The organism is Fodinibius roseus (assembly GCF_900129315.1).
Lineage (GTDB): Bacteria > Bacteroidota > Rhodothermia > Balneolales > Balneolaceae > Fodinibius > Fodinibius roseus.
On the sequence record NZ_FQUS01000010.1, the window covers coordinates 1 to 115343 of the forward strand.

Sequence of the window (115343 nt, forward strand, 5' to 3'; positions counted from 1 at the left end):
TTATCTTGGGTAGTCATGGTGAATCTGGGTTTAGTGATTAGTTGGTTGCATCTCCTAATCTAACTAAACTGTCAGATTTCATCGTGACTACTTCAGTTGATAGCCTTTAAGGGCTGTATACCTGGATAGGTCATTCTCCCCGCACCTCCACTATTTAATCTTCGGATTATTTCAAATCCCTTCATACGTAATGTGTGAGGGGATTTTTTATTTTTCTCCCTTCATATTTGTTCATCTTTCTTCACATAGCTGGTGACCATTTAGGTTACCTATTGGAATACAGACCTTTAGGTATCAAATTATAAAAATAAATCTAAATGGTTAATTTATGTTTGAGCCCCTCCCCGTAATTCACCCAGTCAGAAGTAGAGAATCGGACGTTATGTGATGTTTCTGAATGTACTCATTCGGAGGCATATCTCCGAGCGAACTGTGAGGCCGGAAGGAGTTATATTCGGTCCTCCAGGCCTCAATTTTCTGGCGGGCATCTTCCAGGGATAAAAACCAATGCAGGTTTAAACATTCATCGCGGAAGCTCCCATTGAAAGACTCAATATAGGGGTTGTCGGTGGGTTTTCCCGGCCTGGAGAAGTCCAGCGTCACCCCGTTGTCATAGGCCCATTGGTTGAGAGCTTTGGAGATAAACTCACTGCCATTGTCGACTTGAATACGCCCCGGCGCTTGCCTTCCCGGCGAAGCAGCACATAAATGCGCCAGAACCCGTAGCGTACCCGCGTCATGGCGATCTCGCGAATCCGGGCGCGAAGGGGGGCGTTATACTTCATTCCGAGCTAACTTCAGAAGAATTTGATTTGAAGTAATTAAAGAAGTCCGGGATAACTGTTAAGGGATAGCTGGAACTGGTATTGATGAGAATACAGATTCCTAATCCATCTTCAGGAGCAAAAGCAATTTCACTGCGGTATCCGTTTACATATCCTCCGTGGTATACAATCTTTTGTCCATGATTGTCAAGCACTCTCCACCCCATTCCATAATGCGATTCGTTCACTCCGCTCCAGTATCGGCTATATCGTCGGTTATGGATGGTAACGAACGGATCATAGATTTCTTGAAGTGTGTTCTCAGAAATAACTTCGGGATGATGACCTGTTAACAGAAGCAGCCATTTCCCCATATCTGAGGCCGAAGCATTAATTCCACCAGAAGAGACCGCATTATAATATTTTTCAGAAATTGAAACAGGTACGCGACCCCGTGAGCGGGAATGATATACATGAGGCAAAGCCGTATTTCCGGAATATCGTATGCTGTCGTAATTTGCCGAAGAGTGATCCATTGCTAACGGCTCAAAAAGCTTTTCATTAAGAAGAGCGTTAAAGTCGGTGTCGGTTTGGACTTCCAGTACTTTTTCTATCGTTGAATATGCTGCATTCTGATAAGCAAGTTGTTTGCCTTCTTTTGATATCAGGGGAACATGTTCCAACCGGGAGATGATGCGGTCTAACGAGAGTCCCTCTTCCACCAAATTTGTATACGCATGACGTGGCAAACCAGACGTATGAGATAACAGGTGCCTGATCCGAACCCGATCGGTTTGTTCCGGATCATGCAGCTTAAATTCTGCCAAATAATTAGATACGGGCTTATCCCAGCTTACGGCTCCTTCTTGCACCATTACTCCCGTTAAAACCGAAGCAAAGCCTTTTGATATACTTCCCAATCTGAATACCGTATTTCCATCTACTTCTTCGGACGTTCCCTTCTCTTTTACCCCAAATCCTTTTTGTAATACAATTCGACCATTCTTTACAATAGCAACCGCTGCCCCGGGGATTTGTTCTTCGTTTAGCCCTTCTTCAAAATCCTGTTCAAATTCTTCGAGGTACTTGGCCAGGGATTCATCCATCTCCCATGCCTCGGGTTCAGGTTCGACAATCTTCGGCTCCGATTTGATATCTGTAAAAGACAGATATGACCCGAAAATAATTATCAGCAAAAAAAGGGTTGAAAAGACTCGGCTCATATAAATGTGTGGGCTAAAAAAGCCATTCCTGTTTCTTGCAAAAACTTTAACCAAGGATACTAAAAAATTGACTTTAATATAAAACAGCATTGAACTAAATTTTATTTCCTGAATTTTGTTTTAACCCTGTAACCGGCTTGTTTTTCAGTAATCGGCCGTCGTTCGGGTATCGCTGCCCTCGACGGTGTTGACGAAAAATCAAATAAAAGAAAGAAGAAGACGTCAACTCGGATCCGTTTCGGGAAGAGGTTAGGCCGGAACGACCGTATTCTTGCTTCAAAAGGCAGTGGTTTTCCGGATAACCATATCCGGAAGTGGAGATTTGGAAAAAAGCTGAATTCCAATTAAATAGCTTGTGAAGCGGTAGCGTTTCACAAGCTTTAAAATGGAGAAGATGATAAAATCATTAGTATGGACAGCGGGAATAATCGCAGCGGGCTATTTATTGATCCTGCTATTGATGTACCTGTTTCAGGCACAGATGGTTTATCATCCGGCGAAGCAAATAGGGGCAGATCCTTCCGCAGCGGGGTTGCCTTTTGAGGAGGTTACTTTCGGGACGGCAGATGGCCTGCAGCTTCACGGGTGGTTTGTGTCAGCCGGGGACAGCGCTTCGACCATCCTCTACTTTCATGGCAATGCCGGCAACATATCGGGACGTTTGGAGACGATCCGGTTGCTTCATGACCTGGGATTGAATGTGTTTATCTTTGACTACCGGGGATACGGACGCAGTGAGGGAACGCCTTCCGAAACCGGCACTTACCGGGATGCTTCGGCCGCGTGGGATTACCTGACCCAAACCCGGGGAATAGGAGAGGGAAGGATCATTACGATGGGACGCTCGCTGGGCGGGTCGATTGCGGCGTGGCTGGCAGCGCGCAAAGACCCTGCGGCGGCTGTCATTGAATCCACTTTCATCTCGGCAGCCCACTTGGCCGCTGATCTCTATCCGTGGCTGCCGGTTCGCTGGCTGTTAAGATTCGACTACCATACAGTAGCGTACCTGCAGAATATCGAAGCGCCTGTATTTATGGCCCACAGCCGGGATGACGAGGTGGTGCCCTTCCGTCACGGAAAAGCCCTGTTTGAGGCGGCCCGGAAGCCTAAAATGTTTATAGCGCTTCGTGGATCGCATGCTTCCGGATTTTTGGATACGGAAATCAAATATCGACGACATCTGCGTGCCTTTTTGGATCAGCACACGCTCCGTAAAGTGCATTAGATTACCAGGAAGTGTATTTGCCGATCAGAAATGTAAAAGTTACTTTCCGAGAGTGTATGCACTATTCATGAATCCCTCTTACTGCCGGCAGGTGCTCGCGCGCCCAAAGTTTGCACTTGGTTATTGTCGGCAAGGGCAGTAGGATTAACCCTGTGTGGATGGGATGTGTTCGCATATGTATGCTTGTCAGGGTTTATTTTTAACCCCTGAATTTGTTATTAGCAAATTAACAGGTACCCCTTATGGATATTCACAGCAAAGAAATTACCGTTGAGGCCGAAGGCTTTTCGGATATTCAAAATATCACGGATGAAGTCCGTTCGTTTGTCCGTAAAAGCGGATATTCGGAGGGATTGATCCACATTTTTCCTATCGGTTCCACCGCTTCTGTCTCGACGATCGAATTTGAACCCGCTTTGGTCCAGGATATGAAAGACAAGCTCGAGGAGTTTGCTCCCGAAGGTCAAACAACCCGGCACGGCGAAACCTGGGGCGATGACAACGGCTTTTCCCATATGAGAGCTACGATGATGGGACCGGGCATCACGGTTCCGCTCCACGATGGCGAGCCGGTATTGGGCACCTGGCAGCAGATTGTAATCATCAACCACGACAATCGTCCCCGCCGGCGACGGATTTTTCTGCAGGTGATGGGATAGGGGGAGCAGAAAGATTCAAGTCGATCATTGGAGGCTGTGGAGTGATTCCTCTGCCTCCCGGTTAAGCGCTGTATCCTAAAATGGTAATAAACCTGGTCAAAAATAATAATGACAATTCTACTTTTTGTTGCTGGTTTAGTCCTTCTCATTTTCGGGGCAGAAATGTTGGTCCGCGGCGCATCAAAGGCAGCCTCGGCCCTGGGTATTTCTCCTCTTGTAGTTGGTTTAACCGTGGTGGCATTCGGGACGAGTTCACCGGAATTGGCCGTCAGTATCGGGGGTGCTCTGTCGGGACAGGCGGATATAGCACTGGGTAATGTTATTGGAAGTAATATTATCAACGTGCTCTTTATTTTGGGTCTGTCAGCGATAATTATCCCCCTGCACGTCTCTCAACAGGTGATTCGTTTTGATGTCCCCCTGATGATCATTGCTTCTGTTGCAGTTTTACTTCTCAGCCTGGACCAGACCATTGACCGTTTTGATGGTGTGTTACTGGCAGCCGGTTTGATCCTTTATCTCGGTGTGTTAGTAGCATTAAGTCTGAGAAATCATTCTTGCAAAAAATCTTCTGATCAAGGACTGCATGCAAATGAAAATTCCAAGAATCAAATAAATTGGTTTGCAACTATATTTCTCATAGTTGCGGGTTTAGCGCTCCTGGTTTTGGGATCCCGGTGGTTTGTTGACAGCGCCGTGAGCTTTGCCGCTTACCTGGGGGTCAGCGAATTGATCATCGGGCTGACGATAGTGGCTGCCGGGACTTCCATGCCTGAAGTTGTCACATCGGTTGTTGCTGCTATTCGGGGCGAGCGTGATATTACGGTCGGCAATGTTGTGGGGAGCAATATTTTCAACATATTGGGTGTTCTTGGCCTGTCTAGCGTGTTTTCTCCTTCGGGTATTCCTGTTTCGGAACCTGTCATCGGGTTTGATCTTCCACTGATGATTGCAGTGGCGATTGCCTGTCTGCCTATCTTCTTTACCAGGGGAGTAATCAGCCGATGGGAGGGTGCTCTGTTTCTGGGGTATTATTTTGCATATACCTTGTATCTCGTGTTTAATGCCACACAACATGACCTGTTGTCGGTATTCAACAATGTAATGCTGTATTTTGTAATCCCCATAACTGCCGTTACCATTATCGTTATCGTGTTTCAGGAATTTCGTAAAAACAGCAATGATACCAGCTGATTTTATAAAAGAAAATGTGAGGCAGACAGATCTCGTCCCTCATTTGAGTTCACCGGAAAGTTTAAATGGCTGTAACGCTTCGGGGATCGCATGCTTGCGGATTTTGGATACGGAAATCAAATACCGGAAACCGCAACGCTAACTTCTCGATAAGCATTTACAATATAAATAAAATCTTTTCACTTACGGGAAATGGGTGGCCCAAAAGGATCAAAATAGCCATCGCATGGAACGGTTTGATGAATGATATGAATATTTGTGTTTTTACCATGATGAAGGTATATTTTAACGTGAAATTTCAGGCAAGTTTATAATAAAAATGACGGACAACTATAATTCCAACATGTGTATGTGCGAGTGTTGTTGTATGGGTATAATGCACCATACCTGTTGGATGAGTAGCGATTGCTTGATTTTTTGTAAAGGAACATGACGACTAAAGAAACTAGCTAAAAGCCCACTCATCATTCAGGTGAGTGGGCTTTTTTATTTTCGAAGGATTCCGTAAAAATTAAATATTAATAACAATAAAGGAGATAAATACAATGGAGAACATTGGATTGAAGGACACCACCGACATTGCCGGGAATAAACATAAAGGAGGCATTCATGCCATCCCCGAACTTGCTCCCCAATGGAAAAAGCTGAACTTGGCGAAAATTCTTAAACGAAAAGCTGCTTTTGCTTCTGTCAGCCAGAATAAATGTCTCTATGAAGAAGAGGGAGCCCTGGGACATGAAAACCACCGGGCGCGGGGAAGTCTTCCCGCCACGATGAAAGTGGTGAAAGCAGCCAGAAAAGCGGATAATTTTGTTTCATTTAACTGGATCGGCTACAATATATACCGGGAGGATTATCCAAAAACTATCTTTGATGAGGTCCAGTACAACACATGGACGGAAGGCCTGGATGTGACAGAGGAAAAAATACGATGGGATAATGAACTTCCCGATGAACTGCAGGAGTTAGTTGCTGCCGAAGACTCTCATTTCCGGGAATGTGTGTTGCAGACAGCCTTTGTCGGTACCCCACTACCTGTGGAATTAGCCAGGAAGGACGTAGAAGTTATTGTGTTTACGGGTCTTCACCTGGATTGGTGCATAGAAGGAAATACCCGTTTGGCCCGTGACCACGGATATTTACCCATTGTTATTGGTGATGCCACTGGTTGTGAGAAACCCGAAGATGAGGCTGCGGCAATGGAACGTATCAATAATATTTTTGCCCCTGTTATTAGTGCCGATAAATTTGTTGAACTCCTTGAACAGCCCGTTTGAAAACGTAAAAGGATCCTTTGCAAAACCGTTGCTTTGCCCAATCTATCTGTTTTCTCGATTTCAGAATCCTCATTTATAGTCTATATACAGCGGTTTCGAAATCGCTCTGATTTTGGTATTGAGCAAACTCCTGGTTTTCAAAGATTTCAAAATATTTCTATAAGGGACGTGATGTTCATTTGTAACTATTTTAATATCGGCACACTACTTTACCATCTTTAACTACAGTTGAAGGTTATAGTTTATTCATGCTGCTTTTAAAAAATCGCTATTGGAAGCCCGGGAGAATCCGACCACAATATTGTTGTCTTCATCTTCTGATAATTAGTCAAAAAGTGTCACCCGATATACCGTTAAACAGAAGGCCGTTAGGTACTTTGATTTTCTATTGCTAAATTTTGCCTGATGAAAAAGCTCACAATAGGGTTCCTCATTATAATTGCTGCTCTTTATGGACTCTGGCAGTTAAGTAATGCCCGGACGTTCCAGGTGGCCGGGAAACTCATATCTCACGTCCAGCTGGCCGCCACCGATTCTCTGGTTGCATTGACGTTTGATGACGGACCTACCCCTGGATACACAGACGAGGTATTACATATTTTAGATCAGTATGAGGTGCCGGCAACGTTTTTTGTGACGGGAAAAGAAACGGAGACCAATATCCGGGAAGCCCGAAAAATTGTTCGGGCCGGACATCAACTGGGGAATCACTCGTATTCCCATCAGCCGATGATACTGAAAAGCTACGATTTTCTTGTGAATGAAGTCGAACGTACGGATCAGGCCATCAGGAGCGCAGGATTTAAAGGGGAGATCTATTTTCGTCCCCCTTACTGCAAAAAACTGTTTCTCCTGCCCTGGGTGCTCTCCCGAAGAAATCAGGTGAGTGTTACCTGGGATATTGAACCGGAATCGGTTGCCGGGGTCAATGACAGTGCGCAAAAAATGGCATCGCATACCGTGCAGAAAGTCAAACCCGGGTCGATCATTCTGCTGCATGTCATGTACGAGGCACGCGAAAAAAGTCGAAAATCACTGCCGCTGATTATTGAGAAGCTAAAGCAGAAAGGGTACCAGTTTGTCACGGTCAAAAAGTTGATTGGAGAAGGAACAGGCGGGGTATAGCCATGTATAAGCTCTCCGAAGCCAACAGCCGGCAGCCGGCTCATCATTGAATTCATAAAATCGAGAAGTTTGGGCTTTACTCTCACACCGTTTGTTTGTACCCTTTACAGGGTGTTACGAGTGGATGTCACTTTCAAAGTTTTTGAAGAAAGGAACTATGACCAATATCAAAGCCTGAGCGAACTCAAAACCACAGCATTCAGGGGCTATGTGAAGATGTTGAATATGCAAAAGGACAGAGATTGTCCAGGAAAACGGTTTTCCAAAGCTTACTTTACTTTAAAGTATTGTTATTTATGGATTTGAGAATGATAGAGATGATGGCCCCGCCTGAAACCACCCGGGAGGCCCGTCAGCTACTGGAGGAGAAAAAGATTATGGGGATGTGGACCGACCATCTCGATGACGGGGGCGCCATCCTGCGGATCTTATCGAATGCGGACCAGACGGAAGTCATCTCCGATCTGCTGAGTGATCAATTCAGTAGTATCGAGGGCTTTCGCATCCTGCTTTTTTCGGTAGAGGCAACGCTACCCCAACCCGATATTGAGGAAGAGGAGGAAGAAGCGGCAGCAAAAGAGGAAATCGAGGGGCCCGGGCGCGTAAGCCGCGAGGAGCTGTATGCCGATGTTACGGCGGATGCTGAACTGACGCCCATTTACCTGGCTATGGTGGTACTTTCTACGCTGGTGGCCGGGGTGGGACTGATCCTGGATGATGTGGCAACGATTATCGGGGCGATGGTGATCGCTCCGCTTCTGGCCCCGAATGTATCGCTTTCACTGGCTTTAACACTGGGAGACCTGGAATTAGGCTGGCGTTCTTTAAAAGCCAACGGGGCGGGACTGGCGGTATCGCTGGTGATCTCTGTAATCATGGGGATCATTTTTACCGTGGATCCGGGGGCGGAAGAAATGATAACCCGAACAATGGTGAATCTGAAGCATATTATTATTGCTCTGGCGGCCGGGAGCGCGGGCGTTCTGGCTTTTACGAGAGGCGTCGCGGCGGCTATTGTCGGGGTTATGGTTGCGGTGGCCCTGTTGCCCCCGCTGGTGGCCGTGGGTCTGCTCCTTGGGGCGGGTTACCTGCAGCTGGCGGTCGGCGCGGGGATATTGACGATTACGAATCTCATCTGTATTAACCTGGCGGGCATCCTTACATTCTTAGTCCAGGGGGTTCGTCCCCGGAGCTGGTGGGAGGAGAAAAAGGCGAAAAAAGCTTCCCGTACGGCGCTCGCTATATGGACGCTGCTGCTGCTTATCTTTGCGGGCATCATCTGGTACTGGGGACAATTTGACGTGGAGGCGCTGATCCCCTAGTTTTTTATCTCCGATATTATTGCTTTTAATATTATGCCAAAGGCAGTAGTGGTGAGTCAGCGCTGTTTCAGAGGAAACTACACTTTGTCGTAATTACGAAGTTTACCCGCTCAAATTAAATTACAAAACTGCAAAAAGGAGAAGGAAAATATAGCGAGGGAAGGAACCTTGAGCTAAAAGACAGGAAGGAGAAGGATCAGGTAACCATGAGTACCGGGCAGTTAAGGTATCCCAGGGTGGTTTCCAACGAGCGCTGTTTAAAAAAAGATTGGTTTTTGGGAGTTACCAGCAATCCCGATTGCTGGCGGTTGACGGCATTTAGAAAATCCGGCAGGTCGGGATGCTCAAGCACGGTCACCGAAACGGGAATGGAGGCGCTCTCCACCATCTTTTCAAGCTTCTGATTGCGTTGCCCTTCGGTATCCTGTCCCTCTTCCAGGATCAGGATACTCAACGTGCTTTCATTTTTTTGGGCCAACGAAAGAGCAAGCCTGAGTGCCGTTTGACTTTCATCGGAGGCATCGAAGACGGTCGTAATCGTTCTTCCCAGGTCTACACCTTTCTTCAATACAAGGATCGGCTTGTCGGCCTTCCGGATGATGGCCCTGGCCGTGGACCCCAGTCTTTCGCCCGGATAAAATGACCGTCCCCGGGTTCCGATGGTTATCAGGTCGGCTTTCCGGGCCGCCTGCAGGATCTCCTCGTCCACTCGTCCCCGGGCCGTTTCCCAGGAATGGGGGATCCGGTTCTCTTTACTGATTTGCTGCAGCTGCCGCTGCAGGCGTTGTTTCAGCAAGTCGATCTCCTGTTCCAGGGCTTTTCCCTTCAGGACATGAGCCTTGCCGGTGAGTTCATTTATGGATGTTACGGAGGGTAAATTGCTGATTTGACTCCAGTGTTCTTCATGCACAAAAAGTCCCCGGATATTGGCCTCCATTAGTTTGGCAAGGGTGGCCGCCGCCCTGAGCGCGGCCCGGCTGTGGGACGAGGAATCAACGGCAACCAGGATTTCGCGAACCAGTATGGGTTGGTTTGCATCTTCGGCCATGATTACTCTTGACTGTTTTCAGATTTGGCAAATGCTTTTCGTTTTTCAGCGAGTTGGTCCAGTTTTTCAGTAATCATATAATTGATGGTGTCCCCGGGATAGGTGCCGTCCTCTTTCGGGGTACCCATTTCCATGCCGGTCAGCACTTCCATGCCTTCGTCAACGGTTTCGATGGAGTGGATATGAAAGTCTCCTTCTTTGACCGCCTCCACGACATCCCCGCGAAGCATCAGGTTTTTTTCATTGGCCCTGGGGATGAGCACGCCCTGCCGGCCGGTGAGTCCGCGCTGGTCGCAGATATCAAAGAAGCCCTCGATCTTTTCATTTACTCCGCCGATAGGCTGTATTTTGCCATGCTGATTGACCGAGCCGGTAACGCTGAAAGACTGCTTCAGCGGGATATCACCGATTGCCGAAAGCAGCGCATACAGTTCCGCCGAGGAAGCGCTGTCGCCGTCAATATGGGAATACGACTGTTCAAATACGAGACTGGCGGAGAGCGAAAGCGGACGTTCCCCGGCGTATCGTTCTCCTAAAAATCCTTTCAGAATCAGTACGCCTTTGGAGTGGATGGACCCGCTCATATCCACTTCACGTTCAATATCGATAATTTCCCCCTTGCCCAGCTGCACGCGGGCGGTAATACGGTTGGGTCGCCCGAACATGAGGTTGCCCACTCGGGCCACTGATAATCCGTTAATTTGTCCGATGGCTTCCCCGGAAGTATCGATAAAAATGGATTCCCGGGTGATGCTTTCCTGAACTTTATCGCGGAGGCGGGAGGAACGATAAATTTTTTGCTCAATCGCTTTTTCTACATCTTCCTTCGTGACCACGTCCCGCTCCTTCCGGCCGGCCCAGTGGTTGGACTCTTTTAGCAAATCAGTGATATCGTTGGTTTGGGCGGACAATTTTTCATTGTCGCCGACCATGCGCGATCCCTGCTCGATAACCCGGGCAACGGCTTTGTTGTCAAAAGCACGAAGTTCATGCTTGGCAATGAGTCCCGCTATGAGCTGCGCGTACCGGTTGTTGTTTTCATCCGTGCGGTCAATTTCATCCTCAAAGTCGGCTTCGACCTTAAACAGCTTGCTGAATTCAGGATCATGCTCACAGAGCAGGTAGTACAACAGGCGCTCACCGGTCAGTATCACCTTCACGTCTAACTGGATGGGCTCGGGCTCCAGGGAGACCGTACTGACCATGCTGTAGGATTCTCCCAGCGATTCAATCTTAAGTTCTCCTGATTTCAGGGCACGCTTTAGTCCTTCCCAGGCAAAAGGTTCGAGCAGGATCTGCCGGGCATCGAGGATCAGGTAGCCGCCGTTTGCCCGATGGAGGGCGCCGGGCTTTATCAGGTTAAAGTTGGTCGACAGGGTCCCCATTTTAGACTGGTATTCGACCCGGCCAATCAGGTTTTTATAATTGGGATTATCTTCATAGATAACCGGAGCCCCTTCCATTTCACTGTTGTCCACCATCACGTTCACCCGGTAGCGGTCCAGAACGGGATTTCTACCCCCTTTCTGCTGCTGAGGCTGCTGTCCACCCATCATCTGAATCAGCTGGTTGCCCCCCTGGCCGGACTGGTTCTGGTTGCCCATGATGGACTGAACGTTTTCAACAATATCAATCTCTACGTCATCCAGGAAGTCCTGAACATCCTCCAGCTCCGAGAAATTATCGCGGATTTCATTAAATAAATCCTTTATGGCATAGGTGGCGATTTCTTCATCGAGCTCTTTCAGTCGTTCCCGGGCCTTGCGCCTGTTGGAGGGCATTTTCTGTATAACTTTTTGCAACTCCTCCTGCAGCTCCCGGGTCTTTTCTTCGAGCTCCTCCCGCTTCTCCTCGGACAGATTCTGGATTTCCTCCTTGCCCATGATCTCTCCCTCCTCGTTTAAAGGGGCAAAGGAAAACCCCGCGGGCGTGCGAACCAGGGCGAGTCCCTTTTCTTTCGCCTTGTTTTTAAGATCTTCGAACGTTTGTCCCTGCTCCTGCTGCACCTGGTCCTGCAGCGATTGCCGCCGGTTTTGATATTCTTCCGTTTCAAAGGCGGAGGTAAGGGTGGGCACCAGGTCATCGACAAGCTGCTCCATCTGTTTGTGTAACTCGCTGCCGCGTCCGGCCGGCAGTTCCAGGACGTCCGGTTTGTAGTGGTCGTCGAAATTATTCACATAGCAGATATCCGGGGGGGCGGGCTGCTCCGCTGCCTTCTCCTCAAAGAATTCTTTCAGATGGTCTTCCTTGTTTATTTTATTCGGTCCGAGCGCAAAGATGTTGAAGCCATCTTTCCCCATACCGTACCCGAACTCCAGGGATGCGGAGAGTCTTTCCTGACCTATTACGGTGGTGGACTCGTCTATTTCTCCGGTGGTCCCGAAAGACAGGGAGTCCGGATCACATTGCCTGTAAAGAGAACCTGCTTCAAGTTTTGTCACCTTATGATGGATTTGGTTGCAACTTAGTAAACCTTAAATGAATATGGCGGAGCAGAAGTTCCCGGATGCAAGAAAAGGAAGTACTTTATTTCAGAAGTTGTTTGTTATGGGTTCTCGGTTATCTGGCTGAAAATTATCCGGCTGCAGACGCCCCGCCGTCTATAGCAATGACGGAGCCCGTAATCCAGGAGGAGTCCTCGCTGGCCAGAAAAAGGACCGTCCGGGCGATATCGTCCGGAGATCCGGTTCGTTTCATAGGCAGGGTTTCGGGCACCTCATCCAGAATGGTATCCGGGTCGGGGAAGGCGGCGGCAGAGTCTTTATACAGTTTGGTTTCCACCGGACCGGGTTGTATCAGGTTAATGCGGATGCCGGGAGCGTAGTCAACGGCTGCCTGGCGGACCAGCGATTCCACGGCTCCTTTCGAGGCACAATAGGCGGCGTGGTTGGGAAAGCCTTTGTGGGCTGCGATGGAGCCGGTGACCACAACCGTACCGGTCATATCCGTTTTTTGCATCTCGGGGATGGCCGCACGGAGCAGGTAAAAGACCGCGTTGAGGTTCGTATCCAGCGTGTGCTGCCAGGTCTCTTCGTCGACGCCGGTGACGGACCCGAGTCCGAGCACCCCGGCATTGGGAATCAGGATATCGAGCGAGCCATAGGCGGTGGCGGCTTTTTCCACCAGCTGCCGGTTGACTTCCGGAGAGCGTACGTCGCCCTGCACAAAAAGCGCTTCCCCGCCGCGTCGGGAGATACTTTCAACGACTTCTTCTCCCCGCTGCTGATTCCGCCCATTGACGACAACGCTGGCCCCTTCTTCGGCAAACAGTTCGGCTACGGCCCGGCCCATACCCCGGGTGCCCCCGGTAATGAGAGCGACTTTATTTTTCAGTTTTTTCATGCTGGTTGTTCTATAGGTTAAGATTGAGACGATAAATTTTTACTTTCCCCTTTACCAATCCCATGCGGTCCTGTTGGGGGAGGGAAACGGGTCCATCGGCTGCAAAGTTAACCAATAATCTGTAAAATTATTTTGGGACAAGGACCAAGATCCCGGGACTTCCTGCTTTCTGCCTGCTACTTTCGGCTAATCACTACTGAATTCCTCCTCGATTTCGCTCATTTTCACGGCCAGCTTTTCCCATTCGGCGTAAACTTCCACCAGCTCGGCTTTCAGCTTTTCATATTCCAGAGAGACCTCTTTAACCCGCTCTTCATCCTCATAAAAGTCAGGTGCCGCCATCAGCTGTTCGATTTCGTTTTTGCGCGCTTCCTTTTGCTCGATGGTTGCTTCGAGGGGATCAATTTTCTTCTTGAAGGGCTTGAGACGCGCATATTTTTTCTGTCGCTTCTGTGCTTCCAGACGCCGCTCTTCTTTTCGGGAGAGCCCGTGTTGGCCGTTTGAACCTGAGGATGTGGATGGAGGCCCGGACCCCGTCACGTCCCTGCCGCTGTTCTCTCGCTCTTCCACCTTTTGCAGGTAGTACGAAACATTGCCCAGGAAGGTATTGGTGGTATTGGGACGCACTTCGAGCACTTTGTTTACAATAGGATCGAGGAAGTCCCGATCGTGGGAGACGATCATAAACGTGCCCTCATACTGCTCCAGCGCCTGCTGAAGAATCTGCTTGGACTGCATGTCCAGGTGGTTCGTCGGCTCATCAAAGATCAGGAGGTTGGCGGGCATCAGCAGCATCCGCGCCAGGGCCAGGCGGCTTTTTTCGCCGCCAGAGAGGACAGAGACCTTCTTAAAGACGTCATCGCCCTGGAAAAGAAAGCATCCCAGAATCGTCCGCAGCCGGGTTTCTTTGGCCTTGGGAGCGGCCTCGCGCATAATCTCAAAGACGGTTTTGTCGAGCTCGAGCTCGTCGGCCTGGTGCTGGGCAAAATAGGATGTCGTCACATTATGGCCCGGCTCGCGGTTGCCGCTGTCGAAGTCTTCGAGACCGGCAATGATGCGAATCATCGTGGATTTGCCGGCGCCGTTGGGTCCAACGACCGCAATTTTATCTCCCCGGTCGACGGCATAGCTGAGATCGTCAAAAACGACATTCGAGTCGTATTGCTTGCGGATCTCCTCGAGCTTCATCACAACGGCCCCGCTTCGCTCCGGCGGGGGAAATCGGAAGGAGATCTCCTCCTCATGCTCATCGAGCTCAATTTTATCCATCTTTTCCAGCTTCTTGATGCGGCTTTGCACCTGCTTGGCCTTGCTCGCCTTGTACCGGAAACGATCGATGAACTCCTGTGTTTCCTTAATCTCTTTCTGCTGGTTTTGATAGGCCTTCCGAAGATGTTCCTGCCGTTCTTTGTCCTTCTCCCGGTAGTAGGAATAGTTGCCGGCATAATCGTGCAGGTCCCCGCGATCCAGGGCCAGCGTCCGGTTGGTTATTTCGTTGAGAAACGCCTTGTCGTGGGATACGATAATGACTGTTCCCTCGTAGTTTTTGAGGAACTGCTCCATCCACCGAAGCGATTCGATGTCCAGGTGGTTGGTCGGCTCGTCCAGTAACAGGTACGTGGGACGCTGGAGCAGGAGCTTGGCCAGGGCAATACGCATCAGCCATCCGCCGCTGAATTCAGTCGTCGACCGGTTGAAATCTCCTGGCGTAAAACCGAGTCCCATCAACACCTTTTCGATATCCGACTGCAGCGTATAGGCGCCCGACTGTTCGAGCTTGCTCTGCATGGTTCCCAGCTGGTCCATTGCCTGCTGATAGTGCGGGGACTCCTTGTCCAGCTGACTCACTTGCTGCTGCTTTTGCCGGACCTGCTGTTCGAGGTTTCGGATTTCCCCGAAGGCGCGTTCGACTTCCTCATAGACCGTGCACGTCGGATCGGGATCGACGCCGTCCTGGGGCAGGTAGCCTATGGTGGCTTCTTTGGAGGTGTTAATCGCCCCCTCATCCGGGGTGATTTCCCCGGCAATGATTTTCAGCAGCGTCGATTTTCCTGCTCCGTTGGGCCCCACCAGGCCGATACGCTCGCCCGGGTTGATGAGCGTACTGATCCCGTTTAATAAATTTTGATCGCCGAACGTAAGTGATATATTATTGAGTGAAAGCAAGATGGTGGTTTTTTGAGTTGGTTCGTAATATAACCATCAATGGGGTAGAGCTAAACCGGATTTTTTGTTTTGGGGTAATCGGACTCATTCAGCGCAGTATTGAGATTAAGTTTGCAGCTCTCTGCCCGGGAGTCTGACGGATTTAGCGAGTCCTACGCATTCGGGAAAAGCAGGGAGAAATGGTTTTTTGGGATTTAATCAACCACTTCTTTTTAAAAAGATACATTTATTCTATTTTTGGCCTATGGGTTTACTTATTTTCTATCTATTACTCGCTATCGGGGTGTCTTTCCTTTGCTCATTGCTGGAGGCGGTACTGCTTTCGGTGAGCCGCTCCTATATCGCTATCATGGAGCGCAAGGGGAGCAGGAGCGGTAAACTGTTGCGCGATTACAAGGAGGATATTGATCGCCCGCTTTCGGCTATCCTCAGCCTTAATACCATTGCACACACCGTGGGTGCGGCCGGCGTGGGAGCTCAGGCACAGGTCTTGTTCGGACAGGGTTATGTTGCAATCACCTCTGCAGTGCTTACCCTGCTTATTTTGGTGTTGTCCGAGATTATCCCGAAAACCATCGGGGCAACGTACTGGCGGAATTTAGCACCTTTTGCGGCTCGGACGCTGCGGTTTTTGCTGATTCTTCTGTACCCGTTTGTGGTGATCTCCCAGGTTATCACACGCTGGCTGTCGGATGATGAGACTCCCAGCTTCAGCAGGGAGGAGTTCGGGGCGCTGGCAGATCTGGGTGTTGAAGAGGGGATCTTTGAGGAGGAGGAATCACGAATTTTTAAAAACCTAATCCGTTTCAGTTCGCTGCGGGTGAAAGATATCATGACGCCGCGGACCGTCGTAGTGGGATTTAAAGAAAATCAGACGGTGGGGGAAGTCAGCGACAATGTGGAGCAGCTGCACTTTTCGAGGCTTCCGGTCTACGGGGAGGCTCGGGATGAGGTAACCGGCTATGTGTTAAAAAACGATCTTCTGCTTATGATGGCCCGCAATGAGATGGCTACGCTACTTAAGGAGTTTAAACGCGATATTTTGATTGTGCCCGAGATGACCCCGCTCCAGGATTTCTTTGAGCGGCTGATGAGAAAGCAGGAACATATTGCCATGGCTGTGGATGAGTATGGCGGCTTCGCGGGGGTTGTCACTATGGAAGACCTGGTGGAAACCCTGCTGGGGATGGAGATTATCGACGAGGTGGATACCATTGAGGATATGCAGAAGATGGCCCGCAAAAAATGGGTGGAGCGGGCCCGGCGGCTGGGGATTGTGGATCCCGCCGAAGAGTCCCCGGGTGGGACGGAATAGCGTCTAACATAAAGGCATTTTGCGGTTGATCTTTTTTATGAGGAACTTTGAATTCCTGTAATAAAGGGGCCATCCTTCTTCTCTTTTTCAGGAGGGAACTAATGATTTGACACCTTTGCTGCGTACAATATGCCACGTAAAAAATCATGGGCTGTCCGATTGAATTGGTATGAGGTGGGATTCATGGAAATTGAATTGAAGATTCTTGTAGGATATAACACGTAATATAAATTGCTAAACAGATAATCTATGGGCCATTCGGATGAGTTTGCGCGGCGATCGTTTTTAAAAAAGCTTGGGCTTGCCACGGCTGGAATATTGGGCACACCATTTCTATCCCACGGATCCGGTACAGGTGGAAACGAGCAAACCCTTGACCCCGGGCCCGGCGATACCAGGCAGTATGCAAAGAACGACCACATTCAGCTGGCCCTGATCGGTGCCGGAAAAATGGGCCAGGGGAACGGGCGGACGGCCCTCGAGCATAACGGGGTTGAGCTTGTAGCAGCATGTGACCTGTATGAGAGCCGGTTGAATCGATGCAGAGAGCTTTTTGGGAGTGATCTTGCCGTCACCACCGACTACCGGGAAATTCTGGACCGAGAGGATGTGGATGCGGTTGTCGTGGCAACGCCCGATCACTGGCACGATACCATTGCTGTCGACGCCTTACGCAGCAATAAAGCGGTCTACCTTGAGAAACCGATGGTTCAGCATATCGAAGAAGGGTACGGAGTCATCGACGCGGCGAAAAAGGGGGGTAGCCCCATCATGGTGGGAAGCACATCCACCAGTGATATCGTATATCGAAAAGCTCGCGAACTGTATCGAAACGGGGAAATCGGAAGGCTGAATTTAGTGGAATCCTACTACGATCGTTATTCTGCCATGGGGGCCTGGCAATATTCTATACCCCCCAGCGCTTCGACCGGGAATGTCGACTGGGATACCTTTTTAAAGGATCTGCCCAAAATCCCGTTCGATCCCAAACGGTTTTTCAGGTGGAGAAACTACCGGGACTACGGTACAGGAGTGGCGGGCGATCTCTTTGTGCACCTGTTTTCCGGGATTCATTTGGTTACCGGCTCGAAGGGGCCGCATCGCATTATGGCGAGGGGAGGGCTAAGGTTTTGGGATGACGGAAGGGATGTTCCGGATCTTATGACGGGCATGTATGAATATCCTCAGACGGAGGCTCACCCGGCCTTTACATTGACGCTCCGGGTGAATTTGGCGGACGGCTCGGGGGGCGGGCGGTTGATGCGTTTTGTAGGTTCCGAGGGAGAAATCGTCATAAGTGGAGACCGGGTAACGCTGAGCAAAGCCAAACTACCGGAAGAACCCGGCATGACGATCTACGAGTTTGGGGAAGAGGTCCGCAACGAATACCGGGAATATTACCATGAGAAATATGGGGATGAGCAGCGACCTTCCTCCGTTGAGCCCGAGGTATTTACATATAAAGCTCCGGAGGGGTATAGTTCGCGCTATGACCACTTTGGCAATTTCTTCGGGGCTGTGCGGAACGGTTCGGCACTGCTGCAGGATGCCAGCTTTGGCTTGCGGGCCGCCGCCCCGGCGCTGGCCAGTAATTTGAGCTATTTTCAGAATGAAATTATTGAATGGGATCCCGAGAACATGGAGCTTCTATAATGGGATTTTTAATGGATTATACGACTTCCCTGGGCAGTTTTGGGGTGCAGCCGGGCTGGGGACAGCATATGAGTTGAAACAGGACCGGACATCATGTCTGAAATTATTTTACATCGAGCGCTGCATACCCGGTGTAAAAAACCCGGGCTAATTAACAACGCTTGTTTACATATGATTAATCAACAGCAATATAAATTAACGAATACTACGATGGAAAATGTGAATAAAATAGTTACGCTGACTTTATTAATGGTGGTATTTGCAGCTTCTGCTGCTTTGGCTCAGCCGGAAACACCGGTAAGTGAATGGAGCGGGAAAACGATTCTGTTGGTTGGGGCGCATCCGGATGATGATTCTCGATCCTACGGCACCCTGTCCATGCTCCGGGAAAATGGCAACGAGGTGTATGTCCTGCTGATGACCACGGGTAATGTAGGGACGAAGGATCCGGACATGACCCGCGACCGGCTGGCCAAGATCAGGAGGGGAGAGGAGCTTCGGGCGCTCAATGAGATCGGAATTCCGGAGGAAAATTATATTAACCTCGGTTATACGGATGGGATGCTTGAGTTTGCGGACAAGGAAGAGGTGGCTCGCCGGCTGGTCAAGTGGTATCGGAAGATAAAGCCGGATGTGCTGTTTGCTTTTGATCCCGGATATGGATATCAAAAATGGCTCAAAACCGATCATCGGCGCGCCTCGTACCTGGCGGTCGACGCAGCCCGGGCGTCGGAATGGCGCCTGATATTTCCGGCTCAGATTACCCAGGATGGACTTGAAGCCCACCTGATTGAGGAGTACATGTTTTTCAGCGGAGTAGAAGAGGATCAGAATACATGGGTGGATATCTCCGGAAAACACGCTGACCGGAAGTTTGAAGCCGTATCTATGCATGTCAGCCAGTTTAGTTCGGCCTGGAATGACTACAACGGGACCGATTTGGAAGCGGAAGATCTGGAGCCGGAGGACCGAAAGGCGTTTCTGAAAAAAATGCGCAGCCGGGTCTATGACAACCAAAAAGATGGGACCGCGGTTGAAGGGTTTCGCTACTACAAGGGAATCCCCGACGGAATCGGCCACCGCGACTAACGGGTGTTCTGCTGTGAGCAGCTCTGTATGTTTGTATACTTATGCTTGAATTCAAAAAAAACTTATAACTAAAAGACAACAGCTATGGATAGGAAAGAATTTGTTCAATTGGGAATGACTGCTGCGGTGTTTACCAGCGTACCGGGTTTGATATCAGCCTGTAACAGTCGGGCGGCCTCCCCGGATCTTTTTTTTGATATTTCACTGGCCGAGTGGAGCCTGCACAACCATCTTTTTGATGGAAAGATCGATCATCTTGATTTTCCCAAAATTACAAAGGAGGAGTTCGGCATCCATGCGGTGGAGTACGTGAACCAGTTCTTTATGGATAAGGCCGAGGATACCTCGTACCTGGACGAAATGAACAGCCGGTGTGCCGACCTGGGTGTCGAGCAGCTTATCATTATGGTCGACGGAGAGGGAGATTTGGCCACCGCGGACCAGTCGGAGCGGACCGAGGCTGTTGAAAATCATTATAAATGGGTGCATGCTGCAGAACACCTGGGCTGTCATTCCATCCGGGTGAATACCCGCGGCGAAGGCACAAGATCTGAACAAAAAAAGGCGGCAGTGGACGGTCTCAGTCGCCTGTCGACCTATGCGGAAGATTTCGGAATTAATGTGATTGTGGAGAATCACGGGGGCTATTCTTCAGACGGACAGTGGCTTTCCGGGGTCATTGAAGAGGTGGGAATGGATAACTGCGGAACCCTGCCCGATTTCGGGAATTTTAGGGTATCGGATGACAATGAATACGATCGTTACAAGGGCGTACAAGAGTTGATGCCCTATGCCATGGGCGTCAGTGCCAAGGGCATGGCGTTTGACGAGCAGGGGAATGAGAAGAATATCGACTATGAACGAATGCTCACGATTGTAAAAGAGGCGGGATATACCGGCTACATAGGTATCGAATATTCGGGTGAACTGGGGGAGTATGAGGGAATACGGGCAACCAAAAAGCTGCTGGAAAAAGCGGGAGCCGCGGTTTCGGAGGGCACGGATAACTGATAACGGATAATGGAGCATACAACTGTTCAATCTTACTGTAGAACATTTCGCCCGGAATGTTCCCGAAAAACGGGATCGCGGGCAAAAGCAAACCATAGACAAGTGCGAGAGAAATGCGGCTTCGCCTTGGCCGGAATAGTATTGTCAAAATAAATCATACAACATATGAAACGGAACTATTACCTCGTAGGACTCATCCTGTTAATATTTTTTGTCATCTCTTTTCTAACCAATATTATCGGTCCTCTCGTTCCGGAGATCATTGAGGATTTCGACCTGAGTCTCACCCTGGTGGCGGTGCTCCCCTTTGCTTTCTTTATTGCCTATGGGGCGATGTCCATTCCTTCGGGATTACTGATTGAGTTTTACAGTGAAAAGAAAATTATGGTGAGTGCATTCCTCGTGGCCTTTAGCGGGGCGCTGCTGTTCGGCCTCTTCCCGAACTACCTGATAGCTATTGTCTCGCTGTTTCTGATTGGGACGGGCATGGCGATGCTGCAGGTGGCTATTAACCCCTTGTTGCGGGAAGCCGGTGGAGAGGAACATTTTGCGTTTAACTCTCAGCTGGGACAGCTGTTTTTCGGGCTCGCCTCTTTTTTGAGTCCCCTGGTCTATTCCTACCTGGTTGTTAATCTGGACAGCGGCGCCACCGAGGGGTTTCTTCTTGCCACGCTTGCTGCGGTCGTCCCCGAGGAGCTGCCCTGGATATCACTCTACTGGATTTTTGCCCTCGTCTCGCTGGTCATGGTGGTTGTCATACTGCTATCCCATTTTCCGGAGGTAGAACGAAAGGAGGATGAGAAAGTGGGGATGCTCGAAACGCTCGAGCTGCTAAAGCAGCCGATGGTGTGGATGTTTTTTCTGGGCATCTTCTGCTATGTGGGATCTGAACAGGGCGTCGCGAACTGGATCTCCGAATTTCTTTCGACCTATCACGGCTATGATCCCCAAACCACGGGTGCCAGTACGGTCTCCTGGTTCTGGGGAATGATGACGGCCGGCACGGTATTGGGGCTCCTGTTGCTGAAGGTGATGGACAGCCGGAAGGTACTGATTTCTTTTACAACCGGGGCCCTGCTTTGCCTGACGCTTGCCCTTTTCGGGAGCGGGGAGATCGCTTTATATGCTTTTCCCGCCATCGGTTTCTTAATAGCGGTGATGTGGCCGGTCATATTTTCACTTGCATTAAACTCTGTTCGGGAGAACCATGGTTCGTTCTCGGGGATTCTGGTGACCGGCATCGTCGGGGGCGCGGTGGTACCGCTGGTTGTCGGTTCGCTCGGGGATGTGCTGGGATTGAGATCCGGCATGTTCTTCCTGTATCTAACGTTCGGATATATCCTGAGCATCGGATTCTGGGCGGATCCCCTGGTTACCAATAAGACGATCGAATTTTCCGGGAAAGAGAAGGGGAAAGGGCGAGGGGAGCAACAGGAAGAAGCATACGTCAGCTAACACTATCTTAAATTACCAGCGGAAACAGTGAATATGAATACAGAGGAAATGAAGCAGCAATCTTTTGTCGGTGTCGACCTCGGAGCTACGAATGTACGGGTGGGGCGTGTCCGTGGAAATAGTATCGAACAGCTGGAGGGAGAGGAGATTGTTGACAGCAACGATCCCTCGGACCTGCTCACACAGATAGAAGTCCTGATCCGAAAAGTTATAACTTCCGATGTTATAGGTGTTGGGATCGGAGTGCCCAGTGTGGTGGATGTGGAGGAAGGCATTGTGTATGATGTCCAGAATATCCCGTCGTGGGAAAAAGTCCCGGTGAAGCGGATCCTTGAAGAAAAATTAAATAAACCGGTATATGTAAACAATGATTCCAACTGTTTTGTGCTGGGAGAGAAGTTTTTCGGCAAAGGCCTCGGGTGCGAATCGGTGGTGGGATTGACGCTCGGGTCCGGTTTCGGTTCGGGACTGATCCTGAATGATCAATTGTATTTCGGTGATCATTGTGGGGCCGGGGAAGTCGGGATGCTTCCCTATAAAGATTCGATATTCGAGCACTATTGCTCCGGGATGTTCTTTGAACGGGCGTATGACGTGTCGGGGAAGCAGGTATATGAGAATGCCCGAAAGGGAAGGGAGAGCGCAAAAAAGATGTATAAAGCCTTTGGCACCCACCTGGGAAATGGGATAAAAGCGGTGATGTATGCGTATGATCCCCAGCTGATTATCCTGGGAGGTACGATTCGCAAGGCCTACCCCTATTTTAAGGAAAGCATGTTCAGGGCGATGCAGGACTTTGCCTATTCGAATTCTCTCGCGTCAATCAGGATAGAGGTATCCGAGCTGGACGAGGTTTCGGTACTGGGAGCCGCAGCCTTGTCGTTTGAGGGGAAGTGATGTTCCATTTTTTTCATCGACGAAAAAAACGGAACCCAAAAAAAGTCGCCGGCTGCGAAAATTAAGCGCCCGGCGGTTGCGGCGGCTCCGGAGAAAAATATAAACTCGCCCGAGAGAATCGGGCTCAAACAAATATTTTTCTTATTCCTCCGCCTTGCATCCGCCACTCCGGGCATTGAATTTTCAAGGCCGGACAATGAGCTCGAAGAGTCTAAACGATTCGCCCTATTCCTTGGCAATGACCTTTTCGCTTCCAGCTCTGCCGCTACTGACCGCTGCTGTTGGTTTTTGTCGCTGAAAAAAAATGGAATGCTCCACATCGATTAAAAAAGAGAAGGAAGAAAGAGGTCTGCCAACAAGAAATTTTGATGATCTTGATAGGAATAGAATTTTACTTTGAAATAGTCAGCTAATAAACCCATGTTATAAAAAAGCTTTAAATGATTTAAATATAACCGCTAAACGCCTTAAATTATTAGCGATAGCAGACTATTGAATACAAACCCGTTTTATTGATTCGGAAATCCGGGCGAACAGGAATATTTTGCCGTGGTTAAAAACAGTTGATGGAAGGAGGGAACGATATTACATATGATTCTGACCAGCATCTTGTGGAGCGTATCCGAGAGGGTGATGAGCAGGCTTTCAAGCGTCTCTTTTTCAACTATTACTACGACCTTTGCGGCTTTGCCTCTCAGATGACCGCCTCCAGGGAACAGGCTAAGGATATCGTTCAAGAGGTCTTTTACAAGGTATGGAAAGGACGGGAGCAGTGGACGATATACAGCTCTTTAAAAGCGTATCTTTTCCAGTCCGTTCGTAACGAGACCCTGAATCAGATGGACCGCGAGCAGCATCGACAGCAGCTGAGAGAGCAGATAGCGACCCGGGAGAAAGGTTACGGTCGGGAGCTGAGAAGCAGGCGTGAGGATGACACTGAAAATGAGGAGTTGCTCAACCGGATATGGAGCCTTGTCGGAGAAATGCCCCGCCGCCGGCGCGCGGTCTTTGTACTGCATCGCAAACATGGTTTGAGTTACAACGAGATTGCGGAGGTGATGGGTATTAGCCGAAAGACCGTAGAAAATCACATGGGACTTGCGCTCAGCCATATTCGGGAACAGATAGAAATCAATCATGACTGAAAGAGCATCCCATCTCTAACAGAGGGGGTGAAAAACCAGGAGTTTTGGTCAGTACCAACACCTGAGCGATTTAAAACCGCTGTATACAGGCTGTTTATAAAGATGTTAAAAACGCCAAAATGCAGAAATTTGGCAAAACAACGGTTTTGCATAGTATCATTTTTTAAAAGAGGATGCCCCGGGAATGCAGAATTCTGAATTTTCTTTTTCATGACTCATGTCCCAGGATTATTGAGATAATCCCAAATCACTTTCACGCGGTGAAAGTCAATTCAAAAAAAATATAATTTTCTTCATATTTCGTTAGGGGGAGCCCGGTTTGCACTTGTCTTATCCATAAAGATCAGTTACTTAATACGGAAGAAGGCTAACATGGAATCTGACCAGCTGAATTATTCATTGCTTGCCCGTTATATGTCCGGTGAATGCAGCAGTCGGGAGGGTGAAATTATAGAACAATGGATGGGGGAAGACCCTCGAAATAAAAAAACAATGGAGGAGTTCCGGCAAATTTGGGAAACATCTGCCCGGAAGCGGGAGACTTCCGAAACGGAATTGGGTATCGGTGGAGAATGGGACAAGCTGAAAAATCGCCTCAGGAAGGAGGGGGAGCTTCGCGGCGATATCGAGAAACGTTCCGGCCCTATCAGAAAGCTTCAGAAGACCTCTTCCGTACATTCCCCGACCCGCCAATTGATGCGTGTAGCCGCGGTACTGCTGATAGCCGGCTTACTGGGCCTGGGTTCATACTGGTACGGCTCACAATCCCAACCGGAAACCGGGGAACAGGCGCTCCGGGAGATCAGTACCGAGAAGGCTCAACGGGCAAACACGACGCTGGGTGACGGCACGCGGGTGCTGTTAAACGCGGATAGTAAAATGACCCTGCCCTCCGAGTTCGCCTCCGATGTACGCGAAGTGTTTCTGGAAGGGGAAGCCTATTTCGATGTGGCCGGCAATCCGGATAAGCCTTTTGTCATTCATGCCGGGGAATCCGTCACCCGCGTCTTGGGGACCTCCTTTTCAGTGCGATCCTATCCGGAGGATGAAGGGGTGCGGGTAGTTGTGCAGGAAGGCCGGGTTTCTTTTGGGGCTGCGGACGCTCAAGATGAGCAGAAGTCAGTTCTCTCCGCTAATGAACTGGGTCGTTATTCCTTGAGAAGCAATCGGATTGAGACCCGGCAGGTCGACGACATGGAGCTTTACTTGAGCTGGAGAGATGGATATTTAAAATTCAGGGAAACACCGATGTACAAAGTGGCAACTGCGCTGGAGCGAAGGTATGGTATTGAGGTTGCTTTTGATCGCCAGGAGCTCCGGGAGAAATCACTTACCGCCCTTCTGAAGAGTCGTTCCATCCGGAATGTACTGGATGTAATAGCGATGTCTCTGAATATCGAGTATGAGCTGAAGGATAATAAGGTCACCTTTTATCAGCAGTGATCGGGTTTTACATCATCAAAGTCATATAATTATAAACCAGAGAATGATGGAAATAATGACACAGGACAAAGAGAAGAGATCAGTTTTATGGAGAATAATGATACTGGCATTTGGCTTCCTCATCAGTCATGGGTTTTATGCCGAAGCCAATGGACAATACCTTACCTCGGCTTCCGTTGAATCCGTTGACCAGTCATTTTACTCCGTCAGTGATTATTCCGACCGCTTGCCGGAACTGCAGCGCCTCGTGTCGGTGGATGCGGAAGAGATCCCGATTCGACAAATACTGGAGGATATTGTAGCCAAAGCGGATCTGGGCCTCGCTTACAATGCCGGACTTCTTTCGCTGAAGCGTCCTGTCACAATACAGCTTCGGTATGTCCCCGTGGGGGAGGCGCTGCAGCAGGTGCTTGCGTTTACAGGGTATGAGGCAACGATATCGAAGATGCGTGAGATCGTATTGCGTAAACGTCTTTACCGGCTTCCCTCACTTATTCGTCTGCAGCAGGAACTATCGGGCAGAGTGACGGACGCTGAAACAGGGGATCCGCTGCCCGGGGTGAATGTGGTCGTTACCGGTGACCCCTCGGTGGGAACTTCGACCGATGAGGATGGGGAATACCGTTTGACTGCCCCCGATGATGCCCAATCGTTAACCTTCTCATTTATTGGTTACCAGGAATTGGAGACCCCGATTGACGGGCGAAGTACGATAAATGCTGAGCTACAACCTCAGGTGCAGACTTTTGAGGATGTGGTTGTGACTGCACTGGGCATTTCGCGGGAGGAACGTTCGATCGGTTACTCTACCCAGCAGGTCGATGGTGAAAACCTGACGTTCTCGAAAGAACAGAATGTGATCGGTTCGCTGGCCGGTAAAATTGCGGGCGTACAGATTACCGGTTCTTCGGGGGCAAGCCTGGGAGGCACCCAGACCATTAAAATCCGGGGGATAAACTCCCTGAGCGGTGAAGGTCAGCCGCTGATTGTGGTTGATGGAACGCCCATCTCGAATGCCAATTTTGCCGGCAGCGCCGGGGCCGATTTCGGAAATCTGGCTCAGGATATCAACCCGAATGATATTGAATCCGTAAACGTGCTGAAGGGACCGGCTGCTTCTGCACTGTACGGGATCCGCGGGCAGTATGGCGTGGTTATGATTACAACCGAGAAAGGGGCCGGCCGTGAAGATTTCCAGGTAGAGTTGAATTCCGGTTTTTCTGTGCAGAAGGCCGCGAATTTTATGGAATTTCAAAACAAGTACGGGGGCGGTTCTTCCCAGGAATGGAATACCCTTGAGAACGGACAGAAGTACGTGCAGACCTGGGTGGACGAGAGCTGGGGCCCGCCGATGGATGGTTCCCCGGTGCGCGAGTATTTCAGTTTTTACCCCCAGGATCCGCAGTACGGGGAAGTGACTCCCTTTGATGCGCATCCGGACAATATCCGGAATTTTTATGAAACCGGATATAAGTTGAACCAGTCGATTACGATTTCAGGAGGAGGTGAGAGCAGCAATTACCGGTTGAGTTTCGATGATTCACGGATTTCAGGGGTCTACCCCAATTCGAATCTGAACCGGAACAACCTGGGGGTCAGCGCCGGTATTGATGTAAGTGACCAATGGAATTTTTCCACCAATCTCAACTATGCCATCAATGATGCCCGGCGTCCCCCGCAGGGGTCTGAGCACGGCTCCCGTTATTTCCGGCAGTGGTTTCAGCGCAACCTGGATATGAGCCGCCTGAAAGATTACCGCTATAGCGACGGGACCGTCAAGCACTGGAATATTTCGGGCTGGGGAGACGGCGAGTCCGGAGCCATGCCGTATCCGGTGTACTGGTCCAATCCTTATTTTGAAGCTCATGAGGATCTTAGTGAAGACAGCCGGAATCGTATTTTCGGAGATGTGGGTGCCACTTTTAATGCCCTGCCGGAACTGTCCGTAAGCGCCTTTATCCGGGGGGATATGTATGTGCAGAATATCGAGTATAAAACCGCTTCCGGCGGCACCGACACTCCTGATTACACGGTCGGCAAATATGAGAACCGGGAGATGAATTACGAGCTCAAGGCGCAGTATTCTCAGAACTGGGACGATTTTTCCCTGGATGCCACGCTCGGAACCAATGTCTACGACCGGAATTACTCCTATTTGTATCAGAGTACGGAAGGGGGACTCACGGCCGATGGCTATTATAATATCGAAGCCTCGGTGGATCGCCCGGAAAATGAATCGTATCTCCTTGAGAAACGGATTTTGAGTGCCTACGCACTGACTTCTCTGGGCTATAACGATACGTATTTTGTCGATGTGAGTATCCGCAATGACAAATCTTCTGCGCTGCCCGAAGACAGCAACTCGTACTGGTATCCTTCCGTATCGGGAAGTTTGGTGTTCAGTGAGCTGGTGGACTGGGATCCTCTTTCTTTCGGTAAATTGAGGCTCAGTTACTCCCGGGCCGGCTCCGATCTGTCTCCCTACCAGACGCAGCCGGTATATGGTGTGGGCACGGTTTATGACGGCCGGAATACTCTGCTTGTACCCGATGAGATTAATAACCCCGATATTGAACCATCATTTTCGACCTCGTATGAGGCGGGTATTGACCTGAACTTCTTTAGCCGGATAGAATTCAATTTTACCTACTATCAGCAAAAGAATGAGAACCAGATTATCCCCCTGAGCATATCGGGCGCCAGTGGATATGAAGAGGCCATCATTAATGCCGGGCTGATAGAAAACGAGGGGATTGAACTCAGCGTATCGGGAACGCCTGTCCGGCAGGAATATTTGTCGTGGGACGCTACCTTTAACCTGGGCAGAAATCAGAATGAGGTGGTCCGGCTCCATCCCGATATCGACCGGTACCAGCATGGTTCAACGGAATATTCAAGTACATGGAGTTACATGAATTCCTACGAGGGAAGAACGTACGGCAGCCTGGTCGGACGAGCGTACCAGCGTGATGAGGCGACGGGGCAAATTCTTCTGGATGATAACAACCTGCCGTTGTGGACCGATGCGACGCATAATTTCGGCTCGGTGCTGCCCGATTTCACGGGGGGAGTTCAAAACGTGCTGCGCTACAGGAACTTCAGCCTGGGCGCCATGATTGATTTCCAGGTGGGGGGACAGTTTTTCAGCCGGTCAAAAATGCTTGCGGTCAGAACCGGCCTGGCCAAAGAAACCGCTGCCCTCAACGACAAGGGAAACAACGTGCGGGATCCGGTTGACGAAGGCGGGGGTGTTAAAGTGGAAGGGATATCGGCATCCACCGGCGAGCCGGTTACGGCTTATGTAGATGCCAGTACCTATTTTGATACCATCGGCGACGAGGTGTATGAAGACTGGGTAATTGATGCTTCCTACGTTAAGCTGAATGAAGTGAGATTCGGTTACACCGTCGACCAGCGAATACTCGAGCGATGGCCGGTGAGGTCGGTGGAGCTGGCCATTTTTGCCAACAATCCGTGGATGATATGGCAGGAAGCGCCACAGGGACTCGATCCGTCTGAGCTCTCTACCGGGGGACAGGATATCACCTGGTACGAATCGGGGCAGTTGAATACGGTGCGTACTTTCGGATTGAACATAAGCTTAACTTTTTAGGGAGAAAATTTATTTATTATGAAGAATGTACTCATACCTTTTACGATCGTAGCTTTTTTGACTTTTAGCTGTGATATCGCAAGCTTTGACGACGATATCAATAAAAATCCCAACGCTCCCAGTGAAGCTTCGGCGCCACAACTTATCGCTAACGCGATGCTTTCTCTGCCGTCGCTGAGTTCCTCCCCGCAGGGACAATATAATGCGCAGTTTTTAGCTAAAACCGATTATGTAAATGATTCGCAGTACCCGGAAGGGGGCACCAGTTTTTACTGGCTGTACCAGGGACCGCTTATTAACCTGCAGGCGGCTATCGATCATTCCAATGTCGATAACCGGATTGCTGTTGCGAGAATATTGAAAGCGTACTATTACTGGCATCTCACCGACCGGTGGGGAGATATACCCTATTCCGAAGCGCTGCGTGGAACCAAAAATTTTACGCCCGCCTATGACACCCAGGAAGCCATCTATACGAGTCTGTTTGACTCGCTGAAAGCAGCCTCCGCCCAAATTAATCCGTCGGGTGGTCTCAGCAACGACATTATGTACGACGGCGATATGAATAAATGGATCAGGTTCAGCAATACGGTTCGCCTGCTGATGGCACTGCGTCTTTCCGAGGTGGATCCGCAACGGGCGGAATCGGAGTTCAATGATGCGCTGAATGACGGAATAATGGAGTCCAATGACGACAATTTCGTCTTCCGGCATCTGCCAGAGGCCAACAATCAAAACTACTGGTACGGGCAGATTGTGGAACCTCCCGTCAGGGAGTGGTGGGCATTGAGTGAAAATCTGGTCGGCATGATGAAGCCGGTGGATGATCCGCGGCTTCCGGTGTATGGCGATGCCACCGCCTCCGGTGATTATGTAGGCTTGCCGTTCGGTACGGATGAGGACGAGGTTCCTTCCCTGGATGAACTCTCCCTGCTGGGAGACGCCATTCATGCTCAGGACGCACCGGTCTATCTGGTAACGTACGCCCAGGTGTTGTTTGCCCGGGCCGAGGCGGCCGAGCGGGACTGGATTGCAGAAAATGCCGGGGAAAATTACAGGCGGGCTATCGAACAATCGCTGTTGCAGTGGACCGGCAGCACGGATGGGTTCGACGAATTTTATGCTCATCCGGAAATATCCTATGATGCCGGCAACGCCATGGAACAGATCGCCTCACAGCGATACATCCATCTGTTTATGCACGGTTATGAAGGCTGGGCGGAATACCGGCGAACGGGTTATCCCGATCATATGGTCAGTCCCAACGGCAGGGAAGTACCCCTGCGCCAAAGTTACGCTTCCGAAGAGGCGCTCAACAACACCGAAAATTATAATGAAGCCGTCCAGCGCCAGTTTGGTGAGGGGAATAATACTCTGTATGGCCGCCTCTGGTGGGATGTGGAATAAACTCTTTTCCTCCTGTAACGGCTAACGAATTCGATGTCGGAAAAAAAGTAAAGATCGAGATCGCTGCGTTTTGTATGTTTAGTATTTTGCGATTTCAAAATCTTTATATACTGCCTGTACACAGCAGTTTCAATCGCTCAGGGGGAAGTGTTGCCTCCCCTGGTTTCCAAAAATCACTAGTAACCAATAACCAAAACCCGACAATGAGATCGCTACCGAAATTATTATCTGCAGCCCTATTGCTCTTAGCGACAGGATCAGGATGTGATCCAGAGCCGAAACCGGAAGTTGAGCAGGTTATCGAAAATACAAAAGTGCATTTCGCCCCTGACAGTCGGGTTGCTTTGTTTGAGGTACAGGCAGAGGAGATAAATGGAGAGTGGTTATTAAAAGGAGAGACCACTATATCCGGAGCGAAGGCGGCCCTGCTGGACTCCCTCTCGGCTCTGGAGCTAACGCTTCGGGATAGCATCCGGGTACTTCCCGCGGCCGACCTGGAGGGACAAACGTATGCTATTGTCAATAATTCGGTTGCCAATATCCGGTCGCGTCCCGCACACCCGGCCCAGCTGGCTACCCAGGCCCTGCTGGGCATGCCGCTGCTGGTGCTCAAAAAAGAGGGCGGCTGGTACCTGGTAAAAACGCCGGACGACTACCTTTCCTGGGTGGATGGCGGGGGTATTGAGCAGATGAACCGGTCGCACTACAAGGCATGGAAAGACGCTCCTAAACTTATTTACCTCAAAACCTATGGCTTTTCTTATCGGGAGCCCGATGAATCGTCGGGAAAAGTGAGTGATCTGGTAGCCGGCAGCCTCCTCAGACTGGAGGGACAAACGGCGTCGTTCTACGAGGTATCCTACCCGGACGGCCGCCGTGGATATGTCCCCGCCAGAGAAGCAAAACCTTTTGAGGAGTGGAATGAGGAGCTGGACACCAGCCAGGCCTCGTTGATTGAAACGTCAAAGACCATGATGGGAGCCCCCTACCTGTGGGGAGGGACCTCTACCAAGGGGATGGATTGCAGCGGGTTTACCAAAACGATCTATTTTATGAACGGGATGATCCTTCCCCGGGATGCTTCTCAACAGATAAAGGCAGGGGCACTGGTTGATAATCAGAAAAACTTCGATCAGTTGCAGGCGGGAGATTTGTTGTTTTTTGGTCGACCGGCAACCAAAACCGAACCGCGCAGGGTCGTTCACGTGGGTATGTGGATAGGCGAGATGCAGTTTATTCATTCCTCGGGACGCGTGCATGTGAGTAGCGTAGACTCATCCGCAGAAAATTTTGATCCCTACAACCTCGACCGCTACCTGGAGTCCCGACGCTACTTGGATCATCGGCAGGGGAATATCATTCTAACGGCGGATATGTACAATTGGTAAAGAGGGAGAAAAACAGGAGTTGAAAAATCTTGGATTAAAAAAGAATGCTCGATACAGGATAATCACGTTTTGTAGTATTTATTTCTGTGAATCATGGTTTATGAGCCTCATGCATACGGGATATTATAATCCTCAGCAAGAACCACAAGGACAGAGTAATGTTTTATCCGTTATGTGAAAAATCAGTGAAACAGCCTGGGAGGAGTGCAGATAGTGCCTGAATAAAGCTATATTATATCGCATGCCGGAAGCTATCGGTATTGGCAACCCAATAATAAATTTCATACTATTATGACATTATCTGTTCGTCTGTTTTATTTGGTATTCGCTATATGGGGAAGCTTCACTTTTTCCGGCCTTGCCCAGGAAACGCAAAGCCCGCTGCAGGGGAAGATCATATGCCTGGATCCGGGTCACGGGGGTACAGCTGATACTGATCAATATCGGGTAGGCCCGAAGGGTGAGCGCGAGGAGTGGATCAACCTGCGGGTGGGACTGGCACTAAGGGAACTCCTTGAAAGAGATGGGGCAACAGTGGTGATGACCCGCACGGAAGACACCGAAGTGACCTTGTCAGAACGATCACAGAAAGCTGTCGAGCAGCAGGCCGACGTTTTTGTTTCTATCCATCATAACGCCACTGCAGATACTTCTGTTAATTTTCCCATCATTTATTTTCACGGCAATGCTTCGGAGAACCAGGCGGGCGTTATGCTGGGTGAATTGCTGATCGAAAGTCTGTCTGAGTACTTATACGATCATCAGAATCCGGCAAGCCTTGTATCCGACCACGTCATCTTTCCGGGGAGCGGGGCCTCGGTTTTGCGTGGGACCTACGGTATACCGGCCGTTTTGGCAGAGGCGTCATTCTTTACGAATCCGGAAGAGGAACAGAGATTGAAAAACCGGGATTATAATCTCCGGGAAGCCCAGGCCTACCGGGAGGCCCTTGAATTGTTTTTTTCAAGGGAAATCCCTCCGGTTTATGATACCGGTTCCCGGGCCAACGTTAAGCCGTTTGAGGTGTTACAGGAGGCTGACCGGATGAAACCGGTCGCCCGTAAATGGAGGTCAAATGTTCGCAAAGGATTACAACAGTACCGGGAGGGCGATACCTCTTCGCTAAAAAAAGCCCTGGAGCTGTTTACCGTTTCGGCGCGCAGTTTTCCTGATTCCTGGATGGCGCGACAGGCGCATCGCTACCGGGCCAAAATATTTGAGGCGCTGGGAGCGTTTGACAAGCAGCGGGAAACGGAAACCCGGGTGGACGAGTACTATATCCGGCTGCAGCAAAACGAGGTATTTTTGAACGCCCTTGAGAAAGAAACAATCGGGAAACGGTGAATCCATATTTTCTACCAACCCGGGTGGAATAATAGACGGATTATCAGACCTGTGCTTTGTGTTTACTTGTGTTTGAAAATAATATATAGCGGGTGCGCCTACCACAGCGACCCCATTTGTTAGCTGTGATCTTTAATTACGCGAGTTATTTCAAATTCTCGTATAGATACCAAATAAATAAATCGGGATAATCATGTGAAGTTCATTTTAGCCAGGCTTTTGATAGAGGATAGCCTTAATAATCGAAGCCGTGCCGGCTGATGACGCCGCTGTTTTCATCAAGGAAAGTACGAATTTCACTGATTGGGATGGCCTGTGTGATACCGTACGATATCCGGTTTTTTTGGCCGAGGAAAACGGTGTCGTTATAGGGACGGACGATGCGTTGCTGACCGCTGCCTCCTCCGTCATCATCGGGTCGGGGAATAAGGACTGTTTCCTGTGAGGACGTGGCAGATCGGGCCATGCCGATCCACTCAAAATTCCTGAAATTGTCTCTGCTGCTGATAACAAGTCCCCCGCTTATGCCCGGGTTAAAGAGCGCATCCATGATAAAGAAACGGTGGGGACGAAGGGCCCGCGTGCTGGCTATCCCGCGGGTAATCATGGGAAATCCTTTGGGAAATCCCAACACATACAGAAAGGAACCCAGCTGGAGATGATCCATGCTGCCCATTTCGAACGGAAGGGAGCGGTGTTCGGACTGAGATTTGGAATTGAGGGTGGCAGAGAGCAGCGCAACATCAGTGAGCCTGTCTTCTGCAATAATTTCAAAGCTGCTCAGCTCACTGGGAGTAAAAAGCAGATTGGTCTGTCGTCTCTTGATACTGATCGTCTCTACAAAAGTGTTGGGAGGATAGGATTCGCCCGAATAATAGCTGATCAGCGTATCGGGGGAATTGACGGCATGAGCACAGGTTACAAGCAAAGCCTTGCCATCACTGTTCAAACTTAAAATGATGGAGGTTCCCGCCGTACTTTCATCGTTGGTATACTGCTGAGATGCTATATTATCCAGCCTGTTTGTTCGTATATCCGTTATTCTGACTTCTGGGTTTTCGAAAACATAACTGTTGTAGTGGGCCGTTGAGATAATTCTGATAATTGCTTGCCGGGCATCCCGGAGATGGTCGGATACATCCCGGTCGGGAAAGGCTGTGGTGTAGGAATCCGATGCTTCGGTATCCCTGGTCTTACTAACAGTGTCTTGTGAACTGCTGCACGCTCCTATCCATGTCAGGAAAAATAAACTGAATATAAGCTGTTGAAATAACTTCATCGTTCAGAGTCCGTTAGTAAGAGAGCTTTGCCAAACCGTTTTTTTCGCGGATTCAGCATTCCCACATATGCTTTATATGCTGCGGCTTTGAATGTGCTCGGTCTTTGATATTGGTCAAAATTTCTGGTTTTTCAAAGCCTTCTACAACTATTACCGTATTTTTTTCAGTTTTCTAACACCTTAAAAGGTAATGTAACAGATTTTTGGATTCCTTTTAATACCGTTTAACGGAAAAAATACTGAAAATGGAATCTTAAAATTAAAAATGGTATTCTTTTATTCCTTAAAAGCTTCTCTAACTTAAACTTCGCTTCATTGTGGATATTTTTTCTGCCGCCCCGCATCATGATATACTGATGCTCGTTATACAGGTGGGTATTTTGTTATTGGCTGCCCGGACATTGGGAGAGGTTGCCCGACGGTTGGGACAACCTTCCGTAGTTGGGGAAATTTTAGCGGGTATTATATTAGGGCCTTCCCTGTTAAGCAGTCTCTTCCCTGAATTCGGGCATTATATGATTCCGCAAAATGAGGTGCAGGGTTACCTGTTGGAGACTGTCAGCCTGCTTGGAGCGATGTTTTTAATGCTCATAACGGGACTGGAGACCGATATTAAACTCATTAAGCGTCACGCCCGCACGGCAATCGGGGTCTCGTTTGGAGGAATTACCATTACCTTTGCCACGGGGTTCTTGCTGGGACAATATCTCCCCGATTTCCTGGTGGCGGATCCCGGTAACCGCCTTATTTTTGAACTGTTTGTAGCGGTATCGCTGTCCATATCCGCTATTCCGGTGATTGCCAAGGTACTGATGGATCTCGATTTGATGCGTCGTGATATTGGCCAGACAATTATTGCTGCAGGGATGAGCGATGATACGACGGGCTGGATTTTGTTATCTATCGTAGCGGGATTGGCAAGCGGGGAGGCAGTGACTGCAGGAACCGTGTTGCAGATTGTAGGCAGCGTAGTGGCATTTATGATTCTGAGTTTTACAGTGGGACGCTGGCTTGTGCGTAAGCTATTAATTTTTGTGCAGGATGAAGTGGAAAGCAGCGACCGCCTCTTGACGCTGGTCGTTGTTATGATGTTCGTGTGGGGTGCTATTACCCAGGCTCTTAATCTGGAAGCGGTATTGGGGGCGTTTGTTGTGGGGATTCTGTTCGGAATGATGCCGCGTCTGCCGGAAAGTGTGATTCATAACCTCGAAAGCGTAGCTCTTGCTGTTTTTGCTCCCATCTTTTTTGCGGTAGCGGGACTAAAAGTCAACATGCTGAACCTCCTGGAGCCTACGCTTATTATGATTACACTGGTGGTGATTGCCGTGGCAACGCTGGGTAAAATTACCGGCACCTATTTCGGGGCGCGTGTAATAGGGGGTAAAGATCACTGGTCGGCCCTCAGCTTTGGTGCGGGCCTCAATGCCCGTGGGGCCATGGAAATTATTATTGCCACTATTGGCTTGAATTTGGGAATTCTTGCTCAGGATATGTTTTCTATCATCGTCGTAATGGCTATGGCTACCTCTCTGATGGCGCCTTCTGCTCTCAGATGGGTGCTAAAACGGGTGGAAATAGGGGCAGAAGAAGAGGAGCGCTTAAAAAAAGAAGAGATGGAAGCGGAAAGCCTTATCGCGGGTGTCCATCGTATACTGTTGCCGGTGCGGTTACGTTCTGGGGATTTGGATAAACTTGCCATCCAGTCCGTTGAAGCGAAAGTGTTGGAATTGTTGGGTCGGGAATCGGAATTGTCGGTTACATTATTTACCGTGGCAAGGGATAACAACGAAGATGAGTGTAAGGATTATTTGGATGAGCTGTCGGAGTATTTTGCGCAGGATGAAATAGTAAAAAAAGTTGTCGCAGAACAGAATATCGGGGATGCGATATTGGATGAAGCCAGGAAAGACTATGAACTTCTGGTACTTGGTGCTACCGAACGACAGACGAATTCTTCTCATCTCTTTAGTCCCCTTATTGACTATTTGGCAAGAGTAGCTCCCTGTCCGACGCTTATTGTACAGGGGCGTAAAATTGATGAACAGTGGAGTCCTGAACGCATCCTGGTCCCGACCAATGGCTCTAAAGCGGCCCGAAATGCCGTTGATTTGGGACTTTTTATTGCTAAATCGGACTCCCTTCATGAAGTTTCCATGTTAAATGTCGTGATAGATAATTATGGAGATACACCTTACCATGTACGGCAGTTTAAAAAGGATAACGAAATTAAAATTGCCAATAACATCATGAGTGACTTGCAGGAAATGGGAGAAGCAATGGGGGTGAAAACACAAACTGTGGTTGAGCGTGGTGAAAGCCCTGAACAGGCGATTTATAATTTTACCGTTGATAACGAGATTGATCTTGTTATTCTGGGTACCAATGTTCGTCCGGGTTCTCACCGGCTCTATCTGGGCCACAGGGTTGAAACGATTCTCGACCAAAGTCCCTGTCCGGTACTTATTTTAAATACCTGAGAAAGCTTTTCGTATTACCAAAATCTGAGCACAATGATGTTCGTTGCAGGTATGGATATAAAAAATATAGTTTTTATGAGAGACAATATGGGGGTACGCCGTATTTTTTGTCCACAACACATGATATATCGATAGATCTGTGTAATAGCAGGCTGTTTTATTTATTATAGCATTTTGATAAATATTCCGCCTTGCCACAGCTGTGCAATGGTTCCATGGACTGCGTTGAATCACAGATGTTTATTCAACGCCGGAAGGTATGCACCATCGCGTATTGGTATTAATGCCCGTTTTTTCGGCCTGATTATAGTCATATATCTTGCCGGGAATAAAGGTCAGGAAGTATCCGAAGCCTGTATAGCCTGAGAGGTGGAAGAGCTGTTTTCTGTACTGTCTTGGATTTCTTCGTTAGTTATTGAAATATAAAAAACTTTGTCCCCTTTGGTTGGCGCCGGGGGATTATTTACCGTGTAGGGATGGATCTCGTTTGTGGAAGTTATTACAAAAAGTGGAATGTATTGTTCTCCTATGGCCTCTTTGAATGAAGCGAAGGTGGAATTATCGGTAATTTTTTGAACGGAGAGCGGTTCATCCCCCTTGATAATAGTTGACATTTTCTCAAAATTGAGTTGTTCATTGAAGAGTGTCCTTCCACTTAGGTGGCTGCTGACATCTTTGTTGCCTTTTTCTCCCCGGGTATTGGGTGGAAGCTGGAAAACATATGACCGGCCGAAGATCTCACTGAAACGGAGCGCTGCCAGCGAATTGACTTCATCGTTCGGGGTAAGGGCCAGTAACCTGCCCACACCGTCCAGATCAATTTTTTCCAGTGCAAATTCGGAAAGTATATTACCGTGATAAGTTCCTATATTTTTGTCTTCTGCTTTGGCTATATTCCTCCAGTTTGAATCTGCCACTAACACCTTGAATCCTTCGCGTTTAATGGCTTCGGCAATTTTCAGAGACCATTCATGAGCCCCTAAAATGAGAATGCCATTGGGAACCGGTTTCGCGACTCCCAATTTACGAGCCACCCAGGAAGCCGGCAGCCCGTAAATCGTTACGGTACTGATAATAACAAGGAATACAATGGGAACAAGCTGATCAGCATGCTCAAAGCCATTCTGAGCCAGGCTGATAGCAAAAATCGAAGAAATGGATGCCGCTACTACACCGCGGGGAGCCATCCAGCAAAGAAAAAGCTTTTCACGCCAATTGATATCTGAAAAAAATGTCGAGATATATACCGCCAGGGGACGTGCTACAAAGATGAGAATGACAAGAAATCCGAAGAGATTCCAGCTTAAATTGGCAAGAAGGCCTTCGAGCTCAACTCGTGCTGCCAATAAAATAAAGAGGGCCGATAACAACAATACCCGCAAATTTTCCTTAAACTCAGTGATATGATTAATGCGGGCTGATGTCTGATTGGCAAGCGCAATGCCCATAAGTGTGGTAGCCCACAGGCCGGACTCGTGCTGAAGCATATTGGATGCTGTAAATACCGTTACGACCACCATTAAACTAATAGGGTTCTGCAGGTAATCGGGCAGGAGATGTCTTTTTAACAGAAAGTAAATCAGTGCAGCTCCGGCCAATCCTACGAGGGTACCGAAGAATATCGTCTTAACAATACTCATTACTGCCAGACTGGTAGCCGCAGAGACACTGGTACTTAAAATGACTTCAAAGACGAGTACGGCCAGCATAGCTCCGATAGGATCGATGACAATCCCTTCCCATTTTAAAATAGATCCCACTTGTCCGGAGGGACGTACTTGCCGGAGCAATGGAATAATTACTGTAGGACCGGTAACAACCAGTATCGCTCCCAGAAGAATGGATAGTTCCCACCCGAAAGGGAATAAATAATGGGCCGACAAGGAAATAATGCCCCATGTAAGTAATACTCCTATACTTACCAGGTTTCCAATAATTCCGCCAATATTTTTTAACTCGGAAAAGCTCAGGCTCAGCCCGCCTTCAAAGAGAATGATCGCAACGGAAACGGAAATAAAAGGAGCTAAAAGATCTCCCATCAAAACATCCGGTTGGAGCAACCCAAAGACCGGACCCGCCATTATACCCGAAATAAGCAGCAACAGGATAGCCGGTAATTTAAACTTCCATGCAATCCATTGAGCACCAATCCCGAAAAGGAGAATGCTGGTAATGCCTATTAGTAAATGTTCTTCCATAAAATAAGATAAATCAAACCACCCGGTGCTACATAATAGAAAGGTGAAAAGTTAATTCATTGTATCGAAGATATAAAAATCAGCAAATGAAATATTATAACCAAAGTTTTTTATGTAATTTTCTGGCAATGGTATAATGCTTAAAAACCAGTAAAGAGGGACTCTTTCTTTATTGGTAAAAAACCAATAAAATAAAAATTGAGAGCACAAGCCAAGGAGGTTTGTGAACATAGAAACGCTGTATCATTAAAATTAGTTGTACAGTTTCATAATGGGCCGGCTATAAATCTATTTATATTTAAATATAAATCTTATGCTATATGAGCAGACCGTTTAAAAAATTTTTTCTATCTGAGTTTCTGTGGCTGATGGGGCTTATTTTGATTGCAGCGGTAGTGGAATACGTCATAATTGTACTGTTTGATCTTCATCCTGTACTAAGTGTGAAAATACAAGGCCTGATAGGCTTAACCGTTATTGCCTATGGGATAAGAATGGTTGCCCGGCTTATGGCCGGCATGCAGGAATCCCCTGAAGAAGAGAAATAAACAAATAGATGGTTTTGAGGCAGGAATGAGGATAACGCTTTAAAGCTCAATTCTTCTGAAAGCTGTTGATTAAATCATTTCCCGATACGGCTGATTAATCAGAAAATTATTTTATATGATCGAGGAGGCTAAAAAACTTAAAAAAAAATTAGGTGCTTTTGACGTCTTTGCCATTGCGACAGGCGCTATGTTTAGCTCTGGCCTTTTTTTACTGCCCGGACTTGCAGCAGGAGAAACGGGTCCTTCTGTTTTCCTGGCATATTTAGTGTCAGGACTATTCGTATTGCCCACCATGCTGAGCAAGGCAGAATTGGCAACCGCTTTTCCACGCGCAGGGGGGACATACTATATTATTGACCGAACACTTGGTCCCCTCATGGGAAGTATCGGGGGAATTGGTTCCTGGCTGTCTCTTGTATTTAAAAGTGCCTTTGCATTGATCGGGATGGGAGCATACATATCCATATTTTTTGAGGTGCCTATTACCCCTGTGGCCATCATTTTAACCGTAGCATTCGGAGCGCTGAATATTTTCGGGGCCAAAGAGACAAGCAAGCTCCAAAATATATTGGTTGTGACATTAATCTCTATCATGGCCTTCTATCTTGTCCAGGGGTTTTCATACCTGTTTTCTCTTGATTTCCTGGATATCCACCGAAAACAGTTCACCCCGTTTTTTACGAATGGCATTCAGGGATTTTTTGCTACGGTTGGTATGGTTTTTGTTTCTTACGCGGGACTTACGAAAGTGGTTAGTGTTGCCGAAGAGGTGGAGAATCCGGATCGCAATATCCCCCGGGGGATGTTTCTTTCTATATTTACAGCTATTACGGTTTATGTGGCAGGGGTATATATTATGACCGCCGTTCTTGAGCCCGCTGCCTTTAGAGAAGATCTAACCCCCGTTGCTACGGCCGGCGAGATTTTCCTGAGTTGGTTGCCTGGTGATATTGGGCTTATCTTGGTTGTTATTGCGGCCATCGCCGCTTTTGCTTCAACAGGAAACGCAGGTATCATGTCTGCGTCCAGATTTCCGTTGGCTATGGCACGGGATAACTTAGTCCATCCTAAACTTGCCCAAATAGGCAAATTTGATACTCCTGCCATATCGATAATAGCTACTACCGGCATGATGGTATTTTTATTACTGGTCTTTAATGTCAAGGAAGTAGCTAAACTGGCCAGTGCATTTAAACTACTTTTGTTTGGGCTGTTGAACCTGGCGGTCATCGTAATGCGTGAAAGTAAAATCAAAGAATATGATCCCGGGTATATAGCCCCATTCTATCCCTGGATTCAGATGATGGGAATATTGATATCGGGCCTGTTAATCCTTGAAATGGGGATATTGTCCATTATGTTTACCGTTGCAATCATGCTTTTATCGGTGGTGTGGTATTATTATTACGCCTATAACCAGATTGACAGGCAGGGTGCCATCTATCATGTCCATGAACGGTTGGGCCAGTTCAAAGACCGGGGTCTGGAACGTGAAATGCGCCGTATTATGCAGGAAAAGGGATTGCGAGAGGAAGATCCTTATGAGTTGGTTGTCAGCAAAGCAGCAGTATTGGATGTGGAAGAGCCTGATGTTACTTATGAATATATTGTGAGGAAGGCCAGTCATAATTTGGCGGCAAGGGTAAACGTGGAGGCGGATCAGTTGTTCCAGGAATTTGAGGAAATGAGTGGTTTTGGGGTTATACCTATTGGAGAAGGGGCTGCATTGAATCATTCAAGACTGAACGTAAAAACAGAACCGGAATTGTTTATCATTCGCGTGAAAGATGGGTTATCAGTGCCGGCCAAACATTTTAAGTCATCAGCCGACGATGAAAAAGCAGGCGAAAATAAATTGTATGCTATTTTCTTTTTAGTCAGCTCTGAGGATAATGCTACCCAACACCTGCGTTTTCTTGCACACTTAGCTGATATGATTGATCAGGACGATTTTTTACAACGCTGGTTAAAAGCAGATAATGAAGGTGAAATAAGAGAAATCCTGTTACGAAATGAACGATTTATTAATCTGAAAATTCGGTCTGACGACGAAACGGGCAGGATGATTGGAAAGAAAATACATGAAATTGAATTGCCCGGCGAGAGCCTTATAGCAATACTTAAACATGAGGATCAGATCAGTATTCCCCATGGCAATACTATTATCCGGGATGGTGATGAGCTCTCAATTATTGGTGAAGCTGATGACATTAAAAGAATTAAAGAGCTTAAAAAAAATTAATCATATATTGTGCTGTTTCCGGCGGGACTTCATGGTATTTTCTCGCAGGTATCTATTCAGAAATAATTTTAAAAGAATATTTATAGTTTTTTGAAGATATGGAGCATGAAACGCTACAAAAACAATTGGGACTTTGGGATGTTTTTGCTATCAGCACCGGAGCTATGTTCAGTTCAGGCTTTTTTCTGCTGCCGGGTCTGGCTGCCGCAGAAACAGGACCGTCGGTGTTTTTAGCTTATTTTTTTGCCGGTGTATTAGTTCTGCCAACGATGTTTAGCGTATCTGAACTATGCACCGCCATGCCTCGCGCAGGGGGGACTTATTATTTCATAGATCGGAGCCTCGGGCCGTTAATGGGAACGATAGGTGGCTTTGGATCGTGGTTGGCACTGGTTTTAAAAAGCGCTTTTGCTCTTATTGGTATGGGGGCCTACATAGGTATATTTATTGAGGTTCCGATAACGTTGGTTGCTGTTGTGCTTACTGTTTTTTTTGGAATAATCAATATTGTAGGGGCCAAGGAATCGAGTTTTCTTCAGAAAATTCTTGTGGCGGCTCTGTTGGGTATTATGTTTTTCTATATACTTCAGGGAGTCTTTCACTTCTTTTCTGTAAATTTCTTTGAACTTGCCCGACAACAGTTTACCCCTTTCTTTACCCATGGTATCAATGGTGTTTTATCAACAATAGGGATGGTTTTTGTTTCCTATGCAGGCCTCACAAAGGTAGCAAGTATTGCTGAGGAGGTAGAAAACCCCGACAAAAATATTCCCCTCGGTATGATACTATCCTTGATAGTGGCGGTTTTTGTCTATGTTGTTGGGGTTTACCTGATGGTGGGCCTTCTTGATCCAGCTGCGCTCCGGGAAGATTTGACACCGGTAGCGACGGCCGGTGAGGTGTTCCTGGATTGGTTGCCTGAGCCCACGGGACTCATACTTGTTGTTATAGCTGCAATAGCCGCGTTTGCTTCTACGGGAAATGCAGGTATTATGTCAGCTTCCCGTTATCCCATGGCGATGGCCCGTGATCGATTGTTGAATAGTCGTTTTTCGGAGGTAAGTTCACGATTTGGCACTCCAAAGATATCTATTTTTGTCACTATCCTGTTAATGATATTTATCCTTCTCGTCTTCAATGTGGAAGCCGTCGCTAAATTGGCCAGTGCCTTTCAGCTACTGCTCTTCGGGCTACTCAATCTTGCCGTTATCGTAATGCGGGAAAGTAAGATTGAAGAGTATGACCCGGGATTCAAGTCGCCCTTGTATCCCTGGATGCATATTGCGGGCATGATTATTTCCGTCTTACTTATTTTAGAAATGGGTTTCCTTTCTATCCTGTTTACAGCTCTTATTGCTGTGTTCAGTGTAGGATGGTACTACTATTATGGTTACGGCAATATTGAACGGGAAGGAGCTATTTTTCACGTGCATGCCAGGCTCGGTAAACGCCGGTACCGGGGACTGGAGTACGAAATGAGAGGTATTCTGCGGGAAAAAGGTCTTCGGGATGATGATCCATATGAAAAAGTGATTGCCCGATCCATCGTTGTCGACGAGACGAATCCTGAGATCAGTTATAAAACGTTGGTAAGAAAAGCATCCGAACATCTTGCTCCCCGTTTTCATATGGAATCCGATGATTTGTTCGAGCTGTTTTGTGAGGCCCAGAATTCGGGGACGATCCCCATTGGCCGGGGAGTCGCCCTTAATCATGTGCGCGTAGACCGGGATCGTCCATCAGAGATTGTTCTGGTAAGAATTCCTGAAACCATATCGATTGAATCGGAGGGCTATGAGCCTCTGAATGAGAATAAGCAAAATTCAGTTGAGGAGCTGCGGGCCATTATCTTTTTAGTGAGTTCGATTGAGCGATCGGGACAACATCTCCGGATTTTAGCACATATTGCAGAGATGGTTGATAATCCCCACTTCATGTCTCGTTGGAAGGGCGCTGGAAATGAGGGAGAACTTCGTGAAATTATGCTTCGTGACGAGCGATTTATAAATATCACGATTAACCCTCATAACGAAACCAAAAAATTAATAGGGAAGAAAATTAAAGACATTTCACTTCCGGGAGAAAGTCTCGTCGCTATTTTAAAACGCGATGGAGAGCTTAAAATTCCTCACGGCTATACTGTTGTAAAAGAGAACGACGAATTGTCTATCATAGGGGAGGTTGATGATATAAGCCTGATTAAGCAATGGAGGGAGGAAGACGAGTGAGTAAATCGACTGCTCCTTACCGGTTGTTGATCACGGGTTCCGAAAGGCTCCCTTCTATCCGTATCGTAATGCCGTCTTCACTCCGGGGAAGCGAAATAGAGAGTAGCTGCTCCACATTTTCCAAAACCCTACTGAATGAATCTGAAAAATCTGTTATGGAAAGCGTTGCATTTTCCAGCGGGGATCTGCCCAGCGGTTGTTGCAGGTCAACCAAGCCGTCGACGGATACCAGGGCAAGCTCGGATTTTAGCTGCGTTTGCACCTGCAGCATTCCGGACTGAGAATGCGGGGTGGACTGAAAGCGCATCGACTGGAAAGGTATGGAATCCGTGGGATAGCCGAATCCCTTGATAAAAAAACCATATTTATTTTGGAAAGCTTCAAAAGGCTTCCAGCTGAGTGAGTCCATGGTAATCTCATGCCGGCCCTCTCTCCAAAAAAATCTATCCCCCGCTGCCACTGTTCCGCTGTATTGGAAGTCTTTGACCTGCAGCCCGGAGATAAGCGTATTGGGAGACTGTAACCGGAGCCGGGATCCCTCGGCATGTATCGTTTGCCGCCGGCTGAAAACGGTATCTGTAACCGCTGCGCGAATACCATCGAGGGCTTCCCCCTCGAAGTGGATATGGAGACTGTCCGAGGAGACTTGCTGAAGGGTGGACTTATTGACATAGGATGGATTCAGCAGCAGCGCTTCGGCCCGGTTCAGGTGCCTCAGGGCATATTCGGTTCCTCCCAAATAAAATTTCAGCACATCAAGATAGCCCAGGTCTACCGTAAGGCGGCCGGCACGCTCTATGTGATTACCCAGTATGATGGTTAGGTCCCGGATAATGATTTTACCTGTAAACGGGGTCACTTCAACGGACGAGTGTGTTACTGAAATTGACTGATCACCCGTTGTCTGCGCTTCGATGAGTTGTATGATTTGCTCTTCGGCCTGACCCGCAGCATAAAAATGATAGCCGATGAAGATGGCAGCTACAACCAACAGCCCTGCTAAATAATAGTTTGTCTTTTTCATAAATGATTGGCCACAGATTTAAACAGATAACACTTAATTTATATGATTATTATTGTATTCTGCCGATCGTAAGCTCAGGAAGCTACGTTCTATGCTGAAAACCAATGGTTCAACTCATTGTTGGTAGCTTTGTACCCACAAAATGGATCTGTATAATGAGACGGCCGAAACACTTGTGAGTATTATTGTAAGCTTTGTCGGGTATCAGGAATATCAGTCAGTTTCCCCAAAATCTCTTCAAATGTATAGGCGTTTTCCTCGCTTTTCTTCATATTGCGAAGGGTGAATTTACCCTCGTTAAGTTCATTTTCACCTACAATAATGGTATGGCGGGCATTCTCTCGGTCCGCATCTTTCATCTGGGCTTTGATAGAACGACCGATATAGTCCATGGAGGCGGAGAGCCCGGCGCTGCGCAATGCCGGCAGATGCCTGAGGGCCCATCTCCGGGCTTTTTCGCCGAGCGTGACAATATACACGTCCAGCGTTTCTTCTTCCGCCAGTTCGATATCCAGCTCTTCGCAGGCAATAAGCAGCCGCTCAATACCCGCTGCAAAACCGACGGCGGGGGTATGTTGTCCCCCGATCTCTTCGATCAGCAAGTCGTATCGTCCACCGCCTCCAAGGGCATCCTGGGCTCCTAAATCGGGACTGATGAGCTCAAAGGCCGTGCGGGTATAATAATCAAGTCCCCGCACCAGGTGAGGGTCTTCCTCAAAAGGAATATTCAGGTCAGCCAGCAGTTCTTTGACTTGTCCGTAGTGGGCGGACGTTTCTTCGGTCAGGTAGTCGGTAATGACCGGCGCATCTTCAATGAAAGATTGATCTTCCTCTTCCTTCGAATCCAGGATACGCAGCGGGTTGTTTTTGAAGCGTTTTTGTGAAATATCGCTCAGCTGTGGAAGGTGGGGACGAAAGTGGTCTTTAAGAGCTTTGGTATAGTTTCTTCGGCTTTCGGGATCTCCGACAGAATTTATTTTCAGCGTGGTATTTGTGATCCCCAGCCGGTCGTAGATGGCCATCATCAGGGCAATAATATCGACATCCGCAGCGGGGGCGTCGGCCCCGATAATTTCGGCACCGAACTGGTGGAACTGTCGCTGGCGGCCTTTTTGAGGCTTTTCGGCACGAAACATGGGGCCGATATAATATAAATTCTGGGTTCCGCCGCGCTGATCCAGGTGATGCTCGACAAAGGCGCGGGCAACGGGGGCTGTGCACTCGGGTCGCAGTACATAGCGGTCATCGCCGCGCTGGAAGGCAAACATCTCCTTGGAGACAATATCGGTAAGCTGACCCACGCCCCGGGCAATGAGCTCGGTCTGCTCCATGATGGGAGTGCGAATTTCCTCAAAATTAAATTTTTTGGCCTCCTCATGGATGATGCGTTCGATAGTTTGCCATTTCCCTACCTCACCGGGCAGGATGTCAACCATTCCCAGGTGCGTACTAAACGTCGGTTGCGCCATGAATTTCCACTGTTTCGATTAAAAATATTTGCTCCTAAGATAAGAGTATGAGCAGAGAATTCCTTAGTCAATTTTGAAAGGAATAGGATGGATTCCACTCTTACTTGTAAGCCCGCAGATTAACATATATAAAACCGATTATTTATGGATACCTGTAAGCATAAAACGCAATTAATTAATTATCCAAAAGTTTCTGGTATTGAGGTGGGCCTCATAATGAATGTTGGAAACGAACCAGAATTCAGGAGAGTTATTGTTGATAAATGAGATAAATAAACCTGCTGATTAATACTGGAAAGACAAGTAATATCAAAAAGATCAGTTTGAAATATGTGGGGATCTGTGACCCGTTACATACCGGTAAGGACCATTTTACCGGTGTTTTTGTTGTTCTGCATGCGCTGGTGGGCTTCTTCGGTTTTCGTCCAGTCAAATGTTGAATCGATCACCGGTTGCAGGGTATTTTCTGCAAAAAGGGAATGGGTTCGGGCGGCAAAATCTTTCGTGAGTTCAATCTTGTATTCCAGCGAACGCGAGCGCAGGGTCGAACCCATAATATGGAGTCGTTTTTTAAGAATGGGAATCAGGCTGAGATCATCCATTTTATGTCCCCCTAAAAAAGAAAGATATACCATGCGCCCATCCATGGCCAGCACCTCCATATTTTTGTGCCAGTACGGTTTGCCGATAAAGTCGATGATGAGATCCACTGCACCGGGCCCCAGCCGGCCGGTGATTTCTTCTGCATAGTTTTGGGTTTGATAGTTGTAGGCGAAATCTGCGCCGAGCTTCCGGGCCGTATCCAGCTTGTGCTGCTTTCCCGCTGTCGTAATGATTTGGGCCCCGAACAGCTGACGGCTCAGCTGGATGGCCGAGGTTCCAACCCCGCTGCCGCCTGCATGGATAAGCACGGTTTCATTTTTTTTCAGCTTTCCCAGCCAGTCGAGAACCTGGAAAGCCGTCAAAAAGGTTTCGGGAATAGCCGCTGCTTCCGGGAACGTGAGGTTCCGCGGAATGGGCATGGCCAGGTCTTCATGGATCGCGCAGTATTCCGCGTATCCTCCGCCGGAGAGCAATCCGAAAACGGGATCACCGGATTGCCATCTGCCGGCCTCATCTCCAACCTCTTCAACGACGCCCGCCATCTCCAGGCCGAGGATCGGGCTGGCGCCTTCGGGGGGCGGGTAGTGGCCGGTGCGCTGAAGCAGGTCGGCACGGTTGACCGCGGTCGCTTTGATGTTGACCAGGACTTCGCGGGGACCGGGTTGGGGGATCGGGGCCTCACGGATTTCAAGCGTTGAATTCTTACCGGGGTTGGACACATGAATGGCTTTCATAGCACAGGTTTTTAAGGAGATATTGAACCGGAAAACGCCCGTTATACCGTTAATTTGGACAAGCGATCATAGCCTTCCGCCAACAGGTTTTTGACGTCATCCGAAAGATTAAACAGCAGGATTAACCCTGTAAACAGGATGGTAATGAGGGCGGATCGAACAATCAAGTCTACAAAGAAGTTGTATAGATACGGGATCTGAAACGAAAGTCCCAGGCAGCCGGCGGCAATCAGCAGTACGAACAGGGCACTCCAGCGAAAAGGCTGCATGGAAAAAGTGATCCAGACGAAAATAAATTTTACAGAATTGTAGATAAATATAGACAGGGCCGTGGCGATGGCGGCACCGAGCATACCGTAAAGCTGAATAAAAAAGTAATTGGTGCCAATCGTAAGGACGATAAGCATAATATTCGTATAGAGGTCAAACCGGTAATGCCTGGAGTTCATGATGATGCTGCCGTTGATACCGGTGGCCATGTTGAAAAGCTTGGCCGCACCCACCACGATAATGATCCATTCGGCTCCCTGGTATTCGGGGGGCAGCAGGTACATAAGGTTATGCATATTTGCCCAGATGCCCACATAGAGCAGCGTGCCCGCAATTATCTGGTTAAGGGAGGTACGCTTGTACAGGCTGTCGATTTCCTCGTACTTTTTTTCTTTCAGCAGTCCGGCCAGCACGGGACTGGCTATCTTGATGATCGAACGCTGGGGGACGGCTATGACCGATCCCACATAGAAGGCGATGGCATAGACGGCGGTGCTGTTGAGATCGATCATCGCCCCGAGCATGATAATATCAATGTTGCCTACCAGCAGGGTCGCGAGTCCCCCGAGCAGGGAGTAGGCCCCGTACACTCCCATTCCTTTTATGAACTTGGAACGTTTTTTTAGTCTGGGAAAAGTCAGCGTCAGTTCTCCCCGCCGGTACAAATAAACCAACAGGTAAACCGGTTGAAGACTATAGATGAGCACAAAGCTAACCATAAACCCGGTAAATGAAATCAAATTATAATGATAGACTACCAGCAGTAGAATGATAAGGGCACGCACAAGCACCTCGTTGACAAAAGAGCCGGTAACGGAATCCTGCAGGGCACGAACGTAGTTGTTAAGCACTTCAAAAAAAAGCGTGGCAAAAACCAGGGGAATAAGATAAAGGTAATAGGCGCCGAAGAGAGCGGATTTATCATCATAATAGGTTAAAAACAGCTCTTGCAGCAACAGGTAGGCCGTGGAAAACAGCAGGAAGCCCCCCAGTGGAACCAGCAGGATAAGTGCAAGCAATTTGCCTTTGGAGCGCCGGGAGTGCTGGAAATAGGGGAAATAGCGTATGACGATATTTTTGACTCCGAGGTGGGCAAACTGTGCAAAAACGAGCGACAGAGAGATCAGCAGCCGGGTCAGCCCGTATTGTTCAGCAAGTAAAAAATTGGGATAGAGCAAAATGGTTGACACAAAGCCCAGGGCAATCCCCAGGTAGGAGATAACCGTGTTTTGAATGCTCTGTCGGATGATTACGCCCAACCGGATCGAAAGTTTAAGTGTTGAGGATAATGTTTTTGTTCCTGTAGTTACGCTTATTATCTGTTTAGATCAAGCCAGGATCCTATCTGGTACTCCAGGGCCTCCGGTTCAAACGGCACGAAGCCGTTACCGGGGTAGTTGGTCATCTCCCCGAAATAGACCGTATTGCGCGGCAGGTAAAGATCGACGCGAATAAAGTTGAAATCCGCCGATAGTTTTTCCGCCACTTCAATAGCTTCGCTGAGACATCCCGGCTCTGGGGTGGTCCCGGTGTAGGGAGGGTAGAGCAGGCGCCCGTCAATTTGGTTAAAGTCCCGGTCGAAGAGATTCCTTTTTTGGGTCCCGAAGCGATCGTAGTCAACCTGGATGAGCTTGACCCGGCCGTCAAAGCAGAAAAATTTGTAGTCTTTGGGAATATTGTTATCGGCATCCAGCAACAGCGTTTCGGCCAGAAGGGTTCTCGGCAGATTATTATAGACCCACTCCCTGCCGATGGTAAAATAATTGGTCTGTTGCCAGCTTTCAGTCTGCTGTCGAATCTCGTCAAACGATTCCTGTTCTTTATCAGACACAATGCGAATCATGCCGCAGCCGTGATTCGCTTTGAGTACGAATCGGGAGGGGAGGGACTTCCAGACAGCTTCGGTCAGCGTGTCAAAGGTGTCCATGAGGGGGATCAGATGTTCCTTTCCCACTTTTTCGGCTACGAAACTTCTCACTTTAGTGCGGTCCGCCACTCTTTTTCGAAGGCCGGTGCGTTCATACAGTTTTATAAACTGGATTTTTTCCGTAAATTTCCGGGGCTGCTCAATATCCGGCCATTCGTCCAGTTCCAGCCAGTACCGGACTTTCGCATATCCCTTGTCCGAGAGAAAATGGCGGGCCACGCCCCAAAAAAATTTTGTTAAAAGCGGATGTAAGAGCTTCTTCATGATAATAAAAAATGCAGCAGTAAAGGACTGTGAATTTTGCTATTCCGGTTGTTTTGCGAAATAACCGTCAATAATCCATTTTCGAAACTTCAAGAGCATCACGCCCTTGGCGGGTTGCAGTGATATCACGTACGGGAGGAAGAGTGCAAGGGAGGCCAACCATTTTCCCAGTTCCAGGATCCACTTTTTTATCTTGATCACGGGCTTGTGTTCCACCTGCAGCGCTATACTCTCTCCCAGGCCCACCGCCTGCCGCCGGATGTACGCTTCGGTCAGCCGCCCTTTGTCCACGCGGTGATAAAGCATCGCTTCGGGCAGGTAATGTATCGCAATGTCCTCCGCTTTGAGTCGCTCGAAAAACTCTTTCTCCTCACTGGCCTTGAGCTGGCTTCCCCTGCGGCCGAGGTTGATATCGAAGGTACCCAGTCGGTCAAATATATTCTTGCGAAACCCCATATTTCCCCCGAACGGATACTTGTTCCGGGGATATGTTTTGGGAGCGCTGCCCAGGTCATGATGTCCCAGCAGAGGCAGCAGGAAATACGACATCCAGGGGGGACGCGGGTCATCGAACTGCACATGGATCTTCCCGCCGCCGGCGACGGCTTCCGGACGGGTTTCGAAGAAGTTCAGCCAGGCGGGGATCAACGTTTCGGTAGCACGAATGTCGTCATCGAGAAATACGACACATGGAGCTTTGGCTTCTGCGATGCCCCGGTTTCGGGCATGGGAGAGGCCCTGATTCGACTCTTTGATATAACGGATGGGATTATGATCTTTGGGATACGCTTGCCGATGCCGCTCGATGATCTGAGGGGTCGCATCGGCAGAGTTATTGTCGACAACGAGCACTTCGGCCGGGAGTTCAGGAAGATGCTGCTGCTTTAATGAACGAAGGGTATCATCGAGATAAGCCCCGCGGTTGTATGTGCATATAATAAATGTGACCTTCGGTTGGTTGTGCATTACGCTGGGATAATCTGCGTTATTGTAAAGCTTGAAAATACATTTTTTAATGCGAATTATGCTAATTTTGATATTTTTGCGAATAATCCCCTTATGAATGAGAAACCGCTTGTATCAGCTATTGTCACTACTCACAACCGGCCGGCACTGTTGCCGCGTGCGCTCGATTCGGTGGCGGTGCAGAGTTATCCCCGTATTGAACTGGTGGTAGTGGACGACGGTTCCGAAGAAGATGTATCACCGGTGGTGGAAGCCTACAGGGAAGCGGTGCCGGTGCGGCTGCTGCGGAACAGGAAGCCAGAGGGGGCCTGCCGGGCACGCAACCGGGGCATTGAAGCGGCTTCCGGGGGCTTTGTAGCGGGACTCGATGACGATGATGCGTGGACCGAGCAGCGGGTTGAGAAGCTTATGGAAGCCTATTCCGACAACTACGCTTTTGTGACCTCTGATGTGCGCATGGTGTATGAAAAGAAGGCACCTGTTTGGCGAAAGCCCGCCGAAATTTCGCTTGATGACCTGCTGTACTCTAACTATGTGGGAAACCAGGGGCTGATCAGGAAGGATCGCCTGCTGGCGGTGGGAGGTTTTGATGAAACATTAGAGGCGGCCCAGGATTATGACCTGTGGATCCGCCTGGCAGAACAGTTTGGCCCGGTAAAAAATGTGCGGGAACCGCTCCAGGATATACATATGGAACACAGCGGGGAGCGCATCTCTAATCCGCGGGACCAGCTCCGGGGCTATCTGAAGTTTTACCAGAAACACAAACCGAAGATGAACCGGAATCAGCGCAAATACCAGCTCTACAATATCCGAAAGGCTACGGGCAAGGTTGCGGGACTTGCTGATTTGATCGGGTGGGTGCCTCCTCACCGCTGGTGGAAGGAGGTGAAAAGTCTGGTAGCAGGGGAAATGCTTGAATAGGAACCCGAACCCTACTATGCGTTATCCGGCTTGTATCTGCATCGATATCAAGCTAAATGTGAATATTGAAACATGATGGGAGGCTTTGCAAAAACCGACGGTCATCCTTAACGTAGCTGAAGAATCTCCCTTTCAAAGTCACAGCTGGTATTTTGGAGATTTCCCGACAGGCTCAGAATGGCAAATTCAACGGTTTTTCAAAGCCTACCAAGGCTGGAATGAAAATATGGGATTTTTAAAACGTGTAATTGATGACATCAGGCTTTATTATCGCTTCAGCTGCCGGAGGCTGGGGGTGCCCGGATACCAGGTGCATCAAATATATTTACCCGAACAGGAGCTCATATATATTCCCATCCCCAAAAACGCCTGCACTTCGATCAAGCATGCCCTGCACGAGATTGAATTCGACCGGCGGTTTGATGCCGGTCTGCCGGCCTTTTCCGACTATCGCGAACACCACGACTATTACAAAAAACGTCCCGCTGCTTTTACGAGTGTATCCGCACTCAAAGAGCAAAAGGATAGCACCCGCTTTGCCCTGGTTCGTGATCCGGTGAGGCGGCTGATCTCCTGCTACCGCAACAGGGTGGTGGATTTAGGAGATTTATGGTCGAGTCGCAAAGTGCTGGAGCGGTCGGATTTGCCTACAGAGCCGGGGATCAATACTTTTATTATGAATTTGGAGGAATACCGGAGGGTTAACAAAAGCATAGAACATCATTCCCGCTTGCAGAGTGAATTTTTAGGCGGCACCCTCGCGTATCTGGACCGGGTATTCACAATGAGGGATATTCCGGAACTGCTGGAAATGCTGCGTACCTACAAACCGGGGTTAAAACTGCGGCAGCGTAAAACCGGCGGTACAAAAATCACGCTGGCTGACCTGTCCGGGAAGGCACTGCGGCATGCCATTGATTTTTACAGCGCAGATTACGAGCTGTTGAATCGCTACTTTAGTCCGCAGGAAATTGTCGGGGAGCACAGAAAGACAAAAAGAAGATAGTATCGGACTGAGTTGTGTAACAACTGCTATTGATCCGGAAGAACCCCGTGATTTAGCTGAATCGAATGAATTGAAGGGGAAGGTAAGGGAATTTCAGGAGAATTCACGAAATGGCTGTATGATTTGGAGTTGATTAGACACACCATCAAAACCAATTATGATCCAATAACTGTATGATGGTATATACTTTTAGCATTCCAAAAATATAGCGTATCCGATTCAAAAGGCTGAAGAATGAAAGGATCGGAGGGGTAGGAACAAGTGCTTCTACAGAGGGGAAAACAACAAAAGCCCTGCAGCTGAAGGGCTTTCTTTCAAGTAACTGTTAACAATATACGAGGATTACCCTATACAGAACAAGTTTTTTTGCTTTAAGGTAGGTAATATGCAAGTAATCTGTAATTAATAGAAACTAATATACTGTTAAAGATGCATTAATAGCTATCGATCTTACTTAATGAGTTAACATAAAAGATCGTATTTCAGCGGTTTCTGTGCCATTTTCTTTGAGAAGGAGAAGGTGGAAAAGTGTGAAGTAAGAATTGCAAATGCAGAAAACAGTTGGTGAATGTGAATCTCCTGCTGTCGGTCATTATGAGGCTATATCGCTTCTTCTGTACCACAGGCCCACAGCTCCGATGCCGGCAACCCACAGGAGAATATGTCCCGTCCAGGCGAGGCGCAGGCCCCAGATATTGGAGGCGGGTTCGAAGGTCATGTGAATGGTATGCTCGCCCGCCGGTACCTGGAGTCCGCGCAGCACAAAATTCGTTTTGAAGATCGTCGCCGGTTCGCTGTCGATCGTAGCCTCCCATCCCGCAGGGTAATAGATTTCACTCAACACCAGGAATCCATCGTCTGCGGAAGAAGTTTCAAGCTCAATGGTTTTGGCGTCGTAGGATGTAACCGAGACCCGGGCCGTTGTGTCTGTCGAGGCCGTTATGGTCTCATCAGTCTCAACAATGGCTCTGTCTGCCGGGTTAAAGTCAGCCGCCGGCTCCATCAGGTCCACGGCTTGTTGGGGAGCCGAAACGGTGGTTACGGAGTTCACAAAGAACGCCTTGGGCAGCACATCATCGTTTCGGTAAACCCGCTGTTCTCCCTGGCTGAAAACCTCGGTGTATCCGTTCCCGTCGCCCAGGGGCAGGGCCTGCCGGGCCGTCACATATTTGACATTGAGCATATCCAGGATCGGTTCATTGATATTGGCTGGACCATCCATGAGGAGGTGGTCGACCATATCCTGGTAGTGAGCGAGTTTGGCCCCGGTATAGCCTCCGATGGTGGGATAAAAATACGCCGGAATAGCGTTATTGAACGGATTTCTCATCAACGGGAAGACCCGGTAGGGATATCCCTTGTTGCTGTTGATATGCTGCATGACAAATTTATCGACCGGCTGTTGCTGCTGCCGGATCAGTTGTTCGGCCTCCAGCCGGTCGGCGGTCATCTGGTCCTCGTTAACATACCGGCTGTCTACGCTCAGCATATCGTAGGTGGCCAGCAACAGGAGGCCCGCCAGGAAATACCCCGGGCTCACCTTTTTCTTCATAAACCCGAAAATAAGTCCCCCTGCCAGAAGCACCAGAACGAGGTAGCGTATGGAATCGCTGCGGGCCATCTCTTTACGTTCCGGCTTGAGGCGGGTATTGATGAAATTACTGACCTGCCGGCGCACCTGTGGATTGTCGGGCGAGACATTGTTTTGTTGCGCCACCTGACGGGTATATTGGTTCACTTCACCGGGCTTTTCAAAGGAAAGCAGCGCATTGCTTCCGAAGGCAAATATAATACCCAATCCCGCTGCGACCCCCAGAGGCAATAACAGATCACTGATAGAGCTTGTTTTGTCCCGGGCCATGTCAAAAAGTGATTCGACCCCGTAAACCGCAAGCACAGAAAAGCAGAAAACCGAAACAACGAGCCACATTTCCGGGGTGCGGAATTTATTGAAGTAGGGCATATGGTTGAACAGGAACTCGTTGAGCAGCGGAAAGTGATAGCCCAGCGAGAACAGGGTAGTCAGCGACCCCACGCCAAAGAAGAGATACTTAATTTTTTTTCGGTATCGAAAGAGTCCGATAAGAGCCAGAAGAAAGGCAATGCCGCCCAGGTAATGCGGACCGCTGGTAAATGATTTGGGTCCCCAGTACGCTTCGCCGGAAGAGCCGCCGTAGAGTCCGGGTATCACCAGCGTCAACAGTTCCCCGATACCCTGCGACCAGCTGAATGCATACTCGAGTGAAAGTCCCCCGGCCTGCGAAGAAGTATCGAGCGTAGAGCCGCCGCGGGTACTGTACCGGGCATATTCGTAGAGCCGCCAGTAGAGATCTATACTGCAAATAATAGCCAGGATGCCGGCTCCGAAGGCAATGCCCGTACGCTGCAGCCAATCGTTGATTTCTTCTCTTTTATAAGCTATCCAGCTGTCATAGATCCACCAGAAGCCGAGCAGGTACAAAAAGTAATAGGTTATCTGTGGATGGTTGGCTCTCAATTGCAGCATGATGGCAAGTGCAAAAATGAAGAACGCCGCCATCTTTTTGCTCGATCTTGATACCAGGTAGTACCCCGCAAACATCCATGGGATAAAGGAGAAAGCCATAAATTTGCTGTAATGGCCCGCTTCTATGATAATGGGCAGATAGGTCGTAAATCCGATCAAGACAGCCCCGAGCGCCGCAGAAAACGGGCGGACCCCCTGAATGATAAAAAAGCAGTAGGCGCCGCTGAGCAGAATCCAGAAGAAGGCCAGGGGATGGGCGTTACCGCCGATCCATTTGAAAAACGTATCGATACTCGGCGGGGAGGGCGGGTTGTGGAGCACATAGGAAGGCATTCCTGAAAACATGTTGGTAGCCCAGTTGGGATGTTCCCCCTCGTGTGTTTCAATATAGTTGATGATCGATTCCGCACCAGCCCGGTACTGCAGTACATCATTTCCCAGGAATTGTTTGCCGCCGAAAAAAATAGCCGAATAGAGCACCAGCGGAAGCAAAAACAGGAGAATTAATGCGATCCCATGCTTCTTGTTTTCTGACAACCGGGAGATGAAATCTTCTTTGAGAGCGTGAGGCTGGGGTTTCGAATTCAAAGCGATTGTTTTGTTGGTTTACTTACTAATGGAAACGCAGGGACGGGAAAGTAAAGGTATCTGCTTGTGCTCCCGTATCTGTCTCTACCGGAATTTATCTGTATATCTATTCATGCCATATCTACAGATAAAAAATATTATTACCTGTCATTCAATCACACGGGGAACGCGAAAGTAGTCGCTGTCGGCGTCGGGAGCATTTTTGAGGGCATCCTCGTGCGGCAGCGGTTCTTCGGCCTTGTCATCACGAAGTCGATATTCCAGATCTATGACATGTTCCAGCGGCTCAACGTCGGAGGTATCTACCTCTTCGAGCGTGGTCATAAAGTCCAGAATTTGATTCATATCGTGCACTAACGACTCGGATTCATCTTCCGTTAGCTGCAGGTGAGCCAGGTCGGCTACATATTTGACATCTTTTTTGGTTACAGACATGAAATTTCGATATTTAGTTCATTTCAAATGAACCATAAATTAACAAAACATATGAGGAATCGGCAATATTAATAATGATGCTTTCAGCCTTGAAATTTTGCTATTTCCTTCATGGATAGTTAGAACAATAATTAGCATCTTAAGCTATAAAGATGAAACAATATGATCAGAGAAAAAGTTAAGATTGTGAATGATGCCGGCCTGCATGCTCGTCCCGCAGCAGCATTGGTGAAGTTAGCCAGCAAATTCAAGTCCGATTTCTTTATTCATATGTATGGATACAGGGTGAACGGAAAAAGTATTTTGGGAGTGATGACATTGGCGGCCGAACAGGGCGCTGAACTGGAACTGGAAATTGATGGCGAGGATGAAGCAGCAGCAGCTGAAGCCATTATAGAACTAATTAATGATGGATTTGGAGAAGTTTACGATGATGAAGGATAGTATTTCAAAAGAAGAGATAGTGCTTTCCGGGGCTCCTGCTGCGCCGGGCATTGCGATGGGAAAAACCAGCCTCTATCAGCGTAGTCGCCCTACCGTTTCTAGTCAGAATATTACCGATGATGAGATTGATCATCAGCTCAGCCAGTTCGAGAAAGCGCTGGGTGAAGCTAAAGAAGAGATCCGGAAGCTTCAGGATACCCAGGAAAACGGCGAGATAAAGGAGCTGCTTCAGGCACATATTGAGATGATAAACGATCCCGATCTGCGAAAACGGGTAGAAATTGAGATCAAAAAATATAACCAGCCTGCTGATGCGGCTATCGAGAAAGTATTTGGTACCTACCTGGATTTGATGGATAACCAGCAGGGGCTGTTACAGGAGCGTTCCATAGATATTGAAGATGTCCGTGACCGCTTGATTCATATTATCAATAATAATGATATTCAGGATGAGATTGAGCAGGGGAGTATCCTGATCGCTCGGGAATTGAGTCCCCGCGAAGTCATTGAGTTTTCAGAACAGAATATCGGTGGTATTGTCATGGATCGCGGGGGGACGACCTCGCACGCTGCTATTTTAGCCCGATCCATGCAGATTCCGACGGTAGTGGGGGTGGAAAATGCGTCAACTTCCATCGCAGGCCGGGAGCTGGTTATTTTGAATGGGGATCGTGGGGAAGTATTGGTAAATCCCACTCCCGCCACACAAGCGAAGTATGAAGAACTGATGGCTCGGGCTGCTGACGAGCAATCCGAGATGGAAAAGATATGCAAGAGTCCGAATACAACCAGCGACGGCGCCTCTTTTTCCCTGCAGGCGAACATTGAGTTTAAGGAAGAACTGGCGGCTGTCCGATCTGTTCGGGCTGAGGGTATCGGGTTATTACGAACGGAATCACTGTACCTGCGGCACGATCAATTCGGTGAGGAAAAGCAGCAAAAGGCATTTTACCACGCTATCCTGGAAGGCACTAACCCGCACCCTGTAACTATCCGCCTGTTTGATGCGGGCGGGGATAAATTTTTTGACCAGGGACAACAGGAGCATAACCCCTTTCTGGGATGGCGGGGTATCCGCATGCTCCTTGATGAACGGGCGCTGTTCCAGGAGCAGTTGCGTGCCATTTTGGAAACGGCAGTTCAATACCCGGGACGCGTACGTCTTTTAGTGCCGATGGTTTCTTCCCTGCAGGAGATTGCGGTGATTAAAGAGGTAATAAAGGAGACAGAAGAAGAGTTGGCAGCGAAAACCAATACTACCCATATTGATATTCAACTGGGTATTATGGTGGAAGTACCTTCCGTAGCCATGCAGGCCGAACATTATGCAGAGCAGGTCGACTTTTTAAGTATCGGTACCAATGACCTTACACAGTACCTGTTGGCGGTAGATCGCGGCAATGAACGCATTTCCGGCTTGTATAGTCAGCGCCATCCCGCGGTATGGAAAATGATTCGGCATGTGTCCGAAGCCGGAAAGGCGACGTCCAGGCCGGTAAGTGTCTGCGGGGAATTGGCTTCCGATCCCGTTGCAGCCTGTTGCCTGTTGGGATTGGGAATAAATGAGCTCAGCATGACGCCCGGGGCGTTACCCATGGTTAAAAAAGCGTTGTGCCGCCATTCTCTCGATGAGATGAGAAAACTGGCCGCCCAGGTTTCCGAAAGTATTACGGTATCCGATGTTGAAGATGCCTTTGTGAAATTTTTAGCAAACGAATAGCTGTTGGAACGATGGATCTATCATTAATACAATCGATTGATACACAAAACATGTGGAGCTTTCTGGAGGCATTCCCGAAGCAGTGGGAAGAAGCCAGAGCACAGACCGAAGAGATCGAATTCACGATTGATGCGGATCGTGTCCGTACGATCTGTTTTGTTGGGATGGGCGGTTCCGCAATAGGGGCTGACTTGATCCGTGCTTACTGTTACGACAGCTGTCCCTATCCCATCCAGATGCTGCGCCATTATGAACTTCCGCGTTGGGTGGATGAGCATACCCTGATTATTGGTTGCAGCTACTCCGGAAACACTGAGGAGACGCTTACTGCTGTGGACAGGGCCCGGGCAAGAGGGGCACAGGCTATGGCCGTCACCTCCGGGGGTGCCCTGATGTTAAAGGCTGCTAAAGAGGGATTTGACTATATTAAAATTCCGGGTGGGCTGACACCCCGTGCTGCCCTCGGATATAATTTTGTACCGCTTTTTCGCATTTGTCAATACCTTGATATTATAAATGAAGATGAAGCGGAGGCGCTGGAGGAAACAAACCAGCTGCTGGCTGAACAAAACGGACTTCTTGCAAACTCTGAAGATAACGAAGCGCTTAGCCTGGCAGAAAAGCTGGATGATACACTGCCGATTGTCTATTCGGATTCCACGATGCTGGAACCGGTCAATCTTCGATGGCGAGAACAGTTTGAAGAAAATGCCAAAACGTTAGCCTACGGCAACACGCTTCCTGAGATGACGCACAACGAAATCGTAGGCTGGGAGCGGATAGTACATTTGACGGGACGTCTTTCAGTTATTATGCTGGTTGACAGGGAGGATAATGAACGAGTGAAACAGCGGATGAAGATTGTGGAAGAGCTGATCAAAGATCAGACAGCATCGTTGCATCTGTTTGAAACGCGCGGAAAGAGTAGGCTTGCCCGTATGTTTTCCCTGATTCAGCTTGCAGATTGGACCAGCTTTTATCTTGCTATACTGAATAGCACCGATCCCACCCCCGTGGCCAAAATTGACCTTTTGAAAAGAAAGCTGGCAGAAGCTTAGGATGAAAATGATAATGAATGAGATGAAGTGTTGAGTGATTCTTTTGATGTGCCTGTTTTTAATAAGAATCTGTCCACCCAGTGGCTGGGCCAGGATTTTCACTATCATGCAGCCTTACCGTCAACGAACACCTATGTTAAAAAGCTTGATGCCGAAGAGATTGAGCACGGTACGGTGGTTCTTACCGATAACCAGCGTAGCGGCCGCGGACAATATGACCGGAAGTGGAAGTCTGAGCCCGGACAAAATCTGACCTTCTCAATGGTGTTTAAGCCGGGGTTAACCGAGGGATTTCATGTATTGACGATGGCCTGTGCGCTGGCGCTGGTCGAGCAATTACAGGAGATTGAGCGGGAAGCCTGTGCCTACATCAAATGGCCCAATGATGTGCTGTATAATAACAAAAAAGTAGCCGGACTGCTGACCGAGGCGGTCTTTCTGGGCAACAAGCTGGACCGCCTTGTTATCGGTATAGGCTTGAATGCCAATCAGCAAACCTATCATGCGGATTTGGCCGGTAAAGCAACCTCCATACGACTGGAAACGGGAAAAAAGGTATTCCGCGAAAATTTTTTAAGCTGCTTGCTACCCCGTATTGAATATAAATATGATTTGTGGCTGCGCAAGAACTCCGGTCTGCTCAGGAAGGTCAACAGGAAAATTGAGGGCTATGGTAAGTGGATTGGCCTGAGCGTTAATGGTGAAAAGAAAGCCAACTCATATAAGTTGTTAGGCGTTAATGAGTCCGGCCGACTGGTGGTGTTAAATAAGGAAGGCGGATTAGAATCTTTTTCTTATGAGCAAATCCGAGTTATCACGGATTGAAAAGAATATTCAAAACCATATAACGGATTTTTTTGAAAGCCGGGATGAACCCCGTTTCGTGGCCGGAGTGAGTGGGGGGATAGACTCTATGAGTATGCTCTACGCCTTTTACCGGCTGGGCATTTCGGTTCATGTCGTACACGTGAACTACCGCAAGCGGGGCGACGCTTCCCGCAAAGATGCCCGCCTGGTTGCCCGCATGGCCCGGGAGTGGGGTTTTGAGTATTCCATTGTCCAGGTAGAACCGGAGGAGGCCGAGGGACAAAATTTTCAGCGGTGGGCCCGTGATCGCCGATATCAGCTGTTTGAAGCAGCGGTCCGCGAACGACAGGCCGAAGGTATTGCCGTTGCTCACAACCGGGATGATCAAATAGAAACGATTTTACAGAAAATGTTTCGCGGGGCGGGACTGGCCAGCTGGTCGGCCATGCAGGTTTGGGACGGGCGGTTATTCCGTCCCCTTCTGAATGTCTCACGGGAGGACATTGCTGCCTTTGCAGATGAAAATGCCATTCCTTACCGGACCGATATGTCAAATCTTGAATCTGATTTTGCGCGTAATTTCCTGCGGAATGAATGGCTGGCGGAGCTCTCTGATTTTTTTCCGGGATGGAAGCAAAATGTATTGCGTATTAGCAAGCAGGCCCGGCATTATGAACAGGCGATTCGCTGGATTGTAAAAGAAATTACGGGCGGGCGGGGTATTGAACGCGAAGCTTTTCATTCGCTTGATTCCGGGATACAAAAAGCTGTGCTCCTGTTTCTGCTGAAACAGCGTAACCCGGATATCCAAATCTCCCGCCACAGCCTCAGCCGGGTCGAAACGATTGATCAGCTGCAAACCGGTAAAGAAGTGCAGCTGACGGGGCAATTTTCGTTGATGCGTGATCGAAATTATTATTGTATCATCGAAAAGGGCCAGCCGGATTCCTTTTCCGGGACGGTATTACATAAAGAAAACCTTGAGCAAACCAGCTGCAGCAAAGCCGGCCTTACATTTGAAATTTTTTCCTGTGCGTCCTACCGCGAGAACGAAACCCTCTGTATGGATTCGGATAAAATTTCCTGGCCGGTAACCCTCCGGTACTGGCGGGAGGGAGACCGCATCCAGCCCCTGGGGATGGATGGCCGCCAGTTGGTATCGGATCACCTGACCAACAGGAAAGTACCCGCCGCCCGAAAACCGGAAGCCCTGGTGGTAGAATCTTTTGAGGAAACCATCTGTGCTGTTATTTTTCCGCCCATAAAAAATAGCGTTTCCGTCGGCACTATTTCGGAACAGGTAAAATACGATGCCGATACCCGGCGATGCTTAAAAATAAGGTATAGCAAATAGCATAGATATTAATACAGATGGCTATATATAAACCTGAAACAGTAGAGTGCAACGGCGAGACCTTTCACGTCTATATAACACAGGAAGAACTGCAGGAACGCGTTTCGGAATTGGGCGAAGAACTTTCCAGGCACTATGAAGGCAGGAATCCCATCTTTATAGGCGTGCTCAACGGGGCATATATTTTTCTTTCTGATTTGATGAGGCACGTGGAGATTTCCTGTGAAGTCGATTTTCTAAAGCTCAGCAGCTACGGTGACGAGAAGGTGTCCTCCGGCGAAGTGACCGACCTCAAGGATATCGATGCCGACATTGAGGATCGAAATGTTATTCTGGTCGAGGATATTGTGGATACGGGACTTTCCATGAAATATATAGTGGAGAAGCTACAGAAGAAAAAGCCCGCCTCCATTGAAACGATAACGCTGCTGCACAAAACGGAAGCTACCCGCCATGATGTGCAGCTGGATTATGTCGGCTTCAGGATTCCTGCGCTCTTTGTACTGGGCTATGGGCTTGATTATGCACAGGAAGGGCGGAATTTAGCCCAGATTTATATTCTTGACGGCGAATAGCACATCCTGTGCAGCATATATCGGCTTATCTTCATCCGCTGACATTTTTAGCATAAATACGTTGATTAAAAAAAGAAACCGGCGTATATTTGCATTCGCCTGGAGAGGTGGCTGAGCGGTCGAAAGCGCTCCCCTGCTAAGGGAGTATACCCCCCAACGGGGTATCGAGGGTTCGAATCCCTCCCTCTCCGCATCCCTTCACACAAGGCCTTTTCCGCTGTATGATCGAGACCTTCGGGTGGCCGATATCCGTTTTCTCTTAGAACAACGCCTTAACCGCGGCGGCAAGCAAAACAGGGCGGTTTGAAGAAGTTTATGTTCAGATTGAAGGTGAATAGGAAAAGCGGGACTGTTGATTTTAAATAGAAATGTTATCTTCCATTCGGTTTTGTCATTGCTGGATGGGGTACAGATCAATTTTGATAGGACATCAATTCGTTGTTTGCACTTCTGTACGAGCCAGCTCCGGATGATCGGTAAGCTCAAGATGTAAATAAAGCTGTTCTGCTTTCTTAAGGTGACGGGATGCCTCTTTTTCCCGATCTAACTTTATCAGAATTTTTGCGAGTAATTGTTTTCGTTCGGCTCGCTCCATAGCACGGCCGGGATAAGTCATAGTGCTAAGCGATTTTTTTATCTTCTGATGAGCCTTCTTTAGACTCCCGGATTCGACGAGACATCGTGCACGGGATTCATAAATTTGAGCCTGGTACACCGGGTTCTCATCATTAGTCTGGCCGTTATCGACGTTCATCTCGTTTAATATGAAGATCCCTTCTTTTGTGTTGCCTGAGCGGCACAGTGCCTCGGCTAAAACTCCGTCCGGGGTATTGTGATACATTGTATAGTGTCCCTGGTCAAAGAAGTCACGAGTTTGTAATAATTTCGGTTTAGCTTCCCGCCATCGGTTCATCTGTCCCAGCATTAATCCTCTGTAAATGTTAGGTACCGGCCAGTTGTCGAGGTCCTTGTTGAGACTGTGCGCCCATTTTTCGTTAGCAATTTCCAAAGCAGAGAGCGCTTCGTCAAATTGACCGGAATATAATTTGGTCGCAGCCAATGCTCCATATGCAACGCTTTCTACACCGGTCGGTTCATCATAGATATGATTAAAAATAGAAATGGCTTCCCGGGCTCTTTTCTCAGCAATATCGAATTGTCCCAATTTATATTTTAAACTGACACTGTTCATAAGGTTTATGCCATAATTAAGACTTTCGCTTCCCTCCAGTTTTTCTATGATTTTTATATTCTCATTTCGTATCCTGTCTGCTTCATGAAGGCGTCCGACTACGCTGTAAAAACCAGAAAGAAAATTGAGGATGTCCATTTTTAATTCAAGATCCGCATCGTTGCGATTTTGAATTTCTTCATAGATCGGTTCGAGTATACGTATTGCCCGTTTATAGTTTTGGTCAAGCCGTTCCACGTAGCTTCTGTCAGCTTGAATATCGGCATAGCGCCTCCAGTGCTTGTCCTTTAAACGTTCAAGGATTTCTGTTGCTTCAATCAGTAAAGCTCTCGATTGATCTACCTTTCCCTCCTGTCTGTTCAAATCTGCCTTTAACTGCAGGGCCCGGGCCAGATCCTGCGGCCACTCGTTTTGTCGTTTGTTTCCAAGGTCTATGGCCTCATCCAGAAGCGGGCGGGCTTCTTCGGTCCATCCTTGCCTCAGATAAATTTCTGAGATTACGTTTAACATACCCAAACGCTCAGCAGGTTGGCCAAGTTCTTCATCAAGAGCCTGTCGGGCTCCGAGCTCCAGTAGTTCTTCGGTACCCGGAAGTTCGTCCGGTGGCCGATTCGGATCTGCCGCCCAGAAAAGTTCCATCAGGAACTCATGCAGCGATTCCGCTTTTGCAAGGGATTGCTCGGATTCGGCTAACGCCCTGGTAGCTTTTTCAGCTTCATTTTGAGCCAGTTCGGCCGCTTGATTTGCTTTTTCTGCCTGCCAAAGGGCAACGCTGGTACCCATTATAAGAGAGAAAAAGATTGCAACAGTAGCGGCTACTCCCCATCGGTGTCGTTTGACGTACTTTTGGATCCGATATCCCAGGGAATCCGGGTGGGCTGTAACCGGCCGACCTTCCAGAAAATTGCGGATGTCGGTGGACAGCTGTTCGACGGAATCATAGCGGCGATCTGGTTCCTTCCGCAGTGTTTTCAATACAATAGTGTCCAGATCACCTGTGAGCCGTTTCCGGAGTTGGGCCGCTTCTGTCTGCCTGTCACGGCTGATATTCGGCAGCAGATGTTTAGTATTATTTTGTTCCGACAGAATGTTTGTAATAGCAGTACTCGGACGGGCAGGCTGCTCTTCGCAGATAATACGCTCCACTTCACCTGGGGTTTTGCCGGAAACCTCGTAGGGACGGCATCCGCACAATAATTCGTAAAGTACGATCCCGAGCTGATAGATGTCGGAGGTGGTGGTGACAGGTTCTCCCCGGACCTGTTCGGGACTTGCATAGGCCGGGGTTAGGGGCATCAGGCCGGTACGCGTGATCGGAGGAGATTTCGATAATAATTCCTCCGGGTTAAGAACTTTGGCAATACCGAAATCCAGTAGTTTTATGGTGCCATCGTTAGTAACCAGGATGTTGGAGGGTTTTACATCGCGATGAATGATCAATTTACGATGTGCATATTGGACGGTTTCACAAACCTTATGAAAAAGAATTAATCTTTCTTTAATCGGGAGAAGATGCGTATTGCAATACCCATCAATCGGCTGTCCGTCGACATGTTCCATGGCAAACCAGGGTTGACCGTCTACGGTAATGCCCCCGTCAAGTAAGCGCGCGATATTTTCATGATTCAGTGTGGCCAGAATCTGCCGTTCGGCCAGGAAACGTCGGGTCTGATTTTCCGAAGTGAAACCGGTTCGAAGTAGTTTGAGCGCTACCTGTCGATCAAACTGGCCGTCGGCACGTTCTGCAAGGTACACGCTGCCCATCCCTCCATGTCCCAATACCTCAATGATTTTATAAGGTCCCACTTGTTCTCCCTTTTTTTCATCGGTTGTATGGTGGGAAAATACGGAGCTTGTGAGTCCTTCCGGTGGAGGATCAAGAACTCCGGGTGTGTCGTATGCGGCAATCAGCGATAATACTTCTTCTTTGAGACTTAGATTTCTACCACACGCTTTATCAAGATAGGCTTCACGTTCAGTATCTTCCAATTCCAGTGCTTCATTAAAGATCCTCTTCAGTTTCTGCCAGTATTGATGGGGCATTCCATCTTCCATGATATCAGTTCGTTTGACTACCCGCTAATTCACGATTCAGCCAGGCTCGGGCCATTTTCCAGTCCCGGCTGACGGTTGCGGTAGATATGTCCAGGGCTTCGGCAGTTTCTTTGAGCGTCATACCGCCAAAAAACCGGCACTCGACAACCCGCACTTGCCGTTCATCTATCTTAGCAAGTTGTTCCAGGGCCTGGTGGATGGAGAGTATATCGTGTAAATTTATTTCGGTAGCGAGATTCTGTTTTCCCAACGTGACCCGCTGTCGGTCTCCCCCTCGCTTTTGGGCCTTTTTTTTGACGGCGTAATCGACGAGAATATTTCTCATTATCTGAGAGGCCATTCCATAAAAATGGCTCCGGTTTTCCCAGTTGATACGATTGAACTGAACCAGCTTTAAGTATGCTTCATGGACCAGATCGGTGGTGTTGAGCGTGTGGCCCGGGCGTTCGCCAAGCAGACGGTAATGGGCCATTTTTCTCAACTGTTTGTACACCAGCGGCATGAGCTCGTCAAGAGCCTGCAGATCTCCTGATGAATGAGCTTTAAGCAGCTCTGTGATCTTGGCTGTGTCCATGGTTTATCACCCTTTGGCAACATTCGGTTGTGAGATTAATACCTCTCTAATCTCTCCGCGGACTAAATTATTTGTTGAAACTGTTTTTTTCGGATTTATATGATAGCGTCTATCCGTTTTTTCAGCTTTATATAATGAGAGGATATCTCAATAGCATAATGCAGTATTGTTATTAATAATAAAACAAACAAACTAACAAACAAACCAGAATTATACTATGCGTAAAATAAAATATCATTTCACAGCGATTTTTTTTATGCTTTTAATTCCAGCAAGCATGCTGGCACAGACAAACGAGCGTGCCTTTACCCGGATTGCTGATGACGAACGTCTTGCGTGGGGACAGTGCCCGGAATTTATGCCGAACAGTTGTAGAATAGCCGTTTTACAAGGTGACCCTGCAAAACCAGATGCAGATGTGTTTTTTAAGATGCAGGGAAATACGGCAGTACCTAACCACTGGCATCATTCGGCTGAACGAATGGTATTAATATCGGGAGAAATGGAAGTGAATTATGAGGGACAGGATCCTGCAGTCATTACTCCGGGCATGTACGCCTATGGACCACCCGAACTTCCACATACAGCATCATGTGAATCCAATGAGCCCTGTGTGCTTTTTATAGCATTTGATAAACCCGTTGATGCTTTTGCTGTTGAGTAGAAGGGGATTGCTGATTGCCCTCTATAACAGATTTCAGAGTTAAATATGTTTAAGTAAAAAATAAAAGGAGGTGATAACCATAAAATATCTTATAACTATGAAACATATTGTTCAAAAGCGTATCAGCAGCAGCACTCGGGGTGCTATTTCTGACCCTCGCTGCATGTAAAACTACAAATAGTGAATCGGATCAGAGGGACATCACGCTGGATCTCGAAACTCTGGAGACGGAGACCGAGTTGGGGGAGGGCTCTGGAAAACCGGGGGTCTTGTTGAATATCCAAGCCTGAGCGAATTTAAAATCGCAGTGTATATATAGGCAGTGTATATATACACTGTCCAAAGGGATGTTGAAATTGCGGAAATATAGCTATTGGCAAAACAATGGTTTTGCAAAGGTCCCTTGGGATAAGAATGGATTTCAAGAAAAGGGTTGGCCCGGGAGTATTTATCCGGGAAAATAGTAACAATAATTTAGAGATATTACTGGATTAGACTGGACTTTCCGGTTTCTATCCTTAATATTATACATGCGAATGGGGTTATTTTACTTAAAAATGAGGGATTAAGGTCCAGAATATAGTTATTTGAAACTCTGGAAAGGGCTTTTTCAGGCAGGGCAGCATAATCTTTTTTAAAAATTTGTAAGGAACACCCTCCGGAAAGCTCTTACTAATAAGAGAAACGAATTTCCTTACTCTTTAAAAGGGATTATCGTAAATAACGCTAAAGCCAGATTAGCGATATGTTATTCTTTCATTACTTAATATATGTTTAGGGATTATTTTTTTCTTGCATTATCGATTTTATTATTTATTCCCTGCCATATCTATGGTCAATCTGAAGCTGATAGCCTGAAAGAAGCATTACATGATAGTCACGGATTACAGCGGGCCGAACTGTTGCTGGAACTCAGTGGATACACACGTCAGACAGACATCGGAGAAGCAATCAATCAGGTAGAAGAGGCACAGAGTATTTCGGAGCGGATGGGAGCCGGGAAGCTGCAGATCGAGAGTCTCAGAAAACTGGGATTTTACCATTCGATACAAGAGCAGGAAGCTGAAGCTTTGGAATATTATTTCAAGGCGCTGGAATTAACGCGGGAACAGGGATATCGGCTTGAAGAAGCTGCGGTTTTACATGCATTAGGCAGGTTTTACACAGGGCAGGAAAATTACAGTAAGGCGTTGGATAATTTTTTTGAGGCTCTCCGGATCAGAGATGCAGAGGGAGATCAAAATGGCTCGGTTTTAACACTCTATTATATTGGTACTGTCTATGACTACCGTGATGATAAAGACGAGGCCAGTACTTTCTATAAACGGGCTTATGAACTGGGCAGGGAAATAAAAAACTACCGACAGATGTCGACCGCAGCCGCCGGGATTGCAATTCTATACCAAGAGCGCGATAGTATAAAAAAAGCGCTCTCAAACTATGAAAAAGCGATGAATGCCGCCGAAAGAATAAACAGTAGCCATGCGCAGGCTACAATATTACTGCACATGAGTTCGGCGTACCAGGATCAGGATCTTATTGAGAAGGCTATAGCTTTAAATAACCGGCAGATTGAGATAGCAAGAGCTGAAAACAGCCGATTTTTGGAGGCCCAGGGACTTGAGAATCTGGCCGAATTATATCAGGATCAGGGTAATATTGAACAGTCTAACCGATATTTCCGGGAGGCTAACTCAATCTATGCAGAGATAGGTTATTCCGAGAGTACTCTCATCACCAGCAACAAGCTGGCTCAGAACTTTTTAGTACAGGAGAGATTTGAAGATGCTGTTGCAGTATGCAGGGAAACCCTGGATCAAGCTAAAGCATCGGGATCGCTGGAGCGAATGGAATCTACGCTTGAGCTCCTTGTCCAGGCCTATATGCAGCAGGGCGACTATTCCAGTGCCTTTAGTACCCAGGAAGAATTAACCGCGGTAAAGGACAGTCTCTTTAATACAGCACAAGAGAAACAGATTGCCGAAATGCAAACCCGCTACGAGACTGAGCAGAAAGAGCAGGAAATAGCATTGCTCCGGACAAAACAGGAGAGAGCTCAGTTGCTTCGGAATGCCCTTATTTCGGGGCTGATTCTTATAATGATTATCGGGGTCCTGATATACAACCGACAGCGCCTGAAGATCCGAAAGAACCGAACAGAACTTGAGAATACACGCCTGAAAGAGCAGAAACTGGAACAGGATCTCGCATTTAAGAACAGGCAGTTGACTACGCACTCACTCCATCTGGTACAGAAAAATGAGACGATGAAAGAGTTGAAAGAGTACATCAGCAACATGGATCAGCAGGGTAACGGGGAAGCCTTGCGCGATTTGCAATCGCTCAAAAACCTGGTCGATTACAGCTTTAACCTGGATGAGGACTGGGAACAGTTCCAGATCTATTTTGAAGAGGTGCATTCCGGTTTTTTTGATACCCTCATAGAACAATATCCTGACCTCACACCGAACGAGCTCCGTCTTTCGGCCCTCGTTAAATTGAACCTTACAAGCAAAGAAATCGCGGTCATTGTGGGGATTACTCCTGATAGTGTAAAAACGGCTCGTTACCGTCTTCGTAAAAAGCTGAATATGGAAACGGAAGAAAATCTCACTGAGTTTATGATGGATATCGAAAAAGAGGCAAGTGAGACGTAAGTAACAAGGCTGAGTCGTGCGTGACGAGAGCCTCGCGATTTAGTATTTTGAATACCAAAGACCTGCCTCTCTCTTTTAAGTCCCCCAACTTCTCACCCTTTCTAAGATAAGGCCTCTTCCGCACGGTATTTTGGGGCTTTTCCCTTTGTTTACTTCTTATTTACGGAATATCTGTCAATGTATACCCATTGTTGACTTCTCTTTTTTTGGGCTTTTGGTATCCTGTAGTAGGTTTTAGATAAGCAATTGAGCGTATTCATACTTGAGCTCATAAAATCCAAAAACAAAAAAACGTTCGGCGAGACAGTTGAGGCTTTTGCCGTCAGGTAGAAAAGAAATTGAGCTTATTGTTCTGAGCAACAGTTTTACGAGCTAAACATTATACATAACAGAAAAAGCAAGGATGATGATTATGAAAGATCCAAACCCGTGTTTCAAGCAATGTTTTACCAGTTTCGCCGCTGTTCTACTGGCAGCCACATGGTTGTTGATAGGATGCGACAGTAGTACGAGCGCAGAAGAACCAAAACCTCAGATTGTTGATGCACTCATCGAGCTGGATGGAGACAGTGGCGAGGCCACTGTTGAAGTGGGAGAAACAGTTACATTTACCGGGTTGGCCCTGACCAAATCCGGAGACAGAGTTCCACTTGACGAGCTCGGGGAAAACTGGGGCTGGGAGTGGGAGTCGACCGATACTGCGGTGTTTACCGTAGATGATGAAGGCAATGCTGTTGGCCAGGAGGAGGGAGAGGCCTATTGCGTGATCACACTAAATGGGCCGGATAACGGCACCGAAAGCAATAGACTTCAGCCGGGCATCTCATTTAAAACGGGCTCGAATCCCGGACTTCCTGAAATGGCTCGGATATTTGTAGGCCGCGACTCGCTATTTGTAACATTTCTAAACTAAATAAATTGCAATAGAAACCATAGATAAACAGATGGAGACAATAAAAGCAGAGCAACTGAATGGGAAGATACATACGCTAAGTGGCGAAGAGATTGATACGTTTGCCGGTCAAATTCGCGGAAAGATCATAACCAGACAAGATGAAAACTACGACGAGGGGCGGTCGATCTATAACGCCATGATCGATAAAAAGCCGGCATTGATTGTCTACTGCAGCAATGTGGCGGATGTGATTACATGCGTGAATTTTGCTCGCGAGCATAATTTATTGACAGCCATTCGCGGCGGCGGACATAACGGTCCCGGTCTGGCGTTGGCCGACGGCGGACTGGTGATTGATCTGTCCCGAATGAACGGCATTCGCGTGGACTCCGAAGAAAAAACTGTCCGCGCAGAAGCCGGTTGCACCTGGGGGGATGTGGATCATGCCACCCATGCATTCGGTCTCGCCACCGTCAGTGGAATTATATCAACTACAGGAATTGCGGGCTTGACACTCGGGGGCGGTCACGGTTATCTCAGCCGAAAATATGGATTAACGGTCGATAATCTGGTTGAAGTAGATGTGGTGTTGGCCGACGGGAGTTTTGTGACCGCCAGTGAAGATGAAAATGAAGATCTTTTTTGGGCCTTGCGGGGCGGGGGAGGAAACTTTGGGGTAGTAACCTCTTTTAAATACCAGCTCCATCCGGTGGATACGGTCGTAGCCGGGCCGATGTTCTGGCGGATCGACCAAACGGAAAAGATGATGCGTTGGTACCGCGATTGGCTGCCCAATGCACCGGAAGACGTGTATGCTTTTTTCCTGACAGCTGAGGTGCCGGGTGATCCTTTTCCTCCGGAAATACACGGGGAGAAAGTTTGCGGTCTGATGTGGTGTTTTACTCTTTCACGCAGAGATCCGGAGTCGGTACTCCAAGAAGCCCGGGAGGTTGAGCAGCCGCTTTTCGAGCATGTGGGTCCCATGCCTTATCCGGCTCTACAGGCTATGTTTGATGATTTGTATCCCAAAGGTTTACAGTGGTACTGGAAGGGTGATTTTATCCGTGAACTTACTGATGAGGCTATTAATGAGCATCTCGAATTCGCCGAAGTGCCAACCACTCATTCCACGATGCACTTGTATCCGATTAACGGGGTTGTACATGAAAAAGATCCGGATGACATGGCCTGGAATTATCGCGATGTCAACTGGTCGATGGTTATTGCGGGCGTATCCCCGGATCCCGAGGAAAATGAAAAAATTACCAGCTGGGCCCGGGATTACTGGGAAGCAATTCATCCCTACAGCGCTGGTGCAGCCTATCTGAATTTTATGATGGAAGAAGGGGAGGAACGAATTCGGGCAACCTATGGCGACAATTATGAACGTCTTCAAGAAATAAAAGCCAGGTATGATCCCGATAATTTTTTCCGGGTCAATCAGAATATTACGCCAGTGAACGGCCAATTGTAACCATAATTAGCCACGGATTTCATTGGTGCTAATCTGTGGTAAAAAATCATAAGTAATTGTGGATGATCCAATAACCATTAAAGAGGCTTTTGAGGGAATGGGAAAACACTGTTGAACAACATGAGACATAGAAATGGACAGCCATTTGATCTTGGTTAAATCAATCATTCCGTAAGTCGCCAAAGCAATTTTTTTCCATGAAACCGAGTCTGCAACGACGCATACAGCGCTACGGGTGGGACAGAGCCGCTCCTCACTACGCGACGGGCTGGCAGGAACAGCTCTGGCCGGCCCAGGAAAGTTTGCTGGCGGAAGCCGACCCTCAGCCGGGGGAGCAAATATTGGATATTTCCTGTGGCACGGGCCTGGTTACGATGCCGGTGGCTGAGATCGTCCACCCGGGCGGATCAGTTACGGGTGTCGATCTATCCGAAGGGATGATTGAAAAGGCCAGAACGGAGAAAGAGCAGAAAGGCATGGATACCGTTTCCTTCCGTCGTATGGATGCCGAGGATCTGGATCTGCCACAAAATTCGTTTGATGTAGTGATTTGTTCGCTGGGATTGATGTATCTCCCGCATCCTGAAAAAGCCTTGAAGGAGATGTTCCGGGTGCTGAAACCCGGCGGTCGGGCGGCAGCACTCGTTTGGGGCGAGCGCAGACATTGCGGCTGGGCCGAAATCTTTGCCATTGTGGACCGGCGCGTACAGTCGGATGTGTGTCCGCTTTTTTTTCAGATGGGCACAGGCAATGCACTCTCAAAAGCTTTTAAAGAGGCGGGGTTTGAGGAACCGAAATCAAAACGTTTTTCTTATGAACTGCACTTTCGGAATGACGAGCAGGCCTGCGTAGCCGCTTTTCTGGGAGGAGCTGTGGCCCTGGCCTACCAGAAGTTTGACAATCAAATCAGAGAAGAGGTTTGCCAGGAATATCTGGATTCCATCAGGCAGTATCGCAATGAAAGGAGTTACAGGGTACCCGGCGAGTTTGTTATTACAAAAGGAGTAAAAACGGAGGCTGGTTAATCAAAAACCTGTAAGTTTTTTTAAGTATGTAGGTAGCTGTTCGAGGTAAAGGTATAGGAACATTACCATGAATATCTGAGCGTTGCCGAATGCCGAAGATATGGTGACAAGCATAAGTATGTGTCTTTCCGGGGAGAAGAAATCTAAAAGTAAAATAAGAAAGACTTAATAATGGGTAATAACTCAAGCACGCCTGCAGATGTAATTACTACCCCCAGGGGTGGCGGTGCCTTAAGTGGTATCGGAGAGAAATTTTCACCAGACCTTTTCACCGGGACGGGTAATTTTACCATACCGATTGAGGTGCCACCGGGTCGAAATGAATTTCACCCCGAACTGAGCCTGGCATACAGCACCGGAAATGGCAACGGGCCGTTTGGTTTGGGCTGGAAGATGAGCGTTCCCGGTGTGAGCCGAAAGACATCAAGAGGTGTTCCTGTTTATGATGAAACAGAGGACACCTTTATCCTTTCGGGTGCTGAAGACCTGGTGGCGATAGAACAATTGGCGAGACAGACGCGCTATCGCCCGCGAACAGAAGGACTGTTTGCCCGAATTATCCGCCATCACGATGCCGACAGTGACTACTGGGAGGTTCGAAGTAAAGACGGGCTGGCGAGTCGCTATGGAACGCCGGTCGCTGCGGGAGAAGATCCGGCTGTCGTAGCCGATCCCGTTGAACGATCCAACGTTTTTTCCTGGAAGCTTACCGAGACCATGGATCCTTTTGGCAACCGAATCGTTTACGAATATGAACGAGACGCCGGTAGGGAAGGTCCGCACCACTGGGATCAGCTCTACCTGAAGCGCATTCGCTATGCGGACTATTCCGAAGAGGAAACCACAAAGTTTCTTGCCGGAGTTACCTTTCATTATGAAGAACGTCGTGATCCCTTTTCACAATACCGGTCTGGGTTTGAGATTCGCACGCGCAAACGGTGCACTCATATTGAAACGCATACAGAAGCAGAGAAGAGACGCCTGGTCCGTACTTATCATCTTCGCTATCAGCAGGATTCTCTGAATGATGTTTCTTTACTCAACAGGATTGATGTCGTCGGCCACGACGGCGATAAAACCGAAAGGCTTCCGCCGCTGGAATTCAGCTACTCACAATTCGAGCCGGAGAATCGGGATTTCTTCCCGGTTGATGGTGAGGAGCTTCCGGCAGAATCGCTTGGCAGCCCGGATCTGGAGTTAGCCGACCTCTCCGGCAACGGACTGCCGGACGTGCTGCAAATGAATGGAACGGTCCGCTACTGGCGCAACTTGGGCGGCGGTAGGTTCGATCGTCCCCGCCGGATGGACAAGGCCCCGGCCGGACTCACGCTCTCTGATCCCGGAGTCCAGCTTATCGATGCTGACGGCGACGGTCGCATCGATCTGATGGTCGATAAAGACCGGCAGTCCGGATACTATCCACTTCAGCCCGACGGAAAATGGGACCGGGATTCTTTTCAGCGTTATAAGCAGGCACCCAGTGTGAACCTGCAAGGTCCGGACGTTAAGATGGTGGATCTGGACGGAGACGGGGTGACCGATGCTGTACGTGCAGGCAGCAGCTTTGATTATTTCTTTAACGATCCGGAAAAAGGCTGGCATGAACACCGCCGGGTGAAACGTCGACCGGTCAAAGACTTTCCGGATGTTACCTTTACCGATGCGCGGGTCCGCTGGGCTGATATGACGGGCGACGGACTCCAGGATATCGTGCTGATTCACGACGGCAATATCGAGTACTGGCCCAACCTCGGGCACGGAAGCTGGGGCAAAAGGAGTGTAATGCGAAACAGTCCTCGTTTTCCTTTCGGTTATGATCCCGAACGCATTTTGATTGGTGATGTGGACGGCGACGGTACGGCCGATCTGATCTACGTAGATAATGGAAAGGTATCGCTTTGGATGAATAAGAGCGGAAACAGCTGGAGCGAAGAACCGATCGAGATCACAGGGACGCCGCCGATCTCGAATCAGGAGGATGTCCGACTCGCAGACCTGCTCGGCAACGGCATCAGCGGTCTGTTGTGGAGCGGAAACGCGCAGGGCACGGGACGCGATCACCTGTTTTTCCTGGATTTCACGGGCGGGACCAAACCGTATTTGCTTGACGAAATGGACAACAACCTAGGTGCTATAACCCGCGTGCGGTACGCTTCTTCCACCCGATTTTATCGCGAAGACCAGCAGCAGCCCGAAACCCGGTGGAAAACAACGCTGCCGTTTCCCGTGCAGGTAGTATCTCAGGTAGAAGTCATCGACGAGCTATCCGGCGGAAAGCTTACGTCCGAATACCGGTATCACCACGGTTACTGGGATGGAGAGGAGCGTGAATTCCGGGGTTTTGGTCTCGTAGAACAGATGGATACAGAGGTTTTTGATGATTACAATCGTTCCGGTATGCATGGCGAGCACGTCGATTTCAACCGGGTTGGAGCGGAGGAACCGCAGCAATTTTCACCTCCTACGCTGAAAAGAACCTGGTTCCATCAGGGACCGGTACGGGATGCATCGGGTGATTGGGAAGAGGTCGACTATCGTGAAGAATTCTGGCCGGAAGATTCCCCGATGTTTGACCGCCCCGCAGCTGTGACGAATTTTCTCAAGGAACTTCCGCGTCGGGACCGGCGGGACGCGCTGCGATCGCTCCGGGGGAATAAACTTCGTACTGAACTCTACGCCCTTGACGGCACGGAGCGTCAGCCCCGTCCTTATACCGTTACCGAATCACTCTACGGCGTGCGTGAAGAAGAGCCGACGGACGGGGAGTCAACCGGCCGGCGGCGGATTTTCTTTCCTCATAAGCTGGCTGACCGGACCACCCGGTGGGAGCGCGGCGACGATCCCATGACCAAGGTTACCTTCACCGAAGATTATGACGAGTTCGGACAGTCCCGCCGGCAGACAAAGATCGCCTGTCCCCGCGGCTGGCGCAGTCCGGATGCTACGCCTGGTGAACCGTTCCTCGCTACCCGTACGACTACGGAGTATGCCCAGCGCATAGATGTAGATGCTAATATTTATATTGCAGATCGGGTGTCGAAGACCACAACTTACGAAATTGAAAATGATGGGAGTCAGCCTCTTTTGGAGCTGAAGGCGCTACCGGTTAATGATTCCGCGCTTAATGTAATTGGCCAGAAGATTCATTTCTACGACGGAGAGGCTTTTGAGGGACTTAAGCTTGGACAACTTGGAAACTTTGGCGCCCTCGTTCGTTCCAAATCGCTGGTCCTGACGGATGCCATCTTGGAAAGCGCTTATCGGGATGCTTCCGCTCTGCCAGATGATAATGGACGACCACCCTGTTTTACGCCCGGTCCACCAGAGTGGACATCGGAATATCCTCAAAAATATCAGGAGCAACTGCCCAAACGGGCCGGATATATTTACCGCGACGGATCTGACTCGGCCGAAGGATATTTTGCTGTTACCAAGCAGTGCAAATATGATGTTCAGGACGAGGCTAACAATCATCCCCGGGGACTTCGAAGAGCAGTGCGGGATCCTCTGGGTAATGAAACAACGATCGGCTACGACGCTTTTGACCTGCTGCCGGTAAAAGTCAAAGATCCGGCCGGACTCATTACCAAAGCCAACTACGACTATCGCACGATGCAGCCCCGACTGGTTACCGGTCCCAACCAAAACCGAACCGCCTTTACCTTTACACCTCTCGGACAATTGGAAAGCAAAGCGGTGATGGGGAAGGAAGGCGAAGACACAGGTGACACCCCGGAAACCCCCGGCACGCGACTGAAATACGATTTCAGGGCTTTCATCGAGCGGGGAGAGCCGGTTTCCGTTCGTACCACTAAGCGGGTGCATCATGCCCGGGATACCGATACGGAGAATCCGGAAGAAACCATTGAGACTGTCGAGTACTCAGACGGTTTCGGCCGGCTGCTGCAAACTCGCTCCCGGGGAGAAGATGTACGCTTTGGCGATGAAGCGTTCGGCGGAGGAGTGCTGCCGCGTGACCAGGAAGATACTCAAAACATGCGAAAAGAGGTTACGGGAACCCGAAATGACGGTCCTGAACATCCCAATGTTGTTGTAAGCGGCTGGAAGATCTACGACAACAAAGGCAGGGTCGTCGAGCAGTACGAGCCATTCTTTTCTACAGGATGGGCCTTTATACCGCCCGCGGAGACACAGTTCGGTCAAAAAGTAAGGAAATTTTACGATCCGAGGGGTGAAGTCATCCGTATCGTTCAACCCGACGGGTCCAAACAGCGCGTAATTCGAGGTATCCCGCACGATCTGACCGATCCGAAATCCTTTGAACCCTCCCCGTGGGAAACCTATACCTACGACGCAAACGACAACGCGGGGCGAACGCATGGAGAAGAAAGCAATTCCTATCACCACCACTGGGATACCCCGGTGAGTGAAACGGTTGATGCTTTAGGCCGTACTGTAGAAGTGATTGAACGCAACCGGACGCTGCCCGAAAATGAGGATGACCCGCTTCCGCCCATGAAAGAAGTCCGAACGCAATCGATCTATGACATCCGGGGCAATCTCCTTACGACGACGGATGCCCTGGCCCGCGAGGCCTTCCGGCACGTATACGATCTGGCAGATAATCCGCTCCGCACCGAAAGTATTGACGCCGGTATCCGGCGCATGGTGCTGGATGCGGCCGGTAATGAAATCGAGCGGCGCGACAGCAAGGGAGCTCTCATCCTGCAGAGTTATGACCACCTTCAGCGACCGGTTCATGTCTGGGGACGGGATGGGGTTGATGAGCCCCTTACGATGCGGGAGCGTCTGATCTATGGAGACACCCCCGGGGCGGGATCGGACGAAGAAGCGCTTAGCGCAAACCTGTTGGGCAAGCTGGTTAAGCACTATGATGAGGCCGGACTAACCACATTCGAGCGTTATGATTTCAAAGGCAACCTCCTGGAGAAATCACGGAAGGTCATAAGCGATGAAACGATACTGGAGGTCTTTACAGGCGACCCGGACACCGCCGGGCAGGTCGAAACGTTCCGGGTGGACTGGCAGCCGCCGGACGAGATGGGGCTGACAGAATATGCCGGCGATCTTCTTGACGTGACCCAGTACCGGACTTCCACGACCTACGATGCCCTGAACCGGGTCCAATCCATGTACTATCCCGAAGATGCAGAGGGCAAACGCAAGAAAATGCAACCAAAGTACAACCGCGCCGGAGCATTGCAGCAAGTCACATTGGACAATGAACTTTTCGTCGAACACATTGCCTACGATGCGAAGGGACAGCGAACGCTGATGGCCCTGGGAAATGGCCTTATGACCCGCTATACCTACGATCCGAAGACCTTCCGCCTGGCCCGTCTGCGCACGGAACGGTATGAGAAACCGGACGCTCTTACCTATAAGCCGGATGGTGCTCCACTGCAGGATTATGCGTATGACTACGACCTGGCGGGCAATGTTACGGGGATTCAGAACCGGAGGCCCGATTCAGGCATTCCCGACACCCAAGATGGTGCCGACGCCCTCGATCGGATTTTTACCTACGATCCGCTCTACCGGCTGACCTCGGCAACAGGCCGCGAGTGCGACCGGCCTGGGAATAATCCGCTTTGGGACGCCGGACCGCTCTGCAGCGATCCGACCCAAGTACGCGCCTATGAGCAGCAGTACGCCTATGACCCGGCCGGGAACATGAAAACCTTGAATCATATAGCGGAAGGCGGACGCTTTACCCGGCAGTTGGACCCGGAAGAGGAGAATAACCGCCTGAGTACCCTGAGAATTGGCAATAGCGACAGCGAGCGAAGATATGATTACAGCTATGACGCCTGCGGCAATCTCATCCGCGAAAACAGCGAGCGGCATTTTGAGTGGGATCACAGCAATCGAATGAAGGCATTCCGAACCCAGCCCGGTGATGCCGAGCCATCGGTTTATGTTCACTATTTATATGATGCCGGCGGCCAGCGAGTGAAGAAGCTGGTCCGCAAGCAGGGCGGACAGGTAGAGTGTAGGGTCTATGTGGACCGTGCCTTTGAGCACCACCGCTGGCAGCAGAACGGCGCCGGCGGAGAGAATAGCCGGCTGCATATTATGGACGGCCAGAAGCGCATCGCCCTGCTGCGCGTGGGGGATCAGCACCCGGATGATAAAGGTCCGTCGCTTCAGTACCATCTGGGCGACCACCTCGGCAGCAACAACCTCGTCATGAACGGCGACGGCAGCTTCATCAGCCGCGAGGAATACACCCCGTACGGCGAAACCAGCTTCGGCAGTTTTGCCAAGAAACGCTACCGCTTCACCGGCAAGGAGCGGGATCCCGAGAGCGGGCTCTACTACCACGGGGCCCGGTATTACGCGCCCTGGCTGGGCCGGTGGATGAGTTGCGACCCGGCCGGGACCGTGGATGGGTTGAATTTGTATCGCTATGTGCGTGGTAATCCATTAAGACTAACAGATCCTAATGGCACTCAATCTGATGATCAGCCAGTTTACCCTGGAGTCAAAATTGACGCCGATGGGGTTTCTGTTGGTGTACAAAATGTTCCGCCAGAACAAAGGGACGAGTTATCATTCTCGCAGTCCTCAGAAAGTCAAGAAGCAGATTCTGTAGACAACCTGACCGAAGGCTTAGACATTCGAATTTCAATCCAGGGAAGGGCTGATGAAGGATCAGCAGAAGAGAGTTTTGGCCAAGGAGCATCCGGTGGAAATATCAATCTAACACCCGGCTTATTGAGTAAAATGGGTAGAGGAATCAAAAGGCAAATTTTTGCAGCAATTTTCAGTACGGTTTTTGGCGGAGAGACCCCGGGGGCAGGTAAAACAGCCGGTGCCGATGAGATGACACATAAGTCGAGTAGACAGCTATCCGCGGAAGGAGAAGAGGACAGAAAGGCACGCAGGCAGGCTGAGAGAAGAGGGAGACGAAACCCACCACCAGATACAAAGAAGCCTAAAGTATATAAACCCGGTTCGGAACAGGCTCGGATCTTGGGAGAAGCAAAATTCGGACCGGCATCGAGTGGTGCTGCTAGCACTACTGTAAAACGTGCAGGTCAGTTTGTAAAAAAAACACCTAAATGGATTCCATTCCTTGGAACAGGTGCAGGAATAGCTTCCGCAGGGCTAAATTTAAAAGAAGGTAATAAAGGAGCTGCTGCTCTTGATATACTTGGCCTTATACCCCTATTTGGAGATGCACTAGATTTGGGTAGATCCATGTATAGCGGACTTTCTGATGTCAATATTGGATTACCCGAAGAACGTGATACTCGATTCCCAAAGGGAAGGAGGGAATACCATCCACCAGCATCAGGAGGGGGATTTATTCCAGAATGGTAGAGAGAAAAGATTATAGGAAAGCAAAAACAAAAAAGAGCAGATAGAATAATTTTTATATCACGTATTTAAAAAAAGGAGACAAATTATGTCAGTACAAATTCATGTAAATATCATTTCGCCGCCAAAAGATAGTGATCATACTGTGGGACCCAAGGGGGTCTCCGTAACCGTTGAAGCCTGGGCCAAAATAAATAGCGGCGGAGGAGGTGGTGGGGGTGGGGGTGGCCCCGTTATTCCCAAGCCTCCGGGAGGAGGCCGTCCCAACGATCCCCACCGTCCTCAACCCTTAGACGATACAGCCGACCGTTCGCCTGAAAGAGGCCAAAAAGATCCAATTAAGATTCTGGGCGGACAAAAAGTAGATGTGGACTCGGTGAAAGTGAAGTTGGGTGACGGTGAATTCAAAACGTTGAGATCAATCGGCAACAATCGCTACACGGGATCAACGGGAGGCGTCAGTAATGGCGGTACCATGGAAATAACGGCAAGGGCTATGCATGCCGGAATTCCGGGTGACGGAGTTGTCCGTTCTTCAGTGGATCATCGTGAAATCAACGTGGTGGTAGACGACACTGGTCCGGAGATTGAGATCACATCACATGATTCCGGAGACAAGATTGAAATGGTCGGTCGTAAAAAAACTATAACAGTAGAAGGACGGTCGTCTGACGATGATTCGGAAGTTGACCGGGTGCATGTGGGTGTCGGCCCGGCAAGCAGCCGGGTTAGCGGATCGCTGTCGAAATGGAGTCATGATGTCAAACTGAAAGGAATCGACAGTCATAAGATTAAAGTACGTGCTGTAGATAGCGTTGGCAATGAAAATGATACGTTTGTTCGTGTTACGACGATTGACGCCGGCAAGCCTTGGCTGGAAATTATTTCACCCCAGCAGGATGCCACATTTGACTGGCCGGCCGACGATAAAGAAGATCTCGTTATTGAAATAGAGGGGAAGGCCGGGGATGAAGAAACGGACGTGAAAGTTGTAGAGTGGCGGCTTGATGATGAAGATGAAGACGACTACAAAGAAGCCGATAATCTCAGCGGTAACTGGTCGCAATGGAAGGCTGAGGTTCCAATACCCCGGCCGGGGGAGCATACCATTCACTTTCGCTGTCTTGACGAGGCAGTTGAAAGCGGTGCAGACGAGCCCAATGACGTTCAAGAAGCTATTACCGTTCACGCTCAGAGGAAGGCAGAATTCAAGGGGGATCCCGCCAGTCGTCGATCGTATCTCAAGGAGTTGATTAAGATGGCTACCCGGCGATTAAAAACTACGGATAACGATGATATAGATGCCCAGGTACTTGCTGAGACTTTTCATCAGCCTTTTGAGCAGCTCAGTCGCGCCGATACAACCGTTCGCAAGATAGCTACCCGGCCGGCTCACCAGATACGTGTCAGTATTGAAGTACTTCGCAGATTTCTCGGTGAAATTACTGGCAAAGCTGAAACAACCTACTGTAGGCTCGCCTATCAATCCATGCTACGAAATCTGGGGACTTCACACAAAGAACTGCACCAAGCTCGTTTGGAGAATAAGGCAAGAAGGAAATCATTGGCGAAGCAGCTGGGGATAGAGCCTGCTCATTTGGATGACCTCATCCTTGATAGCGATACTATCGAAGAAGATGATCTTGAAAGGCTCTTCGGACTGGCAGATACCCGTCATGACCCATTATCAGGCAGTACTGATCCTGTCAGGCAGTCGGAACTACTGAGCTGGCGGAGGGAATATCTGAGAATTATATGGAGACAACGAGACCATACAGGGGGTACTGTAACTCCCATTATTGATCCGGATTTGGTCAGTAGATCTGACCTGAAAAATGAAGACGGTCCCGCATATGGACTATGGAAAAAAAGAGAGCACCAGTTGAATTCCATGTTAACGGATATTGAAGAAGCGCATGATGAGTCTACGGTTGAAGATTTTGACAAGCTGGTCGAAAAATTTTTGAAAGAAGATTTGGATTTCGATTTGCAGGAATTGGCCGGGGAACGGGAAAAAGGAGTTGACATCAAAGAACAGCTCAATGAAGCAGACCTTGACTTGAAGGCCTTCCTGCACCTGTTGCGCATACGCCACACGCTTGACAAGGAAAGAAAGGTTCTCGATTCGGAGTGGACAGATCTCTTTAACATCCTGCTTCAGGTTCAAAAACGCAGGCATTTGTACTCCGAGTGGATGGAAAAGGAACGGGAGAAAGCGCTGACGCTGTCTCCTGACTATTTCAAGATCAGGGAAAATGTTAACGAAGGAAACCAGCAAGAACGATCTGAATGGCGTTCCGGCTACCAGGCACGGCGCAGATGGGAAGAAACTCTGAAAGCACGCATCCGGCAGAGAGGAGATTTGGAGGATTCATTGCGGAAAGCCGTCGAAGCGACCGAAGAGACCGCGCTGCCTGAACTGCGCAAAGTAATGCTGGATAAAGCAGCAGAGGAGCATGAACATATTGACATGTCGAACTGGCTCACAAAACGGCTGTTGATTGATGTCAGCAGTAGTCCCGATCTTAAAACGACCCGGTTACGGCAGGCAATCGAAACCATGCAAAACATCCTTTTTTCCGTTCGTTCCGGCCGATTCAATACGCTTCCTGTATTGGATAAGTATGATATTCCCGAGTTCATCTTTAATCAGGAACAAGATTATACCGCAAGTGACTTTGATCGTGAATGGGAGTGGCTGGGAACATATAAGAGTTTTCAGGCAGGTATGTCTGTTTTCATGTATCCCGAAAATTACCTGCTTCCGAGTACCTGGGCATCGGGTATATCCGGCCAGGAATCAACCCCAGCATTTAAAGAATTGACAGAAAAATTGCGGAATAATATTCGACTCACCCCTGAAGCTGCCCGTGAGCATGCGCAAGAGTATCTTAAAAGAATGAGAACTGATCCGCCTGATAATTTTGGTCTGCCCGAAGGTTTCCAATTGACCGAACGGCGCTCTACCGATGAACTAAAAAAGTACAGTGAAGACATTAAGGAGCTTTTTGATGAGAAGGCTGACGTTAAGAAAGGGGATCACCCGCATCAGGAGACGACGCCAAATTATCTGAAAGAGATTTTCTTTTTCGTACCTGTGCAAATTGCTCTGCAACTTGAAAAGGCGGATGAATATCTTGCTTCTCTTGACTGGTTTCAACTCGTTTATGCCTATGACTTTTCATCTGATGAAAAACGAAAAACCTATTATGGTCTGCAACTTGAAGAGCAAGTGGAGAATGATTACCATGAGCCGGATTGGCTACAGGCGAGTTTTAATCCGCATCAGATTGTTATCTCAACGTCGAAACGAGCCGGTGCCTATACCCGTTTTACGCTCTTGTCTCTGATGCAATGTTTCCTCAATTTTGCCGATGAGGAGTTTGCAAGGGAGACGGCAGAGTCGTTACCCAAAGCCCGAGGTCTGTACATAGCGGTACTGGATCTGTTTGACCTACCGGAGCTGAAGCAGGCGAATAGTGAAAGCGAGGAGGGAAACCCATTTGGTAACAATCCAATGCTCGAGAAGCTGCGCCAGCACGCTGAGAATAATCTGTTAAAGCTTCAACAGGGACGCAACATCGCAGGGCTTGAACGGCCCTCCATGATGATAGGACCAGAAGCTGTTGCAACTGGTGGGCAATCGGGGTTTGGAAGTGAAAATGAGCTCATGGTCTCAGGCAGGGTGTCAGTTCAACCTACTTCGTATCGCTATTCTGTTCTCATTGAGCGTACGAAACAATTGGTGGGTCTGGCTCAACAGCTCGAGGCCTCCTTTCTTTCTGCAATTGAAAAGGGGGAAGACGAAGAGTACACATTGATCCAGGCCGGTCAAGATCTTGACCTGGCCAAAGCAGGGGTTGAACTGCAAAGCTTGCGCGTGCAGGAAGCAGAGAATAGTAGAAATTTGGCCCGGCTCAAGCAGGATCGCGCCAGGATCCGAAAAGATACGTACCAGGGATGGATTGATGAAGGGTTGATGGGCAAAGAAAAAGGAGCCTTGGACTTGATGTCGGGTTCATTACCTGTACCTGATAATGTTAGTGCCACTATTGGTTTTCCACCAGAGCTTCTCAGTATGAGTGTAAGCTACAGTCCGAGTGGAAAGATGAAAACATGGGCAAATATACTCTCTACGAAAGCCAGCTACGAGCGTCGCGAGCAACGGTGGGGACTACAAAAGAGTCTCGCAGAAAAAGATATGCAGATCGGCAGTAAGGAGATTGCACTTGCCGGGGATCGCGTATCCATTACGAAACAGGAGCAGAATATTGCAGAAAAACAGGTTGATCAGGCGGAAGAAGCCAAAAATTTCCTTGCACATGGACAGTTTACAAACGCCGACCTTTATGAATGGATGAGCGGTATTTTGGGACAGGTTTACAACTATTTCCTCCAGCAGGCTGCATCCACGGCCCGGCTCGCGCAGCGCCAGCTTGCCTTTCAACGTCAGGAGTCACCCCCAACCTATATCCGGTCCAACTACTGGCAGGCACCAACCGAAAACAGAGCAACCCAGAATAAAAATGGACAACTATCCGACCGGCGCGGATTGACCGGATCGGCACGCCTGCTGCAAGATATTTATCAGCTCGATCAGTATGCTTATGAAACGAAGGAACGAAAACTCCAGCTTTCGCAAACCTTCTCACTGGCCCGGCTGGCGCCCTTTGAGTTTCAGCGCTTCCGGGAAACGGGCGTACTTCTCTTTGAAACCCCCATGGAGCTTTTCGACCAAGCCTTTCCCGGCCACTACATGCGTCTGATCAAGCGTGTGCGAACGTCGGTTTTGGCCCTGGTTCCGCCCACGGAGGGGATACGCGCTACTCTTTCGGCCTCGGGTATTTCGCGCGTGGTAATCGGGGGTGAATCGTTCCAGACCGCGATCGTGCGTCGCGATCCGGAAGAGATCGCCTTTACATCGCCCGCGAATGCCAGCGGCCTCCTTGAGCTGGAACCCGAAAAGCAGGATTTGTTTTTGCCATTTGAGGGTATGGGGGTAGATACCACATGGGAGCTGCAGATGCCCAAAGCAGCTAATTCATTCGACTACAGCACCATCGCCGACGTGCTGATTACCATCGATTATACTGCGTTTAATAGCCGAGACTACCGCCGCCGGGTCATTCAGAGGCTGGACCGCACCGCCAGCGCTGAACGCTCCTTCAGCTTCCGCAATCAATTCCCGGACCAATGGTACGATCTGCACAATCCCGACCAAACGGATACACCGATGAAGGTACAGTTCGATACGGGACGCCAGGACTTTCCGCCCAATCTCAGCGCGCTGGAGATCCAGCAGATCCTGCTGTACTGCGTGCGTACCGGCGGGTCCTCGTTTGAAATCGATGTGGAGCACCTCCATTTGATTGCAGATGAGACAAGGATCAAAGGCGGAGAAGCGCGAACCGTAGACGGCATCATCAGCACCCGGCGGGCGAACGGGGCCAGTTGGATGCCGTTTACCGGCATCCCCCCGACAGGCACCTGGGAGTTGGCTCTTCCGAACACAACGGAAGTGAAAGATCGCTTCCAAAACGAGGAGGTTGAAGACATCCTCTTTGTCATCAGCTATGAAGGACAAACGCCGGCCTGGCCGGAATAGGATTCCGAAAACCAAGTGAAAGCTATGAAAAAAAATATACATATGAGTCGTCGGTTAGTAAAGGCATTATTTACAATAAATTAAACTTGCTTCGCAATTTTAAATTTAAAAAAGGTGAAACATTATGATTAAAGGCAAGAACAATCCATTAGGTTCAGGAAACGGACCCTTAGACCCAGGAGTTGATCCCGGAGGAGGTCCGCGAGTCTTTTCCACTTCAAGTACTGAATTTGCAGATGCGGGTATTGCAATCAATTTACCGAGGGTCGACTTCGTCGGTCCGAGTTTTCGGGTGGAAGGGACTGCTTTTATCCGTATGCATACCTTAGAGTTTATAAAGTTCGGGGGCGAAGGTAAAACCACTGAGTTCGACACCTTTGTCACGGAAGGTTTTAAAGTTAGTATCCGTATCGGGGATGAAGATCACGAGGCCCATGTCTCGGAACAGAATGATAAGCTGCACTGGTCTCATGAGGTGAAAGATGCTGCATCAGGCGAATTGAATATTACCGCCGAGCTTGAGGGTACCGTTACGGAAAGCCAGTCAAAGACGGTGGGCGGAGAGACGCAACATCACACTGATAACAAATCTGTTCAAAGGACGGATTCGGTGAGTGTAACCGTGGACGGTGAGGGACCCGAGGTACAGGAGGCTAATCTTAAGAATGTCACTATTGGCCCTCCCTACCGGGCTATCATCGAAGGGAAAGCTGAAGATCAGTCCGGTGTAAATTCGGTTCGCTGGCATCTTGGCTCTTCGTCAAAGCGTGCTGAAAATAGCTCTGGCAACTGGTCGGAATGGCGCGCGGAAATTCCCCTGCCCGACCGAACGAAACCCCATACGATCAGGATATCTGCCCGCGATAAAGTGGGACACAGAACATCCGAGGCCGCTAAGGTCACCATCCCGGCTGACGAAGAATCTCCCACTGTAGAGCTAATCTATCCAAAACAAGACCCTTTTATCACGCTTTTCCCTGAAGAGGGGGATGTTTTTACCCTCCCCATCATGGGTACGGCTAGTGATAGCAAGAGCAAAATAGAAACCGTCAGGTGGCGCCTGGACGAAGGCCCGGTGCAGGAAGCCGAAAACATTAAGGGCGACTGGTCAGATTGGCGTATTATGGCCGAGTTCGACAGCCCCGGCTCCTATGATATAACGGTGTGGGCCAGAGATATGGCTGGTAATGGCAGCGAGGATGAGCCGGATGTGCAGCTCGAAGTGGAGTTACAGGTGCTGGATTAACCAGAATAGTAAACAATCAAACAGGAGGACAAAATGTCAGTATTTAATTTGCAGGAATACCTGAAGGACCTGCTCGACTTTGCTAGACTGCGTGTAAGTTTCTCCTCAACGGATAGTCCATCAGATATCGATCAGGTCGCCAGTCGGCTTGCCGATACTTTTTGGCAACCTTTCGACCGCTTGATCAAGGAGGAAAACCGGGCGATCGGTGAACGGCCTGTAGCCCATATTCGGATCGCGGTCGAGATTCTGCGCAGGTATCTTGAGCCGCTATCGGTTACCACAACGAACGCAGACAAACGCTATCTTCTCACTGCATATCAAAGCCTGCTGACGAATCTGGGTACTTCTTATGATGAGCTTAGGATGGTACACGCCGCAGGCGATGATGAGTTGGAGCAGGCTCGCAACTCTCTTGCCGAGCGTCTGGGGATTGACCGGGTCGGCCGGTTGGATGAGCTTTTCATGAAGCCGGACGAGCTGACTGAAGAAAAGTTAGAACATATCTTTGGTCTTATCGCCACCACTCACGATCCTTTTGACTCCCCACCGGCGCAGCCCGTATTATTGAAATGGAGGGCCGATTATTTCAGGAAATGCTGGAAAGAAAAACCAGCTCCGGTACAATCCGATGGGAACAGCCAGATCCCACTTATCGATCCGGATCTTATTCCCGAGCGCATGATCATTGATCCGGATCAGCGTGATGCCATAGATTTTGCCGACTCGGATATCGTGGACACGAGTACGCGTAAAGTGGCATTTGATCTCTGGCACGCCCGGGAACGGAAAGTCGCCGGAATGGTTGAAGAAGTTCAAGCGAAGATTGACGAAGCAACGGGTTCCCAGCCAGACCAGCTTGCGGCCTATGATAGGGTGATTGAGGCGTTCCTGGGGGGGGTAGAACTCGAAACTGTACTCAAATCACGCACAGAAGGAGCAACCAGTCCCCAGCAAGACGGGGAGAGTCTCTTAATGTTGCTGACTCTCACCGCCCTTCGTCGTCTGGTACGGCTTCGCAAACTGGCATCCTCGGGGGCTCTGACTGAGTTGGAATGGGCGGACGCCAAGGCTATTCTGGTCCAATTTACAAAAAAGCAGCAATTCGATACCTGGCTTAAGGAAGAAAAGAAAAAGGGTCTGTTCTTAAGTCCGGATTTTTTCATCCTGCCGGAAGATTTAAAAAGTCAAGCGCTACCTTCCTGGCGGGCGACCAGACGGGCACGACAGAGATGGGAAGATGCGTTGCGGGCGCGCACCGAACAGATGCAGGCAATCGTACAGTCATTACAGTCTGCGATCGATGCCACCGAACATGTTGCGTTGTTCGAGCTCCGGGAGGCACTTATTAGGGCTCTTGCTGAGCATTCAGATCAGTCAGATCATACTTTGTTGGCCGACAAGCTGACCAACCGGCTGATGTTCGATTTTAAAAACAGCGATGAACGCAAAACCACTCGTATGGAACAGGCTATCGAGGCGCTGCGGGGGCTGTTCTTTGCACTGCGAATGGAACGTTCTGTCGACGAAGGCTTACCTGATGATAATCCGGTGAAGGAATGGAATCTGGCAACCGGGAGCGATGATTATTCGGAGGCGGATTTCGACCAGGATTGGCACTGGATGGGCACCTACAAAACGCGGCGGGCGGCCGAGTTTGTCAAGGATCATCCTGAGAATTTTCTGAGACCGGGTCTTCGGAAGGATGAGGCACCACAGCCGCCTACCGCCTCTTTTTCAAACCTGATCAAAGAACTTCGTGCTCGTTCCCGGCTGACAGCCGGTCAGGCGCGCCAGTTGGCCAATGGTGACGATAATACGTTTGGATATTTGAGTCATTTACGAACCAATGGGTCGGATTTACCAGACGAACTTTCCAAGTCATTTAAAATTACTGAACTATTGTCAGAGCATGATCTTGTATCACGTAAAGAGCTGATAAAAGGTTTTTTTGATGAGCGTGAGGATGAGATTTCACGAGAATACACGACCGATGAGGGCGAAGTGATTACGATTCAAGATCCGCACCTGGCCCCGAACTGGCTCCAGGAGATCTTCTATTTCGTCCCCTTGGCCATTGCGCTCCAGCTTCAGCAGTCGGGAGAATATCTCGCCGCGCTGGACTGGTACCAAACGGTATATGCCTACCAGTTCGCTCCCGAAGAGCGCAAAATTTACCATGGACTGGAACTGGAGAGTGTTTTTTCCGATCGCCCCCGGATTACGCCGGATATCTGGCTGCGCGAGGAGTTGAATCCCCACTTCTTTGCGCGACGACGCAAGTTTGCCTATACGCAGTTCACCATCATGTCTGTTGCTCAGTGCCTGCTTGATTATGCCGACTCGGAGTTCACTACGGAAACCGCCGAATCGATCCCGCGGGCGCGCACTTTATATGACACGGTGCTCAATATACTGGATCTCTCAGAGATGTCCGATTCGAACACGGAAATTGAGTCGCTGAACAAGCACGCTGAAGTGAATTTGGAAAAACTGAGAAGCGGCCGCAACATTGCCGGCATGGAAAGGACCTCGGAGTCGTCGGATGCATCGGAAGATGCGGCTAATTTGCCGGTTATCGGCCGTGGCGGGCAGCTCGTGACGAGGAGACGGGCCATTTCACCACCACCCACGCCATATCGTTACCCTGTGCTTGTCGAGAGGGCGAAGGAGCTGGTAAACATCGCCCAGCAGATGGAAACCGCTTTTCTTTCGGCCCAGGAAAAACGAGATGCCGAGGCGTACACTCTTATGCAGGCCGGCCACGATCTGCATCTCAGCCGGGCCAGGGTCAAGGTGCAGGATCTTAGGGTCAGCAAGGCGGATACCGGGGTGACGCTGGCAAAGCTGCAGCAAGATCGGGCCCAAATCCAGAGCGAAACGTTTCAAGAGTGGATTGACACTGGTCTTAACGAATATGAAGAAGCTGTGATAGATAACTACGAGAAAGCCAAAGACGCCAGGCAGGAGGCAGCTCAGTTTCAATATGCGGCCAGGGTCATGAGTGGATTTGGCAACATAACCAACCCGGCCAGTGCCATCGGGTGGTTCGGATCTACCGTTGCGGGTGGTTTAGCAACTGGGGCTAAAACGGAAGCCATCCGTGCAGAAACGGAGGCTCAGAAAGCTTCCATCCGTGCCAGCCATGAACGCCGCAAACAGGAGTGGCAACTGCAAAAGAACCTGGCCGAGAAGGATATAGAAATCGCCGGCCGGCAGATTAAGCAAGCCATGCAGCAGAAGACCATTGCCCGGCAGGAGCGTTTTATCGCCGGCCAACAGGCAGAGTATGCCGAGGCTACGGTCGACTTTCTGGCGAATAAGTTCACCAACGTTGAACTCTACGAGTGGATGAGCGGTGTTCTGAGCCGGGTCTACGGTTACTTCTTGCAGCAGGCCACGGGCATGGCTCAACTGGCTGCGAGTCAGATCGCCTTCGAGCGGCAGGAGCCACCTCCGACCTATATCAGAGCCGATTACTGGCAGCCGCCTTCCGAAACTGAGACTTCGGAAGATTCCGATGGCGAGGCATCTGACCGCAGGGGTCTGACCGGGTCCGCACGCCTGTTACAGGATATCTACCGGCTCGATCAGTACGCCTTTGAGACGAAGGAACGAAAGCTCGAGCTCAGTCAGACGTTGTCGCTTGTGCACCTGTTTCCTTTTGAATTTCAACACTTCCACGAAACCGGTGTTTTGCCTTTTGCCACACCGATGGAACTCTTTGATCGCGGTTTTCCCGGTCATTACCTGCGCCTGATCAAACAGGTGAGCATATCAGTGGTGGCTTTGGTGCCGCCAACGCAGGGGATCAGGGCTACGCTTACGGCATCAGGAAATTCACGTGTAGTTACGGATGGAGGAGTATTCCGAACAACCACGGTGCGGCGCGATCCGGAACTGATCGCCTTCACCTCACCCACTGAGGCCACCGGTTTCTTTGAGCTGGCGGCGGAAGGGGAGATGATGCGGCCCTTCGAAGGAAGAGGAGTAGATACAACCTGGGAGCTGGAGATGCCCAAAGCCGCCAACGCTTTCGACTACAGCTCGATTGCCGACGTGCTGCTCACTATCGAGTACACGGCACTGCATAGCGACGACTACCGGCGGCAGGTAATCCAGCAACTTGATCAGAGCGTGAGCAGCGAGCGGTCTTTCAGTTTCAGTGATAACTTTCCGGATCAATGGTATGATTTGCACAATCCCGACCAGACAGATGCACCGATGGCGGTACAGTTCGATATGAGACGTCAGGACTTTCCGCCCAATTTCAGCGGGCTGGAGATCCAACAGGTCCTGCTGTACTTCGTGCGTACCGGCGGCTCCTCATTTGAGGTCGATGTGAAGCACCTCCATCTGATTGCAGGAGAGACGACGACCAAAGGTGGAAATGCACGAACTACAGAAGGCATTATCAGCACCCGAAGGGGGAATGGCGCCGGCTGGATGCCGCTTATCGGCAGGTCGCCGATCGGTACCTGGGAGCTGGCGTTGCCGAATACGACTGAAGTGAGAGATTATTTCAAAACCGAGGAGATCGAAGACATCCTCTTTGTTATTTCCTATAAAGGTCAGACCCCGCCCTGGCCGGAATAGTACATAACATGTGAGAAAGTATCTCCTTATTTCTATTCAGGATTATCTCGTAACTTCATTGTAGAAAATGGAATTCAAGGAGATCTATAGTAAGATTGGGATTAAGGTCAAAGCACTTTTGGAGATTACCAGCCGCATATTTGACCCTAGATTCGAGATCCTCCGGAAAATATTCCTGTGTATTACTGGTCATCCTCATGTTTTTTTGATTGTTATCAAATGATCATTCTGTTACTTTTTTGAAGAGTGGGATTACAGTTAAGCGGGTAACCGGATAATTAAAATCAAGAGAGGAAATATAATTGGGTGGTAAAATACTGACTTTCATTTACAGGCTAAACGCGAATCCAACTCCCGCCATCAGCCGTTTATAGGTAATATCAGTTTCAATGGTTCTGCTCGTCCCCTCGTGGGTATCAAATTGCGAATGATCAATATTATATCCTATGCTTAGATACCAACAGGGACCGTGTTCGGGGTTAAACTGCAAGCCTATGCCCGGATTCAACATCCATCCGCCGCGGTGATGATCGATCCTCTTCTCGGGATCGGTGGACTGGTAGGGACAACCGGGTAGCTTGCTGGCTGAAAATTCAAAAATATTCTCTTTACGTGATATCAGTTCGGCATTTTGCATATTTGATATATCAAACACCAGCAGGTCACTGTGAGAATCGGCGTACAGCCGGTCTCCCTTTACTGCTATATCTTTGTTGGCCGGTATATTGACGAAGCCAATTTTCGATGGGGAGGAGGGATCCCGGTTGTCAATATTCCCCGAAATTTTCTACAGCTGTATTTTCGGGAAAAGGTAGAGCATTTCGTAACTACACTGCTTACCTCTTGTTTATGGGATCATTTTCCTTGTACACCGAATGGGGCCCCGTTTATTTGAAGCTTAAAAGCGCCAAGGATAAGCTTTCGCTGTTACATCAGATCTTAAAGCCTAAATTATGGGTTCTACTACTATTTATCTGGACCAAACAATAACTTCAAATAGCTATGATAATTCGAAAGTTGCTGGGCGATGACCCTGTTTTCGTTCAGGGATTGCGACAAAACAAACGATCCTTCGAAGATCACCATCAGCATGTCCGCCAGGCTTTCCAGGTCCACGTCACGGCGCGGCGGATGTTCTTGTTCAATCTTTTTGAGCTTGTCGAGAACTCTTGTCCGCCACAACAGCATTGATTCCCGGATGATATCTAAAATGTTGGGGTCGAAAAGTTCCGATTGCTGAAGATAAGAGGCAAACAGGCATCCCGGGAAGGGCTTTTCCAAGGATTCTATTTCCTGCTCAAAAAGCTTTATAAATATAAGCATTTGCTGCAGCGGGTCGTCACTAAGTCCTTCTGCCTTGCGGAGTGTTTGTTCGAGGTGTTCGGCATCCTGATCTGCATAACGTTGTACCAGCTCTTCTCCCAGTTCTGCTTTGCTGGAGAAGTGATGAAAAAAAGCGCCTTTGCTTACCCCTGCCTGTTCAATGACATTACTTACGGTTGTCCCTCCGAATCCTTTATCGAGAATGATCGATTCGGCGGCATTCATAATTTTTGTGCGCGTGCTTTCGGGATCTTTGTTCATAATGGTTGTTTATAACATACTAATCGGTTTGTATCATAATATGATTCAAGATACTGAACACTTCTAATTAAGTAAAATATGATGAATATTTTGATAGATATGAGGGGATAACAATATTTTTCTTGACAAAGTAGATAATAATTTTGTAACATACCGACCAGTTGGTATGTTAATTTTTAAAAAGAGGAAGTTATGTGTAATACAGCAATCACGATGCCTCAAACGGCAAGCAGTGAGACGGGATTCGACGAATGGTTTGTAACGTCACTGAATAACGGTGCTTTAATGATGATGCTTTCAATCGGTCACCGTACCGGTTTGTTTGATACCTTGTCTGAAATGGATTGGACCGACAGTGCCGGACTGGCAAAGCGGGCGGATCTTAATGAGCGATATGTAAGAGAGTGGCTGGGAGCGATGGCCACCGGCGAAGTGGTGGAAGTGGATGAAAACGGCCGTTACAGGTTACCTGGAGACCATGCACAATTTTTAACAAGAGACACGGACCTGGACAACCTGGCGGTTATGGCCCAGTATATCTCGGTACTCGGGAGCGTGGAAGATGATATCGTCGAATGTTTTCGTAACGGCGGGGGCGTTCCGTATGAAAAATATACGCGTTTTCATGAAGTGATGGCCGAAGACAGCGGAATGACGGTAGTGGATGCGCTTGAAGATCATATTCTGCCGTTGATTCCCGGACTTACAGAAAAGCTTCAACATGGTATATCCGTTCTGGATGTGGGATGCGGCCGCGGTCGGGCAATGTTAAAGTTGGCCGGGCTGTTTCCGAAGAGTACTTTCAAAGGCCTGGACCTCTCGGAAGAAGCGATAAGCTGGGCAAGGGCAGAAGCAAAAAAACAAGGGCTGGGCAACGTGGAGTTTGAGATCCGTGACGCCAGTGACTTCGACCAAACAGGGGAGCCGGAGGCCCATGATTTTGTGACCACTTTTGATGCCGTTCACGACTAGGCCAATCCGCAGGCAGTACTCAAAGGGATCAATCGAACCCTGAAGCCGGGCGGCAGGTATCTGATGCAGGATATTTATTCTACCGGACACGTGCATGAAAATATGGATCATCCGCTGGGTCCGGCGCTATATACGGTTTCCTGCATGCACTGCATGTCGGTATCGCTGGCCCAGGATGGGGAGGGACTCGGTGCCATGTGGGGACGCGAAAAAGCACAGGAACTCCTGAAGAATGCGGGTTTTGTAGATATCGATATTCACCAGCTGGACCACGATATCCAGAATGATTACTACGTGATGAGAAAATAAAGACAACCTTAAGGCTATTCATATAAAAGATAAACTTTAAAAAAACATGCAGATACCTATTATGACTATCAATCAACATACATACAACCTGGGTAAGAAATATTCTTGCAGCTTCGCACTTATTCTCGCAGCTATGTTCATATTTATTGGCTGTAAAGATGACGTTACCTCTCCAGAGGATCCTGAGGAAAAGGGAATAGAGAAACTCCGGCAAGCTACCGATCGTTACCACGATGTGGAAGTGGCCATTGAGGATGGATTTGTTCAGGCAGATCCCTGTGTTGAAAATCAGGAGGGGTCCGGAGCGATCGGAATTCCATATGTGAATATGGACCGTCTGGATACGACAATTGACTTGAATAAGCCGGAGGTGCTCTTCTATGAACCACAGCAAGACGGAGATCTGCGATTGGTCGGTGCAGAGCCTGTAGTTCCGCTTGAAGCATGGGATGAAAAGGAAAGTGATCCTCCGTCGCTTTTTGGTCACGAGTTTCACAGAAATGAAGCAGATGGCCTCTATGGACTTCATATGTGGATATGGAAAGAAAACCCGGCAGGCACTATCAGCTTCTGGCACACAGATATATCGTGTGAATATACGGAATAATGCTATCATACCGGTTCAGGATCAGGAATCCCATTCACAATTAAAAGTTAAGAATATTATGGGAACCATAAATATTAGTCAAATAAACTGGAAGCTGTTGCTACCTTCTTTTGCATTGGGTGGCCTACTATTTTTCATCTCCTTTTTGAGTGCCTGTTCGCAACAGCAGTCTGAAAGCAAGCATATTGTAGAGGGACAAATAGCACCGCTGCTTGAGGGGATTGGCAGTCATCATTTTGAGATATCCACTGACGATACCCTGGCGCAGGATTTCTTTAACCAGGGGCTTACCCTTTCCTATGGATTTAACCATAAAGAGGCGAACCGCACGTTCCGGCAAGTTGCCAAACTTGATCCCGAAAACCCGATGGCGTGGTGGGGAGCGGCTTTGGTGTTGGGACCGAATATCAATGCTGCGATGCCCGAGGAGAATATATCGCGGGCATGGGAAGCACTTCAAAAAGCGCAGCAGCTGAAAGACAACAGCACCCAAAAAGAGCAGGATTATATCGAGGCGCTTTCGTATCGGTATGCAGAAGACCCACCCGAAGATCGTACGCCGCTGGATTCAGCTTATGCCGAGGCTATGGGTAAATTGGTTGAAAAATACCCTAATGACCTGGATGCGCGGACCCTCTATGCGGAGGCACTGATGGACCTGCATCCCTGGAACTACTGGAAAGCAAACGGAGAGCCTCAGCCGTGGACGCCGGAAATATTAAGCACACTGGAGTTTGTGATTGAGCGTAATCCCGGTCATCCGGGGGCAAACCATCTCTATATACATGCCGTTGAAGCAGAACAGCCTGAGAAAGCTCTGCCAAGTGCAGATAAATTACGGGAATTAGTACCGGGGGCGGGACATCTCGTACACATGCCGTCCCATATATACATACGAACGGGAGATTACCATGAGGGAACCCTGGCCAATGAACGGGCAGTGAAGGCAGATAACAAATATGTAACACAGTGTCGACAACAGGGCATTTATCCGCTGGCGTATGTACCACACAACTATCACTTTTTATGGGCGACGGCTACCATGGAAGGACGGGCGAATCGCAGTATTGAGGCAGCTCAAAGTACTTCCAGGTTGGTGGATACCGAAACTATGCGCGAGCCCGGGCTTGGCACACTCCAGCACTACTGGGTAATTCCACTGTATGATCACGTCCGTTTTGCCCGCTGGGATAAAATTTTATCTTATCCGGAACCTGCCGATGATCTGATTTATCCGCGCGGTGTTTGGCATTATGCCCGGGGCATGGCACATGTTGGGCAGGGAAATCTCGAAACAGCCCGGCAAGAATTAGAAAATTTAAAAACTATTGCAGCAGATGATACCCTGAAGGAGGTAACAATCTGGGATATAAACACTACACAGGAACTGATGCGAATTGCCAGCCGGGTTCTGGAGGGCGAACTACTTGCAAGGAAAAGTAATTTCAATAAAGCCATTGACTTATTGCAAAAAGCTGTCGAGATTGAAGATCAGCTTACCTATAACGAGCCACCCGACTGGTTTTTCCCGGTGAGACATAATTTGGGATCAATTTTGTTAAACGCTGATCGACCTGCTGAGGCAGAAGAAGTCTATAGGCAGGATTTGAAGAAGTTTCCCGATAATGGCTGGTCTTTGTATGGATTGTGGCAAAGCTTGGAAGCTCAAGGAAAAACCGAAGAAGCGGTTAAGGTAAAAAAGCAATTCAATGATGCTTGGAGACACGCGGATGTGGATCTATCTGCATCCCGAATTATGTAGATTATTTAATATTGAAAGATTTATCTGGTATATGGTAAATAGAAAGATTAATCAAAATTTAAGCTATGGCTGATCCAACAACAATAAAAGAGGCATACGAAAGGAATCGCCGTGCTGTAGAGCTGCGTCCTCAAAAAGGCAAAAGCACCGCAGTTACGAAGATACGGCTCTTTGACGGGACAACGTGTGAGGTGCGGCATAAGCACTGGACATTCAAGGTTGATATCGGCACCTCTGAAGGCGGCAATGACGCCGGACCGGGTCCGGGCATACTGGAACGCGGGGCGCTGGGAAGCTGCCTGGCTATCGCTTATTCACAGCAGGCGGCTGTTATGGGAGTCCCTGTCAACAGGATAGAGGTGGATGTAGAATCCGATTTTGACGCCCGTGGCATGCTTGCCATTGATGATCGTCCGCCGGGCTTCGAGGAGCTTAGGTACAAGGTATACATTGAGAGCACCGCCAGTGAGGAAGAAGTGCAGAAGGTCATCGACAAAGCCGACAGGCACAGTCCGGTACTCGATGATTTTAAACGGGCTATACCGGTTGAGCGGGAAATAACGATAAAAACCATAGAAAAGGAGAGATCATGAGACCTGCACTGCAGCGAAGAGTACAGCGATACGGGTGGGATTACTCCTCACCCTATTATGAGACGGGCTGGCAGCAACAGCTGTGGCCGGCTCAAAAGCGTTTATTAGAAAAGATAAATTTCAATCGGGGTGATAACGTGCTGGATATTTCATGCGGCACGGGATTGGTAACCTTTCCGATTGTCGAAGCGGTTGGCCCGGAAGGTTCGGTTACCGGTATAGACCTTTCGGAGGGCATGATCGACAAAGCGACTTCATTAGCTGATAAAGAGAGTGTTTCCAATGTGTCTTTTCAGCGTATGGACGCCGAAAAGCTGGACCTTTCCGACGATTCCTTTGATGTTGCCGTCAACTCGCTGGGCCTGATGTACTATCCCGATCCGGACAAAGCCATCCGGGAAATGTACCGCGTGGTAAAACCGGAGGGACGTGCCGCAACATTGGTGTGGGGCCGGCGCAATAAATGCGGGTGGAACGAGATTTTCCCGATTGTGGACCGGCGGGTGGAATCGGATGTATGTCCGCTTTTTTTTCAGCTTGGAACCGGGGAAACGCTTCAAAAGACCTTTAAGAAAGCTGGTTTTACAGATATCGCTTCCGAACGATTTGATATGACACTGCACTTTGATTCCGACGAACAGGCGGTCATTGCCGCTTTCCTGGGAGGAGCCGTAGCCCTGGCCTACCGTAAGTTCGATGACCAAACGAAGGAAGAGGCCCATGCAGAGTATTTGGAATCGATTGGTCCCTATCGTGACGAGACTGGCTACGATATTCCCGGTGAGTTTGTGATTGTATTTGGGAGAAAAGGGTAATTACCGGCTCATCTCCTGGGCGGTCTGCAGCGCTCGGAATACGTTTAAAACGCCGTCTGAGGCCGACAGCTCGCTGAACGATACCGATTTGGGTTCTGCATTCGCTTTATGGGGAAGGGTAACCATCTGGTCGGGATAGGTCGTTACGCTTTGGAGGACGGCGTCCCGGATTTGAGCCGGAGACAGATCGGGATAATAGCTCATAAGCAGGGCGGCGGCCCCGCTCACCACGGGGGCAGCCATGCTGGTTCCCTGTTGCCGTTCGTATTTATTATCCGGCATGGTTGAATAGATGTCCACGCCCGGGGCAAACAGATCGACGGTCTGGTCGCCGTAATTACTGAACTCACCTACGAACTCCTCGTTGGGTTTCCATGAACTGGCTCCGACTGTCAGCCAAAGCCCGGCAGTCTCTTTGTTGCCATTTCCCTCTGTGCCGAGAACATCCGTAGGATAACTGACATTCCGGTCTGAGTTTTCTGATGAATTACCCGCGGCATGTATCATCAACACGCCGTTTTCGTCGGCATACCTGACCGCCTGATCCACGACTTCTTTATGAGGGGAGTGCGATTTTCCGAAGCTCATATTAATGATATCAGCCCCGTTATCAACGGCGTACCGAATGGCATTTGCGACATCTTTATCTCGCTCGTCGCCATCGGGTACGGCACGAACGGCCATGAGGCGCACATCGCTTGCGATGCCGTTGACGCCGACACTATTACTGCGTATAGCGCCGATGATTCCGGCTACATGTGTCCCATGGGTGGGATCGGGTCCGCCCACATCATTATTGCCATAATAGCGTTCGGACTTATCCTCGTAGTTGTCACCCACAATATGCCGGGGAGAGAAATCGGGATTATACCCATATTTTGCGAAATGATAGATCTGTTTCTTTTGGTCGGCAATGAGCGTAGAATCGATATCATTTTCCATTACGTAGTTCATGACATTTTTGGCAAAATAGGTCTGCTGATCCCGGGGCTGCATCCCCTGGACATCTTCATAATTGTATTCACCGTCAAAATGCCGGGTCAGGATGTTGTCGGCCTGACTCATGTTTTGCTCCAGCGACTGAATATTGTCGTACTGATTCAACAGTTTTTCAATCTCATAGCGATAGCTCTCCGCAATTTCCCGGTAGTACCGGTATTTTTTTCGTTCCCGGGCATTTAAAACAGTCGTATCCGTATCGCTGTACTTGGGATGAAGCCGGGCATATATGCGCGTAAGCTCAAATGTATCGTGATCCACATTCTCCCCATCGGGTCCGCCTATGAAGTTCCATCCATGCACATCATCCACATAGCCATTTTCGTCATCGTCTTTACCATTGCCGGGTATTTCATCCTCATTGACCCAGATATTTTCTTTGAGATCCTCGTGCCCGATGTCCACCCCGCCGTCAATAACGGCTACTACCACTTCCTGTTCAGGGGATCGCTTATCCAGCACATTTTCGTACGCCAGTTCGCTGCTGATGCCCCGGAATTGCGTAAAATCTTCATCCAGCAGGTGCCAGTCTTCCGGGGGTTCAAGCATTGTGGCGAAATCGACGGAATCAACCGGCTGGGCAGGAGTGGGTTTTACAATTTTTTGGGACGCAGAACAGCCATAGAAAAACAGAATTACGGAGAAAAAAAAGAAAATGCGGGATTTCATAAAGATCATTGACAACTAAAGTTAAGAATGGTGCGGTGCACTACGGCGTATCAACAGCCTGTAAAAAGCGTTCGGAAGCAGCCTTATAGGCCGATTGAATGCTTTGAGAAATGGCCCTGTCCAGCCACTGCCCGGTATCGGATTGCATAAAAGTAACGTATCTGTCGAGAGACCCGGTATCGACATGGTAGTACGTGACCATCAGCCGGTCACTGGTTTGTTGTGAGGCTCCTGCCTCCATTTGGGTACGGAAATTATCGGCCACGGCATCTATTTGCCGGTCACTAAAACTGTGTTGCTCGCTTAGACTGCCCAATGCTTTGATAACCGAGCGCAATATGACAATGGACGATTCGACGGACCCCGCGGCTTCCGAGGTCGTATCTGTTAGTGCTGATATGGCCGAAGATCGTTCCGGAGAGGGAGCCTGCTGCTCCAGCTCATATTTCGTAACGATTCTTTTTCGTTTGCCTTGCAGCGTATAGAATTCCTGTTGCGCATTCGTAACGGCACGGATGTCGGGATCACTCAGCTTTTGAGAGAGCTCGGCTGCGAGCTCATCAGTCAGCTGCTCCCGCAGGGCGGATTTGAAGTCATCCAGCAGCCGCTCGCTCTTGTAAGCATCGGAGAATAACTCCAGCATACGCTTATTTTTTTTAGCAGGTAAGTTCAGCGGGTTTTGTTCAAACTGCATCCGGATATCATCGGGTGCTTCCTCCAGCTGTTGCTGCAGCGCCAGTTGCCTGACCAGCTGATCCGCCAGCGCCTGCTTGCCGTCAGGGGAGGACTGACTAAAGCCTGAGAGCGGAAAACTTAACAGGAATAAAAGAACAGTAGCGTGACAAGCAAACCGGGGAATCAGTTTCATTAATCATTAATCGTTTAGATATTCAAAATATCAGGATAAATTACTAATTATTTTCAGGTCAAAAAAATGAATACACGATAATAAAATAATGTTTCTTACTTTTGCGGACCTTTGCAAGCCGTTCTATTGGCCGATCCCCGTATCTTAACGAATTCAACAGTTTTACATATGCCTTATATGCTGCGGTTTTGATGTTGATATCGATCAACATAGCTGGTTTGCAAAGCCCTCTTCTCTTCCTTACTGCGGGTGACGGTTTTGCCGGGTCATCGGGACGAAACGGACCGGCAGCTGGCGCTCAATCTCTACGTCCCCTTCTTTGTTTTTGGTAACTTTTGTGAGGGTTTGGGTCTGTCCCGCAGCCCCGAGGGGAGCAACTAATATACCACCCGGCTTGAGCTGCTCAATAAGCGGCGGCGGTATTTTTTCAGGGGCCGCAGTTAATATAATAGCATCAAAAGGCGCATGTTCCGGCCATCCCCGGTAGCCATCGCCGATTTTCGTTTCGATGGTATCATAACCGAGTTTATCAAATAACCTCCGTGCCTGTTTCCCCAGCGCTTCAACAATCTCAATCGTAAAAACGCGGGGTGTCAGCTCAGCCAGGACAGCGGCCTGGTAACCGCTTCCGGTACCGATTTCAAGCACTTTTTTACTGGAATCAAGGTCCAGCATCCGGGTCATGTAACCCACGATATAGGGTTGAGAGATCGTCTGATCATAACCAATGGGCAGGGGACGATTTTGATAAGCAAATTGCTGATATTTTTCAGGGACAAACAGGTGGCGGGGCACCTGACGCATCGCCTCCAGCACCTCCGGGTCCGTTACGCCCTGCTGTTCGATACCCTCACGGACCATCTTGTGCCGCTCTTCCTCTCGTTCTGAGAAACGGGGAGGCTGCCACGATATTGTGTCCTCCGGCGTATCGGTTGCCTGGGCCCGGGAAAGGGTGGATGTAAGCGCAGGTGCGCTTATTCCGGGAAGGAGCAGGCCAAAAGTGACTCCGCCCATGATGATTGATCCTATTTTTTTAGATACTGACTTCATAGCAAAAATGCCTTTATTGCATATGTTTCACCAAAATATAGGGATAAACAACCGAGCTGTTGCCAATAGATGGTTGAAACGCCTATTTGGCAACGGGGTTCAAGATATGTTCCCAGTGATTAATCAACCCCTGACAGATTATGTAACAAAAGAATAATATTTTTTAGTTCATTTGCCTTTCCGGTTTTCATAAACTAACATAGAAACCCTGTCTGTTACCTTAATCATAGTATTCGGTTTATGCAGTTTGAAGAACTTTTGGAGAAACAGAATCATGCCCGGCGCCTGGCCAGCCCGGTATCCTCCGGCCCTTTTGGTGATATAAAGGAGCTGTTAGAGGCACGGGCAGACGAGCGCCGCGATTATCTTATCAGTATTACGGATAATAACGAGAACAGCAGGGTTTCGTATGCCGGGTTCTGCCGGCATGTACTGGGATGCGGCCGTTTTTTACAGAATCATGGACTCAGGCGCGGTGACCGGATTGCTACTATAGCCCATAATCACTGGCATACGGCCGTTCAATATTTTGCGGCGTGGTTACTGGGGTTAACGGTCATACCGATTAACCTGGAGGAAAAGGACAAAGACATTGCCTATATACTGGCTGAGAGTAAGATTGAACTGGCCTTCGTGAGAACCGAATACAGGACCCGGTTCCGCAAGATATTGGAATTGTATGATAATCTGAAGCATATCGAATGGATTGTCTGTGAGGGGGAAACAGACAACTTTACGAGTCAAAAAGGTTCGCTCACAATCGACGATTCCTCGCTGGCCGACTCAGAGGCGATGATCGTTTTCAAAACGGGAGATAACGAGGATCCATTGGGCGTCGTACTAACCCAGGCGAACCTGTTGGAAGGAGCCCGGTCCGTTGCAGAGTGCCAAAAAATTCGTGACACAACCCGCCTGATGTGCGTATTGCCGATTTATCATGTGAATATAGTAGTAACGACGCTGCTGACCTCTTTTTTTGTGGGAGGATCAACGGTATTGAGAGGAGTATTCCGTCCCGACTGTTTTTTCAGGGATATTGCTGAAGAACAAGTGAACATCGTGAGTCTGGAAGCCCCGCAACTGCAGTCTCTGAACAGTTACTATGAGGAGGGAATACAGATTGAAACACCCTCTTTGCACTATGTTACAGGGGAGGGGACTCCCTTGCATGCGAAAGAAGCCGAGCGTTTTGAAAAACGGTTTGGGATACCGGTTGTCTCAGCATACAGTCTGCCTGAAACCTCCTCATATGCCTGCTGTATGCCGGTCAACCTCCCGGCCGAAGAACGCAGGAAATGGCGCAGCGCATACGGGTTTCCCAGTATCGGCCGGCCGGTTTCAGCTGATGAAATGGCGATACACAGCCCGGATGGAGAAGTGCTTGGGGAGAAGGAGCGGGGAGAGGTTGTTATTCGTGGCAATAACGTAATGCTTACCTATTATGGGGACAGAAAAGCGAACGAAAAAGCATTTAAGCATGGCTGGTTGCGCAGCGGGGACAAAGGGTTTTACGTTAACGATGAGAAGGGCCGGCCTTATTTCTTTGTTGTCGGTCGTATGGACGATTGATGCCGATTAAGGCGGGATATCCCGGATCCCGACCGGTCCGCCTGTATCTTTTGATGAACGATAAGGTGGGGCTGTCCGCGGATAAATGGCCTGAAAACGGATCCTGCTGCCACAATAAAACCCGCCCCTCTCAGCGTTACTAACTAAGGAACAGGCGATTGTACGTATTGGTTAAATCAAATTACTCAGGTGACTACCATGGAGACTCCCTCATTAACCCTGGAACTCTTTACGGAAGCTCAAAACGATTTCGAGACCTCCCAATACAAAATTCTTGCGGCCTTGAAGGTAATAGCAGAGGATTTCAAGAAGAATAAAATTTATCCTCATTTGAGCCGTCTCATTGAGCTTCACACAACGCTGTGCGATATCCGGGACCGCCTGCGGGATCTGAGGGAAAAGTTTCCCAAGCGTATTAAAAAAATTGATTTTGTAAACCAGGAGATTGAGCATGAGATTGTTTTTGTGGCAGGCTCTGACCTCAGCGAAGTGGAGGATTTAATCGAGTGGGCGCTTCCCCATATCCGGGCAAAAATTGAAGAGGGGAAAACCATTTATGAGTTTGCTGATGAAGAGATCAAGCTCCGGGAAGTGGGCATTATTCCCAACTATACCGACGAGGGATACCTGTTTGTGCCCGATAATAAAGCATCCAAACTGCTTCTTTTCCAGTACGAGGTGTCCGTCTTTGAAAGTTCCACTGATCAGTATCGTTCTCTCAAGACCGCTTTTCTGAAAGCGATTGACAGGGGGATGACCCGTTTGTCGCCCAATGCGATCAAGCTGGATCTGATCAGCGAAAACAGGGAACTGCCCAATCCGGCCACCTATGCATTTGATACGGATCTTCAGTTTCCGTTTCGGGAGACCATTTTCCCTGTCACCAAGCGAAAGCTCATGCGTCAGCTGTATGATTAGTCTTGTATCTAAAAGTTGAGATAGGCCAGAAAATGCCGTCTTGAGATTAAAGCCTGGATAGAGGTTAAGATTTAATCGGACCATGATATAATAAGCAGCCTCACCCGGTAACCAGTAACAAAGAAAAAAACCAATAGCTAATAACCTATTTCTCCTGGATTTCGTTGAGTTTGCCCATGGCGCGATCGTTCAGGTTGTCAAATAATTCCTTATTGATATCCCCGACAGTGTATTTCAGGTGCAGCCATACAACATACGTCGCCATCACGTCTTCGTAGCAGTAGTGTTCGATCTCCGGGAGTTCGTCCCGGCGAAACATATCCAGTACCTCGTTGCCTTCGCCGGTCTGTTTAAACGGAATGCCGATGAGGTATCCCAGATGCTTCAGCTTTGGCCACGAGCTGGCGCCGTAATTACTGAATTCATCCAGCAGATCAATATTATCGTTGCTGTACCGGTATTTAATATCGTAATGGTTGAGGCGGACCGGCATTTGCATGTTATGCTTCATGGCGCGGTAGGTCAGCAGCGGCAGGTCAAACCCCCGGCCGTTGTGATGAATAAGACCGAAATCCTTGTAGGTGCTGAGGGCGTCAAACAGGTTTTTTAGTCCCTCTTGCTCGTCCGTACCGTGCCAGGAGACCTTCTGTTTTGGCATGCCGTTATTTTCAATCCAGAGTCCCACCCAGGAGATGACCCGGTGATACATGGGAGGCAAAAAGCCGGATTTGTTATGAGCCAGCTCTTCGCTTGCCTGCAGCAGCAGGTCATCTTCATTCTCCTCGGGAAGGTCAATAACCTGTCGTACAAATTCAAAATCGGGTACCGTTTCTACGTCGAAGATAAAAAACATAATTATTTCGTTAATTCACCTGCCAGATTCTGCTTGAATTTCCTGCACACCGTGTTATGGTCGGCATGAGCACCTAAAAGATACATTAATTTTGTGAGCGTTGCTTCGGTTGTCATATCAGTAGCGACAGGGACAGTTCTCCGGCCATAATGCAAACATCTCCGGGTAATCCGGGATAGACATGTAACACCTATTCATATTGCGTGAGGCCTGCATTTCAAGTTGAATGCGTATACATGTGATCGTGTAATGCAGTTGGACCAGCCCACAGCCGATTGTGCGGCGTGGCAGGATGTGTTGGCAATATCGGGAGGTTAAGTTAAAACAAGGTATTGAGTTCAAATATTTTTTTGTATTACTTACTAATACAATTCAATTTACCGGGAAAGGCGATGATAATCATATTATTACCAGTACCATGTCGAGCCTGTAGCAGGTATCCGCGAGAGATCACTGTTCCGGTATGTTTATTCTTCCCATCCATTAAAAAAGGAGGTTATATATGAGAGTTTATCCGTCATCCAGAATTAGGAATGTCGTTTTATTGGGACATGCGGGATCAGGGAAAACGACACTTTCCGAGACGATGTTGTTTGAATCCGGGAGCAAGAGCCGAAGGGGGTCCGTGGAACAGCAATCGACCTCCTCCGACTACCACGAGATTGAACATGAAAAGGGGAAGTCGGTATTTGGGACGCTGCTGAACCTCGACTGGCGCGGCAATAAAATAAATTTAATCGACACGCCGGGCACATCCGACTATATCGGGGAAGTTGTGGGGGCCCTGCGGGTGGCGGACACTGCTATTTTTTCGCTAAATGCGGAGTACGGGGTTGAGACGGGAGCCGAGCTGCACTGGAAATACACCGAGCGGTACAATATCCCGTCCCTGTTGATTGTCAACAAACCCGACAGCAGCCAGTCTGAATTCCAAAAGACGGTGGACGGGGCCAAAGAGCGTTTTGGCCGCGGCGTGGTGGTCGTACAGTATCCCTACAGCGAGGGGGAGGACTTCCATGCCATTATTGACGTGCTTAAAATGACGATGTATGAATTTCCGGAGGACGGAGGCAAGCCGGATAAGCTCCCGATACCCGATTCCCACCAGGCCCAGGCGGAGCTGCTGCACAATGAGCTGGTAGAGTCAGTGGCCGAAAATGACGAAACGCTGCTGGACGTTTATTTTGAGCAGGGGATGTTGACAGAGAGTCAGATGCGCGAGGGATTACAGCAGGCCCTGCTCAACAGGGATATCTTCCCGCTCTTCTGCTGCTCGGCCAAACGTAATATGGGGACAGGCCGCGTGATGGGATTCCTGGGGAATGTGGCTCCGAATCCGCTGGAAGCCAACCCGCCGAAAACACCCGGCGGTGAAGATATCCCGTTAAACCCCGAAGCCGATCCGCTGATGTTTATCTTTAAGAACAGCTCGGAGTCGCATATGGGCGATATGCTTTATTTTAAGATGTACGGCGGTACGGCGCAGCCGGGACTGGATCTGGTCAACGGTACCACCGGAAATACGGTTCGCCTGTCGAGCCTGTATTTGATGAACGGGGAGAAGCGCCGGGAAGTCGACCAGGTAAACACCGGCGATATCGGGGCGGCCGTCAAGCTAAAAAATACCAATGTCAATGACCTGCTGCACAGCAAGGATACGGTGGTGGATATTGAGCCTATCCACTTCCCCGAGCCGGTTATTCGCACGGCTGTTGAGCTTAAGCGGGAGGGAGAGGAGGATAAGCTGGGCACGGCGCTGCACCAGCTCCGGCGCGAAGACCCGTCATTGCAGGTGGAGCACAGCCGGGAGTTGAAACAGGTGATTATTCACGGGCAGGGCGAGGAGCACCTGGCGGTCATTAAATATACGCTGGAACACCGGTTTCAGCTCGATTTTGAGTTTGTGGAGCCGCGCATCCCGTATCGGGAGACGATTACGAAGGAGGTACGCACCCATTACAAGCATAAAAAACAGTCGGGCGGGGCGGGACAGTTTGCAAAAATATCGATGCTGATGGAGCCGCTGCGTGATCACATGCCCGAGCACAGCGAGCTTAAGGTGCGCGATGTACGGGAAATTGATCTCGATTGGGGTGGAAAGCTTGTATTCAGGAACTGTATTGTGGGAGGCGTGATTGACAACCGGTTTATGCCTGCCATCCTGAAGGGGATCATGGAAAAAATGGAAAACGGTCCGCTGAGCGACTGCCGGGTACGGGATATCCGGATCTCGGTATACGATGGGGCGATGCATTCGGTTGATTCCAATGATGCGGCCTTTCGTACGGCGGCCCTCATGGCTTTCCGGGAGGGGTTCATGAAAGCGGCTCCCAGGTTACTGGAACCGATCTATGCGATTGAAGTAACCGTGCCTGCTGATTATATGGGGGATGTGATGAGTGATATCAGCACGCGGCGGGGACAAATCATGGGGATGGATGCAGAGGGAGCTATTCAAAAAATAGAGGCGGAGGTGCCACTGGGGGAGCTGGGCCATTATGCCACGCGGCTGAAATCCCTTACCCAGGGCAGCGCCGGCCTCAAAAGGACATTCTCCCATTATGCAGGGGTGCCCCGGGAAATACAGCAGGAGATTGTGAAACAGACCCGGGAGCGGCAGGAAGTGGAGTGAAAGTTGATTTTTTCACAGAGTCTGCCCGGCGGCCTTCAAACAGACACAATCTATCTGCCGGCTGCCCCTGAGCTAACCGGTTGCGGATGTATCTTCCTCTTCATTGATTGGGGAGGGCCTCTCTGTTTCAGGAGGTTTTTTCTCAATACCTTCCTTCGGCCTCCTCGGGCTGTCGGGATGGTTTTGCCGGAGATGTTCGAGGTATCGCTCCGGAAGTTCGAAGAACAGTTCCTCCCCGATGGGAGGAAACCGGCGATTCATGGGTTCTTCCGGTTCCTGGGGACGCTCTTCCGGCGTCCAGTTATAGCCTTCCAGCTGACGTTCGGCCGTTTTTTCATTTTCGGGTAAACGAGAACCCTCATTGGATCCGAGAGCGATCATGGAATCGACTTCCCCCCCCGCAAAGGTAATGCGTATGGAGGGAGCGGAAAGCTCAATCGCTCCGTCGGATTCCTGCTGCCGGTTCTTGATATACCGCAGCAGCCGGGCATTCCGGAACACATGAATCTGGCGAAGCGAGCCCGAACCCTCCGAAAAGTCCGCATGCAGGGTATCGCCGGTAATTTGATTGAGCCGGTCGATGGAGGTATCCTGCTGTACCGAAAAGGGATTGGGATATGATTTCAGGCTGTCGATATTACCGTCTTTGAGAATCGCTTTGATATAAGGACCCGTGAGCTGCACGTTATCGTGCCAGGCCTTGGCATTGGACCAAAGCTCAAAGGTCTGGGTGGCGTCGGTGTACCGGGAGGTATCGGCGATGGCCGAAAAGTCGGGAGACCATATGCGGACATTCCCGTAGCCGTGGGTGATGGTCGTGGTGTCGGCAGCGCCGCGCTGCTCCCGGGACAGGATTGTTTGGGCCCGGATGTGGGTCGTATCGGCTTTGGTGGAGTCTATGCGAGTGGTGTCGGATTGTGTGGTGTCGCTCGTATCCGCTTCAAAATTTTTGAGCCAGGCATTATCCCTGAGCAGCCGACGCCCGGTAGAGTCGGTCTCCAGGTATTCGCCTTTGATCATGGAGTTGTTTTCCCGGTCATAGCCGTAGACCTGGCTGTGCATCTCATAGTATTCTTTGCTTCTGTTGCCGAACAGGGAGTCGGCTTCAAGGTACTGCAGGGAATCCGCAATCTGTACCGTTCCCTTGAATTCAACACTGTCGACGGCCCGGTAATAGTATCCCGAATCGGCTCTAAGCGTGCCGCGGAGGTCCTCCAGCCTGATTTGGTCGATAAAATGGGCGACCTTGTCAGAAAAACGGTAGTCCACACTATGGCCGTAAACAGTAGAACTGTCAGTTTCAATGATCACGCGTCCCCTGAGCTTGCTGAAATCAGCATCCGTATAATAGGTCAACGAGTCTGTCCATATAATCTCTTCCCCCGTATCAATTTCGATATTGCCAAAGGCACGAATTTCACTTTTATCGATAAATTGATAGGCACTGTCGCAGTACATCTCGAGGTCGCCGTGCCGAAGATGGACATTATCCAGGATACGGCGGACCTGCTCGCCCTCGTGGGTGCCGCCGACAATCCGGGAGGCGTTTAGAATATCCACCTGTCTCTGTTGCGCCCGGGCATCGGTAAAGAGGAAGGCTGCACTTAGGAATCCGAAAAAAAGGAAGAACAGACGTTTCGGCATCTTCCGGGCTACGGTGTAGAGGGATGGAAATATCATATCAGTCAACAATGAATTGCCCCGTTGGCTTTTCGATGGTATAATCATCACTCAGGTCCGTCGTGCCTTCAAAACCTGTACCGGAGATGCTGTCGGTGGGTGTGGTGATGATGACAAATTTGGGAGTGGTAATGCGGTTGGTGTTCTGGATCCACTTCAGGTATTCGGATTCCAGGTGACGGTTATCTTCTGTGCTTACCTGTACATCCCCATAGAGTTCAAAAATGGCTTCCTCGGCATTGTAGACGGCGCGGTTACAGCTGGCTCGTGTGGTAACGGCGCCGGTAGAGTCGTACAGCTGAATATCAACCGGACCCTTGATACGGGTGGCATTGCTGTCTTTTGCGGTATAGGTGGCTGCATACGAGCCGGTCAGCCGCATTTTTTTATATCCCTCTTCTATAATTTCCATTTCGACATCCCAGCTTTCCGTAGTCGAGGTCAGAGAGTCTTTGAGTGCTTCATCCACCTGGGTGGCCTGTTCCCTGGAAAGTTCGCCGCAGGAAGCCAGTGCTACCGTCAGCAGGAGGCTGAGCAGCAGTCCATACAGCGTTTTATGTGGTTCCAAAATAGCGATCACCTGCATCACCTAATCCGGGGACGATAAAAGCATCGTCGTTGAGTTTCTCGTCAATGGCAGCCGTAATTGTGTGAACATCGGGATGATTTTCATCGAGTTTTTGTAATCCTTCCGGGGCTGAGATTAACGATATAAAACGTAAATGTTGTGCGCCCTCTTTTTTGAGATAGCTGAGGGCGTCGTCAGCACTCCCCCCGGTGGCCAGCATCGGATCTACGACCAGCACCATTGCCTCTTCAATACCTTCCGGGATGTTGGAATAGTAGTCAACCGGCTGATGAGTCTGCTCATCGCGATACATGCCCAGGTGTCCCACTTTGGCATTGGGAATAAATTGGAGGAGCGCATCCGAAAGGCCCAGTCCCGCCCGCAGTATGGGCACGACAATGATATCCTGGTCAATATCATAGCCGGTGGTTTCACGTACGGGCGTTTCTATGGGGAAGGTGCTGAGGGGCAGCTCCTTGAGGGCATGGTAGGCCAGAATGACAGCGATGCGCTTCAGGGCCCCGCGAAAATCATCGGTCTGCGTGTTGATATCCCGCAGGATCGTAAGATCCCGGGCGATGACAGGATGCTCAATTAATGTGACGCGCTCGAACGGTCGGGAAGTCATGGGAGTAGTCAAGATTTAGCCGGGATTATTCACAAAGAAATTTAATAGTTCCAAATAAGACTTTGTCAGATGTTAAGGCTTTAACAAATAATGGGATCACTAATAATTCCATATTATTCACAAATAATCAGGTTAAGAATCGGGTGTCCTGTGTTCCCTGCTGAAGTAATCCTGGGTGATCTGGTAGATTTTTCCGGAGAGCGCAAAGAGCGCTATGATATTGAAAAAGGCCATTAGTCCGAGCATGACGTCGCCGAAAGCCCAGATGGTGGTAAGGGTGACTACGGCACCGAAAAAGTGCATGCCTACGAAAGCAAGCCGGTACCAGAAGATCGAATCAAAGCCGAACAGATACTGCGCCGCCCGGTCGCCGTAATAGCTCCAGCTGATGGACGTGGAAATGGCAAACAGGAGTACCGCAAAGGTGACGATGTATCCTCCGCCGGGAAATAAAGGCTGAAGGCCGATTTCAAAAGCCCTGATCGTCAGTGGCGCTCCATTTTCCACAATACCGCCGAAGAGCGCGGTAAGTTGCGCTCCATCTTTGGAATAGACCCCGTCAACGCTGTAGCCTTCCTGCGTCTCGGTCAGTTCGATGCGCCCGGTAAAAGGAGTGCTGTAGGAATCGTCGGTATACATGGTATCCACCGGGATATTGTAGTGCTCCATCGTGCCGTTTTCAGGGACTCCTTCACTAAAATAAAGAGCATCGCCCTCGGTGTTTACGGAGCCTTCGGACAGCGAGTAGGTGAAGGAGCCTGCGGCGGGACTCACGGCGGTTTTGTGCTGCATGTCCCAGGCGCCGGTCGAGACAATAACCAGACCGGTCATGGTACAGATAACAAGGGTATCGATAAACGGCTCCAAGAGGGCTACTACGCCTTCGCGCACAGGTTCGTCCGTTTTGGCGGCCGAATGGGCGATCGGTGCAGAACCTTGTCCCGCTTCATTGGAAAAGATACCGCGCTGAACGCCGTAGCTGAGGGTAAAAATAAGGGCGCCGGATCCTACGCCCAGCGCGCCGGCCTGGGGATTAAAGGCATAACCGACAATCATTTGAAGAGAGGGAATGACGGCATCGTAGTTGAGGAACAGAATGATCAGGGCGCCGAATACATAAAGGACACCCATAAAAGGCACCAGCCGCGCGGTCACCCGGCCGATGCGTTTGATGCCGCCCAGGATGACGGCAGCTACCAGGCTGGCGGTAATCAGGCCCGTGATCCACACGGGAATCTGAAAATCACTGTGCATCACATCGGCAACCGTGTTCGCCTGTACCGCGTTGCCGGTCAGGAAGGCACAAATAGCAGCAGAAATGGCGAAAGCCACGGCCAGCCATTTCCAGTTAGCCCCCAGTCCCCGCTCAATATAGTACATCGGTCCCCCCGAAACAGAGCCGTCGGGATTCGTATCGCGGTATTCCTGTGCCAGCGTGACTTCGGTATATTTGATGGCCATTCCGAACACAGCCGTTACCCACATCCAAAATAACGCCCCGGGTCCCCCATAATGGATAGCCAGTGCCACGCCTGCTATGTTTCCAATACCCACCGTAGCGGAGAGGGCCGTTGTTAGCGCCTGAAAGTGGTTGATGTCGCCTTCGTCCTCCGGATCGTCATAAAAGCCCGTTACTACTTTCAGGCCATGCCTGAACCCGCTTACTTGAATGAACCCGAGACGAAAAGTGATATAGATACCGAACGAAAGCAGAAGGCCGACCATCACTGGAAAAGCTTCCGGCGTATTCCAGATTAGGTTTTCCAGGAAATCGATGATACGTTCAAATGCTTGCATACACTTTCGGACTTAAATGAATTTTAGAAAAAGAACCAAGAGGAATGTAAAAAAAGATTTTCGAATTTTTCAGTTTAAATTAAGATGTTAACTATGAGTATCCATAAAAAAACGTTAAAATAAGGTAATTAATAATAGTATAGCTTATAACCGGAAGGATGTACATTGTTCTGAATCTCTGAATTGTTAATCTATACTGGACTCAAAGGTGGTATATTATGACTAAAGCAGATATTGTTGACGTTATTGCCTCATCAACGGGACTAACAAAAGTGGAAACGGAAGCAGTGGTTAATGGCTTTATGGAGACGGTCATCGACGCCATGAAGCGTGGAGAGCATATTGAGCTACGTGGATTCGGAACGTTTAAGGTCGTAAAAAGAGCTCAGCGTGTGGCCCGGAATCCCAAGACCAATGAAGAAGTCATTGTGCCCGAACAGTATGTTCCGGTACTTAAGATGTCGAAGGATTTTAAAAACCAGGTGAATGAGTCGATCATGGAACAGGAGGGTTGACGACCTTCTCAGCTGCCTGATTATGCATACCATGGATTTACACGCCGTTCAATCGCCGATGTTCAATAAAGTAATCGATGAGTTTGTGTTCGGCAGCGACCGGTCTGACCTATGCCAGATATGCAATCAGGGAACAGGCCATAGATCACATAGGGATCGGGAACTCAGGCTGCCACCTGGCTTTCCAGGGTTTGTTCAGCCGACTTTATGACCTTGTTTGATTTAACGAGGAGTTCATGCAGGATCTTCAGCACAAACTGGTGGACCTGATTTAAGCTGGTAAGATCAACAAGCGTATACTGGAAATAGGAGATAAGGTTTACGGCCGACAGGTATTTGCCGCTTTTTGTTCCTTCAACCTCTACGTGCCAGCGCGTAATGATATCATCATCGGCCAGAAGGTCATTTACTTTGCGGGTAATTTCTTCCATCCATAAGCTGGCCGCTTCAACTTTGTGGTAGCCGTTTTGAGCCGCTAATTTGTGGTGGTGCGCCTTTTCATTGAACAGCCAGGTGATTTCAATATCGATGTCCGGTGAGATAGAGGTACTGACCATATGTTTTTCCTGCAGGAAGGGATGTTCTTCCATTCCCTCCAACTGTTTGGCCAACACCGTTTCCCGGAACCGATCCCAGTCAAGATTAATGGAAAGGGCCTTAATGAAATCCGACGATCGCCTTAAATCAATTTCAATTTCCAGTCCCGTCGCATTTATCCTATCTTCATTCCATGTTCGAAACGTATTGATTGAAATCTCTCTGTTGTGAAGGTCATCCTCTATTCGGTTAATAACCGAATTAAAAATTGGGTATGTCATCGCTAAAGTCCTTATTATTATTGGTTTTTCAAACGTCTCTTTACCGAAGTTAGCATGAATAACTTTTATACCTTAATATATTTAAACCGCGAGATAAAAGAAAAGATCCGTGAAGGTTTTTTTAGGTTTGCCATCAGCCCGCATAAAGATGTCTTGCACCTTTATATCCGGAAGGAGGAGGAGACATTCCGGCTCATTTTTAGTGCGAATGCGAGGGAGACGGCGCTGTTTTGGGATGATTATCGTCCCCCGAAAAAGAGAAACGTGACGGAGTTTTTTCCATCGCTTGAAGGAGAAAAAATTACGGCTGTGCAGCTGGCCGATAAAGATCGGCTCATCACTATCGGTTTTGAGAGCGGGCGGCACCTTCTTTTTAAACTTTTCAGCGGACGTCCGAATGTTTTCCTGGTGAAAGCGGATAAGATTACCGGTGCCTTTAAAAATCCGGATGAACTGACAGGCACATCCGCGCCGTCTCCGGTAGCCCCGGATTTCCGGGAGGAAGTGAGTCCCAAACGGACGGCTAAAAACCAGATGACGGAGATAAATCCGCTGTTGCCGCGCAATCTGCTTCCGTATGTTATTAAGCAGCACCAGGTCGAAGAGATGACACCGGATACCGTAAAGTCGTTCACGGAAGCATTGACGGAGGCACTCCTGCATGACCCGCACCCGCGGGTGCTTAAAACAGGAGATTTCTGTTTATGGTCGAGAGAATGGCTGGATATTCCCAGCGAGAAGAACTGCGATCATGCTAATGACTGTGTGGCCTTTGCCTATAAAAATGCAGTGCATTTGCGTCGCCTGCACACCAGGAAAGAAGATGTGATACGGCTTTTAGAACGGGTAAAGGGACAAAAAAAAGAGCTGATTGAGCAGCTGGAACAGGCAGAAAAAAGTTTGGAGCGGGCCGACGAGTATGAAAAATTCGGGCATTTGTTGATGGCTCATGCCCACGAAACCGTTTCACCGGGGAGCGCGGAGCTAACCATCAAGGATTTTTACGAAAATGATGAGGAGATAACGATCCCCCTGAAAAAGAAGGGGGATATCGCCCAAAATGCCGAATACTATTATGAAAAAGCAAAAGATGCCCGA

The 115343-nt window shown here is 49.1% G+C and carries 78 protein-coding genes, 1 tRNA gene and 2 pseudogenes (1 of these 81 running past the window's edge); 50 read left to right on the plus strand and 31 right to left on the minus strand.

The window, feature by feature from the left end:
* Positions 1-351 precede the first annotated feature (351 nt).
* The 3 genes and pseudogenes from BUB16_RS10480 to BUB16_RS10490 all read right to left on the minus strand — a co-directional run.
* A pseudogene (locus BUB16_RS10480) lies at positions 352-678 on the minus strand (integrase core domain-containing protein); the annotation flags it as partial.
* Complete coding sequence (locus BUB16_RS21205; RefSeq protein ID WP_073063490.1) at positions 600-785, minus strand: hypothetical protein; 186 nt, start codon at positions 783-785, stop codon at positions 600-602. The gene BUB16_RS21205 and the pseudogene BUB16_RS10480, both read right to left, overlap by 79 nt.
* Complete coding sequence (locus BUB16_RS10490; RefSeq protein ID WP_170864362.1) at positions 782-1987, minus strand: serine hydrolase domain-containing protein; 1206 nt, start codon at positions 1985-1987, stop codon at positions 782-784. Before BUB16_RS10490 ends, BUB16_RS21205 begins: the two co-directional genes overlap by 4 nt.
* Positions 1988-2381: 394 nt before the next feature.
* On the opposite strand from BUB16_RS10490, the gene BUB16_RS10495 reads away from it, so the two are divergent.
* The 6 genes from BUB16_RS10495 (at position 2382) to BUB16_RS10525 (ending at position 8789) form a co-directional block, all read left to right on the plus strand.
* The gene (locus BUB16_RS10495) at positions 2382-3212 is read left to right on the plus strand and encodes an alpha/beta hydrolase (protein ID WP_073063857.1); all 831 of its coding nucleotides are present in this window, start codon (positions 2382-2384) and stop codon (positions 3210-3212) included.
* Between the two features lie 242 nt (positions 3213-3454).
* Complete coding sequence (locus BUB16_RS10500; protein WP_073063497.1) at positions 3455-3871, plus strand: secondary thiamine-phosphate synthase enzyme YjbQ; 417 nt, start codon at positions 3455-3457, stop codon at positions 3869-3871.
* A 108-nt stretch (positions 3872-3979) separates the two neighbouring features.
* A complete protein-coding gene (locus BUB16_RS10505) occupies positions 3980-5065 on the plus strand; it encodes a calcium/sodium antiporter (protein ID WP_073063500.1) in 1086 nt (361 codons plus the stop codon).
* Between the two features lie 545 nt (positions 5066-5610).
* A complete protein-coding gene (locus tag BUB16_RS10515) occupies positions 5611-6342 on the plus strand; it encodes an isochorismatase family protein (RefSeq protein ID WP_073063504.1) in 732 nt (243 codons plus the stop codon).
* A 405-nt stretch (positions 6343-6747) separates the two neighbouring features.
* Positions 6748-7467: a polysaccharide deacetylase family protein gene (locus BUB16_RS10520; protein ID WP_073063506.1), complete on the plus strand. Its 720-nt coding sequence runs from the start codon at positions 6748-6750 to the stop codon at positions 7465-7467.
* Between the two features lie 296 nt (positions 7468-7763).
* Positions 7764-8789, plus strand: a complete 1026-nt coding sequence (locus BUB16_RS10525; RefSeq protein ID WP_073063860.1) for a TIGR00341 family protein — start codon at positions 7764-7766, stop codon at positions 8787-8789.
* 196 nt (positions 8790-8985) lie between these two features.
* Here BUB16_RS10525 and BUB16_RS10530 read toward each other — a convergent pair whose 3' ends face one another.
* The 4 genes from BUB16_RS10530 to BUB16_RS10545 form a co-directional block, all read right to left on the minus strand.
* Entirely contained in the window at positions 8986-9837 is an 852-nt protein-coding gene (locus BUB16_RS10530; RefSeq protein WP_073063508.1) for a universal stress protein, read from the minus strand.
* 2 nt (positions 9838-9839) lie between these two features.
* The gene (locus BUB16_RS10535) at positions 9840-12278 is read right to left on the minus strand and encodes a Lon protease family protein (protein ID WP_073063510.1); all 2439 of its coding nucleotides are present in this window, start codon (positions 12276-12278) and stop codon (positions 9840-9842) included.
* A 133-nt stretch (positions 12279-12411) separates the two neighbouring features.
* Positions 12412-13179 (minus strand): SDR family NAD(P)-dependent oxidoreductase, encoded by a 768-nt coding sequence (locus tag BUB16_RS10540; RefSeq protein WP_073063526.1) that lies wholly within the window; start codon positions 13177-13179, stop codon positions 12412-12414.
* 186 nt (positions 13180-13365) lie between these two features.
* Entirely contained in the window at positions 13366-15345 is a 1980-nt protein-coding gene (locus BUB16_RS10545) for an ABC-F family ATP-binding cassette domain-containing protein (RefSeq protein ID WP_073063528.1), read from the minus strand.
* Positions 15346-15589: 244 nt separating this feature from the next.
* Here BUB16_RS10545 and BUB16_RS10550 point away from each other — a divergent pair, with 244 nt between their 5' ends.
* From BUB16_RS10550 to BUB16_RS10580, 7 genes are all read left to right on the plus strand, one after another.
* On the plus strand, positions 15590-16660 hold the full coding sequence (locus BUB16_RS10550) for a hemolysin family protein (RefSeq protein WP_073063530.1): 1071 nt from the start codon (positions 15590-15592) through the stop codon (positions 16658-16660).
* A gap of 249 nt (positions 16661-16909) precedes the next feature.
* Positions 16910-18313: a Gfo/Idh/MocA family protein gene (locus tag BUB16_RS10555; protein ID WP_073063532.1), complete on the plus strand. Its 1404-nt coding sequence runs from the start codon at positions 16910-16912 to the stop codon at positions 18311-18313.
* A gap of 210 nt (positions 18314-18523) precedes the next feature.
* Positions 18524-19402 carry a PIG-L deacetylase family protein gene (locus BUB16_RS10560; protein ID WP_073063863.1) on the plus strand — a complete coding sequence of 293 codons (879 nt, stop codon included), beginning with the start codon at positions 18524-18526 and terminating at the stop codon, positions 19400-19402.
* A gap of 84 nt (positions 19403-19486) precedes the next feature.
* Positions 19487-20413 carry a sugar phosphate isomerase/epimerase family protein gene (locus BUB16_RS10565; protein ID WP_073063536.1) on the plus strand — a complete coding sequence of 309 codons (927 nt, stop codon included), beginning with the start codon at positions 19487-19489 and terminating at the stop codon, positions 20411-20413.
* A gap of 165 nt (positions 20414-20578) precedes the next feature.
* Positions 20579-21868, plus strand: a complete 1290-nt coding sequence (locus tag BUB16_RS10570; RefSeq protein ID WP_073063539.1) for a sugar MFS transporter — start codon at positions 20579-20581, stop codon at positions 21866-21868.
* A 33-nt stretch (positions 21869-21901) separates the two neighbouring features.
* The gene (locus tag BUB16_RS10575; RefSeq protein WP_244545682.1) at positions 21902-22765 is read left to right on the plus strand and encodes an ROK family protein; all 864 of its coding nucleotides are present in this window, start codon (positions 21902-21904) and stop codon (positions 22763-22765) included.
* A gap of 566 nt (positions 22766-23331) precedes the next feature.
* A complete protein-coding gene (locus BUB16_RS10580) occupies positions 23332-23910 on the plus strand; it encodes an RNA polymerase sigma factor (RefSeq protein WP_073063543.1) in 579 nt (192 codons plus the stop codon).
* On the opposite strand, the gene BUB16_RS21210 is transcribed toward BUB16_RS10580, so the two are convergent.
* Complete coding sequence (locus BUB16_RS21210) at positions 23901-24122, minus strand: hypothetical protein (RefSeq protein ID WP_139240273.1); 222 nt, start codon at positions 24120-24122, stop codon at positions 23901-23903. The genes BUB16_RS10580 and BUB16_RS21210 overlap by 10 nt on opposite strands.
* 160 nt (positions 24123-24282) lie before the next feature.
* On the opposite strand from BUB16_RS21210, the gene BUB16_RS10585 reads away from it, so the two are divergent.
* The 5 genes from BUB16_RS10585 (at position 24283) to BUB16_RS10605 (ending at position 33105) form a co-directional block, all read left to right on the plus strand.
* Complete coding sequence (locus BUB16_RS10585) at positions 24283-25353, plus strand: FecR family protein (RefSeq protein WP_073063546.1); 1071 nt, start codon at positions 24283-24285, stop codon at positions 25351-25353.
* A 55-nt stretch (positions 25354-25408) separates the two neighbouring features.
* On the plus strand, positions 25409-28966 hold the full coding sequence (locus BUB16_RS10590) for a SusC/RagA family TonB-linked outer membrane protein (RefSeq protein ID WP_244545683.1): 3558 nt from the start codon (positions 25409-25411) through the stop codon (positions 28964-28966).
* Positions 28967-28984: 18 nt separating this feature from the next.
* The gene (locus BUB16_RS10595; protein WP_073063549.1) at positions 28985-30373 is read left to right on the plus strand and encodes a SusD/RagB family nutrient-binding outer membrane lipoprotein; all 1389 of its coding nucleotides are present in this window, start codon (positions 28985-28987) and stop codon (positions 30371-30373) included.
* A gap of 203 nt (positions 30374-30576) precedes the next feature.
* Positions 30577-31761 (plus strand): C40 family peptidase, encoded by a 1185-nt coding sequence (locus BUB16_RS10600; RefSeq protein ID WP_073063553.1) that lies wholly within the window; start codon positions 30577-30579, stop codon positions 31759-31761.
* Between the two features lie 291 nt (positions 31762-32052).
* Entirely contained in the window at positions 32053-33105 is a 1053-nt protein-coding gene (locus tag BUB16_RS10605; protein WP_084088200.1) for an N-acetylmuramoyl-L-alanine amidase family protein, read from the plus strand.
* A 235-nt stretch (positions 33106-33340) separates the two neighbouring features.
* On the opposite strand, the gene BUB16_RS10610 is transcribed toward BUB16_RS10605, so the two are convergent.
* Positions 33341-34384 (minus strand): S1 family peptidase, encoded by a 1044-nt coding sequence (locus BUB16_RS10610; RefSeq protein ID WP_073063556.1) that lies wholly within the window; start codon positions 34382-34384, stop codon positions 33341-33343.
* Positions 34385-34701: 317 nt separating this feature from the next.
* Between BUB16_RS10610 and BUB16_RS10615 the strand changes: the two genes are divergently transcribed.
* Positions 34702-36861, plus strand: a complete 2160-nt coding sequence (locus BUB16_RS10615; RefSeq protein ID WP_073063559.1) for a cation:proton antiporter domain-containing protein — start codon at positions 34702-34704, stop codon at positions 36859-36861.
* Between the two features lie 335 nt (positions 36862-37196).
* Here BUB16_RS10615 and BUB16_RS10620 read toward each other — a convergent pair whose 3' ends face one another.
* Entirely contained in the window at positions 37197-39059 is a 1863-nt protein-coding gene (locus tag BUB16_RS10620; RefSeq protein WP_073063563.1) for a cation:proton antiporter, read from the minus strand.
* A gap of 320 nt (positions 39060-39379) precedes the next feature.
* On the opposite strand from BUB16_RS10620, the gene BUB16_RS10625 reads away from it, so the two are divergent.
* The 3 genes from BUB16_RS10625 to BUB16_RS10635 all read left to right on the plus strand — a co-directional run bounded on the left by BUB16_RS10625 (position 39380) and on the right by BUB16_RS10635 (position 44077).
* Positions 39380-39607: a hypothetical protein gene (locus BUB16_RS10625; protein WP_073063566.1), complete on the plus strand. Its 228-nt coding sequence runs from the start codon at positions 39380-39382 to the stop codon at positions 39605-39607.
* A 115-nt stretch (positions 39608-39722) separates the two neighbouring features.
* Positions 39723-41849: an amino acid permease gene (locus BUB16_RS10630; RefSeq protein WP_073063569.1), complete on the plus strand. Its 2127-nt coding sequence runs from the start codon at positions 39723-39725 to the stop codon at positions 41847-41849.
* Between the two features lie 98 nt (positions 41850-41947).
* Positions 41948-44077, plus strand: a complete 2130-nt coding sequence (locus BUB16_RS10635) for an amino acid permease (RefSeq protein WP_073063572.1) — start codon at positions 41948-41950, stop codon at positions 44075-44077.
* A gap of 16 nt (positions 44078-44093) precedes the next feature.
* On the opposite strand, the gene BUB16_RS10640 is transcribed toward BUB16_RS10635, so the two are convergent.
* The 6 genes from BUB16_RS10640 to BUB16_RS10665 all read right to left on the minus strand — a co-directional run bounded on the left by BUB16_RS10640 (position 44094) and on the right by BUB16_RS10665 (position 51334).
* Positions 44094-45101, minus strand: coding sequence for a hypothetical protein (locus BUB16_RS10640; RefSeq protein WP_139240274.1), 1008 nt, complete (start codon positions 45099-45101; stop codon positions 44094-44096).
* Between the two features lie 182 nt (positions 45102-45283).
* Positions 45284-46570, minus strand: coding sequence for a histidine--tRNA ligase (gene hisS, locus BUB16_RS10645; RefSeq protein WP_073063578.1), 1287 nt, complete (start codon positions 46568-46570; stop codon positions 45284-45286).
* Between the two features lie 350 nt (positions 46571-46920).
* Complete coding sequence (locus BUB16_RS10650; protein WP_073063581.1) at positions 46921-47907, minus strand: NAD(P)H-quinone oxidoreductase; 987 nt, start codon at positions 47905-47907, stop codon at positions 46921-46923.
* Positions 47908-47948: 41 nt separating this feature from the next.
* Positions 47949-49436: a lipopolysaccharide biosynthesis protein gene (locus tag BUB16_RS10655; protein WP_073063585.1), complete on the minus strand. Its 1488-nt coding sequence runs from the start codon at positions 49434-49436 to the stop codon at positions 47949-47951.
* Positions 49437-49492: 56 nt separating this feature from the next.
* Positions 49493-50368 (minus strand): ATP-grasp fold amidoligase family protein, encoded by an 876-nt coding sequence (locus BUB16_RS10660; protein WP_073063588.1) that lies wholly within the window; start codon positions 50366-50368, stop codon positions 49493-49495.
* Between the two features lie 39 nt (positions 50369-50407).
* On the minus strand, positions 50408-51334 hold the full coding sequence (locus BUB16_RS10665) for a glycosyltransferase (protein ID WP_073063591.1): 927 nt from the start codon (positions 51332-51334) through the stop codon (positions 50408-50410).
* Positions 51335-51427: 93 nt separating this feature from the next.
* Here BUB16_RS10665 and BUB16_RS10670 point away from each other — a divergent pair, with 93 nt between their 5' ends.
* Both BUB16_RS10670 and BUB16_RS10675 read left to right on the plus strand, forming a co-directional pair.
* Positions 51428-52258, plus strand: a complete 831-nt coding sequence (locus BUB16_RS10670) for a glycosyltransferase (RefSeq protein ID WP_139240275.1) — start codon at positions 51428-51430, stop codon at positions 52256-52258.
* An 85-nt stretch (positions 52259-52343) separates the two neighbouring features.
* Positions 52344-53264, plus strand: a complete 921-nt coding sequence (locus BUB16_RS10675; protein ID WP_073063597.1) for a sulfotransferase family 2 domain-containing protein — start codon at positions 52344-52346, stop codon at positions 53262-53264.
* 592 nt (positions 53265-53856) lie between these two features.
* Here the strand turns inward: BUB16_RS10675 and BUB16_RS10680 are convergent.
* Both BUB16_RS10680 and gatC read right to left on the minus strand, forming a co-directional pair.
* Complete coding sequence (locus BUB16_RS10680; RefSeq protein ID WP_073063600.1) at positions 53857-56358, minus strand: glycosyltransferase family protein; 2502 nt, start codon at positions 56356-56358, stop codon at positions 53857-53859.
* Between the two features lie 147 nt (positions 56359-56505).
* Positions 56506-56793, minus strand: coding sequence for an Asp-tRNA(Asn)/Glu-tRNA(Gln) amidotransferase subunit GatC (gene gatC, locus BUB16_RS10685; RefSeq protein WP_073063603.1), 288 nt, complete (start codon positions 56791-56793; stop codon positions 56506-56508).
* 162 nt (positions 56794-56955) lie between these two features.
* On the opposite strand from gatC, the gene BUB16_RS10690 reads away from it, so the two are divergent.
* From BUB16_RS10690 to BUB16_RS10720, 7 genes are all read left to right on the plus strand, one after another.
* Entirely contained in the window at positions 56956-57237 is a 282-nt protein-coding gene (locus BUB16_RS10690) for an HPr family phosphocarrier protein (RefSeq protein WP_073063606.1), read from the plus strand.
* Positions 57224-58957, plus strand: a complete 1734-nt coding sequence (ptsP, locus tag BUB16_RS10695; protein ID WP_170864363.1) for a phosphoenolpyruvate--protein phosphotransferase — start codon at positions 57224-57226, stop codon at positions 58955-58957. Before BUB16_RS10690 ends, ptsP begins: the two co-directional genes overlap by 14 nt.
* Positions 58958-58968: 11 nt before the next feature.
* Entirely contained in the window at positions 58969-60015 is a 1047-nt protein-coding gene (locus tag BUB16_RS10700) for a bifunctional phosphoglucose/phosphomannose isomerase (protein WP_073063612.1), read from the plus strand.
* 30 nt (positions 60016-60045) lie between these two features.
* On the plus strand, positions 60046-60840 hold the full coding sequence (locus tag BUB16_RS10705) for a biotin--[acetyl-CoA-carboxylase] ligase (protein ID WP_073063615.1): 795 nt from the start codon (positions 60046-60048) through the stop codon (positions 60838-60840).
* The gene (gene tilS, locus BUB16_RS10710; protein ID WP_073063618.1) at positions 60812-62176 is read left to right on the plus strand and encodes a tRNA lysidine(34) synthetase TilS; all 1365 of its coding nucleotides are present in this window, start codon (positions 60812-60814) and stop codon (positions 62174-62176) included. The genes BUB16_RS10705 and tilS overlap by 29 nt, the downstream gene beginning before the upstream one ends.
* Before the next feature lie 17 nt (positions 62177-62193).
* Positions 62194-62751, plus strand: coding sequence for a hypoxanthine phosphoribosyltransferase (gene hpt / locus BUB16_RS10715; protein ID WP_073063621.1), 558 nt, complete (start codon positions 62194-62196; stop codon positions 62749-62751).
* Positions 62752-62852: 101 nt separating this feature from the next.
* Positions 62853-62942, plus strand: a tRNA-Ser gene (locus tag BUB16_RS10720).
* A 239-nt stretch (positions 62943-63181) separates the two neighbouring features.
* Here BUB16_RS10720 and BUB16_RS10725 read toward each other — a convergent pair.
* The gene (locus BUB16_RS10725; protein WP_073063624.1) at positions 63182-65998 is read right to left on the minus strand and encodes a serine/threonine protein kinase; all 2817 of its coding nucleotides are present in this window, start codon (positions 65996-65998) and stop codon (positions 63182-63184) included.
* Positions 65999-66002: 4 nt separating this feature from the next.
* Positions 66003-66572 (minus strand): sigma-70 family RNA polymerase sigma factor, encoded by a 570-nt coding sequence (locus BUB16_RS10730; RefSeq protein WP_073063628.1) that lies wholly within the window; start codon positions 66570-66572, stop codon positions 66003-66005.
* Between the two features lie 277 nt (positions 66573-66849).
* Here BUB16_RS10730 and BUB16_RS10735 point away from each other — a divergent pair, with 277 nt between their 5' ends.
* The 9 genes from BUB16_RS10735 to BUB16_RS10780 all read left to right on the plus strand — a co-directional run bounded on the left by BUB16_RS10735 (position 66850) and on the right by BUB16_RS10780 (position 92039).
* Positions 66850-67236: a cupin domain-containing protein gene (locus tag BUB16_RS10735; protein WP_434083889.1), complete on the plus strand. Its 387-nt coding sequence runs from the start codon at positions 66850-66852 to the stop codon at positions 67234-67236.
* A 770-nt stretch (positions 67237-68006) separates the two neighbouring features.
* Positions 68007-69893, plus strand: a complete 1887-nt coding sequence (locus BUB16_RS10745; protein WP_073063637.1) for a tetratricopeptide repeat protein — start codon at positions 68007-68009, stop codon at positions 69891-69893.
* 412 nt (positions 69894-70305) lie between these two features.
* Positions 70306-70806, plus strand: a complete 501-nt coding sequence (locus tag BUB16_RS10750) for a hypothetical protein (RefSeq protein WP_139240276.1) — start codon at positions 70306-70308, stop codon at positions 70804-70806.
* A 31-nt stretch (positions 70807-70837) separates the two neighbouring features.
* Positions 70838-72262, plus strand: a complete 1425-nt coding sequence (locus tag BUB16_RS10755; protein WP_211483144.1) for an FAD-binding oxidoreductase — start codon at positions 70838-70840, stop codon at positions 72260-72262.
* 197 nt (positions 72263-72459) lie between these two features.
* Positions 72460-73287 carry a class I SAM-dependent methyltransferase gene (locus BUB16_RS10760; protein WP_073063643.1) on the plus strand — a complete coding sequence of 276 codons (828 nt, stop codon included), beginning with the start codon at positions 72460-72462 and terminating at the stop codon, positions 73285-73287.
* 171 nt (positions 73288-73458) lie between these two features.
* A complete protein-coding gene (locus BUB16_RS10765) occupies positions 73459-80595 on the plus strand; it encodes a SpvB/TcaC N-terminal domain-containing protein (protein ID WP_073063646.1) in 7137 nt (2378 codons plus the stop codon).
* Positions 80596-80680: 85 nt separating this feature from the next.
* Entirely contained in the window at positions 80681-86197 is a 5517-nt protein-coding gene (locus BUB16_RS10770) for a Tc toxin subunit A-related protein (protein ID WP_073063650.1), read from the plus strand.
* A gap of 124 nt (positions 86198-86321) precedes the next feature.
* Positions 86322-87443 carry a hypothetical protein gene (locus tag BUB16_RS10775; protein WP_073063655.1) on the plus strand — a complete coding sequence of 374 codons (1122 nt, stop codon included), beginning with the start codon at positions 86322-86324 and terminating at the stop codon, positions 87441-87443.
* Between the two features lie 33 nt (positions 87444-87476).
* On the plus strand, positions 87477-92039 hold the full coding sequence (locus tag BUB16_RS10780; RefSeq protein WP_073063657.1) for a Tc toxin subunit A-related protein: 4563 nt from the start codon (positions 87477-87479) through the stop codon (positions 92037-92039).
* A gap of 328 nt (positions 92040-92367) precedes the next feature.
* Here the strand turns inward: BUB16_RS10780 and BUB16_RS10785 are convergent, their stop codons facing one another.
* Together BUB16_RS10785 and BUB16_RS10795 are read right to left on the minus strand one after the other, a co-directional pair.
* The gene (locus BUB16_RS10785) at positions 92368-92694 is read right to left on the minus strand and encodes a hypothetical protein (protein ID WP_211483145.1); all 327 of its coding nucleotides are present in this window, start codon (positions 92692-92694) and stop codon (positions 92368-92370) included.
* Positions 92695-93005: 311 nt separating this feature from the next.
* Positions 93006-93623, minus strand: a complete 618-nt coding sequence (locus tag BUB16_RS10795) for a TetR/AcrR family transcriptional regulator (protein WP_073063668.1) — start codon at positions 93621-93623, stop codon at positions 93006-93008.
* A 213-nt stretch (positions 93624-93836) separates the two neighbouring features.
* Here BUB16_RS10795 and BUB16_RS10800 point away from each other — a divergent pair.
* The 5 genes and pseudogenes from BUB16_RS10800 (at position 93837) to BUB16_RS10820 (ending at position 98681) form a co-directional block, all read left to right on the plus strand.
* Positions 93837-94904: pseudogene (locus BUB16_RS10800) on the plus strand (class I SAM-dependent methyltransferase).
* A gap of 133 nt (positions 94905-95037) precedes the next feature.
* Positions 95038-95511 (plus strand): hypothetical protein, encoded by a 474-nt coding sequence (locus BUB16_RS10805; protein ID WP_170864364.1) that lies wholly within the window; start codon positions 95038-95040, stop codon positions 95509-95511.
* A 58-nt stretch (positions 95512-95569) separates the two neighbouring features.
* Complete coding sequence (locus BUB16_RS10810; protein WP_084088208.1) at positions 95570-97273, plus strand: tetratricopeptide repeat protein; 1704 nt, start codon at positions 95570-95572, stop codon at positions 97271-97273.
* A gap of 65 nt (positions 97274-97338) precedes the next feature.
* The gene (locus BUB16_RS10815; RefSeq protein WP_073063674.1) at positions 97339-97866 is read left to right on the plus strand and encodes an OsmC family protein; all 528 of its coding nucleotides are present in this window, start codon (positions 97339-97341) and stop codon (positions 97864-97866) included.
* Entirely contained in the window at positions 97863-98681 is an 819-nt protein-coding gene (locus tag BUB16_RS10820) for a class I SAM-dependent methyltransferase (protein WP_073063676.1), read from the plus strand. Before BUB16_RS10815 ends, BUB16_RS10820 begins: the two co-directional genes overlap by 4 nt.
* On the opposite strand, the gene BUB16_RS10825 is transcribed toward BUB16_RS10820, so the two are convergent.
* From BUB16_RS10825 to BUB16_RS10835, 3 genes are all read right to left on the minus strand, one after another.
* On the minus strand, positions 98682-100349 hold the full coding sequence (locus BUB16_RS10825) for a S8 family peptidase (protein ID WP_073063883.1): 1668 nt from the start codon (positions 100347-100349) through the stop codon (positions 98682-98684).
* Positions 100350-100389: 40 nt separating this feature from the next.
* Positions 100390-101217 (minus strand): hypothetical protein, encoded by an 828-nt coding sequence (locus BUB16_RS10830; protein ID WP_073063679.1) that lies wholly within the window; start codon positions 101215-101217, stop codon positions 100390-100392.
* A 240-nt stretch (positions 101218-101457) separates the two neighbouring features.
* Positions 101458-102267, minus strand: coding sequence for a protein-L-isoaspartate(D-aspartate) O-methyltransferase (locus BUB16_RS10835; protein ID WP_211483148.1), 810 nt, complete (start codon positions 102265-102267; stop codon positions 101458-101460).
* 240 nt (positions 102268-102507) lie between these two features.
* Here BUB16_RS10835 and BUB16_RS10845 point away from each other — a divergent pair, with 240 nt between their 5' ends.
* Together BUB16_RS10845 and BUB16_RS10850 are read left to right on the plus strand one after the other, a co-directional pair.
* Complete coding sequence (locus BUB16_RS10845) at positions 102508-103836, plus strand: class I adenylate-forming enzyme family protein (RefSeq protein WP_073063688.1); 1329 nt, start codon at positions 102508-102510, stop codon at positions 103834-103836.
* Positions 103837-104034: 198 nt separating this feature from the next.
* Positions 104035-104754, plus strand: coding sequence for a hypothetical protein (locus BUB16_RS10850; RefSeq protein ID WP_073063690.1), 720 nt, complete (start codon positions 104035-104037; stop codon positions 104752-104754).
* A gap of 145 nt (positions 104755-104899) precedes the next feature.
* Here the strand turns inward: BUB16_RS10850 and BUB16_RS10855 are convergent, their stop codons facing one another.
* Positions 104900-105607 carry a ribonuclease H-like domain-containing protein gene (locus BUB16_RS10855; RefSeq protein WP_073063693.1) on the minus strand — a complete coding sequence of 236 codons (708 nt, stop codon included), beginning with the start codon at positions 105605-105607 and terminating at the stop codon, positions 104900-104902.
* A 502-nt stretch (positions 105608-106109) separates the two neighbouring features.
* Here BUB16_RS10855 and BUB16_RS10860 point away from each other — a divergent pair.
* Positions 106110-108239: an elongation factor G gene (locus BUB16_RS10860; protein ID WP_073063696.1), complete on the plus strand. Its 2130-nt coding sequence runs from the start codon at positions 106110-106112 to the stop codon at positions 108237-108239.
* A 72-nt stretch (positions 108240-108311) separates the two neighbouring features.
* Here BUB16_RS10860 and BUB16_RS10865 read toward each other — a convergent pair whose 3' ends face one another.
* The 4 genes from BUB16_RS10865 to BUB16_RS10880 all read right to left on the minus strand — a co-directional run bounded on the left by BUB16_RS10865 (position 108312) and on the right by BUB16_RS10880 (position 112912).
* Complete coding sequence (locus tag BUB16_RS10865) at positions 108312-109919, minus strand: OstA-like protein (RefSeq protein WP_073063709.1); 1608 nt, start codon at positions 109917-109919, stop codon at positions 108312-108314.
* A gap of 1 nt (position 109920) precedes the next feature.
* Positions 109921-110487 carry an LPS export ABC transporter periplasmic protein LptC gene (gene lptC, locus BUB16_RS10870; protein WP_170864365.1) on the minus strand — a complete coding sequence of 189 codons (567 nt, stop codon included), beginning with the start codon at positions 110485-110487 and terminating at the stop codon, positions 109921-109923.
* On the minus strand, positions 110474-111115 hold the full coding sequence (gene upp / locus BUB16_RS10875; protein WP_073063715.1) for a uracil phosphoribosyltransferase: 642 nt from the start codon (positions 111113-111115) through the stop codon (positions 110474-110476). The genes lptC and upp overlap by 14 nt, the downstream gene beginning before the upstream one ends.
* A gap of 132 nt (positions 111116-111247) precedes the next feature.
* Complete coding sequence (locus BUB16_RS10880; protein WP_073063718.1) at positions 111248-112912, minus strand: alanine/glycine:cation symporter family protein; 1665 nt, start codon at positions 112910-112912, stop codon at positions 111248-111250.
* A 218-nt stretch (positions 112913-113130) separates the two neighbouring features.
* Between BUB16_RS10880 and BUB16_RS10885 the strand changes: the two genes are divergently transcribed.
* Complete coding sequence (locus BUB16_RS10885) at positions 113131-113427, plus strand: HU family DNA-binding protein (protein WP_073063721.1); 297 nt, start codon at positions 113131-113133, stop codon at positions 113425-113427.
* A gap of 164 nt (positions 113428-113591) precedes the next feature.
* On the opposite strand, the gene BUB16_RS10890 is transcribed toward BUB16_RS10885, so the two are convergent.
* Positions 113592-114245 carry a hypothetical protein gene (locus BUB16_RS10890; RefSeq protein ID WP_073063723.1) on the minus strand — a complete coding sequence of 218 codons (654 nt, stop codon included), beginning with the start codon at positions 114243-114245 and terminating at the stop codon, positions 113592-113594.
* A gap of 54 nt (positions 114246-114299) precedes the next feature.
* On the opposite strand from BUB16_RS10890, the gene BUB16_RS10895 reads away from it, so the two are divergent.
* Positions 114300-115343: the 5' portion of an NFACT RNA binding domain-containing protein gene (locus tag BUB16_RS10895; protein ID WP_073063725.1), read on the plus strand. The gene runs 546 nt beyond the window's last position; the window shows 1044 of its 1590 coding nt (coding positions 1-1044); it begins with the start codon at positions 114300-114302; its stop codon lies beyond the right edge, outside the window.

Excerpts from the sequence above, each read along its gene's own strand:
- BUB16_RS21205 (WP_073063490.1), bottom strand. The coding sequence starts at position 785 with ATGAAGTATAACGCCCCCCTTCGCGCCCGGATTCGCGAGATCGCCATG.
- BUB16_RS10490 (WP_170864362.1), bottom strand. The coding sequence starts at position 1,987 with ATGAGCCGAGTCTTTTCAACCCTTTTTTTGCTGATAATTATTTTCGGG.
- BUB16_RS10495 (WP_073063857.1), top strand. The coding sequence starts at position 2,382 with ATGATAAAATCATTAGTATGGACAGCGGGAATAATCGCAGCGGGCTAT.
- BUB16_RS10500 (WP_073063497.1), top strand. The coding sequence starts at position 3,455 with ATGGATATTCACAGCAAAGAAATTACCGTTGAGGCCGAAGGCTTTTCG.
- BUB16_RS10505 (WP_073063500.1), top strand. The coding sequence starts at position 3,980 with ATGACAATTCTACTTTTTGTTGCTGGTTTAGTCCTTCTCATTTTCGGG.
- BUB16_RS10515 (WP_073063504.1), top strand. The coding sequence starts at position 5,611 with ATGGAGAACATTGGATTGAAGGACACCACCGACATTGCCGGGAATAAA.
- BUB16_RS10520 (WP_073063506.1), top strand. The coding sequence starts at position 6,748 with ATGAAAAAGCTCACAATAGGGTTCCTCATTATAATTGCTGCTCTTTAT.
- BUB16_RS10525 (WP_073063860.1), top strand. The coding sequence starts at position 7,764 with ATGGATTTGAGAATGATAGAGATGATGGCCCCGCCTGAAACCACCCGG.
- BUB16_RS10530 (WP_073063508.1), bottom strand. The coding sequence starts at position 9,837 with ATGGCCGAAGATGCAAACCAACCCATACTGGTTCGCGAAATCCTGGTT.
- BUB16_RS10540 (WP_073063526.1), bottom strand. The coding sequence starts at position 13,179 with ATGAAAAAACTGAAAAATAAAGTCGCTCTCATTACCGGGGGCACCCGG.
- BUB16_RS10550 (WP_073063530.1), top strand. The coding sequence starts at position 15,590 with ATGGGTTTACTTATTTTCTATCTATTACTCGCTATCGGGGTGTCTTTC.
- BUB16_RS10555 (WP_073063532.1), top strand. The coding sequence starts at position 16,910 with ATGGGCCATTCGGATGAGTTTGCGCGGCGATCGTTTTTAAAAAAGCTT.
- BUB16_RS10560 (WP_073063863.1), top strand. The coding sequence starts at position 18,524 with ATGGAAAATGTGAATAAAATAGTTACGCTGACTTTATTAATGGTGGTA.
- BUB16_RS10565 (WP_073063536.1), top strand. The coding sequence starts at position 19,487 with ATGGATAGGAAAGAATTTGTTCAATTGGGAATGACTGCTGCGGTGTTT.
- BUB16_RS10570 (WP_073063539.1), top strand. The coding sequence starts at position 20,579 with ATGAAACGGAACTATTACCTCGTAGGACTCATCCTGTTAATATTTTTT.
- BUB16_RS10575 (WP_244545682.1), top strand. The coding sequence starts at position 21,902 with ATGAATACAGAGGAAATGAAGCAGCAATCTTTTGTCGGTGTCGACCTC.
- BUB16_RS10580 (WP_073063543.1), top strand. The coding sequence starts at position 23,332 with ATGGAAGGAGGGAACGATATTACATATGATTCTGACCAGCATCTTGTG.
- BUB16_RS21210 (WP_139240273.1), bottom strand. The coding sequence starts at position 24,122 with ATGAAAAAGAAAATTCAGAATTCTGCATTCCCGGGGCATCCTCTTTTA.
- BUB16_RS10585 (WP_073063546.1), top strand. The coding sequence starts at position 24,283 with ATGGAATCTGACCAGCTGAATTATTCATTGCTTGCCCGTTATATGTCC.
- BUB16_RS10590 (WP_244545683.1), top strand. The coding sequence starts at position 25,409 with ATGACACAGGACAAAGAGAAGAGATCAGTTTTATGGAGAATAATGATA.
- BUB16_RS10595 (WP_073063549.1), top strand. The coding sequence starts at position 28,985 with ATGAAGAATGTACTCATACCTTTTACGATCGTAGCTTTTTTGACTTTT.
- BUB16_RS10600 (WP_073063553.1), top strand. The coding sequence starts at position 30,577 with ATGAGATCGCTACCGAAATTATTATCTGCAGCCCTATTGCTCTTAGCG.
- BUB16_RS10605 (WP_084088200.1), top strand. The coding sequence starts at position 32,053 with ATGACATTATCTGTTCGTCTGTTTTATTTGGTATTCGCTATATGGGGA.
- BUB16_RS10610 (WP_073063556.1), bottom strand. The coding sequence starts at position 34,384 with ATGAAGTTATTTCAACAGCTTATATTCAGTTTATTTTTCCTGACATGG.
- BUB16_RS10620 (WP_073063563.1), bottom strand. The coding sequence starts at position 39,059 with ATGGAAGAACATTTACTAATAGGCATTACCAGCATTCTCCTTTTCGGG.
- BUB16_RS10625 (WP_073063566.1), top strand. The coding sequence starts at position 39,380 with ATGAGCAGACCGTTTAAAAAATTTTTTCTATCTGAGTTTCTGTGGCTG.
- BUB16_RS10630 (WP_073063569.1), top strand. The coding sequence starts at position 39,723 with ATGATCGAGGAGGCTAAAAAACTTAAAAAAAAATTAGGTGCTTTTGAC.
- BUB16_RS10635 (WP_073063572.1), top strand. The coding sequence starts at position 41,948 with ATGGAGCATGAAACGCTACAAAAACAATTGGGACTTTGGGATGTTTTT.
- BUB16_RS10640 (WP_139240274.1), bottom strand. The coding sequence starts at position 45,101 with ATGAAAAAGACAAACTATTATTTAGCAGGGCTGTTGGTTGTAGCTGCC.
- hisS (WP_073063578.1), bottom strand. The coding sequence starts at position 46,570 with ATGGCGCAACCGACGTTTAGTACGCACCTGGGAATGGTTGACATCCTG.
- BUB16_RS10650 (WP_073063581.1), bottom strand. The coding sequence starts at position 47,907 with ATGAAAGCCATTCATGTGTCCAACCCCGGTAAGAATTCAACGCTTGAA.
- BUB16_RS10660 (WP_073063588.1), bottom strand. The coding sequence starts at position 50,368 with ATGAAGAAGCTCTTACATCCGCTTTTAACAAAATTTTTTTGGGGCGTG.
- BUB16_RS10665 (WP_073063591.1), bottom strand. The coding sequence starts at position 51,334 with ATGCACAACCAACCGAAGGTCACATTTATTATATGCACATACAACCGC.
- BUB16_RS10670 (WP_139240275.1), top strand. The coding sequence starts at position 51,428 with ATGAATGAGAAACCGCTTGTATCAGCTATTGTCACTACTCACAACCGG.
- gatC (WP_073063603.1), bottom strand. The coding sequence starts at position 56,793 with ATGTCTGTAACCAAAAAAGATGTCAAATATGTAGCCGACCTGGCTCAC.
- BUB16_RS10690 (WP_073063606.1), top strand. The coding sequence starts at position 56,956 with ATGATCAGAGAAAAAGTTAAGATTGTGAATGATGCCGGCCTGCATGCT.
- ptsP (WP_170864363.1), top strand. The coding sequence starts at position 57,224 with ATGATGAAGGATAGTATTTCAAAAGAAGAGATAGTGCTTTCCGGGGCT.
- BUB16_RS10700 (WP_073063612.1), top strand. The coding sequence starts at position 58,969 with ATGGATCTATCATTAATACAATCGATTGATACACAAAACATGTGGAGC.
- tilS (WP_073063618.1), top strand. The coding sequence starts at position 60,812 with ATGAGCAAATCCGAGTTATCACGGATTGAAAAGAATATTCAAAACCAT.
- hpt (WP_073063621.1), top strand. The coding sequence starts at position 62,194 with ATGGCTATATATAAACCTGAAACAGTAGAGTGCAACGGCGAGACCTTT.
- BUB16_RS10725 (WP_073063624.1), bottom strand. The coding sequence starts at position 65,998 with ATGGAAGATGGAATGCCCCATCAATACTGGCAGAAACTGAAGAGGATC.
- BUB16_RS10730 (WP_073063628.1), bottom strand. The coding sequence starts at position 66,572 with ATGGACACAGCCAAGATCACAGAGCTGCTTAAAGCTCATTCATCAGGA.
- BUB16_RS10735 (WP_434083889.1), top strand. The coding sequence starts at position 66,850 with ATGCTGGCACAGACAAACGAGCGTGCCTTTACCCGGATTGCTGATGAC.
- BUB16_RS10745 (WP_073063637.1), top strand. The coding sequence starts at position 68,007 with ATGTTTAGGGATTATTTTTTTCTTGCATTATCGATTTTATTATTTATT.
- BUB16_RS10750 (WP_139240276.1), top strand. The coding sequence starts at position 70,306 with ATGAAAGATCCAAACCCGTGTTTCAAGCAATGTTTTACCAGTTTCGCC.
- BUB16_RS10755 (WP_211483144.1), top strand. The coding sequence starts at position 70,838 with ATGGAGACAATAAAAGCAGAGCAACTGAATGGGAAGATACATACGCTA.
- BUB16_RS10760 (WP_073063643.1), top strand. The coding sequence starts at position 72,460 with ATGAAACCGAGTCTGCAACGACGCATACAGCGCTACGGGTGGGACAGA.
- BUB16_RS10765 (WP_073063646.1), top strand. The coding sequence starts at position 73,459 with ATGGGTAATAACTCAAGCACGCCTGCAGATGTAATTACTACCCCCAGG.
- BUB16_RS10770 (WP_073063650.1), top strand. The coding sequence starts at position 80,681 with ATGTCAGTACAAATTCATGTAAATATCATTTCGCCGCCAAAAGATAGT.
- BUB16_RS10775 (WP_073063655.1), top strand. The coding sequence starts at position 86,322 with ATGATTAAAGGCAAGAACAATCCATTAGGTTCAGGAAACGGACCCTTA.
- BUB16_RS10780 (WP_073063657.1), top strand. The coding sequence starts at position 87,477 with ATGTCAGTATTTAATTTGCAGGAATACCTGAAGGACCTGCTCGACTTT.
- BUB16_RS10795 (WP_073063668.1), bottom strand. The coding sequence starts at position 93,623 with ATGAACAAAGATCCCGAAAGCACGCGCACAAAAATTATGAATGCCGCC.
- BUB16_RS10805 (WP_170864364.1), top strand. The coding sequence starts at position 95,038 with ATGTTCATATTTATTGGCTGTAAAGATGACGTTACCTCTCCAGAGGAT.
- BUB16_RS10810 (WP_084088208.1), top strand. The coding sequence starts at position 95,570 with ATGGGAACCATAAATATTAGTCAAATAAACTGGAAGCTGTTGCTACCT.
- BUB16_RS10815 (WP_073063674.1), top strand. The coding sequence starts at position 97,339 with ATGGCTGATCCAACAACAATAAAAGAGGCATACGAAAGGAATCGCCGT.
- BUB16_RS10820 (WP_073063676.1), top strand. The coding sequence starts at position 97,863 with ATGAGACCTGCACTGCAGCGAAGAGTACAGCGATACGGGTGGGATTAC.
- BUB16_RS10825 (WP_073063883.1), bottom strand. The coding sequence starts at position 100,349 with ATGAAATCCCGCATTTTCTTTTTTTTCTCCGTAATTCTGTTTTTCTAT.
- BUB16_RS10830 (WP_073063679.1), bottom strand. The coding sequence starts at position 101,217 with ATGAAACTGATTCCCCGGTTTGCTTGTCACGCTACTGTTCTTTTATTC.
- BUB16_RS10835 (WP_211483148.1), bottom strand. The coding sequence starts at position 102,267 with ATGAAGTCAGTATCTAAAAAAATAGGATCAATCATCATGGGCGGAGTC.
- BUB16_RS10845 (WP_073063688.1), top strand. The coding sequence starts at position 102,508 with ATGCAGTTTGAAGAACTTTTGGAGAAACAGAATCATGCCCGGCGCCTG.
- BUB16_RS10850 (WP_073063690.1), top strand. The coding sequence starts at position 104,035 with ATGGAGACTCCCTCATTAACCCTGGAACTCTTTACGGAAGCTCAAAAC.
- BUB16_RS10855 (WP_073063693.1), bottom strand. The coding sequence starts at position 105,607 with ATGTTTTTTATCTTCGACGTAGAAACGGTACCCGATTTTGAATTTGTA.
- BUB16_RS10860 (WP_073063696.1), top strand. The coding sequence starts at position 106,110 with ATGAGAGTTTATCCGTCATCCAGAATTAGGAATGTCGTTTTATTGGGA.
- BUB16_RS10865 (WP_073063709.1), bottom strand. The coding sequence starts at position 109,919 with ATGATATTTCCATCCCTCTACACCGTAGCCCGGAAGATGCCGAAACGT.
- upp (WP_073063715.1), bottom strand. The coding sequence starts at position 111,115 with ATGACTTCCCGACCGTTCGAGCGCGTCACATTAATTGAGCATCCTGTC.
- BUB16_RS10880 (WP_073063718.1), bottom strand. The coding sequence starts at position 112,912 with ATGCAAGCATTTGAACGTATCATCGATTTCCTGGAAAACCTAATCTGG.
- BUB16_RS10885 (WP_073063721.1), top strand. The coding sequence starts at position 113,131 with ATGACTAAAGCAGATATTGTTGACGTTATTGCCTCATCAACGGGACTA.
- BUB16_RS10890 (WP_073063723.1), bottom strand. The coding sequence starts at position 114,245 with ATGACATACCCAATTTTTAATTCGGTTATTAACCGAATAGAGGATGAC.